The following is a 115,343-nucleotide window of genomic DNA, read 5'->3' as shown; positions in this document are numbered from 1 at the left end:
TCCAGCGGGTCTGACGAACCCATTCACCGAGGAGACGACATGAAGATCGGCATCGGGGCGTTCGTCGCCGACGGGGCCATCCGGCCCGACGTCCTGGGACGCGCCGTCGAGGAACGGGGGTTCGAGTCCCTGTTCGTCACCGAGCACTCGCACATCCCGGTCAGCCGGGAGTCACCGTTCCCGCTGGGTGGGCCCATGCCGGACTATTACGCCCGGCTGCTCAACCCGTTCGTCGCACTCACGGCGGCCGCCGTGGTGACGTCCCGGATCACCCTCGGCACGGGCATCGCGCTGATGACCCAGCGCGACGTCATCTACACCGCCAAGGAGGTCGCGAGCCTCGACGTCGTCTCGGACGGCCGGGTGCTGTTCGGCGTGGCTCCCGGCTGGAACAAGGAGCAGATGCGCAACCACGGCACGGACCCGAGCACCCGTGGCGCGCTGCTCGACGAGCAACTCCAGGCCCTGCGAGCGATCTGGACCCAGGAGGAGGCCGAGTTCCACGGCAGATTCGTCGACTTCGACCCGATCTGGTCATGGCCGAAGCCGGTGCAGAAGCCGCTGCCGCTCTACGTCGGCGGCTGGGGTCCCGCGGCCGCCAGACGTGCCACCGTGCACGGCGACGGCTGGCTGCACGGCGGGGCTCTCGACCCCGACGGGGTCAAGGCGCAGTTCGAGATGCGCGCCGAGTACGCCCCCGGGGCCCCGATGAGCGTCTTCGGCGCCGACGGCGACGATCTCGCCGTCCTCGACGCCTACCGCGACGGGGGCGCCGAGCGCGTCGCCGTCGTCCTCGAGCCGGCGTCGGAGAGCGACAGCCTCGCCCGGCTCGACGAGCTCGCCGGGCTGGTCCGGCGCTACGGCTGAGTTCTCTCCGACACGGCCGCCGTCCCCCACCGGGGACGGCGGCCGCGGCATGTCCGGACCGGGCGCCGGCCCCTGTGCCGGGTGTCGAGCTCGACCCGGGGTCGCGCAGGGCCCGGCGCAGCGGAGGCGGGTCGGGGTCGCGGTCGTCAGCGGATCGCGACGGCGTTGCTCGGCGAACCCACGCCGCCGGTGAGGTTGAGCGGCGTCGCGACGAGCATGCAGTCCCAGCGGCCGTCGGCGGCGCAGGCGGCCGCGAGCTCGTCGAGCGCCCACAGCTCGCCGAGGACCATGCCCAGCAACGGGATCAGCACACGATGCATCAGCCCGCTGTGCGGGATCCGGTCGGTACCGGCGCGCTCGGCGGCGGTGAGGAACGGCGAGTCCTCGGGCGCGGGCCACGCCTCGACGGCGAACGTGTCGCTCGCGACGACCGCGAACCTGTTGTCCCACAGCCACTCGACAGTCTCCAGGGACGCCGCCAGGCCGGAGGCCCGCAGCGGTGTGAGCGCGCGCCTGCCGTCCGGGTCGAGCTCGCGGAGGTAGTGGTGCCCCCAGCCGGTGCGGACCATCAGGATGTCGCCCGGTCGCAGCTCGACGCCCTGCCCGGCCGCCGCCTCGACGACCGTTGCGACCTCGATCGGCTCACCGGCGTCGTGGTCGATGAGGTGGCCGCGAGCCCGCAGGTGGGCCTCGACGTCGACCAGCACCCCGCGCCCGACGATGCCGTGCTCGGAGTAGCGGTTCACCCCGAGCGTCGGCAACCCCGGCTGCAGGCGGCCGGGATCGGTCCCGTTGTAGAAGCCGTGCTCGGGATGGGCGAAGTGGCGCAGCCCGTCGAGCTGGCTGCTGCCCTGGGTGTAAAAGCCGTCGAGGTACTCGTCGCGGTGATGCTCGTTCGCTCCGAACATCGTGTGCCGCAGCAGCTTGCGGGCCGGCGCGGGTGGCGGGTCGAACGCCTCGAGCGGGTGGTCCAGCCGGATCCGCTCCCCCGTGCGCACGAGCGCCGCGGCGTCGCGGACCCGTTCGGGCGTGAGGTGGTTGAGAGTGCCGATCTCGTCGCCGGCGCCCCAGACCCCCCACGCGGAGCCGGGAGGAGCGTCCGTCCGCGCGAGGAGCTGGGCGTAGGTCGGGAACGTAGGGTCGGTCATCGGCTGATCGTCGCCCGGATCAGAGCTCCGCGCCGCCGTCGACGAGCACGAGCGCGTCGACCGCGACCGCCCCCGCGCCGACACCGCGGTGCAACATCACCGGGTTCGCGTCCACACTCGCGATCCGCGACCCGGGCCGCACCATCTCCCGACCGAGCCGCACGGCCATGTCGACCCACGCGTCCACGTCGGCGGCCGCGTCCCCGCGCACCGGGCCCAGCAGTGGCGCCATGCGCAGCGAGGCGACCGCCGCGCGCGCGTCGGCGGCGGTGAACGGGGGCAGGAGCACCCGGACGTCGGGCACGGCCTCGACGCCCGTCCCGCCGGCGCCGAGCACGACGACCGGCCCGAACGACGGGTCGAGGTGCGCACCGACCATCACCTCGAGTGCGCCCCTGACCATCGGCGCGACGAGCACCGCGCCCTCGGCGACCCCGTTGCGCGCCATGATGTCCACGACGTCGCGGGCGGCCCGCGCGACCTCCTCGGCGTCGGTCAGGCCGAGCCGCACCAGGCCCAGGTCGGACTTGTGAGTGATCGCAGCGGTACAGCCCTTGACGACGACGGGCACGCCCCCGAGCGCGTCGAACGCCGCGACGGCCGCGTCCGCGTCCGCACAGCGCGTGGCGGCGACGGTCGCGAGGCCCAGCGCAGCGAGCGCGGCGAGGCTGTCGGCCTCGTCGAGGGTGTGCACCGAGGCCCCGGGGCGGCGCGTCGAGAGCCGGCCGCGGCCCGGAGCAGCCGCGGCGATCTCGCCGTGTCGCCTCACCTGCGCCAACGCCGCGACGGCGGCGCCCTCGTCGTCGAACACGGCGAGCCCTGCGTCGCGGAAGACGGCACCCACGTCGGGCTGGGCGATCGCCACCGCCACCGGAACGCCGCTGTCCTGCGCGAACGCGCGCACGTCGGCGGCGATCGTCGCGACGTCGTAGCCGCGGCCGGCGACCGGGATGCCGACGACGCACGCGTCGACCCCGGGGTCCGCGCCGATGACCGGCAGGACCTTGCCGAACAGGCTGCTGTCGGTCATCAGGGCGGCGGTGACGTCGACGGGGTTCGCGGTCGCCGCGAACGCCGGCAACGCCGCGCCCAGACGCTCGCGGCTGTGCGTGGTGAACGTCGCCAGGTCCAGGTCGTGGTCGGCGGCGGCATCGGCGGCCAGCACACAGATCGCGCCGGAGTTGCTGACGATCGCGAGCCCCTGTTCCCCTGCGGCGGGCGAGCGGGGCTGTGCGGCACCCTGGAGGTAGAGGTCGACCGCGGCGGTCAGGTCCGCGGAGTGCCGGGCCCGCCAGATGCCGAGCCGTTCGAAGAAGGCGTCGACGACGCGCGTCTCGTTCGCCAGCGCCCCGGTGTGCGAGGCGGCGGCGCGCCGGCCACCGGCGCTGCGCCCGCCCGCGAGCGCGACGACCGGCACGCCGCGGCTCGTCGCCACGTCGGCCAGCTCCTCGACCGCGGCCGGGTGCCGGATGTCCTCGAGGTAGAGCACCAGGAGCCGGACGGCCGGGTCGGCCACGACCGCCGCGGCGAGCTCGGCGGCGCTGACGTCGGCGTCGTTACCCGTCGCGTGGGCGTACCGCACGCCGACCCCCCGCCGGCGCAGGACCCCGTAGGGCACCGAGCACATCGCTCCGCTCTGGCTGACGACGGCGACCGGCCCGTCGGCCGGCGGCAGCTCGGTGAACATCGTCGAGAAGCCGAGCACCGCTCCGGACCCGAAGCTCGCGAGACCCTGGGTGTTGGGGCCGACGATGCGCATCCCGGTTCGGCGTGCGGCGCGCAGCATCTCCTCCTGACAACGGCGGCCGTCGGGATCGGGCGTCTCGCCGAACCCCGAGGACATGACGACGCAGCCGCGCACCCCGAGCCGCGCGCAGGTCTCGACCGCGTCGACCGCAGCCTGCCCCGGGACCGCGACGACGGCGACCTCGGGAACCTCGGGCAGGCTGTCGACCGATCCGAACGCGGGCAGGCCCTGGATCATCGGACGGCTCGGGTTGACCGGGTAGAGCGCGCCCCGGTAGCCGAGCGTCGTCATGTACTCGATCGGCCGGCCGCCGATCTTGTCGGGGTTGTCGGAGGCGCCGATCACGGCGACCGACCCCGGGGTGTGGAAGAACGACAGGTCGGTCACGTGCTCTCCGCCTCGAAGTAGGGCACCGCGACGGGCTCGCCCGCCTCGGCGTGGAACGTCAGCCGGACGGCGGTGCCCGGCCGCAGCGTCGGGTCGCAGCGGCCCAGCACCCGCACACCCTCGGAGAGGTCGACGAGTGCGATCGCGCCCCGGTCCCCCACCGTCGTCGCGGTCACGCGGCCGCCGCCCTCGCTGATGCGTTCGTTCACCGGCCCGCCGCAGCGCGGGCAGCATTCGCGGCGCAGGTACCAGCGGTGACCGCAGTCGTCGCACCCGCTCACGACGACGCGCGGCTCGCCGTCGGTCCAGTCGTTCACGCTGCACCTCCCGATGTGCGCAGGACAGCGGTGACGTGCGCGGACATGACGCCGCCGTCGGCGTGCACGAGGCCCTGCGCGGCGCCGCCGACCTGTCGGTCACCCGCCTCGCCGCGCAGCTGCAAGACGACCTCGACCAGGTGCGCCATCCCGCCTCCGACGCCGCAGTGTCCGTAGGACAGCAGCCCGCCGTGGGTGTTGACCGGCGTGGGGCCGTCGAGGTCGAAGCAACCGTCGGCTGCCGCGGCCCCGGCCCGTCCGGGCCGTGCGAGTCCGAGTTCCTCGAGCAGGAGCGCGAGGGTGATGGTGAAGCTGTCGTAGATGCCGAAGACGTCGACGTCGTCGATCTCGACGCCGGCCGCGGTCAGCGCCCGCCCGGCCGACAACCGGGCCCCGAACTCGTGCGGATCGGCCTCGCTGATGTGCTGGTGCAGGTGGGCCTGTCCCGTACCCGCGATCTCGACGTCACGCGCCGAGCCGCCGGGCCCGACCAGGACCGCGGCCCCGCCGTCGGAGATCGGGCAGCAGTCGAGCAGATGCAACGGCGCGGCGACCGGGCGGGAGGCCACGACGTCGTCGACGGTGACCGGCTCGCGGAACTGTGCGCCGTCGCGGCGGGCCGCGTGGGCGCGCATCGCGACCGCGAGCGGAGCCAGCCCGTCGCGCGGGTCGAGGCCGTGCTCGTGCAGGTACGCCGAGGCGAGGAGCGCGTAGTACTGCGGCACGGTCGCCCCGATCGGCACCTCGTAGCGGCGGTGGCCGACCTGCGCGAGGGTGCTCGTCGAGACCTGCGTGCTCTGGCCGCTGGCCCTGTCCTCCCCGGCGACGACGAGCACCGTCGAGGCAGCACCGGAGTCGACCAGGGACGCCGCCTGCGCGACCATCGCGAGCCCCGTCGCGCCGCCCACGGCCGCGCCCAGCGCGACCCTCGGTGTGATTCCGAGGTACTCCCCCAGCAGGTTCGCCGGCATCAGGTGGTCGAGCGTCGTCGCATACCCCACGATCAGGCCGTCGACGTCCTGCGGGCGCACCCCGGCATCGGCCATCGCGAGCCTCGCCGCGGTCGCCTGCCAACCCGACGCGTCCCTGCCCGGCAGACGACCGAACGCGGTCAGCCCGGCTCCCCGAATCCACGCCATGTTCCCCTCCCTCCGTTGCGCCGACCGTAGGCAACCGCGGCGCCGGGCACTTGTACGAATCTGGAACACGGGCCACGTACCGAATTGGGACAGCACGCTGTGACGGGCGTCGCTGACGATCGGTGCCATGAGCGGACCGACCGACAACCGAGACGGCGTCGAGCCGGTCGAGCTGGATGCCGTCGTCATCGGCACCGGCTTCGCCGGACTCCTCGCCCTTCACGTCCTGCGCAACGATCTCGGCCTCGACGTCCGGGCCTTCGACGACGCGCCCGGCGTCGGGGGGACCTGGTACTGGAACTGCTACCCCGGGGCCCGCGCCGACACCGAGGTCACCGCGTACTGCTACTCGTTCGACCGGGACCTCTTCGACACGTGGCAGTGGAGCGAGCGCTACCCGCGTCAACCCGAGATCCTCGCCTACCTCAACCACGTCGCCGACCGCTACGACCTGCGCCGCAGTATCACCCTCGAGACCCGGATCCTCAGCGCGACGTTCGACGAGGACGTCAACCGCTGGCTCGTCGTCACGGATGCGGGCGAGCGGCTGGCCGCCCGGTTCCTCATCGAGGGCGTCGGCCTGCTGTCGTCGACGAACATGCCGGCCTTCCCCGGCCAGGGGAGCTTCACCGGCGAGATCTTCCACACCGCCCGCTGGCCGCAGTCCGGCACGAGCTTCGCGGGCAAGCGCGTGGGCGTCATCGGCACCGGCTCCAGCGGCGTGCAGGTCATCACCGAGATCGCGCCCGAGGCCGACCATCTGACGGTCTTCCAACGCTCGGCCCAGTACAGCGTCCCGGCGCGCCACGGCGCGATCGACGCGGACTTCCTCGCCTCCATCCGTGCCGACTACGAGGGCTACTGGCAGCACGTGCGCAACTCGATCACCGGCTTCGGCTTCGCGGAGAGCACCACGCCGGCGAGCGCCGTCAGCGACGAGGAGCGTGAGGCGGTCTTCGAGAAGTGGTGGGACCACGGCGGGGGCTTCCAGTTCATGTTCGCCACCTTCAGCGACATCGGCGTCGACCTGTTCGCGAACAACGCGGCGACCGACTTCATCAAGCGCAAGATCGCCGAGACCGTCACGGACCCGGAGACCGCGCGCATGCTGACGCCGACCGACCTCTACGCGAAGCGCCCGCTCTGCTGCGACGGCTACTTCGAGACCTACAACCGCGACAACGTCGCGCTCGTCGACGTCAGGTCCGACCCGATCGTCGAGATCACCCCGCGCGGTGTCCGGACGACGAACGCCGAGTACGACCTCGACGTGATCGTGTTCGCCACCGGCTTCGACGCCGTCACCGGCAATACGCTCAAGATCGCACACACCGGCCGCGGCGGCGTCGACCTCGCCGACCACTGGGCGCACCGGCCGACGACGCACCTCGGGCTGATGACCAGCGGCTTCCCGAACATGTTCATGATGTTCGGGCCGATGGGGCCCTTCACCAACCAGCCGCCCGCCGACGAGGTGCAGATCGAGTGGATCGCCGACGCGATCCGGCACCTGCAGAAGACCGGCATGGACACGATCGAGCCCGCGGCCGAGACCGAGTCGGCGTGGGTCGCGACCTGCGACGAGATCGGGAACTCGACGCTGTTCCCGAAGGCCGACTCGTGGATCAACGGCGCCAACGTCCCGGGCAAGCCCGTCACGATCATGTTCTACATGGCCGGTCTCGGCGCCTACGCCGAGCGGCTGCGCGAGGCCAAGGACAACGACTACCCAGGGTTCCGCTTCACCGCGCCCGCCCGCACCCCCGCCTGACCGCCCACGATTCCCAACCAGGAGGACCGTCATGGGAAAGCTCGACGGCAAGGTCGCACTGATCACCGGCGCAGGGCGCGGTCAGGGCCGCTCGCACGCCCTGACCTTGGCCCGTGAGGGCGCCGACATCATCGCGGTCGACGTGCCGGGCAGTGTCGAGAGCATCGAGTACGAGCTCTCCGGCAGCGACGACCTGGCCGAGACCGTCAAGGGGGTCGAGGAACTCGACCGCCGCATCATCGCCGTCGAGGGCGACGCGCGGTCGCAGGAGGCACTGGACGGGGCCGTCGCCGCCGGCCTGTCCGAGTTCGGCCAGATCGACATCCTGGTGGCCAACCACGGCGTGCTGAGCATCGAGAACTTCTGGGAGATGAGCGAAGAACGCTGGACCCAGATGATCGACATCAACCTGTCCGGCATGTGGCGGGCGGCCAAGGCCGTCGCCCCGCACATGATCGAGCGGGGCCGGGGGGCGATCTGCATGACGGCCTCGATCAACGCGATCGAGACCGGCCCCGGCTACACGCACTACAACGTGTCGAAGGCCGGGGTCGTCATGCTGATGAAGAACGTCGCGCTCGAGCTCGGCGGCTACGGCATCCGCTGCAACGCGATCTGCCCGGGAGCCGCGAACACCAAGATCGTGGACTGGCAGGGGCTCTACGACAACCTGATCTTCCCCGGCGCCGGCCACTCCGATCTCTGGGACGCGACGAGGAACTGGACCGCGCTGAAGGACCGGCGGCTCCTGGACCCCCAGACCCTGTCCAACGGCGTCCTGTTCCTCGTGTCCGACGACGCCAAGGACATCACCGGCGTGGCCCTGCCGATCGACGCGGGCCACCTGATCCTGCCCGGCTACAACCACACTCCCGGCTGAGAGCGGTGCGGCGGGCCGTCCCGGACGGCCCGCCGCCCAGGTCGCCCGGTCTGGGACGACCCGTGTGGCGGGGTGCGGCGTCGGTCAGCCGGTCCTGGCCACGCGGGTCTCCGGCCGCAGCTCCCGGCGGGTCCGCACGATCGGGAACGCGGCCACCACGATCGCGACGGCCGCTGCGATCGCGCCGACCCGGACGTCGGCCTCGAGCGTCGCGAGCCCGAGGACGGCATCGACGGAGTACCCACCGGGACCGGTGAAGCCGACCGTCGCCACCACGACCGCGAGCACCAGCGGGTACTCCCCTCCGCCGCCCGTGTTCCACCGCGAGCCCGACCTCATGGTCGACGCGGCCCCCGCGACCAGCATCGTGCCGGTCCCGACGGCCACGCCCACAGGCGTCGCGATCCCGAGGGCGAGCAGGACCGCGGCGACGAGCTCGCACAGCGACGCGAGCACCGCCATCCGCCGTCCCGGACGCTGGCCCAACGCCTCGAACACCGTCGTCGCCCCGCCGAGTCCCGGCCCGTGGAACCATCCGAGCAGTTTCTGGGTGGCGTGCGCGAAAAGGACGAACCCGAGCAGGGCTCGAACGACCAGAAGTCCGATGTCCGGTCCCATCATCTTCTCCTCGACTCTCGGCGGGCTCGGCCTCCGACCCCGTTCACAGGATTTCGAACCGGGTGTCCGACAGCGTCATCCGCACGTCGAACGAGCCCTCGTTGAGCTGCCACGGGACGATTCGGTACGACCGCAGGCCCTGGGAATGGAACGGGTCGCGATCGGCGATCTCCTTCGCCTCGGCGATCGACCCGGCGCGCAGGACGAGCAGCCCCGAGCCCGAGTAGCGGTAGTCGTCGCCGAGCATCGGGCCCGCGAAGAGCAGCTGGGCCGACCTCTCGATGTCGGAGAGCCACTGCTTGTGCGAGTCGAGGTTCGGCCGGATGTCCTCGTCGGAGGACACTCCCTCGGCCGGCTCGGTGAAACAGAGGAATACCACCTTCTGGGCACCGGAATGGCGCTCGTCGGGCCGTGCCGAAATGTTCTCACTCATGTCCGACTCCTTTCGTCCGACGACCGTGGTCCGGCGTCGTTGTTCCGTCGATGCGGTGCTCCGAGCCGGCCGCCGGCCCGGAAATCACGTGTTCACGCGATGTGAGGTACGCGGCATCGGGGCAAGGTCGCACCGACCCAGTCGAGACAGGTCGGTCGATGCCACGACCACACGTTCCGGAGGTTCCAGTGCCCGCTTCGCCTCTCACCGACGAGACCGTCGCCTTCCGGGCGACGATGTCGCACCTGCCCTCGGGCGTCTCGGTGATCACCACCCGGGCCGGTGACCTGCCCGTCGGCATGACGGCCAGCTCCGTCACGGCGCTCTCCCTCGATCCGCTGCAGTTGCTGGTCTGCGTGGGCAACCATCTCTTCACCCGGAAGGCGATCTCCACCCACGGTCGCTTCGGTGTGAACGTGCTCGGTGAGGCCTCCGGGGACCTCGCCCGCCGGTTCGCCGCGAAGGGCGACCGCTTCGCGGGGGTCGAGTACGACGAGCAGCACGGCGTCCCGATGCTCCGCGACGCGCTCGCGAGCGTGGTCTGCGACGTGGCCACCGAGGTGGCCAGCGGCGACCACACGATCTTCGTCGGCGCCGTGCGCACGTTCGAGCACCACGGCGCCGGTCGCCCGCTCGTCCATTTCCGCGGTGAGTTCGGCCGGATCGCCTGATCGATGGCCGGGCGTCCGGACCCGCCGCCGGCGTGGTCGCGCACCCCCGGCCGCGACGGCCGTCTGATCGGCCGGCTCCGGTCGAGCACCGACGGCGTGGTCGTCGTCAGTGGCCCGGCCGGGGCCGGCAAGAGCATGCTGGTCGACGGATGGGCCCGCGGCGAACGGCACGTCCGGGTCGTCCGCGTCGCCCCGCGGCACAACTCCGCCGACACGCTCCGCCACGACGTCCTCGCCACGGTCGGGGCCGCCCCGGGGCCGGCGGATCCTGACGCCGACTGGTGGCCGGAGCGGCTCGCCCGCGTGCTCGCTGCGGGCCCGTACACCGCCGACCGTCCGTGCCGGCTGGTCCTCGACGGCGCCGACACGATCGCCGACCCGGAGGCGCAGCTGGTACTGCAGGACCTCGTCGAGCGGCGGCCTGCTCTGTTGCGGCTGCTCGTCACGACCCGACACCGCAGCCCGAGCTGGATCGCCCGTGGCCGGGCGTGCGGGTTGGCCACGACGATCACGGCCGACGAGCTGCGCCTGCAGTCGGCCGACGTGCGCGCCCTCGTCGGCCACGACCTCCCTGAGCTGGACGGCTGGGCGCTGGGTGTGGGGCTCGTCGCCGAGCTCGGCAGGCGGGGCGCCGGGCCCACCATCCGGGACTACCTCCGTTCCGAGGTGATGGGCCGGGTGACGACCGAGGTCCGGCACCTGCTGTACGCCGTCTCGGTCGCGGGCGCGACCTCCCCCGCGCTCGCGATCCATCTGACGGGCAACGCCGCCGCCGGCCGCCTGCTCGCACAGTTCGCGGACACGTCGCAGTTCGCGACCGTGGCCGACGGGCCCGTCTTCACCCTCCATCCGGTGCTGTCCGCACACCTGCGCGACGAGCTGGCCGTCGAGCACTGGGAGTCGTCGGTCGCGCTGCGCCGCAGACACGCCGAGTGGCTCGCCACGCACGGCCGACTGGACCTGTCGACCCGCTGCTACGTCGAGCTGGGCGACGGTGGGACGGCGCGTCGCTCGCTGCTCGCCCACTGGCAACGATGCGTGCTGTCGGGACGGCCCGAGGTGGTCCACGACGCCCTCGACACCCTGCCCCCCGACCAGCTGGCGCCGGACCCGCGGACGTGCGTCGTCGCGGCGATGGCCCGGATCGCCGCCGGCGACCACCGCGGCTGGCGGCGATGGATCGACGTCGCGGCGGCCGCCGAGACCACCGAGCTGGAACCGGGTCTGCCCGTCGGGGTCGCCGTCGCCGCGTCCCGACGGCTGGCCGAGGCGGTGACGAGCGGGACGGTGACGAGCGGGACGGTGCCGAGCGGAACGGTGCCGGACCGCGACGCAGATCCTCCGCTGCACGGGCTCTGGATGGCGATCTCGGAGGTCGCCGACGGACTCGCCCTCATGTGGTCGGGCGACGGCGTCGCGGCGACCGCACGCTTCCGGCGGGCCGAGGTCGCGTCCCGGATCTCCGGGGACCAGCTCGCCCTCGTCCATGCGCTCGCCGGACTCGCTCTCACCGCCGCTCGCGACGGCGCCCCCGACACGGACCTGCTCGCCGACGAGGCGATCGCCGTGGCCGACCGGCTCTCGCCGCAGTGCCGGTGGGTCGTGGTGAACGCCCACCTCGCGCTCGCCACCGCGCACCTGTCGGCCGGTGCGGCGCAGAGTGCCCGGGCCGCCGCCCGCACCGTCCTCGAGGTGCTCGAGGCGTTCCCCGACGAGCTGGAGCAGCGGAGCCGGGCCGCCGCCCGCGACGTCCTCGCCGCGCTCGACCGGACCGCGGCGCGCCGCGAGCAGCGCGCACGCGATCTCTCGTCGCGGGAGCAACGGGTGCTGCGGGCCCTCTGCGGTCCGCTGACGCTGCGGGAGATCGCCGACGAGCTCTTCGTCTCGCACAACACGGTGAAGAGTCAGGTTCGGTCGATCTTCCGCAAACTCGGTGTCCACGACCGGGCGGCGGCGGTGGCAGCCGCCCGGTCCTGGAGTACACGGGAACGGTGACATCACACCGCTGCGGCGCTGTCCTGGCGGCGGGCGTACTCCGCCTGCGTCAGGTAGTCGGTGCGGTCCTCCTCGCGGACGGTCTCGATTCCGCAGATCTGCCGCGCGAGGTCGGCGACCGGCCCGGCCGCCGACATCTCGGCCCGCTTCATCGTGAAGGTCCGGATCGCGAGCAGCGGCGTGCCGTTGAAGTTCTCGAACGTCGCCATGCGCGCACCCCAGTCCGACTGGAACAGGTCGCGGATCACCCGGCTGATCTTCAGCCGGTCGTGCGGACGGCCGACCGGCCCCGTGTGCAGGGCCTCCAGCCACGGCCGCAGCGCCGGCTCCTGCCACTGTCCCTCGGAGGGGAACACGAGCGCGGCGCGCCCGGCCAGGTCGACCAGCTCGGCGCTGAGCCGGGCGATGTTCTCCAGGTAGTAGGCCCGGCCGAAGTCGAACATCAGCACGTTGGGCTTGTACGTGCCGCCGGGGGTGAGGAAACCCTCCTCCTCGCAGCCCAGCACGTGCGCCTTGAGCGTCTGGTGAAAGCCTGCGAACTGGGCGAGGCGAGCGGTGACGGGCGGGAGCTGGGCCACCCCGGTGTGCTCGGTGATCAGCAGCGCGAGGCCGAGCATCAGCTCCGCGCGCACCATCTCCCGCACGAGGCCTTCGTAGTGGACCCAGTCGAACACCCGCTGCGGGTAGTACGAGGCGTGCGCCGGGTTCCCGAGGTGGAACACCCGGTTCCACGGGATGAAGACGTTCTCGAAGATGACGGTCGTGTCCAGCTCGTCGCCCTGGGCGGCCATCGGGTGCTCGACGGTCTCGCCGTCACGGACGTTGCTCTCGCGCGACACCATCGTGACGCCGGGGGCGTTCGCCGGCACCGCGGCGAAGATGATCTGCTCCTCGGGGATTCCCGGCCGGTAGAAGACCCCCACGTTGAGGACGTCGCAGAAGACCGCGCCGGTGGCGATCGCCTTCACCCCGGTCACGACGATCCCGTCGTCGGACCGGGACACGACCCGCAGCGCGGGCGACTCGGCCTGCGCCGACTCGCGCGACCGGTCGGTCTGCGGGTCGACGAACGCGATCGCACAGTTGAGGTCGCCGGCCTTGGCCTCCTCGAAGAAGTCCAGGATGCCTGCGGTGAGGTCGCGCCCGTCGGTACCGATGGACTGATCGCTCCACGGCTGCGGATCGTCGACGTAGGTCCGCAGCACCGAGTTGTTGACGTCGGGCGACCGCGGTGCCGAGCCCGCACCGAGCAGCCGCATGACGGTCTCGTGGTAGCGCCGCTTGCGGCGGAGCCCGTCCCTGTCGGTGTTCTTGAACCACATCATCGAGCGCCGGACGCCGTCGTCGTCGACGTAGGTCAGCACCTCCTCGAGGTCCGGGCGGTGGTGCAGGTCGTAGAAGTCGGCGGTCAGCCGGGCGAAGGCCCGCGTCGCGGGATGGGTCGCGACGTTGTCGATCAGCTCGTCGCCCACCCATACCCGGCGGCCGTCGTCGAGAGCGTCCAGATACTGCCTGCCAGTGCGCATCGGAGTCCTTCGTCGGTCGGTGTCGGTCCGGCGAAGTGTGGGTGCGGTCGGGGTGAGAGCCGGGGGCGCGCGCGGCTTTCACCCGGGTGAAAGCCGACCGGCGTCGGGTGCGCCCACCGCGCCGAACGCCCATGCTGGTGTCATGCCGCCCGTGCGTCGGGAGATCACCGAGGCCCTGGCCGCCCTGGACCGGGGCATGCCGTCGGCGCTCCTGGTGGAGCTCGACGAGCGGACCCGCGCATCGGGAGCGTTCGCGCAGCTGACCGCCGCTGCGCGCGCCGCGGCCCACGCCGTCGTCGTCGTGCCGGCGCGGGAGAGCGACGAGCTGTCCGCGACCTCGGCGCTGCTGGAGGTCCTCGCCGGGTCGGACACGGGTGACGCCGACGGCGGCGCCATCGCCGACCGGGTCGCCGAGCTGCTCGACGCGCGGTCACACGACGCGCCGGTCGTCGTCGTGATCGAGAACGCGCGCTGGACCGACCCCGCGACACTGCTCGCCCTGCGAACACTCCCGGAGCGCCTGCGGCACCTCCCCGTCCTGTGGGCCGTCGGTGTGGAGCCCGGATCGTCACGGGTCGACCGCGTCGTCGCCGCGCTGCGCCGGATCGGTGCCGTCACGGTCCCGCCGGAGCCACCCGGTTGGGACGCGGTCGCCGGCGGGCCGGCGGCACTGCTGAAGGTCGGATCGGTGATCGGGATCGAGTTCGACCCGGACGTCGCCGCCCGCATGCTGGGGACCTCCGTGGGGAGCCTCCTCCCGGAGATCGACGCCGCCCTCGCCGGCGGCGTGCTCGTCGACAACGGACCGACGTTGCGGTTCGCCGACGCCCGGTTCCGCGACGACCTCTACGGGTCGCTGCCGTCCTCGGTGCGCCGTGCGCTGCACCACGAGGTCGCCCGCCACACGATGGCGTGGCCGGGTGGGGAGGCTGCGGCCGTCCGGCACCTCGCCCGGTCGACCGGGCGGCTCTCGGACGAGGATCTCGGCATGGTCCGCGGTGCCGTCGGGCGGCTGGCCACCGTGTCCCCGGAAGACGCCGCAGAGCTCGCCTTCCAGGTCAGCGAGCTCTTCGCCGGGGCCGACCCGCACCGTGTCGAGTTCCTGATCACGGGGGCGACCCACCTCGGCCGGACGAGCCGGGTCGGGGAGGCGCTGTCGATCCTCGAGCACCTGCAGGTCAGCGGCCTGGCCACGACGGAGGAGGCGCGACTGCGGCTCGTCGCCGCGCACCTGCACCAGGCGGCCGGTGACGACCACGAGGCGATGGACCACGTCACGCACGCCCTGGCCCTCCCGACCCTCGACGCACACGTCGAGCTCGCGCTCCTGAAGGTCCGCGCCGCCGGTCACGTCAACCTCGGTGAGACCGACGCGGCGATCCGGGTCTCGCGGCCCCTCCTCAGTACTGCCCGCAGCAGTGCCGACCCCGCGACCCGGGTCAGCGCGGACCTGTTCGCCTCACAGCTGGCGTTCAGCCAGGCGAAGGTCACCGCCGCGATCGAGCTCGCGGAGCAGGCGGCCTCGGGTGTCGAGGTGTCGGCCACCAGGCCGCTGCACGCACCGCGGATACCCGAGCTGTGGCTCGCCACCGTACTGCTCTCGTCCGATCGCGCCGACGAGGCGGCCGACCTCCTCCTCGAGGGGCAGCGCCACTACGAACGACGTGGGCTGGGCTGGTCGGCGCCCTACTGGCACACCGTCCGGGCGATCGAACGCTGGATGTGCGACGAGCTCGACGACGCCGCCGCCGAGGCGGAGACCGCGCTGGAGGTCGCCGACCGGCTGGACATCGTGCGGACGCGACGCCTCACCCGGGCCGTCCTGGCCGTCATCGAGGTGGACCGCGGCCGGGTGGACGACGCCCGTCGGGCGCTCGACGGAGCGACGCTCCCCCGCCGACCGAACGCATTCGACATCTGGACGGCCGCCGCGCACCTGCGGCTGGCACCGGACAGTGCCGACGACGCACACCGCTGGCTGGATCGCCACGGCAACCGCGCGCGGCTGATGTCCCTGCCGCCCAGGCTGTGGCCGAGCCTCGTCGTTCCCGGCAGACCCGGGCGTCGCCTCCGCGACGTTCTCTGCGAGATCGGCCGCGCCGCACACGACCAGCGCGTCGTCATGGCCGCCGTGGAGACCGCCACGTCGGCGGACCGGCGGTCGGCGTCCACCCGAGCCGTCGCGACGGGAGAGCGCGCGACGTCCGGTTGGGCCGCCCTGACGGCCTCGGAGCGGCGCGTCGCGCGGCTCGTCGCCGAAGGGCACACCAACCGCGCGATCGCCGAACGGCTCCACGTCTCGGTCCACACCGTGGGCACGCACCTGCGCCACGCGTTCACCAAGCTCGACATCAACACCAGGGTCGAGCTGACCCGCGTCGCGCTCCTCCAGGGTGACGTCGCCGGCGACGCCTGATCTCCCGTGACATCGCGTGTTCGCGCGATGTGGTGCTCCGGGCGCCCCACCGACAATCGGTCGGGAACCACACCCGGACCTCGGGTCCCAAGGAGGAAGACATGCACGACCACGTCGTCGACGGCCGCCGGCCCGGGGCCGGGGCCCCGGGGGCGCGCGGCGGAGGTGAGCTCTTCTCCGAGGCCCGCTCGGTGGAGGTGGTCGCGGCGAGCTTCGCCGCGACACCCGACGCCAGGCTGCGTCACGTGATGACCTCCCTCGTCGAGCACCTCCACGGGTTCGTCAAGGACGTGCGGCTCACCAGGGCCGAGTGGGCGACGGCCATCCGGTTCCTCACCGAGACCGGACACATGTGCTCCGACACGCGGCAGGAGTTCATCCTGCTGTCCGACGTGCTCGGCATCTCGATGCTCGTCGAGACGCTCGCGACCCCCTCGGACGGAGTCCTGACCGAGTCCACCGTCGAGGGCCCGTTCCACATGGTCGACTCCCCCGGGCGAGAGCTGGGAGCGTGCATCTCGGGACCTGCCGACGGCGACCCGTGCCTTGTCCTGGGCACTGTCACCGACCTCGACGGCCGGCCGGTACCGGGCGCCGGCGTCGACGTCTGGCAGGCCGACGCGCACGGGTACTACGACGTCCAGCGGCCCGACGTCGACCCCGAGGACAACCTGCGCGGACTGTTCAGCACCGACGGCGGCGGCCGGTTCTGGTTCCGCACCGTCGTGCCGCGGTACTACCCGATCCCGTCCGACGGCACCGTCGGAGAGCTGCTGCGGGCCACCTCGCGCCACCCCAACCGTCCCGCGCACATCCATTTCGAGATCTCGGCCCCCGGCATGCGCACCGTCACGACCCACCTGTTCGTCGACGGGACGCCCTACCTCGACTCCGACGCGGTCTTCGGGGTCAAGGAGAGCCTCGTCCGCGAGTTCACGACGGTCGACGACCCGGTCCGGGCCGCCGAGGTCGGCCTGCCGAACCCCTTCCGGACGGTCGAGTTCGCCGTCGTGCTCGACCGCCACGACCCGATCGGGGAGCGGGCACGATGATCACTCCGCCGCAGCCGTTCGTCCACGAGGCACGGCCGATGCGCGTCCGGTTCGGCGCGGCGCTGGACGCGGTGCTCGCCGACGAGGTCCGCCGCGCCGGGCTGCGCCGGACGCTGGTGGTCTGCTCCCCCGGGCAGGTCGGGCTCGGGGACCGAGCCGCTGCCGCCCTCGGCGAGCTCTCGGCGGGGGTCTTCGCCGAGGCCCGCGTGCACGTACCGGCCGAGACCGTCGAACGCGCCGTCGAGCACGCCGCCCGGGTCGGTGCCGACGGCTGCGTCGCCGTGGGCGGGGGCTCGGCCGTCGGCCTCGCCAAGGCCGTCGCGCTGCACCGCGGACTGCCGATCGTCGCCGTACCCACCACGTACGCCGGATCCGAGATGACGCCCGTCTGGGGCATCACCCGAGACGGGCTCAAGACCACCGGCCGGGACTCCCGCGTCCTGCCCACGAGCGTGCTCTACGACCCCGGGCTCAGCGTCGGGCTCCCCATGCACGTCACGATGACCAGTGGGCTCAACGCGATCGCCCACGCCGTCGAGGCGCTCTACGCACCCGACGCGAACCCCGTCACGTCGTTGCTCGCGACCGAAGGCATCCGCGCGATGACCACGTCGCTGACCCGGATCGCCGACCGCCCCGTCGACCGCGACGCCCGCGCCACCGCCCTCTACGGCTCCTGGCTCTGCGGCGCATGTCTCGGCGCCACGACGATGTCGCTGCACCACAAGCTCTGCCACGCCCTCGGGGGGACCCTGGACCTGCCCCACGCCGAAACCCACGCGGTGCTGCTCCCCCACGCCCTCGCCTACAACCAGGACGCGGCGCCGGTCGCCCGGCAGACCCTTGCCGAGCTGCTGGGCTCGACCGACCCCGCCCTGGCCCTCTGGGAGCTGGCCCGCACCCTCGGCGCACCCCGGTCGCTCGCGGAGCTCGGCATGGCGGAGGCGGACATCGGCCCCGTCGCGGAGCAGGTCGTCGCGCATCCCTACGCCAATCCCGCACCCGTGACACCCGACGGGGTGGACCGCCTGCTCCGAGCGGCATGGTCGGGTCGGGTCCCAGGACGAGGAGGCCGGTAACCGGGTCAGGCGTCGGGATCGGTTTCGGTGTCGACGACCCGGCCGGGTTCCGGGCGCTCACCCAGGCGCGCCCGCCCGGCGAGCGTGCTGCCCACCAGCAGGTCGTACACGCAGATGCCCACGACCCCGCCGATCAGCGGACCGACGAGGGGTATCCACCAGTAGTTGTCGAAGTACGTTCCGCCGCCCGGGAACGCCAGCCGGCCCCACCCCTCGATGTAGGTCAGCAGTCTGGGGCCGAGGTCACGGGCGGGGTTGATCGCGTAGCCGGCGTTGGTCCCGAAGCTCAGGCCGATGGCGACCACGACGAAGCCGATCAGGAGCGCGCCCATGTTCGCCCGCGGGGCCTGGTTGCGGCTGTCGACGAGTGCGGCGATGAGCCCGAGCAGCAGCGCGGTCCCGACGATCTGGTCGATCAACGGTCCCCACAGCCCGCCGTGGAAATAGCTCGCCGGGAACGTCGCGAAGATGGAGAAGGTGGACTGCGACTGGGCCCGGTCGGCGATGTTGTTGGCGACGTCGAAGTCGACGATGGCGTCGCGGTAGAGCGCGTAGACGAGCGCCGCCGCGGCGAACGCCCCGAGCACCTGGGCGATCCAGTAGGCGGGGACCCGGCTCCAGGCGAACCCACGTCGGACCGCGAAGGCGAGCGTGACGGCGGGGTTGAGGTGCGCGCCGCTGATCCCGCCCGCGACGTAGACGCCGAGGACGACGGCCAGCCCCCATCCCCACGCGATGATCAGCCAGTTCGCGGGGCCGAATGGTGTCGACTCGCGGCCCGAGCCGGGCAGCCCGACGACCGCGACGGCGACCGAGCCCAGCCCGAACATGATCAGGACGAAGGTGCCGAGGAACTCGGCCAGCATCTCGCCGCCGACACCCGTCCGGAGCCGTGCCAGACCCGGACCCGCCGCACGATCGACCGTCGTGGACACCTGTGCATCACCTGCCCGAAGTAGGAACGGTGACCGGGCCGAACCCGGCCCACGCGATGCATGACGATACTCAACGATTGCGCTATCGCAACTTTTTGGCTGCTGCCACGGGCCGACGGCGCCGCGGCCGAGGGCATCCGCCCTGCGCGAACGAGGACGAACCGCCGGGTCAGGAGGCTGCGTCGGCCACCGCGCGGTGCGCACGCACCATCGCCCGGGTGGCGAACGGCGAGTATCGCGGCGCCCAGACGAGCAGCGCGCCGACCGCGAGCAGACCGACCCCGCCGACGGCCACGATCCCGGCGGCCAGCGTCGCGAACCCGGCGACAACCGAGACGACGACGGGCCCCGCCGCGTTACCCGTATCGCCCATCAGCCGCCACATCGACAGGAACCGCAGCCGGTTGTCCGGTGGTGCCACGTCCGCACCGAGGGTCATGACGATGCCGGACCCGATCCCGTTACCGAAGCTCATCACCATCGCGACGACGGTCAGCCCGACGATCCCGCTGGTCAGCGGCAGGACGGCGATAGCTCCGCCAAGGACGAGCATCGACGGCACGGCGATGGCGAGCCGGCCGTGGCGGTCCATCACCTTGCCCGCCGGATAGAACAACGCCATGTCCACGGCGCTGGCGATCCCGAACACCACGCTGGTCGCCTCGGGGGTCAGTCCGATGTGGACCGCCCACAGCGGGAGCACCGTCTGGCGGGCGGCGCGCGTCGCGCCGATCGCGAGCACCGCCGTGCCCAGCGTCATCAGCACGCGCCGATGCGCCTTCGCCGTGGCCAGCAGGCCCTGCGCGGCCCCGACCGGAGCGGCCGCCTTGACCCGCCCCGACCCGGCCGGCTCGATGTCGGGAATGACCACGAGCAACAGCGCCGCGATTCCCGCGGTCACGACGGCGACCACGTAGGCGGCGCGCAACGACGTCAGACCGATCACCGCCGCACCGACGAACGGCCCGATGAACAGACCGACCCGATGCGAACCCCCGAGCATCGACAGCGCCCGTGCGCGTAGGTTCAGCGGCGCCACCTCGGTCAGGTACGCCTGACGCGCGAGATAGAACGTCGCACTGCACATGCCCAGGACGAACAGGCAGACGCCCAGGATCGCCAACGACGGCGCGAAGAAGCAGCCGAGCATCCCGGCCATCGAGACCACACCCGCGAGGACCATCGCGCGCCGGTCACCCAGCCGCGCCGCCAGCGCGGCAGCCGGGAGATCGCCCACCAGCTGACCGATCCCCAGCAGCGCCACCAGGAAGCCCGCGGTCCCCGTGCTGGCGCCGAGGTCGATCGCGGTGATCGCGACGACCGGGATCACCGCGCCGTTGCCGATCTCGAAAACCATTGCCGGGAGGAAGACCGACGGCGCCATCGAACGCAACGTCGGCGGGGCGAGGCGCGGCGAGACCGTCATCGCCGGAGACGCTACCTCTTGGCATAGCTAATGAAACCGAGAGATCCGTCGCACCGGCGCTCACACCTGCGGGCGCCTCCGATCCCGCCGCCCACCCGTCCGACCGAGCCGGCGGTCGTGCCGCGTCGGGTGATCGGGGGACAGCGGGTTCGCCCTGCGGCTCGGCGGATCGCCGGACGAGAGCACGGCCGCGCTCGGAGCACCGTTGTCCGCAGCGGATCGACTCCGCCACCCGACCCCAGGAGCCCGTCATGAACACACTCGCGAAGTCCATCGCCGTCGTTCTCACCGCTGCCGCGGTCACCGGGGCGGGAGCCGGCGTGGCGTCGGCCGCGACGCCGACCGCCGCGCCGAGCGCCACCATCCACCTGACGGCGACCGACTCGTACGACCACGTCGCCGAGAGCGAGTTCACCCCCACCCAAGCCAGCGGTGGCGTCCTCGTGTGCCTGGAGGACGCCAACCACCTGAACCTGGCCCAGAGCCGCGCGAGCGGTCCGGCCGGCGACCTGACGATCCAGTTCTCGGCCACCGATCCCGTCCACGTCGTGATGACCCAGGCGGGCCGGACGATCTGGAGCGGCGACCAGGCCCCGACCCCGCTGTCGCAGGTCATCGTCCCGCTCCCGGCCGCGACCCCCCAGAGCTGACGACGGCGCTCGCGCTACGGCGGACCCGCGCTCCGGCCGGACCGCCGTGCCGCCCGACGTCACGCCGGCAAGGGGCGCGTCAATGATCCGCGTGCGACCCGGGCCTGGGCGCCCCCGCCGACGTCGTGGTGTCGGAGCCGTCAGCAGGCCGCGGCAGGCGCAGTCGCTTGAGCAGCAAGGCGTTGACGGCGACGAGGAAGCTCGACCCGGACATGGACAACGCCGCGATCTCGGGGCGCAGGACGAGGCCGAACGCCGGCGCGAAGACGCCCGCGGCGATCGGGAGCGCCACGGCGTTGTAGCCCACTGCCCACGCGAGGTTCTGTCGCATCTTCCGCAGCGTCCCCCGGCCGATCCGCAGCGCGACGGGAACGTCGAGCGGGTCCGACCGCATCAGCACGACGTCGGCGGTCTCGATCGCGACGTCGGTGCCCGCTCCGATGGCGACGCCCAGATCGGCCTGGGCCAGCGCCGGCGCGTCGTTGACCCCGTCACCGACCATCGCGACCCGGCGGCCCTCACCCTGGAGGCGGGTGATCTGTGCGGCCTTGTCGCCGGGCAGGACGTCGGCGACGACGGTGTCGATGCCCAGGCCCTCGGCGATGCGGCGGGCGGTGGCCTCGTTGTCGCCGGTGAGCATGACGACCTCCACGCCGAGCTCGTGCAGCGCGGTGACGGCCGCCGCGGCGGTCGAGCGCGGAGCGTCGGCGAGCGCGATCACTCCGGCTGCCTGCCCGTCCACCGCGATCATCACGGTCGTGCGGCCGGCGCCGGCGAGCTCGTCGCGGCGGCGCCCGAGGTCGCCGACGGCCACACCGTCGCGCTCGAGCAGCCGGCTGTTCCCGACGGCGACCCGGTGGCCGTCGACGGTGGCGGTAGCGCCGTGACCGGGCACGCTGCCGAACTGCTCGGCGGCGCTGACCGCGATACCGCGCTCCTCGGCGTGGGTGACGATCGCGCGAGCGAGCGGGTGCTCGGAGTTGCGCTCCACCGCTGCGGTCAGCGCGATGAGCTTCTGCTCGTCGATGCCGGTCGCGACGACGTCGGTCACCTCGGGCTCACCCTTGGTCAGGGTGCCGGTCTTGTCCATGACGACGGTGTCGATACGGGCCGACGACTCCAGGGCGGTGGCGTTCTTGAACAGCACGCCGCGGCGGGCACCCAAGCCGGTTCCGACCATGATCGCGGTCGGGGTCGCCAGGCCGAGGGCGTCGGGGCAGGTGACCACGACAACCGTGATCGCGAACAGCAGCGCCGTGGTCAGCGGCTCGTCGGAGAACAGCGCCCAGGCCGCGAACGTGACCGCCCCGCCGAGCAGCGCGACGAACACCAGCCAGAAGGCGGCCCGGTCGGCGAGCCGCTGGCCGGGCGCCCTGGAGTTCTGCGCCTGCTGCACGAGCGCGACGATCTGGGCGAGAGCACTGTCGGCGCCGACCTTGGTCGCCCGGACCCGCAGCGTTCCGTCGGCGTTCAGGGTGGCACCGACGACCTCGCTGCCGGGTTGCTTGTGCACCGGGAGGCTCTCGCCGGTGACCATGGACTCGTCGACGTCGGACTCCCCGTCGGCGACGGTCCCGTCGACGGGGATCTTCGCTCCGGGCCGCACGAGCAACAGGTCCCCGACGACGACCTCGGAGGTCGGCACCTCGATCTCGCGGCCGTCCCGCAGTACCACCGCGCGAGGTGGTGCCAGGTCGAGCAGCGCGCGGACGGCGTCGTTGGCGCCGCCGCGGGCGCGCATCTCGAACCAGTGCCCGAGCAGCACGAATGCCGTCAGCACGGTCGCGGCCTCGTAGAACACCTCGCCGCCACCGGTCAGGGTGACGACCACGGAGTAGCCCCAGCCGGCGCCGACGGCCACGGCGACGAGGACCATCATGTCCAACGTCCGGGCCCGCAACGCCCGGACCGCGCCGTCGAAGAAGATCCAGGCGGAGTAGAAGATCACCGGCAGGCTGAGGACCAGCGAGAAGACGTCGTCGCGCAGCCCGAACGGGGCCGCCGCGGTGAAGCCCAGGACCTCGCGGCCGATCGGGGACCACAGCAGCACCGGCACCGAGAGCAGCGCTGCGACGAGGAACCGGTTGCGCATGTCGGCGACCATCGCCGACATCGACATCTCGCCGTGGCCGCCGTGGCCCGTCATCTCGTGTGACGCCCGGGCCGGCGGCGCGCCGGCAGGGGCCTGCGCATGGCCGGCGTCGTGGCCGGCGTCGTGGCCGGCCGCCTCGGCGAGCGGGTCGCAGACGTGCTCGGGCACGGACCGCCCCGCGCAGGCGTAGCCGCAGTCGCGGATCCAGCGTGCCAGCTCGGCCACGGTGGTGCGGGTGGGGTCGTAGCGGACGGTGGCGGTCTGCGCGACCGGGTTCGCCTCCACCGCGTGCACGCCCGGCCGGCGACCGAGCACCGTCTCGACGACGGCCTTCTCGCTCGCCCACTGCACCCCACGAACGTTCAGCACCGCGGTCTCGAGCGGGCCGGCCGTCATGCGCTGCGCCCCCATCGTGCTCCTCCTCGGCTCGACCGCCGCAGACTCTATACCCCGCGGGGGTATCTGGCCACATCGTACGAGCTCCCACCACGCCACGTCGCTCCCGGCTGTCCGGCAGCGTCTCCGAGTCCGCCGGCGCGGCATGGTCATCCGATGGCCGCGCGGTCACCGACCCGGTTCGAAGACACCTCCACCGCCGCCCGGGCGGGGCGAACTCGACGACACCGCCACCTACATCGAAACCGTTCCCACCCTGCGAGCTGCGCACCCTGCCTCGCGGCCGCGTCCTCGCCCTGCACCGGGCGCTGCGGCGGTTCCGTTCACTCCTCTTCGCGCGCGACAGGTGCTGACCGTCTTGCCGGCGCCTCGGCGTTCCGGTCATGCCTCAGAAGCGCTGCGTCGAGCGCGGCGCTGATGCCGGGAGGTAGCGCCATGACGGGGAACGGGGTGGCGTAACCGCCGCTGAGGTCGCGCAACCAGCCGGTCACGTACCCGGCGGCGAAGCCGCCCAGAGTCCCCACGGTGTTGATCAGAGCGATGTTCCGGACCAGCCGGGGAGGCGGCGAGATCGGTGGGGGCGCCGGGATCGGCCAGCAGACCGACCCGGACCCGGCGTCCGCGTTGCCGCCCCTCCGCGGCTCGTCGAGGCACTGAGGCCTTCGATCTACGCGCCCCTCAAGCACGCGTGGCTTGCGGGGCAACGGTGATGTCGGTGGCGGCCGGGCGGACCCGGCCGCCACCCTCCACTGTCGAAAGCCTTCTACCTGCGCAAACGTGCCGAAGGAAAACGACACCACCAGGCCCTAAATCGCGCTGGCCCGCCGCCGGGTCAACGTCGTGCACGCCATGCTGCGCACCAGAACCGAGTTCCGGCCCGACCACCGAGCACCCGCCCGCTCGACAACAGCACTAGGCAGCCTCCTCATCGGTCTGGCCGAGCGCTCCCGGCTCGAGCGGGCCTTCATTGCACCTGCCACAGCGTCGGCCCGGTATCGGCAGATATGCCGGTACCGGGCCGGCCCGACCCGCCCGACCGAGCCACCTCGGCAGCAGGTGTCCCCCGGGCGCTGCCGGACTCCCGCGATGGTCGGGCGTGCGGCGTCGCGGAGGCGCGTGTTCCTCGGACCGGCACCGGACGACCACCGCTCCCCCCGACCCCGCCGGGCCGCCGGGCCGGTCTCCGGTTTAGGTCACCCGCGTCCGTGGTAGTAACACCCGCTCAATGTTGTGACTGACTACCCGAGCGGCGTCCTCCCCGCCCATCGAGCAGCCGTTTCAGTGACGGCCGGGCTCGGGCCGCTGCCGCGGCGATCCTCGGAGGGCACATGCGCTCGCACCAGGCCGGTGAGCTGATGCTGGCCGAGACCGCCGCCTCGGCCGGCACCACCTCCGAGCGCGCGCAGGCCCTGCTCGAGGACCTCCGCCGGCTCGTCCCGTTCGACGGCGCGTGGCTGGCGCTCGCCGACCCGATGGGCCACGGCTACCGCTTCCTGGCGAGCCTCGACCTCGACGGCCCGATCGTCGAGTTCCTCTCCGGTCCGCTGATGGCGCGGGACGTCGAAGTAACCGGCACCGACCGGGCACGCCCCCCGCTGAGCCCGTCGGACCTGCCCTATCCGGCCGAGGAGCTGCCGACGTGGGCCGAATGCCTCATCCCGTCCGCGATCAACGAAGCGCTGGCCCTCGCCCTCGTCACACCGGAGGGACGGCACGTCGGCTTCCTCGCGCTGCTGTCCGGCGACCGCCGCCCACCCTCCCCCCTCACGCGCCGCAGACTCGGACGGCTCGGACCGGTGCTCGCACACGGCATCGACCCGATGCGCTCGCTTCTCACAGCCGCACACCTGGTGCACGGGGCCACGGCCGGCGTGGTGCTCTACATCGACGAACGCTGCCAGGCACTTCCGGGCCTTCCCGCGGACGAGCTGCTGACCCCGTCCTCCCCCGTCCTGGCCACCGCACGCGAACGCATCGGCGACGGGCACGTCTACTCCTCGTTCCTCTGGCCGGTGGGTGGGTCCCACGCCCCGCGCGGGCACGTGCGCGTGACCGCTCTGGCCGCTCCCGAGGACGTCCCGCCGGGGCTGACCGGGCTGGCCCTGCTGTCACCTGCGAGCGATGTCCACGGGCTCACGCCGCGGGAACTGGAAGTGCTGGGCTTGCTGGTCGAGGGGTGTTCCAACCAGCAGATCGCTCATACGCTCGTCGTGGCTCCACGAACCGTGGCCGCGCACCTGGAGCACGTCCTCGGCAAGCTCGGGGCACCGACACGGACACTCGCCGCGGTCCGCGCGGAACGAGGCGGCCTCTACGTTCCGGCCCCGCTTGCCGGCAGGCATGGGTGAGTCGGCGCCGGAGCGCGGGCCCACCGTAGCGACCCTTCCCAGGCCGGAGACCCGGCCCGACCGGCGCAGGGCTCTGGAAGTACCCCGGGGACGACATCGGCCGTCGACCGTGTCGACGCCTAGAACCGGTCCCCGGGTCTGAGCCGCGGTCGCCCGACCGAATCCCGAGGACCAGCGCGGGACGGCGCCTCCGGGAGAAGACGCGGACGACACGACGTTCACCCGGACCACGGCCGAGCGAGCCGGGCTACCCGGGGGACGGTGGGGTGTGTCGACCACGCCAGTTCCGGCGTTGCTTCCGGCGACGTCCTTCTCCTTGCGCGTCACCAGGCCTTGGCCAGGTGCTCGTGCACCATGCGCACCGCCATCGCGCCCTCACCCGCCGCCGAGGCGACCCGCTTCACCGAGCCGCTCCGGACATCGCCGGCTGCGAAGACGCCGGGCAGGCTGGTCTCGAGCAGCAGCGGGTCGGGGCCGCCGGACCTTCCCCGCTGCGCCGGCCGGCGCGCGTCCGGCCCGGTCAGCACGTAGCCACCGGAGTCCAGGGCGACCGAGTCCGGCAGCCACGACGTGCTGGGCTCGCCCCCGATGAACACCATGAGGTCGCGCGCGCGCAGACGCTGCTGCTCACCGGTCACCGTGTCCGTCACGACGACGGCCTCGAGACGGCCGGCCTCGCCCTCCAGGCCCTCCACCATGGTGTGCAGATGCACCTCGATGCACGGATCCTGGACGATCCGGTCGGCGAGGTAGCGCGACATGTTCTCGTCGAGTTCGTGTTCCCTGACCACCAGGTGGACCTCGGCCGCATGGCCCGCGAGGAAGACCGCGGCCTGGCCGGCCGAGTTGCCCCCGCCCACGACCACCACCGGGTCTCCGACGCACTGCTGGGCCTCGATGGGCGTGGCCGCGTAGTACACGCAGGTGTCCTCGAACTGCCTCAGTCCGGGGACCGGGAGCCGGCGGACGCGCACGCCGGACGCGATGATCACCGTGCGGGTGGCCAGCTCACCGCCGTCGGCGAACCGCAGCACGTGGTTTCCGTCGCGCTCCTCCAACCCCACCACCTCCGACGGTACGGACCGCCGCGCCCCGAACTTCTCCGCCTGCAACACGGCGCGCTCGGCCAGCTCGCCCCCGGCGATCCCGGAGGGGAAGCCGAGGTAGTTCTCGATGCACGACGTCCGCGCCGCCTGCCCGCCCAGCGCGACGCCGTCGAGCAGCGCGGTGTCCAGGCCCTCCGAGGCGCCGTACACAGCCGCCGCGAGCCCGGCAGGGCCGGCCCCCACGACCACGAGATCGCAGATCTCCCGGCCGTCACCGATGTCGCAGAGTCCGAACATCGGCGCGAGGTCGGCAGTCGAGGGGTTGCGCAGCAGCCGGTCCCGGTACAGCACGATCGGCGTGTCGCCGGGACCGAGCCCGAGGGAGCGGAGCAGCTGCTCGGCCGTGGGGTCGGTCTCCAGGTCCCGGAAACGGTGCGGGAGCCGGTTGCGGACGGCGAACTCGCGCAGCTGCCTGGTGGTGGCCGAATACCTGGAGCCGATGATCCGGAACCCGATGCCCTCGCCCAGCATCAGCCATCGTCGGACGAGGTAGGCCTGCAGCACGAGATCACCGAAGGCGTGGTCCCGTGCCGCGACGGCACGCAGCCGGTCGGCCGGAACCGCCAGGACCTCACCCGGGTCGACGACGACGTCGCTCAGGAACGCCGGCTGCCGCGTGAGGACACCGAGCTCGCCGAGGAAGCGGCCGGGCCCGTGCAACCGCGCCACACGCTGGTCGGGCGTCCCGAGCGCTTCGACGACGGCGACCCGGCCGGAGAGCACCACGTAGAAGGTGTCCTCCACCTCGCCCTCGGCGACAAGTACGTCCCCGCGTGTCGTGGGCCGACGCTCCCCCCAGGCCGCCAGCTCCCGGAGGCGCGTCTCCTCGAGGCGGGGGAAGGCCCCGGACACGTCCGGCGTCTCCCCGGGCGGCACGTCGGCCAGCAGTTGCTCGACGCCAGGGCTCTGCTGGTCGGCCGACTCCCGGGCGGTCACACCGGTGCCTCGTCGACGAAGCACCACCGCCAGTCCTCGCCCGGCTCGAACGACCGGATGATCGGGTGGCCGACCAGGCCGGCGTGCCGGCGGGCATGCCTGCGCGGGGACTGGTCGCAACAGCCGACGTGCCCGCAGGTCAGGCACAGCCGCAGATGGCCCCAGGGCGATCCGATCCGCAGGCACTCCTGGCATCCCTCGGGCGTGCGGGGCTCGACGTCGTCGCGGACGAACGCCAGGTGCGGGTCGAGCCCTACCGGAACGTTCATCGGTCCTCGGTTCCCTTCGACTGCAGTGCCTGGTCCAGCCAGCTTCGCAACGCCGGCTCCGGTGCGGCTCCGGGCTGGCGGGCGAGTACCTCGCCGTCCCGCAGGACCATCAGGGTGGGGACGGCGCGCACCTCGAACCGCTGGGAGAGCCGGGGCGCCCGGTCGACGTCGACCTTGACCAGCTTGAGCTCGCCGGCTCGCTCGGTGGCCAGCCGTTCGAGGACGGGACTCACCATCCGGCACGGCCCGCACCAGGTCGCCCACAGATCCACGAGTACCGGGACCGGAGCCCGCTCCGCGACCTCGGCGAAGTCGTCGTCGCCCGAGTCGGCGATCCAGGGCAGGCGCTGGTGGCAGTTGCCGCACTTCGGCACCGAGCCTGCGGACACCGGTACCCGGTTCCGCTTCCCGCAGTGCGGGCAGACGATGGTGCTCGTCCGCGCCGTCGCCGAGGCGCTCACGCCTGCGCCCCGACGGGCTGGTGGGTGACGACGAGCCGGTCGTCGCCCACGTCGACCCGGATGGTGGACCCCTCGATGGTTCCGTCGCGCAGCAGCGCGCGGGCAACCTGGGTCTCGACCTCCCGGGCGATGAACCGGCGCAGCGGACGGGCCCCGTACACCGGGTCGTAGCCCTCGTGCGCGATGAAGCGGCGGGCGCCGTCGCCGATCTCCACGGTGATGTTGCGCTCGGCGAGCCGCACGCGCAGGTCGGACAGCATGAGCTCGACGATGTTCTCGATCTCGCCCTGGCTCAGCGGCGTGAACAGCACGGTGTCGTCGACCCGGTTGAGGAACTCGGGCCGGAAGTGGGCCCGCAGCTCGGCCATCACGAGATCACGTGCCTCCGGCTCGAGCCGGCCGTCGTCGGTGACCCCGTCGAGCAGGTACTGCGACCCGATGTTCGACGTCATGATGATGACGGTGTTGCGGAAGTCGACGGTGCGCCCCTGCGCGTCGGTGAGCCGGCCGTCGTCGAGGACCTGCAGCAGCGTGTTGAAGACGTCCGGGTGCGCCTTCTCGATCTCGTCGAAGAGGACGACGGCGTACGGACGGCGGCGGACCGCCTCGGTGAGCTGGCCGCCCTCCTCGTAGCCGACGTAGCCGGGCGGGGCGCCGACCAGCCGGGACACGGTGTGCCGCTCCTGGTACTCGCTCATGTCGATCCGGACGATGTTGTCCTCGGAGTCGAACAGCGCCTCGGCCAGCGCCTTGGCCAGCTCCGTCTTCCCGACACCGGTCGGGCCGAGGAAGATGAACGAGCCGGTCGGCCGTCGCGGGTCCTTCACCCCGGACCTGGCCCGGATGATCGCGTCCGCGACCGCCTGCACGGCCTCGTCCTGGCCCACCACCCGCCGGTGCAGCACCTCGTCCAGGCGCAGCAGCTTCTCCCGCTCGCCCTCGGTCAGCCGGGCGACCGGGATGCCGGTCCACACCGAGACGATCTCTGCGATCTCCTCCGCCGTCACCACCTCGCGCAGCAGCCGGTGCTCGCCCTGCTTCTCGGCGAGCCGACGCTCTTCGGCCTCGAGCTTGCGCTCCAGGTCGGCCTGCCTCGTGAAGCGCAGCTCCGCGGCGCGGTTGAGGTCGTAGGCGCGCTCGGCATCCTGGATGTCGTGGCGGACCTGTTCCAGCTGCGCCCGGAGCTCCTGAACACGCTTGATCGCCTGCCGTTCGGCATTCCACTGGGCGCGCATGGCGTCGGCCTCGCCGCGAAGGTCGGCCAGCTCACGGCGGAGCTGGTCGAGCCGCGCGCGGGATGCGGCGTCCTCCTCCTGGGCGAGCGCCGCCTCCTCGATCTCCAGCCGCATCACCTTGCGGGTGATCTCGTCGAGCTCGGCGGGCATGGAGTCGATCTCGGTGCGCAGCCGGGCGCACGCCTCGTCGACCAGGTCGATGGCCTTGTCGGGCAGAAAACGGTCGGTGAGGTAGCGGTGGCTCAACGTCGCCGCCGCGATCAACGACCCGTCGAGGATCCGGACACCGTGGAACACCTCGAACCGCTCGCGCAACCCGCGCAGGATGGACACCGTGTCCTCGACGGTGGGCTCGTCGACGAAGACGGGCTGGAACCTGCGCTCGAGCGCGGCGTCCTTCTCGACGTGCTGGCGGTACTCGGTGAGCGTGGTCGCACCGATCATGTGCAGCTCACCCCGGGCGAGCATCGGCTTGAGCATGTTGCCGGCATCCATCGATCCCTCGGACGCCCCTGCACCGACGACGTTGTGCAGCTCGTCGACGAACAGCAGGATCCGGCCCTCCGCCGCCTTGACCTCCGACAGCACCGCCTGCAGCCGCTCCTCGAACTCGCCGCGGTACTTCGCCCCGGCCACCAGCAGCCCCATGTCCAGGGCGAAGATGGTGCGTTCGCGCAGGCCTTCGGGAACGTCCCCGTCGACGATGCGCTGGGCCAGACCCTCGACGATGGCGGTCTTGCCGACTCCGGGCTCGCCGAGCAGCACGGGGTTGTTCTTCGACTTCCGGGACAGGATCTGGACGACCCGGCGGATCTCGGCGTCGCGGCCGATCACCGGGTCCAGCCGACCGGAGCGGGCCGACTCCACCAGGTCCATCCCGTACTTCGTCAGGGCCTCGTACGCCCCTTCCGGAGTGGCGGAGGTGACGCGCTGGTTGCCGCGTACCCGCGTCAGGGCGGCGAGGATGGCCTCGCGGGTGACGGTGTGCCGGGCGAGCACCCGACCCGCACCGCCGGCGGACCCCTCGTCCGCCAGAGCCACGAGCAGGTGTTCGACCGACACGTACTCGTCCTTCATCCGCCGTGCCTCTCGGTCGGCGACGTCGAGCACGTTGGCCAGCCGCTGCGTGACCGCGACCTGGCCCGGTTGGGGCCCCGGCCGGGTCGTGCGGGGCTTGCGGCCGAGCTCTTCCTCCAGGTCGGAGCGCAGCGCCCGGACATCGATGCCCATCTCCCCGAGCAGCCGGGGCACCAACCCCTCCGGCTGGTCGAGGAGTGCGGCCAGCAGGTGCTCGCCGTCGACCTCGGTGTGGCCCGCACGGGTGGCCAGGTCCTGTGCGTCGGACAGTGCCTGCTGGGACTTCTGGGTCAGGCGGTTCAGGTCCATCGCTGACTCCGCTCCGGTCGGTCGACGGTCGGTCGAGGAGGAGTGGTGCGTCGCCGCACCGGTTCGGTGCGCCCGCGAACGCGTAGGGCGGTCTCGAGCTCGGTGATCCGGTCGAGGAGGTCGCACACGAGTCCGAGGGCGGCGTAGTTGAGCGGCAGGGCGGTGTGCAGGCGCTGCAACCGTGCGACGGCCGGTACCTGCGCCGGGCCGAACCACAGGGACCCGTCGACGTGACGCGCGGCCGGGATCAGCCCCAGCGCCCAGAACCGCCGCACCAGTTCGGGGTGCAGGCCGCAGCGCCGGGCGAACTCCTCCTCGTGGAGCAGGGCGGGTCTCGGACTCCGGACCAGCGGGTAGCGAAGCGGACGACTCTGCGGGTTCATCGGCGTCTCCTCGCGTCGTCGGTCGTGGCGCGGCGCGGATCGAACGTCGACGTCGTGGCGAGTTCGGAATACAGCTCGCGTTCGCGTTCACCGAGCCGTGCCGGCACCATGATCTTGATCTCGGCGAACAGGTCGCCCGGGTGTCCGGCCGGGTCCGGCATGCCTTGCCCACGCAGGCGGAGGCGTCGTCCGGACGACGAGCCGGACGGCACGGTCACCTTGGTCTCGCCCCCGGGTGCAACGACCGGGACGGTCGCCCCGAGGGCCGCTTCCCACGGGGCGAGCTTCAGATCGACGTGGATGTTCCGGCCCTCCACGCGGAAGAGCGGGTGCGGCAACAGCCGCACCACCAGGTAGAGGTCTCCGGCCGGGCCGTCGCCGAGCCCCCGCCCTCCCTCGCCGGCCAGCCTGATCCGCCGGCCGTCGGTGACGCCGGGTGGGATGGTGACCGTGTAGCTGCGTGGGCCCTCCGGGCCGTTGAGCGTGATCTCCTTGCGCCCGCCGCGATAGGCCTCCTCCACGGTAAGAGGAAGCTCGGCCTCCTGATCCGCTCCCGCAGAGCGGGCCGCACGGGGGCCGCGGCCACGGCCGCCGAACATGCCTCCCAGGAGGTCCTCGAGATCGATACCGTCGAAGCCTCCGCCGACGAATGCCCCGTCGACGTCGAGGCCCTCCGCGGTCCAGGTCGCCCGGCGACCACGACCGGCCCGGCCACCGAATCCACCCGCCCCGGCACCGACGCGCTCCTCCCAGTCCTCGGGAACCCGCCGGAAGTCCTCCCCGAAACGGTCGTAACGCTTGCGGAGCTCCGGGTCCGACAGCACGGAGTACGCCTCGTTGATCTCCTTGAACCGCTCCTCCGCCCCCGGATCCTTGTTCACGTCCGGATGGTTCTGCCGCGCCAACCGTCGGAACGCCTGTTGCAGCTCGTCGGGGCCGGCGTCCCGGGGCACCTCGAGTACCTCGTAGAAGTCGCGGGGCATCGGTCAGCTCTCCTGCCGCTGCGCCACGGTGACGGCTGCCGGTCGGAGCTGGCGTCCGGGGGCGCCGTAGCCGGGCCGGACCACGGAGGCCACCGAACCGGGCGGGGTCCCGGCCCCGTCGGCGTCCACCAGCCCGACCACCTCGTGCCGCGCCGGATCGAACGGCACTCCGGGTTCGTCCTCCCGTCCGTAGCCGAGCCCCGAGACGACGGCGAGGGCCTGCTCACGGAGGGTGCGGATGCCCTCGACGATGGATTCGGGGTCCGCGGCGGCGTGTTCGAGCGCGCGATCGATGGTGTCGAGCACGGGCAGGAACGCCGACGTGACGAGCTCCCGCTCGATCTCGCGCTCGCGCGCGACCTCCCGCGCGTAGCGCTTGCGCAGGTTGTCGAGGTCTGCCGCGGCGCGCCGCCAGCGGTCCTCGGCGGCATCGAGCGCGCGCTGGGTGGGGCCTGCCGTCGCGCCGTCCGCCGGCGGGGGCGCCACCTCCCGCGGAGGTCCGCCGTCCGGGCGAGGCCCTGCCTCGGAGGCTTCCGCGTCCGCAGCCGGTCCACCCTCCGGCCGGGCGGACGGCGTCTTCGATCCGGGCTCTCCCATGGCCAGGGCTCACTTCCGGTCGAACTCGGCGTCGATGACGTCGTCGTCCGCGGCCCCCCTGTCGGCGCCGGTTGCGTCACCGGCGCCCGCGGAAGAGTTGGTCGCCACCGCCTGGAGCCCGGCCACCACCTGCTGCAGCTCGCCGGTCAGCTCGCGGACACGATCGAGCGGCGCCTGATCGGCGACCGCCTGCCGGGCCTCGGTCACCAGCATCTCGGCCCGAGCGCGCTCGTGCGATGGTGCCGAGTCGCCCAGCTCGTCGAGTCGGCGTTGCACCTGGTAGGCGACGCTGTCCAACTGGTTGCGCGCGTCGACCTCCTGCCGGAGTTGCTGGTCCGAAGCCCTGTTCCGCTCGGCCTCCGTGACCATCCGCTCGACCTCGGCGGTGTCCAGGTTGGCGTTCTCGGAGATCGTGATGCCCTGCTCGGCGCCGGTGTCCTTGTCGCGGGCCGTCACGTTGACGATGCCGTTGGCGTCGATGTCGAAGATGACCTCGATCTGTGGCTCCCCGCGCGGCGCCGGTCGGATGCCGGTGAGCTGGAACCGCCCGAGCACCCGGTTGTCCGCCGCGCGCTCGCGCTCGCCCTGCAGCACGACGACGTCGACAGCGGGCTGGTTGTCCGCGGCCGTCGAGAAGACTTCGCTGCGCCGGACCGGGATCGTGGAGTTCCGCTCGACGATCTTGGTCATCAGGCCGCCCTGGGTCTCCACCCCCAGGGACAGCGGCGTGACGTCGAGCAGGAGGACGTCGGAGACCTCACCCTTGAGCACCCCCGCCTGGATCGCGGCGCCGACAGCCACGACCTCGTCGGGGTTGACGGTCATGTTCGGTTCCTTGCCACCGGTCAGGCGGCGCACGAGCGCCTGCACCGCGGGTATCCGGGTCGACCCGCCGACCAGGATGACCTCGTCGACGTCGTCCGTCCCCACCTTGGCGTCCGACATGGCCTGACGCACCGGCCCCATCGTCCGCTCGACGAGATCCGCCGTGAGTTGCTCGAACCTCGAGCGCATCAACGTCATCGCCAGATGCTTCGGCCCGTTCGCGTCCGCGGTGACGAAGGGCAGGTTGACCTGGGTCTGGCTGACCGAGCTCAACTCGACCTTCGCCTTCTCGGCGGCCTCGTACAGCCGCTGCAGCGCCTGCGGGTCCTTGCGCAGGTCGATGCCGTTCTCCTTCTGGAACTCCTCGGCGAGGTGATCGACGATCCGCCGGTCGAAGTCGTCACCTCCGAGGTGGGTGTCACCGGCGGTGGCACGTACCTCGACGACGCCGTCGCCGACGTCGAGGACGCTGACGTCGAACGTCCCGCCGCCGAGGTCGAACACCAGCACGGTCTCGTGCTGGCCCTTGTCCATCCCGTAGGCGAGCGCCGCGGCGGTCGGCTCGTTGATGATCCTCAGAACCTCGAGGCCGGCGATCTTCCCCGCATCCCGGGTTGCGGTTCGCTGCGCGTCGTTGAAGTAGGCGGGGACAGTGATCACCGCCTCGGTGACCCGCTCGCCGAGGTGCCGTCCGGCGTCGTCGGCAAGTTTGCGCAGGATCAGGGCGGAGATCTCCTCCGGCGCATACAGCTTGTCCCGCACCTTGATCCGGGCGAGCCCGTTCGCATCGGGAACCACGTCGTAGGTGACCTGACCGGCCTCCTCCTCGACCTCCTCGAACCTGCGGCCGACGAACCGCTTGACCGAGTAGATCGTCCCCTTCGGGTTGAGGATCGCCTGCCGACGGGCCAACTGGCCGACCAGACGCTCCCCGTTCTCGGTGAACGCCACCACCGACGGCGTCGTGCGAGCCCCCTCGGCGTTGGGGACGACCGAGCCCTCACCGCCCTCCCACGCGGCGATGACCGAGTTCGTCGTCCCGAGATCGATACCAACCGCGCGCGCCAACTCAAACCCTCCCTGCGAGCAGCCGGGCGGCCTTGCCGGCCACCTCGTCGGCCACGTCGTCGTCGACAACCAGTTCCAACCGCTGGGGTCGTGTGAAGGCCACCGACGCGGAGTCCCGGCGACCTCCCTGAAGCACGTAGCCGATCACCGCTCCGCTGAGCAGTCCGTAGAGGGCGAGCGGAACCGCCCTCACCAACGGATCGGCCCAGCCGAAGCGTCCGGAGATCCAGCCGAGTTGCGCGCCCGGGACGGCTCCGCCCGCCGCACCCCGCCGGGCGGCAGTGGGGTCGTTCAGCTTTCCGGTCACCTGCTCGACGGTCAGCACGTCCTGACCGAGGATGTCGACCCGCTCGACCGGGAAGTCGAGGTCGGCGAGCCGTCGACCGCACGCCCGGCGTCGGCGTGGTCGGTGGACGAGGCGCCGGGGCCACCGGGAGACCACGGGTGGGCAGCAGCGCCCCCTCGCGAGCCGGTCGGGTCCTTCAGAGTCACGGGTGTTCCTCCTGTCGGGTTGAGGTCGACGGAGAGCCCCCGACCCCGCGCTGGCCACATCGAAGTCCGGCCGCACTATGCCGTCCCACACTCGTGTGTCGCCCCCGACGACGGCAATCGGTCGTTCTGCCGATGGGGGCACGCAGTGGCGCCCGGCCGGAGAAGGTGCAGCCCGCCCGCACGCCCTGGTCACCGCCCCCAGTCGCACACACCGACCGAAGTGGTGTGCGACGCCGCGCCGAGTGAGCCGGTTCCAAACGGCCGTGCGGGTCGTCTCCAGGCTCGGTCCTGCCTGGCGGGCGACGTCCTGCGGATGGGGCGCACCCACGCCACCTCCCGCTCGGCAACGGCGCGGTACACGGCGGCCTCCGCTCCTGCCGGATCCTCTGCACGCATGCTCTCTCCTCCGGTCGGCCGCCGCGACGGCGTTCGGCTTCACGACGGTCGGTCCGGTCGCGAGCGGGGCGGTTGCAGCCGGATGCCTACTTCCGGCGCACCGTCACAGGTTGGTCAGCAGGCTGACGGCGACAGCGATCACCACGGTGCCGAACAGGTAGGACAGGAGCGCGTGCCCCAGACCCACCTTGCGCATCTGCGTCGTCGCCAATCGGGTCTCGGAAACGGCGAACGTCATGCCGACGGTGAACGCCACGTAGGCAAAATCGGCGTAGACCGGCGGCTCGTCCTGGTGGAACTCGATGCCGCCGTCCTTGCCCGCGAAGAAGAGCCTCGCGTACTTGAGGGCGAAGACCGTGTTCATCAACACCCAGGACAGGATCGCGTCGACCACGGCGAGGACGACGACGGCCACGGCCACGGCGTCGTGCCGGCCGGCGCTGGCGACGGCTTCGAGAACCGCGACCAGGCTGGCCACGGCCGCGACGAGAACCGCCGTGTCCGTGACGTGGGACCGTCCTTCTTCCTCCGCCAGGCGCTTGGTGCCCCGCTGGTCCTGCGGCCAGCAGATGCGGCAGACCCACACCAGTACGACCGAGGCGGCAACGGCCCAGCCGACGAGGATCGCCAGCTGAGCCGGGCCGAGCAGGGCCACGACGACTGCAGCCGCGGTGCCCGCGGCGAGCGACACCGCCAGGCGACGCCAGGAGATGATCCGGCGCTCCGGCCCTCCCATCGCGCCGGCGGCGCTCGCCACGGAAGCACCGCGGCCATGCGGGCCACCTCTCCCCGACGAACCCGGCTCAGGAGGACGACGCACGCGCACCTGCCCGAGCATCCGCACCGGCGAACTCCTGAACGCCGACCAGCACGTTCACGTTGCCTCCTTGTCGCCGTCGGCCCTCCGGGCCGCCGTGAGCATCGACGCAGGGCGACGCCGGACGCTGATCCATCCGACCCCAGGCGCAGACGCAGCGGTATCGGCAGACATGCCCATCCCGGGCCGCGGCGCCCGCGGATCGGTACTTCTGCCGATGTCATCACCTCAGGAGGAGCCGGTGATCCGGTACGCGACGTTCATCCACGCCGTCGGCGAGCAGGCCGGCGCGCCCGAGAGCGAGGAGGCTCACGGCGCGGCGGATGCGTTCATCGCCGCCGTGGCAGGCTCGTCGGCGGAGTCCGAACCGCGAACGGCCGGCCGCGGTCCTGGCCGCTCCTCACTGCTCCCCACAGAGCCGTGGAAGGCCAGTCAGACGACCGGAGACGTAGCTCAGTTCATAGTCTGTCTCGGTACCGCGAGAACTGGAGGCGCGAGGAGTATCCGCCCGTGCAGGGCCGTCGGGAGCGCGGTGGCGGCGGGGCCGCCCGTGGTCAGCCACCGCAACAGCGACTCCCGCTCGCGCTCCTGGCGGAGTGGGCCGAGCCACAGCGTCGGGCCGACCGCACCGTCGCGACGGCGCATGGGCTGCACCCCGATGACCGGGGCGCCCGGCCAACCCGAGGGCTCCTGCAGCCGGACCAGGACACCACCGGCACTGTGCCGGACGGCCTCGCGCAGACGGCTGTAGAACTCCGGCGCCAAGCCGGAACCGGTCGCCGCGATGGCGACGTAGCCGTCCCATTCGGTCACCGGACGTACTGAGCGAGAGGTCGTCCGCCGACAGGTGCGGCGGGGCCCGCTCCACGTCGTGCGTTGGGTCTCGTCCATGGGCATTCCTCCGAGGGGATGCGGCGCGTCGAAGCGCTCGTCCCGGGACATGCGCTCTCGAGCCGACCGGCCACGCGCCGCGGCGGTGGTTGTTTGCGGGCGATCTTCGCGGTGGTGGCCTCAGAGAGTGTTGTGAAACCTGGTGATCACTCGGCGTGGCGGCCGTAGTAGTCGCCCGGACCTGTTGATCATCCGGTCGGGTGTGTGTCTGTACCTGCAAACCGGCGTATGACTCCTCGGTGACCGACGCCCAGTGGGTGTTGATCGAGCCGTTGCTGCCCCGCCCGGCGGCGGTGTTGGGCGGGCGCCCATACGTGCACTCCCGCCGGTTGATCATCGACACGATCTCTTATGTGCTGGTCAGCGGGTGCGCCTGGCGGCTGGTCCCGCACGATCTGGCCCCGTGGAGCATCGCCTACCAGTGGTTTCGGGCCTGGACCCGCGACGGCACCTGGGACCGGGTCCACGAGGTGCTGCGTGAACGGGTCCGCATCGCCGACGGGCGTGACCCGCAGCCCTCGGCGGCGGTGCTGGACTCCCAGTCGGCGAGGTCCAGCGAGGGCGGTGAACAGATCGGCTACGACGCCGGTAAACGCGTCCGGGGCCGCAAGCGCCACCTGCTGGTCGACACCCTGGGCCTGGTGCTGCACGTGGTGGTGCACTCGGCGTCGGTGCAGGACCGGGCCGGGGCCCGGTTGATGCTCACCGGTGCCCGCGGCCGGTTCCCGCTGCTCGGGTTGGTGTGGGTCGACGGCGGTTACGTCAACTCGGTGGACGCCGGCCTGGTCGGTTGGGCCCGGCGCAGTGAGGGGCTGGAGGTGGTCGCGGTGCCGCGTAACGCCGACGTGAAAGGGTTCCAGGTGCTGCCCCGCCGGTGGGTGGTCGAGAGAACCTTCGGCTGGTTGACGAGGTGTAGACGGTTGGCCCGGGACTACGAACGTAAGACCGCCCACGCCGAGGCGATGATCAAGTTCGCGATGATCCGGCTGATGGCCGCCCGCCTCGCCGGTGAGGAACTCCCCGCTCCCCGCAGCGACATCGAGAAGGAAGCCGCCCGCCGACTAGCAGAAGACCTCAAAGACTGACCACCGAGGTTCTACAACACTCTCTCAGACCGTCCCTCCTCGGAGGGTCCTTCCGACCGACCGCGTCTCGCGTACATCGAGCCCGCAGGTGTGCAGGGGGTCGGCCGTGCGCCGCGCCGTTCGCAGGACGCGCGGACCACGTGCTGATGTCGGCATCTCAACGCTCTTCGCGGAACTCGACGTGCGCGCGGATCTTCGGGTCGTACTTGCGCAGCACCATCCGGTCGGGGTCGTTGCGCCGGTTCTTGCGCGTCACGTACGTCGTCCCGGTCCCCGCGGTCGACCGCACCCTCACGATCGGGCGCAGCTGGTTCCTCATCACTCGCACACCTTCCAAACTCACATGACATTCATTTTCACTTAAGGTAGCACCCGTCCGCCACTCGTCAGCCTTCGAGGAGCGCCGTGCCACTCGATCCCCGCCGACCGACCGGCCCCGAACCCACGACCGAGCTGGTCGTGCTCGCCGGCCTGACACCCGACGGCACCGAGCAGATCGCGCAGCTGATGCTCGCCGAGCCCGGAACCGTCGTCGTCCACCACGACCTGCGCCACCTCGGCGACGGACGTGTCTTCCGCCGCATCCGCGACGCGACCTCGGACACGGCCACGGAGGTGGAGCTCGCGCACGGCTGCCTCTCCTGCACGCTGCGCGACGATCTCCTGCCGCGGGTCGTCGAGCTGACCGGCCAGGCCCGCCGCGTCGTTGTGCACCTGGATCCGGTGCTCGAACCCGAGCAGGTCTGTTTCGCCCTCGCCCACCTCCTCCTCGGTGACGAGCCGGCCGCCACGACCGTCACCGATGTCGTGGACCTGCTCGGGGTCATCACCGTTATCGACGTGGCGACCTGGTTCGACGACGCCACCGGCGAGGAGACCGTCGCCGAGCGCGGGCTCGTCGAGCTGTTCGACGACGAGCGCACGATCGCGCAGCTCGCCACGGCGCAGGTCGAGTTCGCCGACCTGATCGTCCGGTGCGGCACCGCGCCGGCGCGGGAGTTGGCGCGCACCAACGCCGTGCTCGCCCGGCTGTCCCCGACCGCCGGCCAGGTGCGGCTGGCCGACGCGGCCCTCGATCCCGCTGTGCTCAGCCTCGCCGTCGTCGCACCGGAGGCTCGCCGTGGTCGCCCCGACGGCGTGCACGCCCCACTACTGCGGGGTGCCCCACCGCTGGACTCCGACTGCGGCGTGTCCCTGTTCGCCTTCTCCGACCGCCGGCCGTTCCATCCGCAACGCCTGCATGACGCGGTCGACCTGCTGCTCGACGGCGTCGTTCGCTCCCGTGGCCGGGTGTGGCTGGCCACCCGTCCCGCCGAGGTCCTGTGGCTGGAGTCGGCGGGCGGGGGCCTGCGCCTCGGGCGGGCGGGCCACTGGCTCGCCGACGCAGGCGAGGAGGCATGGGAACACGCCACCCCCGAGCGAGCAGCGATGGCGTCGCTGGGCTGGGACGAGCACTACGGCGATCGATCCCAGGACATCACGGTCCTGACCTACGCCGCGGACCACGCCGAGATGTCCGCCGCCCTCCACGCCGCGCTGCTCACCGACGACGAGCTCGCGGCCGGAGAACGAGCGTGGGCGCAGCTCCCCGATCCGTTCGGCTCGTGGCAGGAACACGGCACCGGAGACGCCGACGGGTGCCGTCACGAGCGCGACGACCAGGCCGGCGCCGCCGGTCGCGCGCGGGCCGAGGCGGGAGCGCGTGAGCCGACCGGGGCCGGTGTGGCCGGCCCCGCGCCGCCGGAGGCGGCGCGTTGACGTTGTGGATCAGGACAACCACGCCACGACGCAGTTAGGCATTGCGGAGTCGGCCGACCTTGTCGGCCTCAGCGACGACACGGTGCGCGGCCCCGTCGATGCCGGCGCATTCCGGCGAGTCGAGCTGCCTGCTCATCGAGGACGTGGACCTTGTGGCTCACCTGGCCGAGCACGGGCCCACCCCGAAGGACCCACCAATGTCACCTGCTCGGCCCGCAACCGGCGCGTCGGGCCCGGGATCTCCGTGGTCGAGGGACCGGCGGTGTCACAGGTCGAGCTGCAGTACGGCCGGCTCGGCGGCTTTCTCTATCGCCTCCTCCGCCGCACGGGCCGCTGGTCCGGCCTGACCGGCCCTCAGAGCAGCAGGTCCGCCTCGTCGTGGATCGTCTGGGACACCGCAGCGTCCGCGGCGCCCTGCACGATCCGGCCCGCCGGGTCGTCGGCTGCGAAGACGAGCAGCAGGTCCGAGACCCGGACCCGGCCGAACGGGACCTTCCACGGGTTGACCCAGAACAGGTCGTCGGAGGCGGGGTCACGAACGGTGAGGTGGCCGTTGAAGCCGAACTCGTACCCCAGCTTCGCGAACAGCCGCAGCGTCGCCGCGAGCGCTACCTTGCGACGCTCCCGTTCCCTGGCGACGTCGTCGGCGAAGTCCGCGGGGGCAGGCGCGTCAGTGGTCGTGGTCATGGTCAGACCTTCTTTCCGGGGTTGAGGATCGCGTTCGGGTCGAAAACCGCCTTGAGCTCGCGCTGCAGGTCGACGACGTCGGGTCCGAGCTCGTCGACGAGCCACCGGCGTTTGAGCAGCCCGACCCCGTGCTCGCCGGTGAGGGTGCCGCCGAGGTCGAGCGCGGCCGTGAAGACCTCGCCGGCGGCCGTCCAGACGTCCTCGTCGAACGCGCGGCCGTGGTCGAGGACCAGGATCGGGTGGAGGTTGCCGTCCCCGGCGTGGGCCATCGTGGCGATCCGGATTCCGGAACGGACGCCGATCTTCTCGATCGCGGCCACCGCGTCGGCCATCCGGGAGCGAGGCACCGCCACGTCCTCGATCAGGACGCGGCCGTGGCGTTCCAGTGCGGGCAGCGCCGCCCGCCGGGTCGCCAGCAGCGCCTCGGCACGCACCGGGTCGGTGGTGACCTCGACGTCGCCGGACAGCGGCTCGACGACGGCACGGACCGCGTCCATCTCGACGTCAGCTCCCGGCCCGTCGGTCTGCACGAGGAGGAACGCCGCACCCCGCGCCCGGAGTGCAGTGCCGTCGGCGTCGTCGATCGCGTCGAGGCACACCCGGTCGAGCAGCTCGGCGATCGCGGGCTGCAGCCGTGCCGCGGTGACGGCGGCCGCCGCGGTGGTCGCCGCGACGAAGTCGGGGAAGAACGCGGCCAGGGTCGCGGTCCGCACCGGAGCAGGGCGCAGCCTCACGGTCGCGCCCACGATCACCCCGAGTGTCCCCTCGGAGCCGACGAACAGCGCCGTCAGGTCGTACCCGGCGACGCCCTTCACGGTGCGCCTACCCGTGCCGACCCGCCTGCCGTCGGCGAGCACGACGTCGAGGCCGAGGACCGAGTCCCGGGTGACGCCGTACTTGGCGCAGCGCAGCCCGCCGGCGTTCGTGGCGATGTTGCCGCCGATGGTGGAGATCGCGACGCTGGCCGGGTCGGGGGCGTAGCGCAGCCCGTAGCGGCCGGCGGCCCGGTCGAGGTCCGACGTGATCACGCCGGGTTCGACCACCGCGAGCTCGTCGGTCGCGGAGATCTCGACGATCCGGCTCATCCGGGACAGGTCGAGGACGATCGAACCGTCGGTCGCGACCGCCCCGCCCGACAGGCCGGTCCCCGCGCCACGCGTGACGACCGGTGTCCCGTCGGCGTTCGCGATCCGCAGCACCTCGGCGACCTCGTCAGCCGACTCCGCGAACACGACCGCGCGCGGGCGTCCGCCGGGATCGAACCCGGACCGGTCGAGCCGGCGGGCATCGAGGACGGCCGGGTCGGTGGCCCATCCCGCGGGCAGCAGCGACGTCACGCGATCTCCTGCACGCTGCCCGCGTCCCGGTGCGCCAGCTCCTGGCGCACCAACGGCACGATGTGCCGGGCGTAGTCGATCGCGTCGGTGAGCGGGTCCCAGCCACGGATGGACAGCAGCTCGCAGCCGATGTCGACGTAGTCCAGGAGCGCCTTCGCGACGGTCTCGTAGCTGCCGACGAGGGCGGTGGTGCTGCCCGGCTGCGCCGTGGCCTCGACGAGCGGGGTCCAGAGCGCCCGGTCGTGCCGGTCGCCGCGGGCGGCCACGGCCCGCAGCCGCTGCGACCCGACGTTCGGCGGCCGCCACCCGTTGACGGACCCGTTGGCGCGCACCGCCCCCAGGACGTCGTGGGCCTTCTCCCAGGCCAGCTCGTCGGTGGCCGCGACGATCGGCCGGAACGACACCCAGATGCGCGGGTGCGGCCGGCCGGCGGCGTCGGCGTGGGCGTTGACCGCGGCGATCTGCTGGGCGGTCTCGGCGAGCGGCTCGCCCCACAGCCCGAAGATGTCGCCCAGCTGCCCGCCGATCCGGTAGGCGTGCTCGGACGAGCCGCCGACCGAGATCGGCAGCGCGTCCTGCACGGGCAGGATGTCGGTGGCGAAGTCCTCGAAGCGGTAGTACCGGCCCTCGTGGCTGACGGGCTGCCCCTCGGACTCCCAGATCTGCCGCAGGATCCGGACGAACTCCTCGGAGCGGGCGTACCGCTCGGACTTGTCGAGGTAGTCGCCCTCGCGTCGCTGCTCCTGGTCGTCGCCGCCGGAGATGATGTGCACGCCCATCCGCCCGCCGCCGATCCGGTCCAGGGTGGCGAAGACCTTGGCGGCCTGGGTCGGCGCGACGAAACCGGGCCGGTGCGCCACCATGGGCGCGATCCGCTCGGAGTGGTTGAGCACGAACTGGGCGAGTTGGTTCGCGTCGACCGACGACGAGCCGTATGCCACGAGGGTCCAGTCGAAGCCGCCGTCGTCGAGGGCGCGCACGAACCGGCGGGTGTACTCGGGATCGAAGGACCCGCGGCGGCGACCGCCGGGGGTGGCCTCGGTGGTCGGCGTCGTGTGGACGGCGCTGATGAACTCGACGGCCACGTCAGCTCCCGTCCGGATCGGGGCCCACCGCGACGGGTCGTGCCGGGTCGGACGACCATGCCGACCAGGAGCCGGGGAACAGCGCTGCCGGGATGCCTGCGGCCGCCAGTGCGGCGATCTCGTGGGCGGCGGTGACACCGGACCCGCAGTAGACGCCGACCGGCCCCTCCCCCAGCTCCGCGACCCGTGCCCGCAGTTCCGCGGCCGGGCGGAACCGGCCGTCGGGTGCGAGGTTGTCGCCGGTGGGGGCGCTGACCGCGCCGGGGACGTGCCCGGCGCGCAGGTCGATCGGCTCGGTCTCGCCGCGGTAGCGCTCGGCGGCGCGGGCGTCCAGGAGCAGCCCGCTGCGGGCGAGGTCGGCGGCGCCGTCGGCGTCGAGGACGGGCAGGTGGCCGGGGCTCAGCTCGACATCGCCGGTGCCGGGCTCGGGCACGGCGCCGGTCTCGACGGGCAGCCCGGCGGCGACCCACGCCCCCAGCCCACCGTCGAGGAGCCGGACGTCGGTCAGCCCGGCCCAGCGCAGCAGCCACCACGCACGACCGGCGGCGAGCCCGCCCGTGGCGTCGTAGGCGACGACCGGCCGGCCTGTGCTCACCCCCCAGCGGCGACCAGCGTCCTGCAGGTCCGCGATGTCCGGCAACGGGTGACGGCCCGCGAGCGGGTCCCCGACGGGTGCGGCGAGCTCGGTGTCGAGGTCGACGTAGACCGCTCCGGGGAGGTGCCCGTCGCGGTGGTGCTCGCGACCGTGGGGGTCGCCGAGTGCCCACCGGACGTCGAGGAGCACGGGCGGGCGTGGGCCCGCCAGCTCGGCGGCCAGCGCCGCGGCGTCGACGAGGACGTCGAGGCGCGGGAAGGTCGCGCGCAGGTCGTCGTCGCCGAGGGAGCCGGCCGTGGTGCCCTCCCGTTCGGCGCGCCGGATGCGCGCGAGCGCGGCGGCGTTGTGCGGGGCGTCGACGCCATGCAGGCGTGCGAGCAGCACGATCTCGCCATTGAGGAAGTCGGACTCGAGCGAGGCGCCACGCTGCAGGCTCTGCCACGTCGAGCGGCCTGCCGGCGGGCGGCCCGGGATGGGACGGCTGACGAACTGCGACAGGTCCAGCGTCGTGTCGGCGGGGAGATCGGCGGCGAGCCGCCCGGCCGCGGCGTAGACCTCCCGCGCCTCGGCGCTCAGCGCCGCGGCGACCCGGTCGCGCAGCGGGCTCGGGCGGTACAGCGCGTCCAGGGCGTTGACGACGATCCCGAGCAACTTCCCGGCCTTCCACCGCGGGATGTCCTCGACGACCTCGACCAGGTGCCGCGCCGCGCGCAGGTCGTCCGCGATCGGGGCGAGGCGGGCGTCGTGGCCTCCCGGGAACCTGCCGACCCACACGATCCCGACGGCCGGCGCCGCGGGCGACTCGACCTCACCGGGCACGAGGTAGGTCGAGGGCGACCAGACGGCGGCGCCGTAGACGGTGGCGAAGCGGCGCAACGCCACCAGCTCGGTGTCCAGGCCGTTCTGCAGCACGAGGACCGGCAGCGACTCGGCCGCCGACAGCCCGCCCTTGACCGGACGCCACGCCCAGTCGGCGATCGTCGACTCGGCGTCCTGCGCCTTGGTGGCCAGCACGAGGACGTCACCGGCGCGCAGGTCGACCTCTGCCGGACCAGCCGCGACCGGGACGTCGACGACGTGCTCGCCGTCCGGGCGCAGGTAGCGCAGCCCGCCCGCGCGCAGCGCATCGAGGTGCGCCCCGCGCGCCACGAGCACGGTCGCGATGCCGGCGGTGTGGAGTTCGGCGGCCAGGGTCGCACCGACCGCGCCGGCGCCGATCACGACGTAGCGACGCTCTGCCGCAGCGGTCCCCACGGATGCGGTCATCGCAGCGTCACCCCGCGGGCGATCGCCGGCGCGTCGGTACCGAGCCGCAGCCGTTCGAGGAACAGCACCACGGTGGCCGCGGCGGTGCGGTGGGTCTGGTCGTTGAGCACGTCGTGGCGGCCGCCGGCGATCCCGACCAGCTCGGCCGTGGGCGTCCCGGCGTACCAGGACGCGGCGGCGGCGAACGGGCTCACCGCGTCGGCCTCGCCGTGCAGACCCAGGACGGGCACCGTGATCGAGGAGCTCTGTGCCCGTTCGAACCAGGAGCCGGGGACCCGCCCGGCGAGCGCCCCACGGCGCACGGCGTCGTCGTTGCGGAGGCGGCCCTGGTGCGCCGGGCAGGAGGTCCGCGCCGCCAACTCGTCGTCCCAGCTCACGGCCAGCGGCGGGTCGTCACGGGACGGCAGTCCGACGAGAACAACTCCGTCGACACCGGTCCCGATGCCGCCTGCCGCGACGAGACCGGCGGCGTAGAGCGCCCCCGAGTCCGAGCCGACCAGTACCCGAGGGTGCGGCCCGACCTCACCCGATGGGTCGGCTGCGAGCAGGGCCTGGATCTGCCCGGTCGACCGCTCCTCGTCGAAGGTCGGGTCCGAGACGGCCCAGACCCGGTACCCGTCGGCCGCGACCCGACGGCCGAAACGCTCGTACACTCCGGCGTGCTCGCCGCGGCCGGGAACCACGACGACGGTCCCGCGGGGCGCGATGCCGTCGGGCTCGCGCCACGACGCGACGACCGGTACTGCTCCGGCGACAGTCACTTGGATCAACCTCTTTCGACAGGTCGGACCACCACGGCACGCGCGGCGGCGCGGCACGACGGTCGCCCGTGGTGGGAGAACGGGAACGGACGCGCGCCGGTCGGCGTACGTCGGGAGGAAGGTCGCGCGCAGGCCGGTCAGGCGGTCACGCGGCAGCGGGGCGACAGATCGCGGAGTGCACGGTGCCGTGGTCGATGACCCGGCGCTGCGTCAGCCCCTCATGATCCTCGCGGCGACCGGTGCGTGGACCAGTCGGTGCACCCGGCGACACCTCGACAGCCGGCAGCGGCCGGGTGCCGTTCGAGGGTGCCGTGCTCCGCATACGACGAGACAACCCGAGGCCCGGGCCGCTGTCCAACGACGAATTCGCATCACAATCGATCACGAGACGCGATCGGTCGGTGTTAGCGTCGCGGAATGGCCGTCCCCACCGTCGTTCTCGACATCGTCGCGCTGCGCAGCCTCGTGGCCGTGGCCGACTGCGGGGGCTTCCACCGTGCCGCCGAGCACCTCGTCCTGTCCCAACCGGCGGTCAGCCAGCACGTCCGACGCCTGCAGAAGGCCGTCGGCCGGCCGCTGGTCGAGCGCGTCGGCCGCCACAGCCGGTTCACCCCGGAGGGTGAGGCTCTCGTCGGTGAGGCCCGACGGATCATCGCGGCGCACGACGAGGCGTTGCGCCGCATCGGGGTCGGCGACACGCGCGCGTCGATCGTGCTGGGGACGACCGAGCACGCGGCCGACGAGCTGCTCGGTCTCGTGTCGGGCGCGGTGAGCGAGGTCTTCCCCGACTCCGCGGTCCGCTTCCGGCTCGACCGCAGCGACCGGCTCAACGACGCCATCGAGCGCGGCACGCTCGACCTCGCGATGTACATCGGCGACGTGCGGGGGTCCGACAGCGTGTCGGCGGGCTCCCTGCCACTCACCTGGTATGCGGCTCCGGGCTGGCGCAGGCCCCCACCGGGGTCGCCCATCCCGCTCCTCGTGATCGACAGCCCGTGCACCATCCGGCGACGCGCCCTGGAGACATTGGCCGACAACGCGTTGTCAGCGACGGTGGTCGGCGAGGCCGCCTATCTCGCCGGGGTGCTCAACGCCGCGCGCGCCGGTCTCGGAGTCGTCCTCCTGGCCGGTTCGGGCGGCGTCCCGGAAGGCCTCGAACGGCGCGACGACCTCCCCCCGGTACGGCCGGAGCCGCTGCACCTGCGTGCGAAGCCAGGCTCGGACCCGCGCCTGCGCGACGCCGCGGCCCGGGTACTGGGCACGATTCTGGTCCCGGCCTGACGATCCTGGTCCGGCGGCGCCCGACCGATCACGTGCACTGATCGGTCGTGATGCGAAATCGTCGTTGGACGCTCGGCACCGGGTCGGGTTGGCTCGGACAGTGCCGTTCCCACTCCCGCAGCCCCTGACCCACCGGCCCGTCGCCGTGGCGAGCTGTCGCGGCCGGCGCGGAGGGGGAACGGCGGCGGGCTGATGCCCCAGCCGCACAGCACGCACTGGGGCTCGTTCCTCGGTGAGGTCACCGCCGCCGGGCTCCGGGTCACGCCCCGCGCGGCCGATCCCGAGCCGTCCCCGTTGCTGCGCAACGTGCCTGCGGCCGTCGACCATGCCGCCCGGGTTCGCCGTCCCACGGTCCGCCGGGGCTGGTGGGAGGACGGCCCGGGTCCCGACGACCGGCGCGGCCGGGACGGGTTCGTCGAGGTCGGCTGGGACGAGGTGCTCGACCGGCTGGCGGGCGAGCTCGCCCGGGTCCGCGACGCCCACGGCCCGGAGGGGGTCTACGGCGGCAGCTACGGCTGGGCCAGCGCCGGCCGATTCCACCACGCCCAGAGCCAGGTGCACCGCTTCCTGAACCTGGCCGTCGGCGGGTACGTGCGCTCGGTCGGTGACTACAGCGGGGCGGCCGCCCAGGTCGTGCTGCGGCACGTGCTCGGGCCGTCGGAGCTGGTGTCGAAGGGGACGGTGACCTGGGACCAGGTCGCCACGCACACCGACACGGTCCTCGCGTTCGGCGGGATGAACCTGAAGAACAGTGCGGTCGGTGCCGGCGGGATCAGCGCGCACGTCGAACGCGCGGCGATGACCGCGGCCGCGCGTCGCGGTGCCGTCTTCGTCAACATCGGGCCGCTGCGCTCCGACCTGCCCGACGGGATCGGCGCCCGCTGGTTGTCGGTACCACCCGGGTCGGACACCGCGCTGATCCTCGGGCTGCTGCACACCCTGGTCACCGAGGACCTGCACGATCGCGACTTCCTGGCGCGGTACAGCGTGGGCTGGGACTCGCTGGCGGAGTACCTGTGGGACAAGGACGCCGGGTGGGCTGCTGCGATCACGGGGGTGCCGGCCGGGGAGATCCGGGAGCTGGCCCGACGCGCTGCGGGCGGGCGCACCCTCGTCACCGTCGCGCAGTCGTTGCAGCGCGCCGAGTTCGGCGAACAGCCGGTATGGGCCGCGGTGGCGCTGGCCGCCGCACTCGGCCAGATCGGCCTGCCCGGCGGCGGATTCTGCTACGGCCTGGGCTCCATCGGGCACTACGGGCGCACCCGGGTGGCCGTGCCGATCGCCGCGGTGCCGCAGGGCCGCAACAGGATCGACCTCTCGATCCCGGTCGCGCGGGTCGCGGACATGCTGCTGCACCCGGGCAAGCCCTACGACGTGGACGGGCGACGCTCGACGTACCCGCACGTGCGGTTCGCCTACTGGGTGGGTGGCAACCCGTTCCACCACCACCAGGACCTGGGACGGCTAAGCCGAGCCGTCCGGCGGCTCGACACCTTCGTCGTGCACGAGCCGGTCTGGACGGCGACCGCCCGGCACGCCGACGTCGTGCTCCCGGCGACGTGGACGATCGAGCGCGACGACATCGGGGCGAGCGCGTTCGACCCGGTCATGACCGCGATGCACCGGCTCGTGGACCCGCCCGGTGAGGCCCGCGACGACTACGCGATCTTCGCCGCGCTCGCCGAACGGCTGGGTGCGGGACCCGCGTTCACCGAGGGCCGCGACGCACGCGCCTGGTTGGAGTGGCTCTACGCGAGGATCGCGAAGGGGCTGGCCGACGAGGGCCTGCCCGCGCCGTCGTTCGACGAGTTCTGGGCCGCGGGTGAGCTGGAGCTGCCGCAGGTCGAGGACCGCGGCGGGATCATCGGGGCCTTCCGGGCGGACCCGGTCGGCCACCCGCTGCCGACACCGTCGGGCCGGATCGAGCTGTTCTCCGAGACCGTGGCCGCTTTCGGGTACGCGGACGCTCCCGGCCACCCGGTTTGGCTGGCGCCCACCGAGGTCCCCGACCCGCGGCACCCGCTGTGGCTGGTGGCCAACCAGCCCTCGACCCGGCTGCACTCGCAGCTCGACTTCGGGGCACACAGCCTGGCGCACAAGGTGAACGGTCGGGAGGTGGCGCGGATCCACCCTGCCGACGCGGCCGCCCGGGGCATCGCCGACGGCGACGTCGTGACGCTGTTCAACGACCGGGGCGCCTGCCTCGCCGCCGCCGCGGTCACCGACGGCGTCCGCGAGGGCGTCGTGCAGCTACCGACGGGCGCGTGGTTCGCTCCGCTCGACCCCGCCGCCGAGCACCCGTTCTGCGTGCACGGCAACCCGAACGTCCTGACCCGTGACCGCGGCACGTCGTCGCTGGCCCAGGGGTGCACCGGCCAGCACACGACGGTGCAGCTCGCACGGCACGAGGGGCCCGTGCCGCCGGTCCGCGCGCACGAGCCTCCCGTCTGACGTACCGGGTTCAGCCAGGTGCCCAGCCGAGCGCCGGGGCGACCTCGCGGGCCAGGTCGGTGATCAGCCGGACGTTGGCATCCAGGCCGAACGCCGGCGGCAGGAAGAGCACGATCTCGTCGGCGGCGGCCAGGCCCGGATCGGCGAGCACCGCGGCGGCGACGCTGTCGGGGTCACCGTGATGGACCGGGCTGATCGACATCCCGTCGGGCAGGTCGGCCGAGATCACCGGCTCAAGGGCGCCCCGCGGGCGCGATGCCGCCATACCCTCGGTGCGCCGCTGCAGGTCGTAGGCAGCGTAGGTCTCCCGCAGCGCCGCCGTGGTGCCGGGCAGGATCGACGCCGCGACGGCGACGGGGGGCGGTTCGGTGCCGCGCTCGGCCCGCCACGTCGTGCGGTAGGTCTCGATCACCCTGGCCTGGTACTGCGGGAAGCTCTCCCCCGGTTCGAGCCCGCGCAGCACGGTGCCGACGATCAGCCCGAGCCCGAGCCGCGCGGCCTCCGACGCCGACCCGGCGCTCGCCGCACCGTGTCGGAGCCGCCCACGCAGGCCCGGGCTGTGCGGGGTGACCCGGATGGGCGTCCCGACGGGAGCGCCCTGCCCCGGACCGTCGACGACGTGCAGGGTCTCTCCGTCGACGGCTGCGAGGAACCGCTCGAGCCGGCGCCGGGCCTCGGTCCGCGCATCGGTGGAGACACCCCCGAAGATCGGGTCCCAGCCGGCGAGGCTCCCGGTGGCCAGCGCGAGCTCGAGGCGTCCGCCGACGAGCAGGTCCGTGGTGCCGGCCGCCTCGGCCAGCAGGATCGGGTCCTGGTACCGCATGGGGATCACCGCGGAGCCGAGCGCGATCCGCTCGGTGTGCTGCCCGACCGCGGCGAAGAACGGCAGCGGTGAGGACAGGTAGTGGTCGAAGTGACGTTGGTAGGCCCAGGCGGACTGGTACCCGAGGGCCTCCGCGGCCCGGTAGAGCGCGATGCCGTCGCGCAGGCCCGGCCCCGGCCCGGCGTCGTCGGTCCAGGAGACGCGGGTGTTGAACCCGAGCCGTGTCGTCACACGCTGCTCCGGCAGCTCGACGGCCGTCGCGGTCATGAGGTACCCCCTGTGGTCGGGACGAGCAGCCGGCGACCGGCAGCGAGCAGCGCGGCGTCCTCCTGCGGCGGATGGACCCGCACGCACAGCACGTCGCGCAGATGCCGTTCGAAGGGCAGGTGCCGGCTCAGCGCCGGGTTGCCGAGCGCGGCGACCGCCGTCTGGACGGCGGCGACGGCCGAGCGGCCGATCTGCACCTTCAGCAGGGACAGCTGGGGAAGGTGCCGGGTGTCGCCGGCCTCGATCCGCAGGAGCGTCCCGTAGAGCAGCGCCTCGGCCTGCGCGATCTGGGCGTCGATCTCCCCGGCGACCGCCTGGATGCGCTCGGTCTGCGCGATCGGCGTGCCGAGCGCCGTCGGGACGCGGTCGCGGGCGAACCGGACGAACGCCGCCCGGGCCGCGCGGGCGACACCGACGTACAGGGCGGGGTAGCCGAAGCTCGTCGGGCTGGTCGCGGACGCGAGGTCGCGGTAGACGCCGTCGACGCGTGGGAGCTCGATGAAGGCGTCGACCGGGACGCGTACGTCGTCGTAGACGACGTCGTGGGTGTTCGACGCGCGCAGCCCGAGGTGGTCCCACGTGTCGACCCACGTGATCCCGGCTGCCTCGCCAGGCACGACGACGTGCCCGACGCGTGGCCGGTCCGGGTCACCGTGCGGCTCGTCCGCCACGGCCCAGACGACGTGGTAGGCCAGCGCCGTGCCGCCGGTCGCGTAGGCCTTGCGCCCGGACAGCGACCAGCCGTCGGCGGTGCGGCGGGCGACGGTGGCGGGCAGACCGCCCCGGGCGGGCGCGCCCAGCTCCGGCTCCGCCCGGATCGCGTTGACGAGGGCAGGACCGTCTGCGCTGCGCCGCAACAGGTCCGCGTAGGCGGCGGCAGGCCAGTGCCCGGTGGCGGCGTGAGCGCCGTGGATGGCGAGGGTGTTCGCGGCGAGCAGTGCGACCGACGGGTCGCCCTCGCCGAGCGCGACGAGGATTCGCGCGACGTCGAGCGGGGACGCGCCGGGCCCTCCGTCGCGTTCGGCGACGGTCGCCGTGAGCAGGCCCGCCCGGTGCGCCACCTCGATCCCGCGGGTGGGGATCGCGGCGCTGCGGTCGTACTCCGCCGCGGTGGCGGCGACCTCGGCGGTGACCTCGGCGAGGCTCTCGTCGGACAGGTCCGGCGTCGGGAGGGTCAGGGGCGCGACCGACGTGGACGCCGTCACCGGACACCGGCCAGGGCGTCGGCGTCGAACCCGGGAGCGAGCGCACCCTGGTGCTCGACCTGCAGGCTGCCGCGCTGTCCGGTCGCCTCGCGATGCGCCAGCTCCTGACGGACGAGCGGGATGACGTGCGTGCCGTAGTCCCTGGCGTCGGCCAGGTTGTCGTAGCCGCGGATCGAGACCAGGTCCGCACCGAGGTCGATGTAGTCGAGGATCGCCGCGGCGACCGTCTCCGGCGTACCGACGAGCGCCGTCGAGGCCCCGCCGGCGTTCGTCGCGGCGGCCGTGCGGGTCCACAGTGCACGGTCGTACACGTCCGCGCCTGCTGCGAAGTGCAGGGCCCGCTGCGAGCCGACGTTCTGCGGGGTGCCGGAGCCGGTCAGCGAGCGCAGGCCATAGGTGCCCTCGCGGAAGGTCCGGCCGATGCGCTCGGCATAGTCGTACGCCTTGCGCCAGGCCAGTTCGTCGGTGCGGTCGACGATCGGCCGGAAGGTGACCCAGATCCGCGGGCGGGGACGGCCCGCAGCATCGGCGATGGCGTGCACCCGGTCGATCTGAGCCCGGATGTCGGCCAGGGGCTCACCCCAGAAGCTGAAGACGTCGGCCTGCCGACCGCCGATCTCGAATGCCTCGTCGGACTGGCCCCCGATCGAGATCGGGATGGTGTCCCCGTGAGGACGCAGGCCGGGGCCGAAGTCGTCGAAGCGGTAGAACTCGCCCTCGTGACTGAACGCCGCCGGCTCCGTCCACGCCCTGCGCAACAGGTCGACGAACTCCGACGTGCGGGCGTAGCGACGCTGTTTGGGCAGGTAGTCGCCCTGCCGGGCCTGCTCGGCATCGTTGCCGCCGCTGATGAGGTGCACGACCGCCCGGCCCTCGGTGAGCTGGTCGAGGGTGGCGAGTTGCTGGGCGACGACGAGCGGGAACGCCGTGTTGGGCCGGACCGCGACAATGGGGCGCAGCCGCTCGGTGAGCTGCCCGACCGCGGACGCCGCGACGAACGAGTCGGGACCGCCGGAACCGTAGGGCAGCAACGTGTAGTCGTAGCCCGCCTCCTCCAGGGTCCGGACGTAGGTGCGGAAGAAGGCCGGGTCGATCCCGCGCGTCGGGACGGGGTTCAGCTCCGTCGACGGGTTGAGGTGCGACTGGCTGATGAACTCGACCTTCCGCGCCGCCGTGGGCGGGATGGCGTGGTCGAGGCCGGGCGACGATGTCGGCGCAGGCATTGTGGTCTCCTCGAGGAACATCGGGGTGCCACAGCGGCGCGGTGCCGCGGGCTCCCCTCGGGTGTGAGGGATGGAGTCGCGTGAAGATTGCTGTTCTCGGCGCCACCGGTCCGACCGGCCTCGCCTTCGTCGACTCCGCCCGCGGGCGCGGGCACGCGCTCACCGCGCTCGTGCGTGGAGCCGGACGCCTCGACGACGGGCCGGGCCTGCACGTCGTGCTGGGCGACGCGCGCGACGCCGCGGCGGTCGAGGAGATGGTGCGCGGGCAGGACGTCGTGTTCGTCTCGCTCGGGCTGTCCGCGGGCGGCGCGGCCGACGAGACGGTCACGGTGTGCACCGACGCGGTCCGCCACCTCGCCGCGGTGCTGCCACCGGACGGGCCGCGAGTTCTCGTGATGAGCACCCACGGTGTCGGCGACAGCAACGACGGCTCGCCGTACGTGACGCGGCTGTGGGGGCTGATGGGCGAACGCCTGCGCGACAAGGAGACCATGGAGGCCGAGCTCGTCACGTCCACCCTGGACTGGACGGTCGTGCGCGCACCGCGGATCACCGACGGCCCCGCCACCGGGCGGTACCGGATCGCACCGCGGCTCGCCGTCCCCGCCGACGGGCACGTCGGCCGGGCCGATCTCGTCGCGTTCCTGCTCGATGAGATCGAGACCCCGGCCCACCCGCGGGAGCTGCTCTCGATCGCGTACTGAGGCCGCCGGCTGCGGACGGGTTCGTCCGCACCCGGCGCACGCCCCTGCCGGGTGCGCCACCACCCCCGAGGAGACACCCGGTGAGATCACGCCGAGCCCGGTGCGGCGGCCGGCACGTGCTCCGACACCCAGTCCGTCACGAGCGCGGCGACGGCGTCCTGGCTCTCGTAGAAGGTGTGCGTCGCCCCCGGGATCACGACGACGCGTGATCCCGCCGGCAGCAGGTGCTCCCCCGCGGCCGTGACCGCGGCGAGGGCCTCCTCCTGGTCGCCGGTGTCGCCGTGGATCACCAGCACCGGGACGCCCACCGCCCCGAGCAGCTCCTCCTGGGTACCGGTCGCGCCGAGCTTGGGGCGTTGCCGGTTGACCACGACGTGCGTGCGCGTGAGCGAACCGTCGACGCGTAGCCGCACGTCCTCGTCGCGGTACCAGGCCGCGAGCTGCTCGTCGTCCAGGAACGGGTAAGGCGCGTCCCCGTTGCCGGCGCCGGTGAGGGCGCCGGTCAGGACGAGGGTCGCGACGCGCGGCCGCAGCGGGGCGACCCGCAGCGCGATCGCCGAGCCGAGGCTCTGCCCGTGCAGGATCTGGCGGGTCAGCCCGAGCGCATCCAGGTGGTCGAGTGCGGTGTGCGCGTCGTCGAGCAGTCGGTCGGCGTCGACGACGTCCCCCTCCGAGGACCCGAACCCGCTGAGGTCGATGCGCAGCACCGCGTGCCCGAGCGCGGAGTACTCGTCGGCGAGCCGGTCGAAGCGGCCGCCGGCGCGTCGGTCGGAGAGGAACCCGTGCAGCAACAGCACCGCGCTGTCGCCCGTGCCGGGCGTGAACGTGGCGGCGAGCCTGCCGCCCCACCGGCTGGTCAGCTCGAGGTCGGTGTCGGTCCTCGTCGTCATGCCAGCCCCAGGTTCTCGCGCAGTGTGGTGCCCGTGTACTCGGTGCGGAACACCCCGAGGCGCTGCAGGTGCGGCACGACGGCGCGGCCGAACTCCTCGAACGACCCCGGGGAAATGGGTGGGCGTGATCAGGAACCCGTCGGCGGCGCCCGACGTGAAGTACGCCGCGAGCTCCTCCGCGATCTCCTCACCGGTCCCGACCACCTGCGGGGTCAGCTCGCTGGTGGAGAACTCGACGCCCGCCTCCGCGATCGTCACCCGGTCGCGACGGGCGCCGAGCAGCTCGTCGAGTTGGACGATCGCTCGGCTCTCCGTCTGCCCGTCGGTCGCGCGCTCCTCGATGACGTCGACGTAGCGGGCGTCGAGGTCGACCCCGGCGAGGTCGACCCGCGCGAAGTGGCTGAAGAACCGGACGCCGGACTCGGGTGTGATCCGGGTCCGCAGGAAGTCCCGCCGCGCCAGCGCGATCTCCTTCGTCTCCCCGATGATGGGTTGCACCGCGGCGAACAGGCGGATCCGGTCGGCGTCGCGCCCGGCAGCGCGGGCCTTGCCCTTGAGATCGTCCTTCTTGGCCTGCATGTCGGCGCGGGTCCGCTCGATCGCGAAGATCACGTCGCCCCAGCGAGCCCCGAACGTACGCCCGCGCTGGGAGTCGCCCGCCTGGATGATCACCGGGTGCGTCTGCGGGCTCGGAGGCAGGTTCAGCGGGCCCCGAACCGCGAGGTACTTGCCCCGGTAATCGGGCACGGTGATCCTCGCCGGGTCGGCGAAGAGCCCCGACTCCTGGTCCTGCACGAGCGCGTCGGCCTCCCAGGCCCGCCACAGCGCGAGGACCGCCTCGACGTACTCGTCGCCGCGGTCGTAGAGCTCGGCGCCGGAGAGCTCCTCGACGTGCGGGAAGTTCAGGTAGTTGCCGGGGCCGTGCGACTGGATGACGTTCCACGCGACCCGCCCGCCCGACAGGTGATCAAGGCTGAGCAGCGTCCTGGCCAGGTTGTAGGGCTCGTTGAAGCTGGTGGACAGGGTGACGCCGACGCCGAGGTGCGTGGTGACCGCGGCGATCTGCCCGGCCACCTGGGCGGGGTCGTGCTTGATGGAGTTGGAATGCCCGTGCCGGGTGAAGTCCGGGTTGTGGCTCACCGTCTCGGGTATGAACGCGAGATCGAACTTCGCGGCCTCGAGCGTGCGGGCGGTCTGGTGCAGGAAGTCGCGCCCCAGCCAGTCGCGGGTGGAGTAGGGATGGCGCCAGGCGCCGGCGTAGTGGCCGCTCGGGAACGGCACGTAGCCGCCGAGGAACAGTTGGCGTTCGGTCATGATGCCGCCTTCGTCGGAGGGATGGAGATGCCGTGTGCGGCTGGCTATGGCTGCGCCGCCCTGCCGACCTGCTGGGCGTAGAGGTAGCGGTTCGGCTTGGGCGTCCACTCCAGTCCCTTGGACACGACGCCGGTGAAGGGCGACGGGTAGAGGAAGATCGCGTGCGCCTGCGAGTAGGCGTTCTCGATGGCCTGGTTGACGTAGGTCGTCTTCTCCGCCTCGGTCGCGGCGTTCTGGGCCTTCGTCGTCAGCTCGTCGAACTCCGGTGCGCGCAGGTGGCTCTGGATGTGGTCACTGCGGAAGGGGCCGAAGTTGCCCGTGACGTCACCGCGGAACGAGCCGCCCCACATGATGTAGTAGAGGTCGGCCGCCGCGTCGTCGGGCCCGTACTGGCTCTGCAGCCAGGCCGGGAACGGCTGCTGCGTGATCTTCAGGGTGACGCCGACCTTCGCCCACTGGGCGACGATCGCCTGGGTCGCCGCGTCCTGGGAGACGTAGGTGCCGCTGGAAAGGGCGACGGTGAGCGTCAGACCGGTGGCATGACCCGCCTCGGCCAGCAGCTGTTTGGCCTTCTCCGGGTCGTAGGGGTAGGCGCGCACCGACGGGTCCTGCGGCTGGTACGGCTCGTAGACGACCTGGCCCGGCAGCGGCTGGACCGCGCCCTGCAGCAGGCTGTTGATGATCGTGGTCTTGTCGGTGGCGTAGTTCAGCGCCTGCCGGACCCGGGGGTCGGCCAGCGGAGTGCCCGTCTTGCGCTCGTTGATCGCGAGCGTCAGCGGCTGGGTGCCGACGCCGAGGATGGTGTCGTAGGTGTCGGAGTCCTTGAACTGCGCGAGGTCCAACGGGTCCAGGTTGAGGATCAGGTCCTGCTCCCCCGCCCGCAGCGCGGCGACGCGCTGCGCCTCCGAGGCCAGCACCGTGTACTTGACGTGGGCGAACGCCGGCTTCGTCCCCGCGTAGAAGGTGTTCAGCGACAGGGTGGCGCCGTTCTCCTGGTCGAGCTTGTCGAGCTTGTACGGGCCGCTGCCGAGCGCCTCGTTGTCGAGGTTGTGCGACTGGGCGAACACCGGCTGCACGATGAAGATCGTCCACAGCCGGCCCGGCAGGTCGAGCGCGGGCTGGGACAGGTTGAACTGCAGCGTCGAGTCGTCGATCTTCGTGACCGACTTCAGGTACTTGCGCAGCGGCGCCCCGGAGGTGCCCTTGTAGTCGGGGTTGAGCAGCTGTTGGAAGTTCCACACCACGTCGTCGGCGGTGAGCGGCGACCCGTCGGAGAACTTCGAGTCGGTCCGGATGGTGAACCGCCACGTCAGCGGATCGGTGCTGGTCCATGCCGTCGCGAGGCCCGGCTCGACCGAGAGATCGGGGGCGATCCGGGTGAGCGACTCGTAGATGGATCCGACGATGGAGCCCGAGGAGTCGGGCGAGCCGCCCTTGTGCGGGTTGATGCCGGTGATCTGGCGGGAGAGCCCGAGCCGGAGCTCGTCGCCGACCTTCGGTGTGTCGGCGCTGCCGGCCGCGCCACCGCAGGCGGAGAGGACGGTCGCGAGCACCGCCGCGATCGCGAGAGCGACCACGACGGCGGGCCTGCGACGGACGGATGGTCTGTGGGTCACGGGTTTCCCTGTCTGCTTCTGCTGCGGGTCGGAGTGGGTGGGGGCGTCCGGTCGGTTCACGATCGTGCGAAGCCGCGGCCGGGGATCGCGTCGACGAGCGCCCGCGTGTAGGGGCTCTCGGGTCGTTCCAGAACGTCGTCGGTGCGGCCCCGTTCGACGACGGATCCCTCGCGCAGCACGACGAGGTCCTCGCACAGGTAGCGGACTACGGCGAGGTCATGGGAGATGAACAGGTAGGTGAGGTCGCGTTCGATCCGCAGCCGCGCGAGGAGCCGGAGGATGCGGGCCTGCACGGACAGGTCGAGTGCGGAGACCGGCTCGTCGGCGATGATCACCGACGGTTCGGTCGCCAGTGCGCGTGCGATGCCGACCCGCTGCCGTTGCCCGCCCGACAGCTCGGAGGGATGCCGGTCGCGGAAGCTCCGGGGCAGCTCCACCTCGTCGAGCAGGGAGTCGATCCGGGCCGCGACCTCCCCGCGGGACAGCCCCGGGAAGTTGATCTCCAGCGGCTCCCGCAAGGTCTGGGCGACGGTCAGCCTGGGGTCGAGCGAGCTGTACGGGTCCTGGAAGACGTACTGCACCTCGCGGCGCCACTGCCTGCGCTGCGCGCGGGTGTGCCGCGCGACCGGGTTGCCCTCGTAGAACACGACGCCGGAGTCGACCCGTTCCAGACCCACGATGATCCGCGCGAGCGTGGTCTTGCCCGACCCGGACTCTCCGACCAGCCCGATCGCCTGACCCTTCGTGACGGTCAGGTCGACCCCGTCGAGGGCGACGTGACGGGCCCGGCCAGCGCTGCCGCGCACCGTGAACGCGCGCCGGACGTCGCGGACCTCCAACTGGTCGGCCACGGGCGACGCCGGCTCCGCGACGGGGAGCAGGCGTTCTGCGACCCGGACGGGTTCGAGCCTGCTCGGCGTCGCGGCGAGCAGCTGCCGGGTGTAGGCGTGGTGCGGGTCGCCCAGCACCTGCGTGGTCGGCCCGGACTCGACGATCCGGCCGTCCGACATCACGTAGACGTGGTCGGTGCGGTCTGAGACGACGCCGATGTCGTGGCTCACCAGCAGCACACCGAGACCGAGCCGTTCGCGCAGCTCGTCGATGAGGTCCAGGACCTGGGCCTGCACGGACACGTCGAGGGCCGTCGTGGGTTCGTCGGCGATGAGCAGCTTCGGGTCGCGCGCCAGCGCCATGGCGATCACGACGCGCTGGTTGAGCCCGCCGGACAGCTCGTGCGGGAACGCGCCGAGGGTCTTGTGGACGTCCGCGATGCCCACCGCGGTCAGCAGCTCACCCGACCGTTCCCTGGCCCGGCGGCGGCTCGTCCCGGCGGGAAGCGCCTCCCGTAGCTGCGCGGCGATGCGCATCCGCGGGTTGAGCGACGCCGTCGGGTTCTGAAAGACCACCCCCACGGAGGCGGCCAGGTGAGCCCTGGCCTCCTGCTCCCCCAGACCCGTCAGCTCGCGATCGGCGAGCTCGATGCGACCGCCGACCACCTGGATCGCGGACGGGAGCAGCCCGGCCACCGCGAGCGCGGTCAGCGTCTTGCCGGAACCCGACTCACCGACCAGCCCCACCGCGCGGCCCGCGGCCACCCTCAGCGACACCCCGTCGACGATCGGTTCCGCGCTGTCGCCCGGAACCGGACGGAGGCCGACCGTCAGGTCGTCCACCCGTAGGACCCGGTCGTCGGCGGGCTCCGGTCCGAGCAGCTCCGCGTCAAGAGTGATCATCCGCGGTGCGGCGGTCATCGTGCGAGTCCTCTCCGGGTGACGGGTCCACCCACGAACCGTTCGGCCAGTCCGTCACCGAGCAGCTGCAGTCCGACCGCCGTCGCGACGACGGCCAGGCCGGGGAAGAGCGCGATCCAGGGCGCGGTGAAGATCTGGGCCTGGCCGGTGGCGACCATCTGACCCCAGTCGGGGTCGGGAGGTTGGACGCCGAGGCCGAGGTAGCCGAGGCTCGACTCGAGCAGGAGTGCCGAGGACGCATTGATGGTGAACGCCACCGCGAGCAGCGGCAGGACGCTGGGGACCAGGTGCCGGCGCGCGATCCCGAGCCGCCCGGCCCCGGCCACCCGGGCCGCCTCGACGTACTGCTGTTGCACGACGGCGCGGGCGTGCCCGCGGATGACCCGGAACGTGAGCACCCATGACCCGAGGACCAGGACGAATACGATCGGGACGAACGAGTTCCCCACGAACGACAGCACGACGATCGCGAGCACGATCGACGGGACCGCCAGCTGGACGTCGGCGAGCCGGCTGGTGAGCGCATCGACCCAGCCGCCGTACAGTGCGCCTGCCAGGGCGAGGACGAGTCCCAGCAGCGACGCGACGACCGCGGACACCACGGTGATCGCGAGCGCCGTCCGCCCGCCGAAGACGACCCGGACGAAGACGTCGCGGCCGAGCTCGTCGGTTCCGAACAGATGGGCCGCCGAGGGGGCCTCGAGGATCGCGTCGAAGTTCTGGGCAAGTGGGTCACCGCCGGTGAGCGGACCGATCAGCGCGGTCACCAGCACGCCGGTCAGAACACCTGCCCCCACCCAGCCACCAACACCGATGGTGCGCCGGCGGAGACGCCGGCGGTCGACCCGACCCTCGGCGTCGACCGAGGCCGGCCCGGCGGACCCGCCGTCGGCCTCGGTCACCTGTACGAGACTCACGATCGCAACCTCGGTTCCACGACGGCCGCGACGATGTCGACGACCAGGTTGATCAGGACGAAACCAACGGCGATCGCCAGCACACAGACGATCACCAGCGGGTAGTCGCGGTTCTGGACCGCATTGATCGACAACTGCCCGATCCCCGGCCAGCCGAAGACGGACTCGGTGACGACCGCCCCGCCCAGCAGCACCCCGGCCTGGATCCCGACGACGTTGAGCGTGGTACCCAACGAGTTGGCCACGACGTGCCGCCACACCAGCACGTGCCGCGGCAGACCCTTCGCACGGGCGGTGCGGATGTGCTCGGCCTGCAGCACGTCGAGCAGCGCGGTCCGGAACACCCGTGCGATGGCCGGGATGAACGCGAAGGCCAAGGTCAGGGCGGGCAGCACCATGCTGGCCGCGTCGCCGGTGCTGGTCACCGGGAACCAGCCGAGCCGCACCGCGAAGACGATGATAAGGACGATACCGATGAAGAAGGTCGGCACCGACTCGATCCCGGTCGCGATCCCGAGCGGCACCCTGCTCAACCAGCCCGAGCGCGCCGTCGCCGACACGTAGCCGATGACGCCACCGAGAAGCACCCCGATCAGCAGCCCGGTCAGGCCGAGCGCGAGGCTCGCCGGGATCTTCTCCAGCGCGATCGGCAACGGGTCCCCGCCGTAGCGGATCGAGTCCGGGAACGTCCCCGTCACCACGCTCGTGAGGAAGTGCCAGTACTGCACGGGCAGCGGCCGGTCGAACCCCATCAGGTGGGTCAGCCGCAGAATCTCGTCGGGCGGCGCATCGGGCGGGACCAGCAGGATCGCGGGGTTGCCGGTCGCGTTGAGCGCGAAGAACACGAGCGTCACGGCGCCCCACACGGCGACCAGACCGGTCGCCAAGCGCCCACCGATGTAGCGCCAGCTGACGGCGCCCGCACACGGCGGCGGGCAACGGTCCACGACGACGGCGCCGGGCCGTCGGACACGTCTTGGGACACGGACACGTTGAGACCTCGAGAACGGAGGAAGTCGGGGCGGGCCCCGAGAGGAAACGGCAGCGTTCGGCCACGCCTCGAAGGCGCGGCGGTCGGAGCCGCCGACCGGGACGACGAGGGACACAGGCCTTGCGACCCGAGCACGCCGGCACGTGCCGGCACGCGTCGGCTCGCATCACCCGGCGCGGGGTCGGGCAGCCGGGGAACGCCTCGATGCGCCCCGACGCGACATGGTCAGCGCCTGCGCGTGCTCGACTACGAGCGTCCGCGCCACTCGACCACCGGCCTGCCACAAGGCCTCGGTGCAGCCGTGGACGCGGCGACCAACGGCGTCCTCGTCGAGCTTGCGCTCAGTCGGTCAACGCGTACGACAACTCGCCGAGTTCACGGTGCCGTGATCGATGAAACGACGCTGCGTCAGGGTTCCGCTCCACGCCGAAGACGTTGCGCACAGTGACACCGCCCCACGCCACCGGCGACCGGTAGCGGGAATGAACAGTGTCGTCGCCACACAGGGAGTAAAGCCCACCGGCCAACGCCCGTCCAACGACGAATTCTGATCAGAACCGATAAGGGACCGCGATCAGTGCAGCCGGAGCCCGCGACCACCTGGGACTTCGTCTCGGCGCGGTCCCGTCGCCACGAACGCGCCAACCCCCGCGCGACACCGCCACATTGACAGCGTCGGGCACGATGCACCTGACTGGACGCAGAGGCCACCCGATCGACCGACGACCTCGCCGACAGGCCGCACCGGCCGCGTAGCTGTCCGGGTTCGAGGAGACAGCCGTGCGCGCCCGACGTCGCCGTACCGGGACACCTGTCCCGACCCCGGCACCGAGCTCCGCCTCCGACCCCGACGGTCCTGTCCACAGAACGGAGTGACCCGGATGGACCGGCAGTTCCTCTGGTACGTGCCCAACATGATCGAGCGGGGCCACCGCGGCGACGACACGGTCGACGGCTGGGGCAGCCTCGACTACTCCGTCTAGCTCGCCCGGGCCGCGGAGCGCCATGGCTGGGCGGGCGCGCTGATCGGGACAGGATGGGGGCGGCCCGACAGCTTCGTCCTCGCCACCGCCATCGCCGCGCGCAGCACGTCGTTCGTGCCGCTCGTCGCCGCCAGGCCCGGTTACTGGCAGCCGGCACAGTTCGCCACCGCCGCGGCGACGTTGAGCCGGCTGACCGGCGGCCGGGTGTGGGTCAACGTCGTCACGGGCCGCGACTCCCTGGCCGCCTACGGCGACGGCGAGGCCGACTACGACCGGCGCTACGACCGCACCGGCGAGTTCCTCCGCCTCGTCCGTCGCCTGTGGACCGAGGAGGACGTGACCTTCACCGGCGATTTCTTCCAGGTCGAACACTCGACCGTCGTCCCACGACCGGCCGGCGGGCAAGCACCCCGGCTGTACTTCGGCGGCGCGTCGGCCGCCGCGGAGAAGGTCTCCGCCACCCAGGCCGACGTCCAGCTGTTCTGGGGCGAACCCCTCGAGGGCATCGACGCACGGATCGCGCGGCTCCGGCAGCTGTCCGGACAGCTGGGCCGTGAGCTTCCACCCCTGGAGTTCGGGCTCCGGGTCACAGTCGTCGTACGCGAGAGCTCACAGGACGCCTGGCGGGCCGCGGAGGAGCGCGTGGCGCAGATGGCAGCCGATCCGAAGATCGGCATCGACGGCCACCGTGGATCCGTCGGACAGGATCGACTGCTGGCCCTGGCCGAGCGGGGCGAGGTGCTCGATTCCTGCCTCTACACCGCACCGGGCCACTACGGCGGTGGCGGTGCCGGATCGACCTGGCTCGTGGGCTCGTACACCGAGGTTGCGGCGGCGCTCGAACGCTACGCCGACCTCGGCATCACGCATTTCGTCCTGTCCGACACGCCCTACCTGCGCGAGGTCGCCCGCATCGGCGACAACCTCCTCCCGTTGCTGCGCGAGCCGCTGTCCCGCGGGCCCCGTCACCCGAGGATGTCTCATCGCAACGCCATCGATCTCTGACGGTCCGCGTCCGGCGCGCGGAGCTCGGGGTGCCGCTGCTGCGCCCGCTGGCGCCCGGTGGGCGCGGCAGGGTTCGTACCTGCGACCCGCGCCGGCCCGCGACAACGCGGTCTCCCGCGCCCGATTCGAGTTCCGCCGGCGCGACCGGTTCGTGCTGTCGCTCGACCGAGACGTTGTTCGTGTCCGTGACCCGATCGCTGCTGCAGACGTCAGAGGGTCGGCCCCCGCCGAGTCTGTCTGTGGCCGAGGCGCCGGCGCGGGCGCCCGCTCCCGGGTGCCGAAGAGGGCACCGACGCGCTCCTCGCCCTGGCCGGGCTGCACGGCAGGCTGCGGCTACTCGCCGGGGACGTGCGCGACAACCACCCGTGGCGGCGGGTCCCCACCTGTCCGGCGCCACCGCTGCGGCCGCCGATCGATCCCGGTCACTTCTGGTCCCAGCTGCACCGGCCCCGTCGTTCGACGCCTACCCCTAGTCGAGCTGGTGTGGCTGGCGAGCTCCGTCGGCATCGTGGTCGGAACACTCGGCTCCGGGCTCGAGACCGAGCAGGCCGTCCGGAACGCGACCTGCGGCAGGCGGAACGCGAGCGCCGGCGCGGCCGCAACGCGAGGTGGACGTCGTCGAAGCGATCACGAACCGGGGAGATCGGACGCTGCCGGCGGATCTCCCCCGTGACACGTTTCACCTCGCGCTCGTTGCAGCCACGATGACGGGTTCGTTGCCGGCGGCGACCGTGGCGCAGCTGACGCCGAGTTCGTCTGGACCGTGGCGGTCGGCCGGCGTGGCATCGGCCGTGGCGGTCCCGTCTTCACGCCTGTGAACCGACTCAGCCCAGGGTGCTCAAGTACCGGAGGGCGTCTGCCAGTACGACCTCGCCCTCGGTATCGAGCGCGATGTCCACCAATGGGCCGGACGCGTCGGGCCGGCGATCGGGCACGGTCATGCCGCGTCCAGGGCCGAGTGTGCAGGCCACGTTGACCCGATGCGGCGTGGTGCGCAGCGTCCCAGGGCGGATCGCCTCCAGCATGGCCAGCATGTCGTGGAGGGCGATCGCGTCGAGGTTGTAGCGTTCACGGGTGGCCTCGCGGTAGAGCGCCGCTGTGCGGACGAGCGTTGCGCAGCGCGGCCCGGCCTGGCTGAGCGTCTCGAGCCACTGGTCGTCGGCAGTGCAGTTCATCGTGAGATCGAGCGGCACGAGCGTCACGGGGACCTCGGGTTGGGTCAGCACACGGTGTGCAGCCTCGGGGTCCGCGTAGACGTTGAACTCGCCCGCCCCTCGGGTGTTGCCCATGCCCAGAGCACCACCCATCGCGACAATGCGCCCGATGCGTGGGGTGAGTTCGGGATGCGCAGCGAGCAGAAGCGCGGTGTTGGTCATCGGGCCCAGACAGACGATCGTGACCGGAACCGAAGACTCCCGCAGAACGCTCACCATGAGGTCGAGGGCAGGACGAGGGTCGGCAGGCCCGGGCTCCGGGAAGCCGCTCGACTGCATGCCGAGGCCATCCGCGCCGTGCCATTCCGGTGCGACCTCGGCCTGCACGTGTACCAGTGGCCGCGCTGCGCCTGCGGCCACCGGTATGTCGGTACGCCCGGCAAGGGCGACAATCCGCCGGGCGTTCACGAATGTCTTGTCCAGGGCGACGTTGCCATAGGAGGCCGTGACGGCACGGACGTCGCACTCTTTACTGGACAGGGCCAGAAGGATGGCGAAGGCGTCGTCCACGCCGGGGTCGGTGTCGATGATCAGCGAACTGGGGGTTGGCAAGGTCGCGTCCTCGATTCATTCATCATGTGGCAATGCCGGCTCGGCGGAGGCCCGGGAGACGGCCCGGAGCGAGAGCGCACACCTTCGCCAGTGCCTCCACGAACTTGCTGCCCGTGCCGCAGCGACTGCTCGCCCACCCTCTCCGAGAGGCTGCGGCATTCAACGGCTGGACCAACTCCTGCTGGATCGGAACCCCCTTCCTCCGGCCGGTCCACCAGGCGCCCAGGGCTGACGTCAAGCTGGCCAGGCTGCGCACGATGGGCCGATCGGCCCCTGGGGCGGTGAAGCGCGCATACCTGGTCTAGAAACGTTTCGGCACTCGAACTTACGGGCATGCCCGCTGATGGTCAACTGTGTCGATCGAGCCCCTCGTGAGCAGAGAGCGCCGCGTCTCGCGCACAGCGTGCCCGTGCCAGGGCTGCCGGAGCGGCACCTCGAACAGTGGGTCAGGCACGGGCTGACCGCACGGATCTCCTCAGCGCCGAGGCCGAGCCGGTCCATCACCCGGACCGGACGTCCTCGACCACGACGTCGGCTGCCGGCGCCGAGATCGCACAGCCGCCCGGTCGAACGGGTCGCGCAGGTCGAAGGGGGATCGAGGCCCGGTTGCCGTGGCGACCTGGAAGTACGTGGCCGACCTGGGCCGGCGTACGGCCGGCCCGATGCGCGGGGGTCGTCACCGCGACCACGTCGCTCGGCTTTCGCCTGTCGCTCCTGTGGCGGCCAGGGCCATTGTGGCGAACGGACCCGCGAGCGCCCGGACAAGTCGAGGATCGTGGCCCGTCGAGAGCACGTGGTGCACTGCCGCTGAGACCTCTGTGTTGACCGCGCGCCGGCAGGGCAGGCTATCGTAGAAACGAATCCAGTTTCCGTCGGGCAGGCTACTCGTCAGCAGCGAGCGGTCGGCGGCAGGCTCTCTCGCGGGTTCTCGAAGGCCCTCGACAGGGAAGGGGTGCGGCATCGTGGCGGAGGATGACCGCGGTGCCCCCGACCCATGCCGAATTCCGCGGGTGACCGTGCCCGACGAGATCGACAGGATGCCGCGGCCGACGTTCGACACGGGCCTCACTACGAAATCACGTCTCGCGAGCAGGACGACGCACGATGCTTCCGGCGCCGCTGCCGCTACTGCTACGGCGGGGAGATCCACCCCGTCGTCGAGGACGCGGCTGGTCGCAGCACCGCCCGCGAATCCACGCACGGCGAGCACATCCTCCTTCGCGCGGGCTGCAGGTGCACCCTGCCGACTCCTGCCAGAAGTCGGGGTCCCGTGAGCCCGGAGACGCAGGGACCGCCGCGCGTACTGTTCGACGGCGGGTCGCGGTTCGAGCACACGATTCACATGAAGGGCTTCGACCGGTTCCACAACACCGAGTACGGGGAAGGCGCCGGCGAGTTCCTGGCCGCGCTCGACCGCGAAGGCTTCGAGGTCACCTACGTCCGCGGCCACGAGATCTCGTCGAAGTTCCCCAAGTCTGGCCGCCGGCTCGCCCTACTGCGCGACTGGACCTCAGGCAGGGGGCCTGGTGAGGGTCGGCGGCTACCTGCCCTTCACCGGGATCGACGGCAAGGCACGGTTCGGGACACCGTCGCAGTGATGTCCGTACGGGATGAAGGGGCGCCGGGAGGGCATGCTCACGGCGCGGGCGGTCGACACGTTCTGACGTCCGGCTGACCGCTCCTCCAGTGCTTGCCGCACGTGCGCAGCCCACGTCGGCCTAGAAACGATGGCATTCCAGGTGGGGGCGGGCGATCCGAGCACCCGACCCGCTTCCCCGGCCGTGCTTCTGGAGCGGGAGCACGTCCCGCCGCTCGGAGGGGCCGAACAGCCTTGAACAGGCCAGAAATCTCCGGCTGAGGGCAGCATCTGGTTCGCCGGGGTCGGCCACTGACCCCCACTCGCGCGCCGAACGGCACACAATCTGAGCCGAGGTGAGTTGACGGTCACAGTAGAAACGTTAAAATCCCGCTACTGGGAAGGCCGACCTCTCCAGCGGTCGGCCAGGCGGGTGCGCAAGGGTGCACGTTCGCGTAGAACCTCGGTTTCACGCACCTCGTGCCCGCCCGTGCCAGCTCCGGTCAACGCGGCAGGCCGGTAGAAACGACTCTCGCGGAAGGTGGACGAGCCGATGGGGTATCTCGACAACCTGATCATCAATACGGACAACTACAAGCACTGTCACTACCCGCTCTATCCTCCGGGCACCGAGTACGTGTCGAGTTACATCGAGTCGCGCGGTGGTGAGTGGCCGGTCGTGCAGTTCGTCGGGCTTCAGGCGTTCTTGCGTGAGTATCTGATGCGTCCGGTCACGCTCGAGGACATCGACGAGGCCGAGTTCGTGGTCCGTGAGCAGGGGATGCATTTCAACCGGGAGAACTGGCTGGGCATTCTGAACGATCATGGCGGCTACCTGCCGGTGGAGATCGAGGCGGTTCCGGAGGGCACCGTCCTTCCGGCACGCAACGTGCTGGTGCAGGTGATCAACACCGATCCGAAGTACTTCTGGGCCACCAGTTTCTTCGAGACCGCGCTGCTGCGTGCGGTCTGGTACCCGAGCACCATCGGTACGGTCAGCTGGTTGTCCAAGATGGTCATCAAGGAGGCGCTCGCGCGGACCTCGGACAATCCGCAGCTGATCCGCAACATCCTGCACGACTACGGTGCCCGTGGGGTCAGCTCCCAGCAGTCCGCGGCCCTCGGTGGTCTGGCGCACCTGGTCAACTTCGACCAGTCCGACACGGTGCCGGGCATCTTGGCGGCGAAGCGCTTCTACAACGCCGGCAAGGTCTCCAACTCCGGGCCGAACTCCGAGCACGCCGGGTTCTGTGCCTGGGGCCGCGAGCACGAGGCCGACGCTCTGCGTAACATGCTCGACGTGTACGCCTCCAATGGCGTCGCGCTGCTGCTCACCGACACCTACGACCACGAGCACTGCGTCAAGAAGATCATCGGGATCGAGCTCAAGGAGCAGATCCAGAACTTCCCCGGTCTGGTCGGGATCCGTCCTGACTCCGGCGACATCGTCCAGGTCACCGCCGATACCACCGAGTGGCTCATGGACGCGTTCGGTCACACCGTGAACTCGAAGGGCTTCAAGGTTCTGCCCCCGTTCATCCGGGTCGTGCAGGGCGACGGGGTGAACTTCCACTCGCTGCCGCAGGTCTACATGGAGCTCGAGCGCCGAGGCCTGGCCGCCGACAACGCGGTCTTCGGGATGGGTGGTGGGCTGCTGCAGCACTGGAACCGCGACACGATGAACTTCGGTCAGAAGGCCTCGGCGGTGTGTGTGAACGGCCAGTGGCGCGACATCGCCAAGTCGCCGACGGGTGCGGCGTTCAAGGTGTCGAAGAAGGGCCGGCTGGCTCTCAAGCACGACAACGGCGTGTACACCACCGTGCCGAAGGGCTCGATCCCCGAGTCGGAGAACGTGCTGCAGCCGGTGTTCCGTGACGGCAAGCTGCTCAAGAAGTGGGACTTCACCGAGCTGATCGCGAACAGCGAGAAGGAGGTCCCCGAGTCCTACTACATCGACCACGTCGGTCAGATGCGCACCGTCTCCGACGAGACCGCCGTGACCGCCCGGCCCTGACCGAGGCCCGCTGCGGTGCGAACCACTGCAGGCCAAGGCGCCGTCGTGGCCCACCCCCCGGGCCACGACGGCGCCATCCCGGTTGGGAGACCTCGAGCCGATGGCCGACACCCGCACATCGTCGACATGGACGGAACGCTTCCCCCGGGCGCCGGCTCGGTGGAGCCGGCCAGGCACCTCGGCACGTTCGAGGCCGCCGACCGATCGAACGTGCGTGGGTTCGCGGCGAGTTCAGTGGCGTCGCCTTCTGGGAGCCGATGCTTCCGCTGTGGGCCGACGTCAGCGAGGAGGAGATCGACGCCGCGTCCGCCCGGATCGACAGCGGGCGCGAGGTGTTCGCCGGCATCGGCGACCGAGGTGAGTACGCGACCGTGTGCTTCAGCGGAGGTGCCATGCGTTTTCCCGACATGTGGCTGCCCTCGATCCGCGACACGAAGACGACATCCGCGACGCCTACGCCTGGGCCGCCAGCTTCTCGACAGCGCACCGACGTGGAGGCCGAGGACCTCGGCCTGACACCGTCCCGGTCTCCGATCGGTTCCAGCCCTGGCGTCACCACGGTGTCCAGGCGCCGAACGCGCTGCCTGGCTCGACGTACCGGGTGTGGCGGCCTCCCGCGCGGTTCCGGCTACCGTCGTGCTCATCCCGACGTTGTGTCGAGCCCTGTCGATCGTGGCGCACGCCTTCGGCACTCTCGGCGCGCTGAACCCGGGCCGAGTGATCATTGGGATCGGGTCCGGGGAGGCGATGAACGAAACTCCCGCCACCGGGACGTCCTACCGGGCCCAAAGGGGCACCACATGCCTACGAGACGGGCCGAAGGCGAACCTGCATCAGCCGGCCCTGTCGTGGCCAAGCACCAGTCAATGGTAGACAAAAGCGACACCGAAGGATCGGGACCATGGTAGCGATCAACAGCTTGTGCGTCTTCTGCGGATCGAACACCGGCAGAGATAGCGGTTATGTCCACGCCGCGCGAGAGTTGGGACGCCTCCTCGCGAAGGAGCGCGTCACGCTCGTCTACGGCGGCGCCAGCGTCGGAACCATGGGCGTGCTCGCAGATGCCGTCCTCGACGCCGGTGGATCAGCGATCGGGGTCATTCCCGAGCACCAGGTCGGTGAGGAGATGGCCCACACGGGCCTCACTGAGCTGCACGTCGTCGAGTCCATGCACGAACGCAAGGCAAAGATGGTGGAACTCGCCGACGGCTTCGTGGCGCTACCGGGCGGGTTGGGCACACTCGAGGAGTTCGCCGAGGCTCTGACCTGGTCACAACTCGGACTGCACACCAAACCGACAGGCCTGCTCAACACCGCCAGGTACTACCAGAAGTTCCTCGAATTTCTCGACCACGCCGTCGGCGAGGGATTCATCCGTCCAGCCGACCGAAGCCTCGTTCTCGACGGGGTCGAGCCCGAGACGCTACTTGACGCACTCCGTCGTTGGGAGCCACTAGATGGCCAGCGCTGGAAGCCGGTGGAATAGCAGAACCACGGGCGCCCAGCTGCAGGCCCACACCGAGCGCTGCGAGCTCGTGGAGGCCTCACCGCTGGTCGCAGGCTCGCTGCTCGCACGCTTTGCCTCCCACCAGGGCGTCTCCCCCGCCGTGAAGGCGATCGCGGCGCTGCGCAACCAGTTCGACGGGCACGCGGTGAAGAAGGCCACCGATGTCCCCAGCCCGCACTCCTGACGGCCACGACCGGTCGGCCACCGCCGACCCTCTCCCTGATCACGAGTTGGGCGGCCACCCTCGAGAGCGAACACCCGGCAGGTCGTAGGCCACGTCGTTGTGCGAGATACGAAGCATTTCGACCCCGACCGACGACGCCGCTTCCTGCCGGGGTTCGCACGTGGAAGGAAGGCTTGCGGAGCCGCTCGATCGTCCGCCAGGTGTTCGACTTTGCTGCGAACAGCCGAACGCCGGCGCCGGGCTCGATCACGCTTGTGTCGCCGATGCTGTGGTTGGCGATTTCCGTCTCGCCCTCGATCACCACGAATCCTTCGGCGCCACTCGAGTTCGGCCGGGAGGGCGTCCCCCAGGAGCTGGTTCAGGGTCCTCCCCTTGGAAACGCAGGTCGTTCGGGGAAGTCGTCGACGCCGACGACGCCATGTCCCCCGGATGCGCGGCCCGGCCTCGCGAATGTGCTCCATCACCGCGATCGCACTCAGATCATTTGTGCCGATCACGTCACCTCGGGGCTCTCAGGGGCTCTCACTGACCTCGGGAACCACCCGCGGCCCAGGACAGTATCGACGTCCACAGAACCGCATAGTGCTCCCACTCCACGAACTCCGGCGGAGCCCAGTGCGGAGCAAGGTCCGAGGCGAAAGCCACAGACCGACCCCGGCCGTACTCCCCCACCACCAGCAACGGGTCATCACCAGCCCGCGCCACCACAGTGGAACCCTCCTTCGGGAACGTCCGGTTGTAGCCCAGCAACATCGGCCACTCCGCCGGCGTGCCGCCCAACACCGGGTGAGCCGGATCGCACACGTCCACCTTCAACCCGTCAGAAACCTCAACCCGGTCGTCGGTGGCCATCAAGCCCACCGGCAACACCTCCGCCAACGGGCTCATCCCATAACGCGCCTTCCCGTCGATCCCGGTGAACGACAGGTACCCCCCGACCATCACCAGCCCACCACCACGGCCCACATAATCCGCCACCAGCGAGAGCTTGTTCGGAGACTTCTCCGAACGCAGGAACGTCTCGTCCGGCAACAGGAACGAGTTCGACCCGATATCAGAGATCACAACCACGTCGAACGCGTCGAGCGCCTCCGCCGTCTTCGGGAACAACGCACTGATCTCGTGTCCCCGCACATACGTCAACTCATGACCCGCCGCCCGCACACAGTCCAGGAAGACACCGGCGCCCTCCTCATACTCGGTGGAGTGGAACTGATCGAAGCCCTTCATATGGATCGTGTGCTTGATCCAGGACTCACCCGCGACCAGGACGCGCAACGGCGGGAAACTCAGGATGTCGGGCACATGCCCTCCTCTTCCGAGTAAACGTTTCTACTTGGGACGTACCTATCGCCTGGTTCGCGGCCTTACCGAGCTGAAAGTAGCCAGATCCAGGAGAACCGACAAGGCCCAAGGAACGTTTCCACCGGACACCAGAGGCCGAGCGGCTGGACGATGTGCCGCCGGGGCGCGACCCGGGGGCCTCGTAAACCGGACGGCCGGTCGGGAGGCGCTGGGTCGTCACCCCGTACGCAATCACGATCGGATGCACGTAAGCCTGCCGAACAGACGCGCGGTGACTCTGCGCACTCTGGAGCCCAGACGCGCAGCCCCAGCGACCCGCCGGGCGCTTCGTCACCGCTGGTGTTCGCGCGCACGACCGATCGGCTGTTGACAGACCGTCGAGGGATGCCCATACTCAGTCGCCATATTGGACGTTTGTTCAAAGTAGCCCGGGAAGCTCGGCGGGGCGGTGAGCTCGTCAGGAAGTCCGACCCGTGACGCACACCGAGGTGGTCGCCATGTGCAGGTCGGTTCAACGCGAAGGGTGGGATCCTCACGTGGTCCGTAGGCCCAGGGAGCTGCAGCGCGCTGCTCAGCCAGTGCGTTCGGCCGATGAGGCGCGTGCGTCAGGTGGGCTGGTCGTGGTCGCCGATGACCATGTCCGCGAGAACGGGGGCGATCTGATCGCGGCAGGCTTTCTGATCACCGTGAACGCGGTGACCCTCATGGTGCGGCACACAATCGGCATCCCGTGTGCTCCGATGCCTGCCGCCCTCGTCCGGGGGCGGGAACCCGGCGACATGGTCCCGGATGACGGTTCGCCCGGTTCGCCGCCGATATGCGCTGTTCAGTGCGGTGAGTGGTCGGTGCAGCAGTTGTCGTGTGCCGAGCGCCTTGCTTCGTCGATCGCTCAGATCGAGGTGGGTGGCTCGGCCAGCACGTCGTCCGACGGTTCCCACCACATCTTCTGACCGGTCGGCTGCCCGACCGCCTACGGTTCAAGGAGACGCTCATGTTGCTCGACCCCCTCGAAGTCCGGGGCCTGGAGCTGCCGAATCGGGTCGTCATGGCACCGATGTCGCAGCGCTCCGCTGACGAGACCGGGTGCGCGAATAGTTGGCATCTGGTGCACTACGGCTCGCGCGCGGTCGGTGGTGTCGGGCTGGTGATGATCGAGGACTCCGCGGTCTCGCCCGAGGGCCGCGGCCACAGCGGTGCTCTGGGTCTCTACACCGACGAGCAGGCCGCGGCGCTGGCGCCCATCGTGGAGTTCTGCCACGAGCAGGGGGCCAAGGTCGGTGTGCAGCTCGGGCACACCGGGCGGAAGGCCTTCGCCGACGGCGACGCGCTCAACCCGGTCGTGGGTGCTACCGGGGCACCCTTCAACGCCTCGAGCCACCAGCCCCACACGCTGACCGACGAGGAGATCGGCGACCTGGTCGCTGCGTTCGGGCAGGCCGCAGCCAGGGCGAGTCAGGTCGGCGTCGACGTGATCGAGATCCACGCCTCGCACGGGTACCTCATTCACGAGTTCCTCTCGCCGCTGACCAACCACCGCTCAGGCCCGTACGGCGGCGGCCCCGAGGCCAACAGTCGCGTCCTGCTGGAAATCGTGGAACGGGTACGCGCAACCTGCGGGCCGGGAATGCCGCTGTTCGTCCGGCTGGCGATCGACGACCTCGCCGACGGCGGCTGGCATGCCGACGACGCCATCCCGGTCATCAATCAGCTCAGCCGGGCCGGCTGCGATGCCATCGACGCCGCGGCCGGCGGCGCGGTCGAGGGCGCGTCATCGTTCGAGATCCCGGTCGACTTCCGCGACCTCGCCGCACAGGTCCGCGAACGCACTGGTGTGCCGACCATCGTCGCCGGCGGCATCAGCAGCGCAGAATCAGCCGAAGCCGCGCTCGCCGGCGGGGACTGCGACCTCGTCGCGATCGGACGGCTCCTGCTCACCAACCCCTTCTGGGTCAACTCCCTGAAGGAGTCGGCACAGGCCAGATGACCACACCCACGCACGACCGCCCTCGACGCCCGAGCGCACCCTGCTACCCGGCCATTCCCGAGCGCTGGTCTGCGGGGCGTCGGATTCGACCTCGTCCGTTCCTTCCTCGTCACACACGGTTCTCGATAATGGAGTGAGTCATGGCATTGAAGTTCTGGGTGACGACGCCCTTCTTCTACTCGGACATGGATCGCCCGTGGGGCGAGCTGCTGCAGGACATGTTGACGATCGTCGACACCGCCGAGCGGCTCGGTTTCGAGGGCGTCGCGATCAACGAGAACGTGTTCCAGAACTACGTCGCGAACCCCAGCGCGCTGGCTTTCGCGGCGCTCGCGGCGGCCCGCACCACGCGGCTGCGGATCCTGCCGGGCGTGGTGGTGCTCCCGAGCTACAACCCGCTGCTGATCGCGTCGGAGATGGCGATGCTCGACCACCTGGCCCCGGGTCGGGTGGGTATCGGTGTGGCCCGTGGTGGCGGCCGTTACCAGCTGGACCGGATCGGGGTGGACCCGGCCAAGTCGCGGGAGATCTACGAGGAGGCGCTGGAGATCATCCAGAAGGTGTGGGTCGAGGACAACGTGACCTACGAGGGCCGCTACTTCTCGTTCCCGCGCACCACGCTCGTGCCCAAGCCCGCCTCGCAGCCCGGCCCCGACCTGTGGGTCGCCTCGCAGAGTGTCGACGGCGTGCGGAAGGTGGCCGCGCAGGGGCACAACCTGCTCACCGCGCCCAACTGGGGCAACTTCGAGCCGCACGGGGACCTCGAGGCGCTCCTGGAGGCCTTCAACACCGCGGCCGCCGAGAGCGGCTCGCCGCGCGGCGAAGTCATGGTCTACCGGCACACCTGGCTGGGCCGGACCGAGACCGACGCGCTCGAGTTCTTCGACGACATGGTCAGCGAGTACAACCACTACCTCGCGCTCACCCAGACCGTCAGCCAGGGCACCCGTGAGGACCGCCTCAAGGCGCGTGGCACGGGCGAGAAGATCGAGTTCGTGGAGGCCGGCCGCGTCGTGCCCGCGAACGAGTCGCCGTCCTCGGAAGGCCTCTGGGAGAAGTACTCCGACCCGGTCCTCACCACCGCGGACAAGATGATCGAGCGGTTCAAGCAGATGGAGGCCATGGGCGTCGACCACCTCGCCTGCCTGATCGCCTGGGGCCAGCCCATCGAGGCCGTCGTCGCCCAGATGGAACTGATGGCCGAGCAGGTCCTGCCCGCCTTCGCCGGACAGGAGCGGGCGTGATCTACGAGGTGCGCGAGTACGTGGCCGTCCCGGGGCGGCTCGAGGCGGTGATCGACCTGTTCACCTCGGCCACCGTGCCGATGCTGGCCAAGCACGGCATGGAGCTGGTCAGCGCCGGCCGTACCATGATCGGCGAGCACTCCTGGGGCGAACTCGTCTACACCCTGCGGTTCGATGACCTCGCCGACCTCGAACGGAAATGGAACGCGATGCTGGCCGACCCGGAGTGGATCGCGGCGCTGAGCGCTGCCGAGGCCGGTGGACCGCTGTTCGCGACGATGCGGCGGCGGATCCTCGACGCCTCCCCGGTGGTCACCGCCTGAGCGGTGACACGAACCGGAGCACGTGCTGCAGCCGGTGTGCCGCAACGGCAAGCTGCTCAGGAAGTGAGACTTCACCGAGCTGATCGCGAACTGTGAGCGCGAGGTTCCGGAGTCCGACTACATAGACTATGTCGGTCGGATGCGGACCGTCTCGATTGAGATGTCCGTCTGGGCCTGACGCAGTCCCGCCCCGCCCATCCCCTCCCCGCCGGCGCGCCGAGCCACCCGCAAGGAGAACCATGACCCGCCTGCACGTCTTCGACATGGACGGCACGCTGCTGCGCGGCGCCGCCACCGTGGAACTGTCACGCCACCTCGGCACGTTCGAGGTCGCGGACGCCGTCGAACGGGCCTGGAACGCCGGACAGCTGACCGACCTGCAGTTCTGGGAGTCGGTGCTGCCCCTCTGGATGGACGCCTCCGATGCCGAGATCGACGCCGCCTTCGCCGCCGCAGCCTGGATCGAGGGCGTCCCGGAGGTCTTCGCGGACATCCGGGCCCGCGGCGAACACATCGCCGTGATCTCCCAGTCCCCGCACTTCTTCGTGCGCAGGCTGGAGGGGTGGGGTGCGCACCGGACGTTCGGCTCGGACGTCGTGCCCGGCCGTCCGCCGACCACGGATTCGCTGCTCACCCTCCAGGACAAGGTCGACATCACCCTCGGCCTGCTCGCGGACCTCGGGCTGAGCGAGGACGACTGCACGGCCTACGGCGACTCCCGCTCCGACGTGCTGCTCTTCGAGCGGCTCGCCCGCACCGTCGGGATCAACCCCACCGACGTCCTGCGCGACCGGTGCGCCGTCGTCTACGAGGGCCTCGACCTGCGTGCGGCCTACGCGCTCGGCCGGGACCTGGTGGTGTCGTGACGTGACGTCCTCTCCCGCGCTCCGCCGCCGGGGGCCCCGTCAGCCGGGTCATGACCGACGACTCGGGGAGTGAGGCCCCGCCGCACGAGATCGTCGAGGAGCTCAGGGCGCTCGGGGTGCGGGGCGTGCACCTGCGGGGCTGCGCGGACGCGATGCGGTCTCGTACTGGCCGGCCTGTGCAGAGCCGACGGTGCGGACGGCGGGTTCTGCAGGACACCGCCACCTGACGCCCCGCCCGCGGCGGGCCCACTACCGCTACGCCGCATCTTCGTACCCGCCAGTTGATCTCCTCGAGCATGCTCTCAGCCGGGAGGGGTGGCTGCGGTTGTGCCACCGGTGACCTCGCCCTGGTCGTGAAGCAGGATCAGGCGGAACAGGTCGCGTAGTTCATCGTCGGACTGGTCGTCGCGACCTTGTATCAGCTGCGCGCTGGCACCTTCCCAGGCCGCCTCGAGGAACCGGGCGGTGCGTGCGCTGTAGAGACGTTCCACGCCCGCGCGCGCCGATTCTGCCCATGAAGTGACGAGCTCTCGGTAGGCGGGGTCGCGGACGCTCTGGGCGTAGAGCTCGTAGAGCAGGGTGCGTTCTCGGTCGCTGTCCTTGAGCGCGTTCACGACCGCGAGCGCCGCGTCGATCATGGACTCGAGGTCGGTGGCTTCGTGGAACTGACGTTCGTACAGGGCCGAGGTGTGCGAGACGAAGAGCCGGAACGCCTCGAGCAGTAGATCGTCGAGGTTGGCGAAGTGGTAGCTGGTCAGCCCGAGGGACAGCCCGGCGGCGCCGGCGACCCGTCGGTGGGTGACGCCCTTGACCCCGTACTCGGCCGCAACATCGAGGGCTGCATTGAGGAGGGCGAGGCGGGTGGCATCGGAACGAGGTCTTGCTCGCACTGCACAACTCCTTCCACCTGCCTGGCCCTCGTCAATGCTGGGAGAACCATAGTGTCTCGTCACGTCCGCCGTAGGACGCTCCGCCGGATTTCGGGACCGGCGCACGCTCGGGCGGCGGGTCGGCCGTGTGGCTGCGGCCTCGTCGAGCGGTGCCCCAGATGCGGCCCGGAAGAGAGGGGTTGGGACTGCCCCGGCCCGCGACACGGCTGCTGGGTCAGGATTCGAGTGCGACGAGGCGACGGAACCGGCTGCTGTGGAAGACCAGCGGCTCGTTGCGGGGGTCTCCGGTCAGACGGTGGATCTGCAGCAGCACGATGTCGTGGTCGCCCGCGGGCAGCTCGGAGTGCACCGAGCAGTCGAGCCATGCTGCAGCGCCCCTGACGAAGACGGCGCCGTCTTCGCTGGGCTCCCACGGGACGTCGACGAACCGGTCGCGGTCCTTCGCCGCGAGCGAGCGGCACAGTTCCTCCTGGCCGTCTGCGAGCACGCTCACCCCCAGCCGGGGCAACTGCCGCAACCGCGGCCACGTCGTCGAGCTGTGTGCCACACAGACCGACACCAGCGGTGGGGTGATCGAGACAGAGGTGAACGAACTCGCCGCGATCCCGACGGGCTCCTCGTCGTCCAGCGCGCAGACAGCTGTCACGCCGCTGGGGAAACAGCTGTAGGCCCGCCGCAACTCCGCCTGGTCAACGGGCAGCGGACCGAAACTCAGTTGTGATGCCATCGATCTACTTTCGGCTCGGGTTGTCAGGGTCACGCGACAGAGGGTGAGCGGCGCGTATCAGCGAGCACCGCGCGCCGCCTGATTTGCCTCGAACCAGGCCGATGCGACGTCGTTGAACTGCTTCGGGTCGTCCTGGTGCAGGAAGTGGGTGACGCCTGTCCAGAGCTCGACCCGGGTATCGAGACCGAGCACGTCGACGAGGTGCGACTCCCAGGTGTAGGTCGGCTCGTGGGCGTAGATGCACAGTGTCGGCCGGCGGCGCTCGCGGATCGCGCGTTCGGTCTGCGGGCGAAGCCCCGGCGCGTCCTCGCCGCACCACATGCCGGCAAAGGTTTGCCACACGACCCCGGGCCCGAGTGCGAGCGCCTGTAGCCGGCGTCGGGTCCGGCGGGCGGCGGTGACGCTGTTGTGTATCTCCGGCTCGAGGTCGGCTGCCACCGCGGCGCGTTCTGCGCTGTCGGCGGAAGCCGGGTCCCCGATGATCGCGCGAACCCGGCCCTCCCACTCCTCGGGCTGCCCGTAGGCCGGGTCGATCAGCAGGACCGAGCGAACCAGGTCCGGGCGGCGCACAGCCACCAGGTCGGCGATGATGCCGCCCAGGGAGTGCCCGACCAGATGGCTGTCGCTCAGGCCCAGATGGTCGAGGACGGCGATCACGTCCTCGGCGAGATCCACGCTCCCGTACCCGCTCGCGGTCCGTTCGGAATGCCCGTGCCCCCGCAGGTCGAGTGTCACGACACGCGCGTCGCAGGCGAAAGCAGAAATCTGGTCGACCCAATCGGTCGAGTCGCTGCACCACCCGTGGATCAACACGATGGTGCGGTCACCGCTGCCGAACTCCGCCACGAAGCAGCCGAAGCCCCGAACACGAACCCAACTCATGCCTTCCTGCTCTCCCTGTGGTGGCCCGCTCGACCTGGCGCCGCGGTCAACTGAGGACCGACGCAGCAGCGGCGAGATAGTCGCTGCGGTCCACACCGGCGGTGAGGACGTGGGTGATGTTGTTCTGGTCACCGAGCAGTCGGATATCGGACAGCACGTCGCCGCTGACGATCACGACGTCCCCGGCGAAGCCGACTGCGAGCTTGCCGATCTGGTGTTCGCGCCCGAGCAGCTCGGCCGCGGTGACCGTGGCCGTGGTCAGGGCTTCCTCCGGTGTCATGCCGTGCTCGACGTAGAGCTCCAGCTCCCGGGCATGCGCACCGAAGGGGCACAGCGTGCCGGAGGAGTCGGTGCCCATGGCGATCCGGACTCCGGCCTGGCGGGCGATGGCGAAGGCCTCGATCGTGCGGTCATGGGCGTCGCGCAGGTCCTCCACGCCCTCGGGGGTGAGTCCGCGGCGGGTTCCTTCGCGTTGGCACCAGTCGTCGAAGGCCATGGTCGGCACCAGGTAGCTTCCGCGCTCGGCCATCTCCTTCGCGGTGGGCTCGTCCAGGTAGGAGCCGTGCTCGATACTGTCGACCCCGGCGGCGAGGCTGCGGCGGATATCGTCGATCGACAGTGCGTGTGCGGCGACCCGTAGGTCGAGGTCGTGTGCCTCCTCGACGATCGCGGTGAGCTCGGCGACGGTGTAGTTCGGCCTGTGGGGCTCTTCGGCGGGTGACATTCCGCCGCTGACCATGACTTTGATGAAGTCGGCACCCTCGCGAGCTTGCAGTCGGACGAGCTTGCCGCACTCGTCGACACCGTCGGCGATGTCCCGGCGACGGCGGGGGGTGCAAGGCGGATAGGACCGGTCGCCGTGGCCGTTGGTCATGGTGATCCACCACGGGGAGACCAGCAGCCGCGGGCCGATGGTCGGGCCCCGCTCGACGAAGTCGCGCAGCTTGATCTCTCCGACGTCGCGGTGTCCCATCACCCGCAAGGTGGTGAAGCCGGCCGCGAGGGCGCGATGGGCGTTGCGCAGCCCGTGCAGCAGCTTCGCCGGCTTGGTCACCTGCCTGCGGAAGACGGCGCTCGCCACCACGTTGTCGTGGTCGGAGTTGGTCGTCAGGTGTACGTGCGCGTCGATCAGACCGGGCAGGACGGTGCAGCCGCTCGCGTCGATCCGTCGTGTCCCGGCGGGTACCGCGGCGTCGTCGGCGGGTCCGACGTACGTGATGATCCCGTTCTGGATGACGACGAGGCCGTTCACGTGGTGTGTGCCCGGTGCGGCCCAGACCAGGCCGCCCTCGATGGCGATGTCGTTCACCTGTTCACCGTCCCGCTGGTAGGTGGGTACGTCTGGGGCAGGGAGCTCGGCGACAGCCGCCTACGTGTCGCCGAGCCCCGGCATGTCGCCGAGCCGCTGAGGCGGTCAGACCCTGGAGGGCGTGCGGTCCTCGGCGAAGGCGGGCAGGACCTGCTCGGCCATCAGTTCCATCTGGGCGACGACGGCCTCGATGGGCTGGCCCCAGGCGATCAGGCAGGCGAGGTGGTCGACGCCCATGGCCTCCATCTGCTTGAACCGCTCGATCATCTTGTCCGCGGTGGTGAGGACCGGGTCGGAGTACTTCTCCCAGAGGCCTTCCGAGGACGGCGACTCGTTCGCGGGCACGACGCGGCCGGCCTCCACGAACTCGATCTTCTCGCCCGTGCCACGCGCCTTGAGGCGGTCCTCACGGGTGCCCTGGCTGACGGTCTGGGTGAGCGCGAGGTAGTGGTTGTACTCGCTGACCATGTCGTCGAAGAACTCGAGCGCGTCGGTCTCGGTCCGGCCCAGCCAGGTGTGCCGGTAGACCATGACTTCGCCGCGCGGCGAGCCGCTCTCGGCGGCCGCGGTGTTGAAGGCCTCCAGGAGCGCCTCGAGGTCCCCGTGCGGCTCGAAGTTGCCCCAGTTGGGCGCGGTGAGCAGGTTGTGCCCCTGCGCGGCCACCTTCCGCACGCCGTCGACACTCTGCGAGGCGACCCACAGGTCGGGGCCGGGCTGCGAGGCGGGCTTGGGCACGAGCGTGGTGCGCGGGAACGAGAAGTAGCGGCCCTCGTAGGTCACGTTGTCCTCGACCCACACCTTCTGGATGATCTCCAGCGCCTCCTCGTAGATCTCCCGCGACTTGGCCGGGTCCACCCCGATCCGGTCCAGCTGGTAACGGCCGCCACCACGGGCCACACCGATACCCACCCGACCCGGGGCCAGGTGGTCGAGCATCGCCATCTCCGACGCGATCAGCAGCGGGTTGTAGCTCGGGAGCACCACCACGCCCGGCAGGATCCGCAGCCGCGTGGTGCGGGCCGCCGCGAGCGCCGCGAAAGCCAGCGCGCTGGGGTTCGCGACGTAGTTCTGGAACACGTTCTCGTTGATCGCGACGCCCTCGAAACCGAGCCGCTCGGCGGTGTCGACGATCGTCAACATGTCCTGCAGCAGCTCGCCCCACGGGCGATCCATGTCCGAGTAGAAGAAGGGCGTCGTCACCCAGAACTTCAATGCCATGTCGTCTCTCCTCTACAACAGTGGGAATATAAACGTTTCCACGACTGTAGCGACCCCGTCCGGGAAGCACCACCGTGTCCTCATCGAGTGAACCTAGAAGAGGTGGTTCTTGCCGCCGAAGACTTCGCTGACGGAGTCGTCGGTGAAGATTCGGTGGATGGAGTCGGCGAGTAGTGGGGCGCAGGACACGACGTCGATCGTGGGTGGGGCGCCGGGGCGGAGTGGGATGGTGTCGGTGACGACGATGCGTTCGAACGGGGAGGCCGCGAGGTTGTCGTAGGCCCGGCCGCTGAACACGGGGTGGGTGGCGGCGGCGAACACGCGCCGGGCTCCGGCCCGGACCACCGCCTCGCCGGCGGCGCGTAGCGTGCCCGCGGTGTCGATGATGTCGTCGACGATGATCGCGGTCTTGCCTCGGACGTCGCCGATCACCTGGTTGATCTCGGCGACCTGTTGGGCGGGTCGTTCCTTGTCCAGGATGGCCAGCCCGGCGCCCATGCGGGTGGCGAACTGTTTGTTCAGTTTGACCCGGCCGGCGTCCGGGGCGACGACGACCAGGTCGTCGTCCAGGCCGGCGAAGTGGTCGGCGAGCATCATCAGCGCGGTCATGTGGTCGACCGGGATCCCGAAGAACCCTTGTAGCTGGCCTGCGTGCAGATCCATGGTCAGCACTCGGTCCACGCCGACCGCCTCGAGGGTGCGGGCGACCATCCGGGCCGAGATCGGCTCGCGGGGGGCGGACTTCTTGTCCTGTCGGGAGTAGCCGTACCAGGGGGTCACGGCGATCACCCGGTGGGCGCTGGCCCCGACCGCCGCGTCGACCATGACCAGCAGCTCGAGCAGCGCGTCGTTGGCGTTGATCCCGCTCTCGGGGTTGGCGCACATGGGTTGGACGAGGAACACGTCCGCGCCGCGGATCGACTCGTCGAACCGGCAGTAGACCTCGTCGTTGGAGAAGGTTCTGAGCGTGATCGGACCGAGATCGACACCCAGCTGCCCGGCGATCCGGTCGGCAAGCACAGGGTTCGCGCGGCCCGAGAACAGCATCAGCCGCTTGTCGTAGCCCCGCTGTAGAGACGCCGTCATGAATCCACCCTTCGTGGGGTTCGTGGGGGTCGGCCCATCAGCCCGGCCCCGTCGCTCCGTCGATCGCCGCAGCCCGTGGCATGCCGGCTCGTGCCCCGACCGTGCCGACGGACAGCGAGGCTGCCGCCACGCCCCGGGCGACGGCCTCGGGGACCGCGGCTCCAGCGGCCAGCGCGGCTGCGAGCACCCCGTTGAACGTGTCGCCCGCGCCGGTGGTGTCCCGGACGTCCGCGGGCGGGGCGGGCAGGGACGTCACCCCCCGCTCGGGGTCGACGATCAAGACCCCGTCGCCGCCGAGCGTCACCACCACCGATGCGCCGGTCAGAGCGGCCACCGCGGTCGCCATCTCCGCGACCGAGCCGGCCGTACCCTCCTCCACCAGCGCGTAGAGGTCCCGCAGCTCAGACCGGTTCGGCGTGACGACCGGGCCGAGCCGGAGCAGGTCCACCAGGCCCGCGGCCACCGGTGCGGGGTTGAGCACGCACGCCAACCCGTGCGCCACCGTCGTCTCCACCGCCGCCGCGACCGCCTCCGGCGGGATCTCGGTGCTGACCAGCACGCAGCCGGCCCACTCCGCCGAGCGCGCCACTGCGGCGCGCACCGCAGCCGGTTCCACGGCCGCGTTGGCCCCGGCTCCCACCGCGATCTGGTTCTCCCCGCGGCCGTCGACGACGATCAGGGCCGTGCCGGTGGCGACGTCCTCGAGCACGGCCACGTCGGTGACGTCGATCCCCTCCGCGCGCAGGTCGGCCAGAGCACCGGTTCCGGTGTCGTCCGCGCCGACGGCACCACAGTAGCGAACCTCTGCGCCGGCCCGGGCCGCGGCGACCGCCGCGTTCGCACCCTTCCCACCGCCGTGCCGCGCGACGCCCGGACCCACCACGGTCTCCCCGGGCCCCGGCAGCCGGTCGGTGTGCACCACCAGGTCGACGTTCACCGCGCCGACCACGAGCACCCGGGGCGTCATCGGTCGGACCTCGGCGGGCACACGGACTCCCGCACCTGGACGACGGCGGGGAGCTCGCCGATCGCGCCGGACTCGCCCCTCTCCAGCAGGTCGAACAGGGCCGACGCCGCCCGGAAGCCCATGTCGTGCGCGGGCTGACGGACGGTGGTCAACCGCGGCGTGAGCAACGCCGAGACCGGGAGGTCGTCGAAGCCGACCACACTCACGTCCTCCGGGATGCGCAGCCCGGCCTCGCGCAGGTGCTCCATCGCCCCGATCGCCATCAGATCGTTCATGCAGATCAGCGCAGTCGGCCGAGGCTCGGCGTCCAGGGCCTTCGCCGCGAGCTCGCGTCCGGACTCGTGCCGATAGTCACCGGCGAACACCGGCACCGAGTCCGGGTCCAGCCCGGCCCCGGCGAACGCCTCCCGATACCCGGCCAGCCGCTGCTGGGCCGTCCACAGACCGGGCGGCCCCCCGATCACGGCGACCTGGCGATGCCCCTGCTCCATCACGAGCGCCGCGACCTCCCGCGCTCCCTTGCGGGCCTCGCACACCACCGCAGGCAGGTCCAGGCCCGGAATCTGCTCGTCGACCAGCACGACCGGCCCGGAGCGCGCCAGCTCGTAGATCGACGCCGGCATCGACCCGGTCCCGGACAGGTAGATCACGCCGTCGATGCGCTGGCTGCGCAGGAGCTGCGCCTGCTTCTCCTCCGGCAGCTCGGACGCGTCCGGCACCACCAGGACCACCAGGACGTCCCGAGCGGAGGCGGCCCGCTGCACACCCTCGGTGACCATCGCGAAGAACTGGTTGGTCAACTCGGGCACGATCATCCCGATGGTGGCCGCGCCGCGCCGCTTGAGGTTGCGAGCGGACTCGTTGGGCGAGTACTCGAGGACCCGCACGGCATCGAGCACCCGGTCCCGCCGCTCCGGGGCTACCGGCCCGGAGTCGTTGAGCACGTAGCTCACCGTGCTCACTGACACCCGCGCGTGCTCGGCGACGTCCTTCATGGTGGGCCGCTTGCGCCTGCGGTCGGACTGCGTCACGTCACGTCACCTCGGGGCTCTCAGGGCTCTCAGGGGCTCTCAGGGGCTCTCACTGACCTCGGGAACCACCCGCGGCCCAGGACAGTATCGACGTCCACAGAACCGCATAGTGCTCCCACTCCACGAACTCCGGCGGAGCCCAGTGCGGAGCAAGGTCCGAGGCGAAAGCCACAGACCGACCCCGGCCGTACTCCCCCACCACCAGCAACGGGTCATCACCAGCCCGCGCCACCACAGTGGAACCCTCCTTCGGGAACGTCCGGTTGTAGCCCAGCAACATCGGCCACTCCGCCGGCGTGCCGCCCAACACCGGGTGAGCCGGATCGCACACGTCCACCTTCAACCCGTCAGAAACCTCAACCCGGTCGTCGGTGGCCATCAAGCCCACCGGCAACACCTCCGCCAACGGGCTCATCCCATAACGCGCCTTCCCGTCGATCCCGGTGAACGACAGGTACCCCCCGACCATCACCAGCCCACCACCACGGCCCACATAATCCGCCACCAGCGAGAGCTTGTTCGGAGACTTCTCCGAACGCAGGAACGTCTCGTCCGGCAACAGGAACGAGTTCGACCCGATATCAGAGATCACAACCACGTCGAACGCGTCGAGCGCCTCCGCCGTCTTCGGGAACAACGCACTGATCTCGTGTCCCCGCACATACGTCAACTCATGACCCGCCGCCCGCACACAGTCCAGGAAGACACCGGCGCCCTCCTCATACTCGGTGGAGTGGAACTGATCGAAGCCCTTCATATGGATCGTGTGCTTGATCCAGGACTCACCCGCGACCAGAACGCGCAACGGCGGGAAACTCAGGATGTCGGGCACATGCCCTCCTCTCGGTTCGGAATGTACTATAAACGATTCTTGCTGCGGGCTGATGACACCCGCTCGAGCGGGTCACGCGCCGGCCGGTGGCCGCCTCATAAGCTCACCCCCGAGAGCACGAGCAGCCGCGACTCGGTGTAGTCCTCCATCGCGGCCCGCACTCCTTCGCGTCCGATACCGGACTCCTTGACCCCTCCGTACGGCATCTGCTCGGCCCGGAAGGTCGGGATGTCGCCGACGATGACGCCTCCGACCTCCAACTCCCGATGTGCGCGGAACGCCGTCTGGATGTCGTGGGTGAAGATCCCGGCCTGCAGGCCGAAGCGCGAGTCGTCCAGTGCCCGCAGGCCCTCGTCCACGCCGTCCACCGCCGCGACGGTGAGCACCGGACCGAACGCCTCGTCCTGGCAGACCTGCGCGTCGGCCGGGGCGTCGACCAGCACGGTGGGAGAGACCAGCGCGTCGGTGACCGTCCCGCCGGTCAGAACCCGGGCCCCGCCCGCGACGGCGGCGGTGACCCACTCCCCGATCCGCTGCGCAGCTGCTCGGTTGATCAACGGCCCGACGGTGGTCGCCGGCGACCAGGGGTCACCCACGACGAGCTGCTCGACCTCCTCCACCAGCACCGGCAGGAACCGTTCGTACACCGTCCTGTCGACGAGGACGCGCTGCACCGAGATGCAGGACTGGCCGCCCTGGGCGTTTGCGCCGGTCGCGATCCGCCGGGCCGCCTGCCGCAGGTCGGCATCCGAACTCCAGTCCGGACAGATCAGCACCCCGGCGTTGCCGCCGAGCTCCAGAGTGACGTGCTTGCGGGGCACCGCGTTCCGGATGGCCCAGCCGACCGGTCCGGACCCGGTGAAGGACACCACGGGCATCCGCGGGTCGGCGACGAGACCGGCAGCGACCTCGTCGTCGACCGTGAGCACCGAGAACGCGCCCGCCGGTAGCCCGCAGTCGGTCAGGATCTCGCCCAGCAACAGGGCGCTGAGCGGCGTCTTCGGCGCGGGTTTGAGCACGATGGGCGCGCCCACCGCCAGGGCGGGCGCGATCTTGTGGGCGGCCAGGTTCACCGGGAAGTTGAAGGGTGTGATGCCCAGGACCGGACCCCGGGGGAACCGGCGCTGCAGGGCCAGGCGCCCGTCTCCGCCCGGCTCGCTGTCCAGTCGCTGGAGCTCACCCGACCACCGCACCGCCTCCTCCGCCCCCCACCGGAAGGTCAGGGCGGCGCGCTGCACCTCGGCTCGCGACCATGTGATCGGCTTGCCGCTCTCCCTGGTGATCGTGGCGGCGACCTCGTCCATGCGCTCGAGCAGACCCGTGGCCGCCTGTCGGAGAGCGTCCGCGCGGCGGTGGGCGGGAACCGCGAGCAGGCTGCCGGCCGCCTCGTGGGCCAGCTGCAGCGCCTGCTCCACGTGCTCGGGGTCGGCGAGGGCGACCTCGGCCACGAGCTCGTCCGTCCAGGGGTCCCGGACCGGCAACGTTGCGGAACCGGACACCGGCTGCCCGGCGATCCAGGCCCCCGCCCGCCGGACGGTCGTGGTGCCGGTCATGGCGCCGCCCACCCGGCGTCACGGGTGCTGGCGGGTGCGGTGGTGTCCTGTGGTCGGTTGAAGCGGACGAAGACGTCGTTCACGGGGCTTCCGATCGAACGTGGGAGGGGACGGGACGAGGACTCTGCGGGTGCGCTACTCGCTGCCACCCGGCTTGTCCTCGAGGACCATCGTCTTGTTCTCCAGGTAGGGCAGCAGCCCCGCGACGCCGCCTTCACGGCCGATGCCGGACTGTTTGAACCCGCCGAAGCCGATGCCGAAGTCTGCGCGGTTGTCGTTGTGGCCGACGGTGCCCGCCCGGAGCTGCCGCCCGACCGCCAGCGCCTTGTCCACGTCTCGGGTGAACACCGAGGCGTTGAGGCCGTAGATGGAGTCGTTGGCGATGCGGATGGCATCCTGCTCGTCCTTCGCAGGAATCACCGTCAGCACGGGACCGAAGATCTCCTCCTGCGCGATCCGCCACGAGTTGTCCACGTTCCCGAAGACGGTCGGTTGGACGAACCATCCGCGGTCGAGGCCGGCCGGCCGTCCACCTCCGGCCGCGAGCTTCGCTCCCTCGCTGAGCCCGATCTCGACGTAACCCTCGACGCGTTCCCGCTGCCGTTCCGTGGCCAGCGGACCCATCTGCACGGCCGGATCGAAGGGGTCCCCGACCCTCACCTGCGAGAACGCTTCGGCGAGACCCTCCACCATCTCGTCATGCCGATGGCGGGGCACGATGATCCGGGTCAGGGAGCCGCAGATCTGGCCGGTGAGGAAACACTCCGCCCCGGCCAGGACCCGGGCGGCCTCGGCGATGTCGGCATCGTCCAGGACTACGGCCGCGGACTTGCCGCCGAGCTCGAGCGTGAAACGGCCGACCCGCTCGGTCATGATGCCGGCGATGGCCTTGCCCGCGGCGGTCGATCCGGTGAACGTGATCTTGTCCACCCGAGGGTCTCGGACGAGGGTCTCGGAGACCTCACGATCGGCGGTGACCACGTTCAGCACGCCCGCGGGCAGCCCGACCTGCTCAGCGATCTCGGCCATGATCAGCGCTGCGCCCGGCGCCTCGGGGGAGGCCTTGAGGACCACGGTGCAGCCGGCCAGCAGGGCGGGGGCGAGCTTGTAGGCGATCAGCGTCATCGGCACGTTCCACGGGATGATCGCGCCCACGACGCCGACCGGCTCCCGCACGATCATCCCGTATCCGCCACCGCCGGACGGGGTGGCGGGCTCCTCGAAGGGGAACGACGCCGCGAGCTCGGCGTAGTAGGAGTACGCGCCGATGACCTCCCCCATCACCGCGCGTGCCGCGCCGGCGAGGATCCCCGACTCTCGCGGCCAGATCTGCGCGACGTCCTCGACGCGGTCCTCGACCGCGGAGCTGATCGCCCGGAGGTACTCGGCGCGCTGCCCGTGCGTCATGCGCGGCCAGGGGCCGTCGTCGAACGCCGCCCGTGCCGCACCGACCGCGGCGGCGATGTCGGCGTTCCGCGCCTCCGCGACGCTGAAGTACACCTGCTCGGTGGCGGAGTCGACGACGTCGATCGTGTCCGAGGACGTCGGGGCGACCCATCGGCCGCCGATGTAGAACTCGTCCGGCCGGTCGAGGGGTACGGCGCCGGCGGTCGTGATGTCCACTCGCTATCTCTTTCCTTCTCCGTCGGTGCCCGTCGTGGACGCCGTCAGGTGCGGGGTACGGGTCAGGATCCGGACTCGACCGGGGGGACGTAGAACGACACCTTGCGGATGGTCTCGATCGTCCGCCAGGTGTCCGTGTCCCCGGCGAAGAGGCGGACGATGTCCCCCGGCCCGATCACGATCGTCTCTCCGGTGCGGTGGAAGGTGACCTCCGCCTTGCCCTCGAGCACCACGAAGATCTCGTCGGCCGTGACGCCCTCGTACTCCCCGACCTCCGCTCCCCAGACGTCCACGGCAGTGTCAGCGGTCAGGCTGTCCAGGTAGCGGGCGCCGGTGCGCAATGTCGGCGTCTTCGGCTTCCAGTCGAGCTCGGCTGAGAAGGCGTTTCCCAGAAGCTGGCTCACAGTTCTCCTCACAGGTGTACAGGCTCTCGTTCCGAGAGGTCAGTGGTCGGCGTGCGCGCCGCGGGCCGCCGTGAACAGGCGCCGGGGGTTGGCGGTGAGCAGGCTCGCGGTGACCTCGCCCGGGACACCGTGGCGTTCCAGCCGGGGCAGGAAGAAGCGGGGCACGTAGCCGTAGCCGTTGCCGCCGTTGCGGGTCCACATCGCCTTCGTGGCCATGTCGTGGCTCAGCAGCAGGCGCTCGGCGTAGCCCGCGGCGACGAGCGCGGCGACGGCGTCCGCAGTCTGGTGCGGCGCCGGGCACTGCCCCTCGCCTGCGTAGAAGAAAGGCATGCCGATCATGTCGAACTCCAGCCAGACGCCGCGCTCGGCGACGGCCCGTTGGTAGTCCGGGTCCTCACCGGAGGGGTCCATGTGGCACAGCACGACGGCCTCGGGCCGGACCCGCTCCTCGTCGAGGACGATGTCGAGGACCTCGTGGGCGCGCCGCTGCCAGCCCGGCAGGTGGACGAACAGCGGGACGCCGAGTTCGCGCTGTGCGCGGGCGGACGCACGCAGGTGCGTCCGTTCGGCCTCGGTGAACTGCGGGGAGACCCCGATCTCGCCGATGATCCCGGGCCGGATGCCCGTGTCCCCGACACCGTCCGCGAACTCGGCGAGGATCTCCGCCACCAGGTCGTCCACGGTGGTCTCGGCACGGCGGGCGGAGTGGAAGATGTGCACGTACCAGCCAGAGCCCATGACGACGTTGAGCCCGGTCCGGTCTGCGATGTCCCGCAGCGCCAGGGGGTCCCGGCCGACGTCGCCGTTGGTGCAGTCGACGACGGTCCGCCCGCCCGCCTCGACGAAGTTCGCCAGCTCCGCGACCGTGGCGTCCGGGTCGTCCTGGGTGGCGTTGTCCCGACAGCAGCGCGGGTCCTCGCGGAGCACCCACTGCATCGACGGGCTCACCTCGGCGTGGAACAGCGCGCGCTCGGCCGGGTCCTCGGGCTCGGCACGGGGCCTGCCGGACCAGTCGCTGAGCAGGTGCTCGTGGGTGAGCGTCATCCCGAGGGCGTCCACCGGAACCGGGCCGTGCACAGTACTGACCAGCACGGTCGGGGCATCCATCGGGTCAACCTCTTTCGTTCGCGTGGGGTCCCGGCGCCCCCGCCCGGGAAGGCGCGGGCAAGGGCGCCGGATGGACGACCTCAGGCCGAGACGGCGGTCTCGTCGGAGACGGTGCGCATCTGACCGACGTGGTCGATGTAGTAGGACTCGGGGACCTCCTTCTCGCTGTTCGCGATCAGCTCGGTGAAGTCCCACTTCTTGAGCAGCTTGCCGTCACGGAACACCGGCTGCAGCACGTTCTCCGACTCGGGGATCGAGCCCTTCGGCACGGTGGTGTACACGCCGTTGTCGTGCTTGAGAGCCAGCCGGCCCTTCTTCGACACCTTGAACGCCGCACCCGTCGGCGACTTGGCGATGTCGCGCCACTGGCCGTTCACACACACCGCCGAGGCCTTCTGACCGAAGTTCATCGTGTCGCGGTTCCAGTGCTGCAGCAGCCCACCACCCATCCCGAAGACCGCGTTGTCGGCGGCCAGGCCTCGGCGCTCGAGCTCCATGTAGACCTGCGGCAGCGAGTGGAAGTTCACCCCGTCGCCCTGCACGACCCGGATGAACGGGGGCAGAACCTTGAAGCCCTTCGAGTTCACGGTGTGACCGAACGCGTCCATGAGCCACTCGGTGGTATCGGCGGTGACCTGGACGATGTCGCCGGAGTCAGGACGGATCCCGACCAGACCGGGGAAGTTCTGGATCTGCTCCTTGAGCTCGATCCCGATGATCTTCTTGACGCAGTGCTCGTGGTCGTAGGTGTCGGTGAGCAGCAGCGCGACGCCATTGGAGGCGTACACGTCGAGCATGTTACGCAGAGCGTCGGCCTCGTGCTCGCGGCCCCAGGCACAGAACCCGGCGTGCTCGGAGTTCGGCCCGGAGTTGGAGACCTTGCCGGCGTTGTAGAAGCGCTTCGCCGCCAAGATGCCCGGCACCGTGTCGGACTGGTCGAAGTTGACCAGGTGCGCCAGACCACCGAGGGCCGCGGACTGCTGGGAGCTGACCCCACGGGCACCGTAGTCGTGCAGGATGTTGCGGATCAGCTGCGGATTGTCCGAGGTCCGCGCGAGCGCCTCCTTGATGACCATCTTGGACAACCAGCTGACCGTACCGATGGTGCTCGGGTACCAGACCGCACGCAGCAGCGCGGTCTCGAAGAAACTGGTGGCCCAGAAGTACTTCGGATCGGTGTTGATCACCTGCACCAGCACGTTGCGTGCCGGAAGGACGGTGCCCTCCGGAACCGCCTCGATCTCCACCGGCAGGTAGCCGCCATGATCGTTCAGAATGCCCAGCCAGTTCTCCCGGTTGAAATGCATCCCCTGCTCACGGACCACGAACTCGGCCTCGTCGATGTCCTCGAGCGTGACCGGACGCATCAGATACTCACGCAAGAACGCCTGAAGCCCGACGAACTGCACGACCGGCCACTCACCACCGCGCGACTCGATGTAACTCGACACGTACTCGGTGCCCGGAGGATAGAGCGGGTAGTGACAGTGCTTGTAGTTGTCCGTATTGATGATCAGGTTGTCGAGATACCCCATCGATCCGCCTTCATGAGAGTCGTTTCTACCGGTGGACTTGGTGCGCGTTGCGAGCCGGTTTGGCATCGTCCGGCCGCGAGCGTCGCTCAGATGGACGCCCCCGTTCACACACCGGAGAGCCTGGCTCACCCCAGCCCGTCGAAGCTAGGCGCGCAACCACAATGAACACGATCGTAACGTTTCTATGCTGGTCGAGCCCGGCTGACCTGAGGCGATCCGGGCAAGCCTCGACGTCGGGCAGTCTTCCGGGTGACCCGCGGCCGCTCGTCGTGTGGCGCTGGCGGCCCGACGCCGGGCCGCCAGCCGGCCCCACGTCAGCCGGGAAGTTCGGATGGAACCGGTTCTTGACAGAGTACAGCTCGCCCTGTCCCGCACCTGTTCACGGCTTCGCGTCGACAACTCGATCTCCCACTCCTGGAGCATGTCCGCCCGGGCCCGGTTCCGGCAGGACCATCCCGATAGTGGAGGTAAGACGCCGGTCGAGGTCGCGCGGGGACCCGTGGGGTGAGTACGCCAGGCCCCGGGCGGGCATCCAGCACCCGGTTGCGCTGCTTCGGCATGACCGGTCCGGAGTGCTGAGCAGGGAGACACCGTGCTCGCCGAGAACCCGAACATGCCCGGCCACGTCCTTCACGGTCCGCCGCTCGTGCGCAGTCGGTCTGCGTCACGTCGTGCCGCCTCATGCCCGTTTCACCGGGGCCTGCACGCGTGCCGCCCAGGACGGCGTCGAGGCCCACAGGACGGCGCAGTACCACCACCCGACGAATTCCGCCTGCGCCCGGCGCGGAGGAGGGTCGGAACGTGGAGGAGGCCGCGCGATCGGCGTCCGCGGTGTCGCCGACTGCACGCCGTCACGATCGGCGTCGCGGTCGACGGGTCGAGGACGTCCGGGGAACCGAGCCCGACGGGGCGGTCGAGGGCACCGATGAAGAAACGATCCGACTCCATCTTCACCTCTCCTCCCCGCCAAGAACCTGCACTCAGTCGACCATGGAGCCGTAGCATGGCTCCCGTCGATCGAGCACATATAGAAACGATTCTGGGATCATAGGTCCCTCGCCGTGGGGGGTCAAGAACGACACGGGCATCCCTCCCTCCGGGAGTTGCGCCCGCGCGGGTGAGAGGAACCTCGAAGACGGCGTCCCGGACGAGGCGGTCGCCCTGATCAAGCCGTGCGCCGACGCGGCCTCAACCATCTGGTGCGCCACAACCCGGCCCCCATTGCAGACGCGCACAACCGAGCGCGATGTCGGACTCACCCGCTGGCGCGAGCGGCGGTGCTGTTGTTCTGTGCACGACGAGCTGCGGAGCGAGGGCTCTGTCCTTGGGGTCGCCCTCGAGGAAGCCGAGCCCGCTCGACCAGCACCTGACACCGCAACAGCGGAGTGATCGGCCGGGCGGTCGTTCGCCACCGCGCCGGTAAGCCTGGTCGCGAGCATGCTGCTGACGTTCGCGTCGCCACGTCGACCGGTGCACGAGGTGTGATGGATGCAGGCCTGCGGGGCGAGGACGTGCGCGGCGGCTCGCGGGCGTCGCCGTCCGATCTCATCGCCCGACAGCGGAATCAGCCGACGATGTCCGTGGCCATGAAAAAGTCCCCGCTGGTGGCCAGGTGCAGGTCCTCGCGGGTGGCCGTGTGAGGTCCCCGCTGGTGGCCAGTTAGAAGTCCCCGGTCCCTCGTCGTGTCGTACCGGGCGGTGAGGCCCTGGGCGGTGACGGTGGCGGTTGTCGAAGCCAGCCACCGCACCGCCCAGGGGTCTCCCATTGAAGTCTGCGAGGGAACGGATGGACATCATTTCGGCCTATCGGGAGGTGGGCAGTTATCGCGGCGCGGCCGCGATCTGCGCCACGACCCCGAAGACGGTGCGCCGGGTCATCGAACGCCATGAGGGAGGAGGTGTTGCGCCGCAACGCAAGCCACGGCCCCGGAACTACGAGTCGGTCGCCGAGCTGGTCGCGGCCCGGGTCGGGAAGACCCAGGGCAGGATCTCGGCGAAGCGGCTGCTGCCCGAAGCCCGCGCGGCCGGCTACGAGGGCTCGGCACGCAACTTCCGCCGCCTGGTCGCGACGGTAAAGGCCGACTGGCGCCGCGATCATCACCGCGGCCGCCGTCCGGCGGTGTGGTCCCCGGGCGAGCACCTGGTCATCGACTGGGGCGTGCTCGCCGGGCTACACGTGTTCTGCGCGGTGCTGGCCTGGTCGCGGGTGCGGTTCGTCCGCTTCGCCACCGACGAACGCGCCGAGACGACCCTGACCATGCTCGCCGAGTGCTTCGAGACCCTCGGCGGGGTCCCCAAGGTCGTGCTCGCCGACCGGATGGGCTGCCTGAAAGCCGCCGTGGTCGCCGACCATGTCGTTCCGACGCCGGACTACGTGCGCTTCGCCAGCCACTACCGGTTCCGCCCAGACTTCTGCCATGGAGCCGATCCGGAGTCCAAGGGCATCGTGGAGAACCTCGTCGGCTACGCCAAGTCCGACCTGATCATCGGCTGTGGTCTCGTCGCCGACCTCGACTCCAGCACAGGTCAGCGGCCGGTGGACCTTGCCGCGGCCAACGAGGCCGCCCGGCAGTGGTGCGTCGAGGTGAACGCGGCGACGCACTCGGAGATCGCCGCCGTTCCGGCCCGGCGCCTGGCCGAGCACGAGCTCGCCGTGTTGGGCGGATTGCCGTCGCTGCGGCCGCGGGTCACCGGCCCGGCCGTGCTGCGCAAGGTCGACCGGCTCTCCTGTGTCCGGTTCGGCTCGGCTCGCTACTCGGTGCCCACCACCGCGATCGGCACCCGGGTCGAGGTCCGCACCCACGCCGACCGGCTCACCATCCTCACCACCGCCACGCCCGGCAGCATGACCGGTGGGGTGGTGTTGGCCGAGCACCGCCTGGTCGGGCCGGGTGAGGCGTCGGTGATCGACGCGCATTACGGCGGTCCCCGCCCTGCCACTCCGGTTCGGGCCGTCCGCCCCAAGACCGCGCAGGAGAAGGCGTTCTGCGCGCTCGGCCCGATCGCGGCGGCGTTCCTGACCGGCGCCGCCGCGGCCGGATCGGCCCGTCTCGGGACTGAGTTGGGTGAGCTGCTGGGCCTCGGGCAGGCCCACGGCGAACAGGCGCTGCTCGACGCGCTGGCCCGGGCGACGGCGTTCCGGCGGTGGCGAGCCGAGGACGTCCGCTCGATCCTCGCCGCCGGCGCGGCCGCACCCAGGCCCCGCCCGGCCGGAGAAGCCCTGGTCGTCGAGCTGCCCGCGGTCCCGACCCGCTCCCTGGCCGACTACGCCATCACCACCACTACCGAGCCGGACACCGCGGTGGTCGATGGGGATGCGTCATGACCGCGAGCAAGCCCCCGGCGCTCGATGCTGACCTCGAGGCCGGGCTCAAGCGGCTCAAGCTCGCTGCGATGCGCCGCCTGGCTCCGGAGCTGTTGCTCACCGCCCGGACCCAGCGCTGGCGCCCCGAAGAGCTGCTACGCACCCTGGTCGAGGCCGAGGTCGCCGCCCGGGACGCCTCCAACATCGCGAACCGGCGCAAGGCCGCCGGGTTCCCGGTCGCCAAGACCCTCGACGAGTTCGACCTGTCCGCCTCCTCGATCCCGAAGGCCACGTTCGACTACCTCGCCTCACTCGAGTGGATCCGCGCTCCGGAGAACCTCGCCCTGGTCGGGCCGGCAGGGACCGGAAAGTCCCACCTGCTCGTCGCCCTCGGCACCGCGGCGGTCGAGGCCGGGCACCGGGTCCGCTACTTCACCGCGGCCGAGCTGGTCGAAGCGCTCTACCGCGGCCTGGCCGACAACTCCGTCGGCCGGCTGATCGGCCAGACCCTGCGCCACGACCTGATCATCATCGACGAGATCGGGTTCGCCCCGCTCGACGACACCGCCGCCCAGCTGCTGTTCCGGCTCGTCGCCGCCGCCTATGAACGCCGCAGCCTCGCCATCAGCTCGCACTGGCCCTTCGATCAATGGGGACGGTTCATGCCCGAACACACCACCGCGGTCAGCCTGCTCGACCGGCTCCTGCACCACGCCCACGTCGTCGTCACCAGCGGCGACTCCTACCGCATGCGCGAGGCCAGGACCGCGAAGGGAGCCCCCATCAACACCAGCTGAACGACCCCGGACCGGGGACTTTCACCTGGCCACCAGCGGGGACCACGAACTGGCCGTTGACAGACGATGGCCGGTTGCCCCTTTTCGGCGTCGCGTTCGTGATCGAGACGCGGGTGACCGCGAGGTAGGCGGTACCTGGCATGGCCAGGGCGACGTGGGCGTGCCGGTCCCGGCGGGAGCGGACGTGGTCGTGGCCGAGTCCGGCGTCGTCTCCGCGGTCCGGAAGCACTCCTCGATCGCCGGCCGAGCTCGCGCGACCCGGACCGACTGTCGCAGCGGGGTGGCTGCGGGTGCGGCGCTGCGGTATGAGGCCGGCTCCCGTTCCGTCGTGCCCTCGACCGGCTCGGTCTGGCGACGAACCGGCAGCCAGTGCCCCCAGGCCGTCGGGAGGCCGTCGGTGGTGAGTGCGACAGCGGTCCCGGTCGGAGACCCGCAAACCCGAGCGCACCCGGCCCGACCGGACGTCGCTCCCAGCCGTCGTGCCACGGTGTGGGGCCACGCGCTCCGGCGATCCACCCACGAGTCCTTCGTGAGCCGCCGCCGGCGTCAGCGCGGGCGAGCATCGCCGGCCCACCCGTGCTCGTGCAGCACCCGACTCGTCGGCGACGGGCGCAGCATCCTCGGTCCGGGGTGCGCAAGAAGCGCTCTCGGTCGAGCAACGCCCGACCGTGGCCGCTCGCGTCGGCGAGGAGCACCCGAGCCGACAGCGGACGCCCGTCTTCATGAACCCGGTCTGGTCGACGGTCGACGCCGGACACAGGGGCGCCAGATCGAGGACGTAGTCGCCCAGATCGTCGCGGACCCCATCGCCGTCCCAGTCCGCAGCAGCCGCCGCGCCCCATCAGAGACACCGCCCCCGCGTGCTCCGCGGGGGTTCAGTTCTGCCGTTCGTGCGCTCCAGCCCGACCAGCAACCCGCGCAGGTGCGCGGCCCACCCGACACCCGGCCGAATCAGCCCGCGACCAGCTTCACCACCGCGTCCAACGAAGCCACGTCCCCGGAAAGACCGACCAGGCGTGACCATCACCGCCGACCGGGCCGTCAGCCCCGCACAGACGCCCTCACCGCCGTTTGCAGTACAAGGACACACTCGGTCAGCGCGAGACGCCTGGTTCAACAACTCGAGCAGTCATCGAGAATTCGACCAAACCGCTCGCCGTCGGCGCGAACAGCGACACGCGCGTTACCCGCTGCCTGCTCCGCCCGTGGGGGAATCAACGGTTGTCCGACCGTAGTCCTGCGGGCTCACCGTTCCACATCCACGGCATCCTCCGTGACTCGAGAACGGCTTCGCCGGCACCGGGACAACCACGTCACGAGTCCGACGCCGACCAGATGGAGACCTTCCGAAGTCGCTCGATGGTCCGCCACGTATTGCGCTGGCCCCTATTGAGGCGTACGACATCGCCGGGTCCGATCTGGATCGTTTCCCTTGTGTCGTCGAACGTGACCTCGGCACGTCCTTCCAGGACCACGAACACCTCCTCGTCGGTCACGCCCCCGATGAGCCCCGGCTCCGCCTCCCACACGCCGACCTCCGCACCGGCGACAGTGCCGATATGGTAAGTACCGGTCGGTACCGTCGAGCCCGCGTCCTCCAGATTTTCGTATCCTTCAGGCTGGAGCTGGTAGCGGAACACGTTTCCGAGATGCTGCGTCATTCTGTACGCTTCCTTTCGCGCTGTTCTCGCTTCTTCGGGCCCGAACGCCCATCCGGGGCCCGCCGGAGACTCTTGACTCATCGCGGTTGAGTTTCGCCCATTTCTACCGTGGGGCCGACCGATGCATCCGTCGAGACTTCCGCGGAGCGCAGGGCGTCACGCTTGCTGGTCGCGGGCTTCGGGGACGTCGTCGATCTGCCGGGAGAACCTGTACGCCGCAAGCCGCCCTCGGGTGAATTGCACCCCCTCGGAAGTCCCGGTGGCCGCACTGTTCAGGAAGTCGTGGGCAACGTCGGGAACTATCGTGCGTGGACCGCCAGCTGAGCTCGACACTCCCTTTTCGTGCGCAGCCCTTCCGGCGCCGACGCCGCGTATCGCCGTCGACGCGAGATGCATTCGTCGGCGGCGCCGGCACGCCGCGTCCCGTTCCTTGTCACCGATCTCAGGACGACCACACCCGCTGCCCTCTCCCCACCGTCGGCATCTCGCGGTGCCAGGAGGAGGGGACCGGAGCCCCCGAGCAGACCGGCGACCGCGCCGCCCCGCCCCGCCCCTCACCGCCGATGTACACGACCGGATGGTCCGCCATTGCCTCGTCGCTCATTTGTGGACATCGACGACGACACGACCGTGTACCCGGCCTGCCACGACATCCTGCGACACCCTCGCCGCGTCCTCGAGCCCCACGACCGAAGTGATCGAGTCGAGCAGCTCGTGGTCCACGTTCGCCAGCCGGTCCCATGCTCGCCGCCGTCGGTACTCGGAGGCGTAGACGGAGTCGATACCGACCAACGAGACCCCTCGCAGGATGAACGGCAGCACCGTCGCAGGAAGATCGATTCCTTGTGCGAGACCGACCGCGGCGACCACGCCTCCGTAGCGGGTGGCGGCCAGAGCCGACGCGAGCGTGGTGCTGCCGACGGAATCGACCACCGCGCTCCAACTGGGAGTCGCCAACCCGTCGCCGGCCTCGGCCGGCAGCCGGTCGATGATCTCGCACGCCCCCAGCCGGAGCAGCGAATCCCGCAGTTGGTCTGCCCGTCCGGTTGACGCCACGACGTCGAAGCCGGCCTGGGCCAGCACCGCGATGGCGAGCGTTCCGACGCCGCCACCCGCGCCGGTGACCAGAACCGGCCCGTTCGAAGGCCTCACACCGGCATCGAGGATTGCCTCGACTGCCAGCCCGGCGGTGTACCCCGCGGTCCCGATAGCAGCGGCGCGCCGGTGATCGAGCCGCGAAGGAAGTGCCAGCAAGAAGGTGCCCGGAACACGTGTCCGCTGCGTCAGTCCCCCGTCACGATCGGTCCCGAGACCGAAGCCGTTCGCCACCACCCCATCGCCGACCGCGAACAGCGGACTCGAAGAACGGGTCACCGTTCCTACGAAGTCGATACCCGGAACGATGGGAAAGCACTGAGGGAGGGACGAGCCGGCCTCCATCACCTTCCCGTCCTTGAAATTGAGATCCGAGTAGAGGACGTCGACCTCGACATCACCCCAGGGCAGGTCGTCGTCGGTCAGCTCGTCGACCGAAATCCGGGTCGATCCGTCGCCTCCATGGATTCGTACCGCACGGAACTCGCGCCTGCTACCACTGTTCACCTCTTCGTGCACCACTCACCGAACGAGCTCGCGTCGACCAGTCGACGCCTCATCGACTGCACCAATGGGCCGTCCGCCTCGCTCGCGCGAAACGCGGCGATCCACTCCGGATCATGGACGAACGCCCTCCATTTGCGCTCCATGTCTGCGACATCTGTGAAGCGGAGCGTGTAGACGACCTCGTTGAACGAGTGATCGCCCACCGAGGTCACGCCGATCTGAACGAGGTCCATCTGATGTTTGACGAACAGGGGTAATGCGTGCTCTTTGAATCTCGTAATGAGCGACTCGAGGCGACCGGGCGTGACGACGTACTCTCGAACCTCGTACAGCACACTCTTTCCCTCACTATCGATTGCGCTATGACTGAACTGCCACCGGGGCTCGCCCGAAATGAAGACGTCGTCGTACGATTCTTCATCACCGACACAGCGCCACCCTGGCGGCGTCTACGGCAATGTCGTCAGAAGTACTCTCACCTCGACCCGCGGGCTCATGTTCGGCCTCGCAGGACATCAGGCGACCGCCGTCTCCTTCCCCTCGCCCAACAGGCGTTCGACGACACGTCTTCTTCATCCGAGTCGGCAAGGGTTGAATCGTTTCTTCCTGGGAGCATCGGGGGCCGTGGCCCGCCAAGATACCCGCACAGCGTAGCGGTCGCCGTCTGCCGACGGCAACACATGGAACGTTTATACCTGGGCTCTACGGGCCAGGGCGCCTCCGCCCCGTTGGGACAGACCACGACCGGCGGGTCGGCACGGACCGCGGTCAGGAGGTCGACGAGCCGCCCGAGGGGCGACGCGACCAGCACGGACGACGGAGCCGACGATTGGCTCTGGTGGGAGCATGGCCCACTCCGGCGCTCGGGACACCCAGGTTTGGCCGTGTGGCAGAGCAGGAGGGTGCCTACTCGCGGAACCAGCAGCAGTCTGGGGCCCTCCTGTGACCCCTCGAGGGCGTCTCTGCGCGGCACCTGCTCGTGCACCGACCCAGCCGACCGACCCAGCAAGGCGGCCGTGACGCCCGGGAGCTCGCGTTCAGAACGGCTGCCCCGTGGCAGGGCACCGGCGAACACTCCGGTGAACATGTCGCCCGCGTCGGTCGTATCTCGGACCTCGGCGATCTGGCGGGCCGGCAAGGCCGCCACCGCATCGCTGGGTTCGGTCACCCGGGACACCCGCTCCCCCAGGCACACGACGACCGGGCCCTGCGGCCGAGCTGCCAGGCCGGCCGCCACGTCCGGAGCCGCACCGTCCGGAGCCGCACCGTCCGTGCTGCTCCCGGCAGCGTGTGCGGTCGCCGAGCTCGGCGGAGCTGAGGAGCACGGGGCCGAGCCCGACGAGTTCGACGAGCGCGGAAATGGTCGGCGCGAGATTCCGCACGCAGGGGGATCCGATGGGACGCAGCAAATGATCGCGTCCTGGATCGAGCGCCCCTACCACCGCCGCCGCCAGGACACTCCGCCGCTTGACCCGTGCCGAGTTCGAGACACTGTTCGACACCGCCTACGACGCCTGACCCTGCTACCCGCACCGGGTCAACCAGACCCTGGGCTGCTGCGCCTCAGCACCGCTCCCCGTCAGCCTGGGGCATCCGCACCTGGCGTCCGGCCGCCCACGACAGGGTCGAGCCCCACAGCGCGGGGTAGTGCCCCCACTCCGCGAACTCCGGGGGCGCCCGGTGCGGCGTGGCGGTCACGCTCTAGGCGTGCCGCCGAGGATCGGGTGCCCCGGCTGGACGACGTCGGCCTTCACCCCGTCGGACATCTCGACGCGGTCGTCATGCGGAGGCATCGCGACCGGCGGTACTTCCGCGAGCGGGTCATCCACTGGCGCGCCTGCCATCGGTACCGGTGAACGAGAGATGCCCTCGTCAGGTCCTGCCGACGCCGGTGGGCGACAGCAGGCCACGGCCGATCGAGTATGCCTCTCTCAGGTCGGTGCCGACGTAGCTCGCCGACGCCAACCGGGCGATGGCCGGGCTCGGGTTCACCCCGACCGCGTGCGGCAACCAGGTGAACAGGTCCAGGTCCGAGGACGAGTCGCCGTAGGCGACACACGCCTGCGCCGTCAGGCCGTGCCGGGCCAGAGCATCCTGCGTGATCTTGACCTTCGCCTCCGGTGACAGCGTGGCCGCATCCGGTAGCGGCCGGCCGACCTCGACGTCCGAGCCATAGGTCTCATGCGCGCCCCAACGCTGCAGTCTGCGTACGAAGAAGGCCGGGGACTGCGTGATGACGATCGCAATCTCACCTCTGGCGCGGATATCGGTGAGCACGTCGACGGTGCCGGTCATCCAGCAGGAACCCTCGAACGCAGCGTCGAGGTCGGCCTCGGTCGCGTCGGCACAGATGTCGAGTAACGTCTCCCAGAATTCGCGGTCCGAGATGGAGCCGGCGAGCCATCGAGACTCGATATCATGGCCGACGGTCGGCTTTCCGAAGTGTCGGGCCAGCTCGATCGTGGCGGCACCTCGAAGGAGGGTGCCGTCCATGTCGAAGACATGAAGACGTCGGCCGTGGTCCGACATGTCGGCATCCGGGCTCTGCGGCATGAGCTCTCTTTTCACGGGAAGGTCACACGGGAGGATGCTCGCGGGATACATACAAGGGGTCTCGGCGCCGACGTCGATCGCCAGAGAGGAACCACTCGATCGTCGGGTCGACCGGAAACAAATCATTTCCTGACTAGGACAGCGTCTCGAGCGGGACGACACCTGGCGCTGGGAAGGCGCGATCCAGGACCTCGAGTTCTTCGTCGGTGAGCTCGAGGTCCAGCGCTGCAGCGTTCTCCTCGACATGGGCAAGCCGGGCAGCCTTCGGAACGGCGATGACGCCCCCGCTACGGACCGACCAGGCCAGCGCAACCTGCGCCGGGGTGGCTCCACGCTCTGCGGCCACGCGGCGCAGGTCGGGATGACCGAGCAACGCGCCCTTCTCGACGGGCGAGTAGGCCATGATCGCGGCACCCACGCGCTCACACCACGGGATCAGATTCGCCTCCGGACCGCGACGCGTCAGATTGTAAAGGACCTGATTACAGGCAGGGACGGCGCCGTCCGGAAGGTCCTCCAGATCGTGCAGGTCGAAGTTGCTGACCCCCCAGGCCCGGATCGAACCCTCCTCGCGCAGCTTCTCGAACCCGGCGACTGTTTCCCCGAGGGGAACCTCACGACGCCAATGCAGCAGGTAGAGATCCACTCGATCGGTCCCCAGGCGTCTGAGACTCGCATGGCATGCCGCGACCGTGCCTTCCGTGGACGCATTCTGCGGGAGCACCTTGCTGACCAGAAATACCTCGTCGCGACGGCCACGGACCGCCTGACCGACGACCTCCTCCGCAGCCCCGTCGGCGTAGAGCTCGGCCGTGTCGATCACGGTCATTCCGAGATCGATACCGGCCTGCAAGGCGGCGATCTCGGCCGGCGCGTCCACACCCATTCGCCAGGTTCCCTGACCGATCGGTGGAACCTTTGCTCCGGCCAGCCCAACTTTGTTCAGGGTCATATCAGAAAGTCCAATATTGTCGATACCTCCGTGCCCGAGAACATCACACTCCGACGCGTCGTCCGCGGTTTTTCGGCCTCCGGCCACCCTCCCCCTAGCGACTGAACTGTAGGTCCGGAGTCTTTCTCCGGATGGGTGTCCGAAGTCGGTCGCAATTCACTCCCGAGCGCCCCCGGCGCTCGGGACCGTGATCGAGCGGCCGGAGTCGCGGATGGAGCAGGCTGTGTCGCACGGGAGCGGGACCGACCCGGGGAAGCACGGGTCGGTCCCGCAACGACCGGCCTCAGCGCGCCTCAGCGCACCCCGGCAACTCCCTGTACGACGCCCGAGTAGTAGCTCTCCGGAGTCGGCCGCTCGCTCCGCTCGATGAGCTCGGTGAAGTCCCACTGCCGCAGCACCTTGCCGTCGCGGAAGACCGGCACGAGCTGGTTCTCCTCCGCCGGGATGGAGTCGCGGGGCACCGTGGAGTACGTGCCGTCGGTGTAGCGGAGCGCGAGCCTGCCTCCCTTCGACCGCTTCATCGCGCTGCCGGTCGGGGCCTTCACGGTCTCGCGCCACTCACCGTTGATCCGCATGGCGCTGGCCTTGAACCCGAAGTTGAGCGTGTCCCGGTTGACCTGCTGCAGCAGGCCGCCACCCATCCCACAGAGCACGTTGTCCGCGGCCAGACCCCGCGCCTCCAGCTCGGTGTAGATCGCGATGTAGGTGTCGAGGGTGAGCCCGTCGCCCTGGATCACCCGGATGTTCGGAGGCAGGACCTTGAAACCCTTGCCGTTGGTCTCGTGCCCGAAGCTGTTCATCAGCGACTCGACGGTGTCGACCGGCACCTTGATCGGATCGCCAGAGTCGCACCGCACCGCGACGAGCCCTTGGAACTGGCTGATCTCGTCGTGCAGCTCCTTGCCGAGGATCTCGTTGACCGCCCGGTCGTGGTCGAACGTGTCGACCAGGAGGCCGGCCACGACGACCCCGGGGAACTTGAGAAGGCTGCGGAACGTGTCCGCCTCGGCATCCCTGCCGGCGGCCGCCACCGTGGAATGCTCCTGGAAGACGGCGCTGCCGTTCGGGGCCGCCGCGTTGTACCACTGCCGGGCGGCGACGTACGCGGGAACCGTGTCGGTCTGGTCGAAGTTGACCAGGTGTGCCATTCCGCCGAGACCGGCCGACTCCAGCGAGCTGACCCCGCGATTGCCGTAGTCGTGCAAGTACATGCGAATCGCCTCGGGGTGATCGGAGGTGCGCTCCAGGAACCCCCTGATCAGTTGCTTGGCCGTCCAGCTCAACGTGCCGACCGTGGTCGGATACCAGACGGCCCGGAGCACAGCGGTCTCGACGAAGCTGGTGATCCATGGGTAACGCGGATCGGTGTTGACCAGCTGGACGAGGACGTTACCGGTCGGGACGACGGTGCCCTCCGGGACTGCCTCGATCTCGATGGGGAGGTAGCCGTCGTGGTCGTTGACCAGGTCGATCCAGTTCTGCCGGTTGAACGGGATGCCCATCGGCCGGTGCACGGCCTCGGCCTCATGGATGTCGTCGAGGGTGATCCGCCGGGTCAGGTACTCGCGCAGGAAAGCCTGGAGCCCGACGAACAGTGTCGCGGGGAAGCGGCCGCCACGTGACTCGACGTAGCTCGAGACGTACTCGGTGCCGTCCGGGTACATCCCGTAGTGCGCGTTCTTGTAACTGTCGACGTTCACGATGATGTTGCGCCACAGGGACGATTCGCCCATGTCTACTCTCCTGGTCGTGTACCTACAGCAGGGGGCCTGGTCAGAGAGAGGTTGGACCAAGCCGAGGACTGTGCTCGTTGAGCCACCCCGCCGCGCCCGCCTCCCGTGATCATGAGGCGGATTGGGGAGCCGCTCAACTGGTGGTCAGCGGCCCGCCCCTGCCGTCGTCGGGGCCATGAAGGCGGTCTCTCGATCCGAGCGGGCCGGCCTCGATGGAGAAATCAGCTTCCGTTCACCAAGCGGTCAGGGAAGCAAAGGCGCCGCCGGGCCGGAGGCCGGGCAGCTCATGCATGCTCCGACCGTCGACGCGCTCATGAATGATCCGGTACCGACGTCGCGCCGCTACCGCGCCCCACACTGACGCGGTACTCGAGGTACGGGCGTCCGACGTGGGAGTACTTCCAGACCACCAGATCCACGAGATGCTCGACGAACTCCGGATCGTCAACTCGATCGGCTGTTCCGTCACGTCGAACCGCATGCTCATCGGAGTCTCGTCGTCTCGTCGATCACCTCGGACACCCGACCACTCGTGTCAATGGTTGCCATGTGACGGGAATCAGAGGTCGTGCTCTGCTCCTCATCACCAAGGATCGGCTCCAGAGGCACAGAGCCGGTATCGCCGATGACGACGCATCACGGCAGCGAGACAGTGATCGCCCTGTCTCGAAGAGCAAACGCGAGCCGAGGCCGCAGAGGCCTCTCCACGAAGGTCCGGAGCTCGATGCCTTTGGAGGGGCGCAAGCTCCCTGGAGGAGGTAGCCATGTGGTCGTCCCCCCTGGTCCCGGGCAGCGAGTGCCGGCCCGTGCCGGATGCCATGTCGCCGCCTGCCCAGACGGCCGACGCCCTCAGCGTGCCGATCTCCGCCGCGCCCCCTGGCTCGAGCAGCCGAGTGCTCGCCGACCGCGGTCGAGAGCGAGTGGTCGAGGCCATGTCGCTTCCTGTAGTTCCCGTCCTGACGCCGCCCGACGAACGCGCGGCTTGAATCGTTTCTACTCGATGCCAGTAGCTCTACTCGTGTAGCGTCCGACGCTGCCGGCAACCCTAGCGACGTAGGCTGCATCACAGCAAGACTTAGAACGTTTCTATCGTGTTCAATGGCTGATCACGGAGCTCCCCGTCACCATCGGAGACCCCCTGATCCACAGCTCAGTCCTATTCGAGCGAGCGCCGATGATCGGCGCCCGACGAGCACCCAGCGCGGCGTTGCCGCCGCGGGCTGTGGGGCTCGCAGTCCTCGGCGGTGCGCTGCGGCCGTACCGCACTCACCCCTATCCACAGGGTTCAGGTGGCACGGACCTCGAGGTCGGAGGCACGGTCTGACGGACGCAGGGCATCGCGGGACGACAGTGGACAACGACAGTGGACAACGACCGCACGACCCAGGCGTCCCTCGGCGACAGCTACGACCCAAGCTCCCATGGATCGACGTTGGCGCGGTATCCAGTACGGGCCGGCGCGACCGATCCCGATACGAAGGAGAATCCAGATGGCCTCATCGGCAGCCGAGCAGACCGTGCAGGTGAACACGGTTCGAGGCCCCATACCGGTAGACGAGCTCGGCATGACCCTCACCCACGAGCACCTCATCTTCGACTTCACGAAGCGGTTCACCCCGCCCGAGGGCGCAGCCGAACGCAAGCTGTACGGCACCCGCGTGGGTCCGTCGATGAACTGGCTACTTGCCGACAACCCGTTCTGCTGCTTCGACAACGGGCGTCAGGACGACCCGCTCACCACGGCCGCCGAACTCGGGAACTTCAGTGAGGCCGGCGGACGAACAGTCATCGATTGCACAAACGGAGACTTCGGGCGGGACCCTCTAGCGCTCAGAGAGATCTCCGACAGGTCGGGAATCAACGTCGTAATGGGTTCCGGTTGGTATGTCCACGGGTTTCACGACAGCACGACCACCTCCGCCGGCGTCGACCAGCTCACCGAGGAGCTTCTGGCCGAGTTCATCGACGGAGTCGGCGAAACGGGGCTCTCGCCCGGAGTCATCGGGGAAATCGGAGTCTCACCTGACTTCACGGACGCGGAGAAGCTTCGGCTGCGCGCTGCATCTCGCGCCCAACGTCAGCTCGGAGTTCCGCTCCTGGTCCACCTGCCGGGCTGGCAACGTCGAGCCCTCGAGGTACTCGACATCGTCCTGGGCGAGGAAGGGGTTGCCCCTGCGGCGGTCGTCATGTGCCATATGGATCCCTCTGGACATGATCTGGACTACCAGCGCGCCGTCGCGGATCATGGCGTCTGGCTCGAGTTCGACATGATCGGGATGCCGTTCCATTACCCCGGGGAAGGTCAGTCCCCCGCCCCTGACCAGACCGCAGCCGCGGTCGCCGGCCTCATTCGGGACGGGTACGCCGCACGAATACTATTGAGCCACGATGTGGCCACCAAGAGCATGTTGACCTGCAACGGTGGAAACGGATTCGGCTATGTCCCGAAGCTTTTCCTGCCTCGCCTGGAGCGTCATGGAGTGACATCCGGCGTCGTGGCAGACCTGATGACCGCGAATCCTCGTCGCCTATTTTCGAGTTCACGCACCGGGTGATCGATTCCGTCAAGCGAGCCTCGTGCCGCTCGGCCAGGGCGTTGAGTGCAAGCAGCTGATCGCCGGCCGCGAGCTCGCCGGACAGAATCTGCTGAGGGATGACCGCCGCGACCGTCTCGAACGGCAGTCGGGCGCTGGAGACGTACGCCTGCCCGGTCAGCAGCTTTCCGACCTCCGCCGCGTCTTCCTCCGCCCGCGCCCGGCAGTGGATTCCGCAGTGGCGCAGCTCGGCGCACAGGGATTCGAGGACGTCGGGATCCACGGCGCCGGCCCCGAGCCCGCCGATGCACGGGCGGACGTGGTTCTCCGGGTACCGCGTGCACACCATGTGTGTGCTCCCGCTGACGTCGACATCTCGAGGTAGCCGTCGAGCAGCTGGTCAACCGTGGCCGACATCCGCGGGTTTCGGCTCTCGTCGACCTCGTTGAGGGCGCGCGTTCGCGCGGCCTCGGCCTCGGCGTGCGCACGAAAGCCCCGGGAGGAATGATCTCACGAGGTCGTGTCGGCGTCCGCTGACCGCGTCGACACCTCCGTAGACGCGCACGCGGTAGGCCCCGCTGGGGAGGCGGTCGACGCTGCCGCGGGTGCGCTTGTGGTCTGCCTGAGCACGTGGCATGACGCGAGGGGAGGAACGTTCGTGTCATGAACTGTGTCACGACACACGACCACTGAGCTGTCGCGCAGGTGTCTGACCTGGTCGGAGGGGGTGGGCGCGGCAGGGTTCGAACCTGCGACCGCTCGGGTGTAAGCCGAGTGCTCTCCCGCTGAGCTACGCGCCCGGGGCCGGCCCTCGCGGGCCGGCGGTGGGTCAGAGGGCGGCGATGGCCTTGCGCCAGCCGTCCTGGTCCCGCGCGTCGCCGGGGGCGTTGACCTCGGCGAAGCGCACGACGCCCTCGGTGTCGACGAGGAACGTGCCGCGCAGGGCGAAGCCGGCGTCGGCGTTGAACACGCCGTAGTCCTGCGCCACCTTGCCGTGCGGCCAGAAGTCGGCCAGCAGCGGGAAGTCGTAGTTCTGCTCCTTCGCCCAGGCTGCGAGGGCGAAGGTGTGGTCGACCGAGACGGCCAGCACCTGCACGTCGTCGTTCTGGAACGCGCCGATGTCGTCGCGGACCGAGCACAGCTCGCCGGTGCAGACACCGGAGAACGCGAACGGGTAGAAGACCACCAGGACGGCCTTGTTCCCGCGGAACGACGAGAGCGTGACCTCGTCGCCGGTGTGGGCCTTCAGCGTGAAGTCGGGGGCCTGCGAGCCCACCGTGAGCGCCATGATCAGAGTTCTCCTCGACACGTCGGCGTCACCGCACCCGGTCGCGGGCGCGGTTCGAGGTCGAGCCTATTGCACCCGTCCGGGTGCCGACGCCCGCGACCCCGGTTCCGGCGGGCCGCGGGCGGACGGGTCAGCGGCGGGCTTTCCCCTGCTTCGGCGCGACGAGCCGGGCACCGGCCCACTCGTCGGTGACGCTGACGTTGGACGTCTGCGAGAGCCCGGCGGTGGGGGCCGCCTCGGCGATCTCGCTGGGCTCCAGATGGCCCGTACGACCCGTCTTGGGCGTCAGCACCCAGACGACGCCGTTGTCGGCGAGGGGTCCTCTGGCGTCGACGAGGGCGTCGACGAGGTCGCCGTCCCCCTCTCTGAACCACATGAGGACGACATCGATGACTTCCTGGGCGTCCTCGTCGAGCAGCTCGTCGCCGCTGCGTTCCTCGACAGCGTCGCGCACCGCCTCGTCGACGTCGGAGTCCCAACCCAGTTCCTGGACGACCATGCCCGGCTCGATGCCGAGCTTGCCGGCGATGTCGGACGTGCGTCCGGCATCTTCCGCGGCGACCACGCGTGCGCCCCCTAGTGTCGTGGGGCCTACTCGACCCCGTGTTCGGATGCGGAATCCGAACACGAGGGGCCAGCGGTGCGCAACCGCCGTTCCACGATCTCGCGCCGAGGGGCACGATAGAGGCAGCAACGACAGCCGACGAGTGGCCCCGCCGCGCCGGGGCACACGTACCACGAACGGCACGACCGCCAACCAGGGAGACCCCTTGACCGGCCCGAACAACCGCTCCGAGAGAACCGGACGCGTCCACGTCATCCGAGACGGCCTCGCCGCCCACCTCCCGGACATCGACCCCGAGGAGACCGCGGAGTGGCTCGACTCGTTCGACGCGGTGCTCGACGCCGCGGGCCAGCAACGCGCCCGCTACCTCATGCTGCGGATGTTGCAGCGTGCGCGTGAGCGCCATGTCGGGGTCCCGTCGCTGACGAGCACCGACTACGTCAACACCATCCCGACCGACCGGGAGCCCTGGTTCCCCGGCGACGAGGAGGCCGAGCGGGCCTACCGCCGCTGGATCCGCTGGAACGCCGCGATGACCGTGCACCGCGCACAGCGGCCGGGGATCAGCGTGGGCGGGCACATCTCGAGCTACGCCTCGTCCGCGACGCTCTACGAGGTCGGCTTCAACCACTTCTTCCGCGGCAAGGAGCACCCGGGCGGCGGCGACCAGGTCTACATCCAGGGCCACGCCTCCCCCGGCATCTACGCCCGCGCCTACCTCGAGGGCAGGCTGTCGGAGGACCGGCTCGACGGCTTCCGACAGGAGCTGTCCCACGGCGGTCCCGGCCACGGCCTGCCGTCGTACCCGCACCCGCGGCTGATGCCGGACTTCTGGGAGTTCCCCACGGTCTCGATGGGCCTGGGTCCGATGAACGCGATCATGCAGGCGCGGTTCAACCGCTACCTGCGCGACCGCGGCATCAAGGACACCTCCGACCAGCGCGTGTGGGCGTTCCTCGGTGACGGGGAGATGGACGAGCCGGAGTCGCGCGGGCTCATCCACGTCGCGGCGACGGAGGGCCTGGACAACCTGACGTTCGTCGTCAACTGCAACCTGCAGCGGCTCGACGGGCCGGTGCGCGGCAACGGGAAGATCATCCAGGAGCTGGAGTCGTTCTTCCGCGGCGCGGGCTGGAACGTCATCAAGGTCATCTGGGGCCGCGAGTGGGACGCGCTGCTGCACGCCGACCGCGACGGGGCGCTCATCAACCTGATGAACCAGACCCCCGACGGCGACTACCAGACCTACAAGGCCAACGACGGCGCGTTCGTCCGTGAGCACTTCTTCGGCCGCGACCCGCGGACGAAGGACCTGGTCAGCGACCTGTCCGACGCCCAGATCTGGAACCTCAAGCGTGGCGGGCACGACTACCGCAAGGTCTACGCGGCCTACGCGGCGGCGCTGGAGCACAACGGCCAGCCGACGGTGATCCTGGCCAAGACGATCAAGGGCTACGGCCTCGGGTCGCACTTCGCGGGTCGCAACGCCACGCACCAGATGAAGAAGCTGACCCTCGAGGACCTCAAGCAGTTCCGCGACGAGCAGCGCATCCCGATCAGCGACGCCGAGCTCGAGCGCGACCCGTACCTGCCGCCGTACTACCACCCCGGCGAGGACGCGCCCGAGATCCGCTACATGGCCGACCGGCGCAAGGCCCTCGGCGGGCCGCTGCCGTCGCGCCGCACGTCGTCGAAGGCACTGGTGCTGCCGGGCGACAAGGTCTACGAGGTGGCGCGCAAGGGATCCGGCAAGCAGGAGGCGGCCACGACGATGGCGTTCGTCCGCATCCTGCGCGAGCTGGTGAAGGACAAGGAGATCGGCCCTCGCTTCGTGCCGATCATCCCGGACGAGGCGCGCACGTTCGGGATGGACTCCATGTTCCCGACGCAGAAGATCTACAACCCGCACGGGCAGCAGTACACGTCGGTCGACGCGTCGCTCATGTTGGCCTACAAGGAGTCCGAGCAGGGCCAGCTGCTGCACGAGGGCATCAACGAGGCCGGCTCGGTCGGCTCGTTCACGGCGGCGGGCACGTCCTACGCCACCCACGACGAGCCGATGATCCCGGTCTACGTCTTCTACTCGATGTTCGGCTTCCAGCGCACGGGCGACTCGATCTGGGCCGCGGCCGACCAGATGGCCCGCGGGTTCCTGGTGGGCGCCACGGCCGGCCGCACGACGCTGACCGGCGAGGGTCTGCAGCACAACGACGGGCACTCGCTGCTGCTGGCCGCGACCAACCCGGCCGTGGCGGCGTACGACCCCGCGTTCTCCTACGAGGTCGCCCACATCGTCAAGGACGGCTTGCGCCGCATGGTCGGCGAGGACCCCGAGAACGTCATCTACTACCTGACCGTCTACAACGAGCCCTACGTCCAGCCCGCCGAGCCCGCCGACCTCGACGTCGACGCGCTGCTGCGCGGCCTCTACCGGTACGCGGCGTCGCCGCGCCCGGAGGGCCCGCAGGTGCGGCTGCTGGCGTCCGGGGTCTCCGTGCCGTGGGCACTGCGTGCGCGCGACATGCTCGCCGAGCAGTGGGGCGTCGGCGCGGAGGTGTGGTCGGTGACGTCCTGGGGCGAGCTGCGCCGCGACGGTGTGGACGCCGAGCGGCACAACCTGCTGCACCCCGAGGAGGCTCCGAAGGTGCCGTACGTGCGGACGGCCCTCGAGGGGTCCGACGCACCGGTCGTCGCGGTGTCGGACTGGATGCGCGCGGTCCCCGACCTTGTGCGCCAGTGGGTTCCGGCGCAGTTCACCACGCTCGGCACCGACGGCTTCGGGCTCTCGGACACCCGGCCGGCCGCGCGCAGGCACTTCGCGGTCGACGCCGAGTCGATCACCGTGGCCGCGCTCGGCTCGCTGGCCGCGCGCGGGGAGGTCGACCGCGCCGTCGTCGCCGAGGCGGCGGCCAAGTACGCGATCGACGACCCGCAGGCGGCCGGCCCGCAGACGTCGGACTCCGGGGTCGCCTGACACGCCGCACGCGCGCCGTACCCGACCGCCCCGGGGCCGCATCCGCGGCTCCGGGGCGGTCGCGCACATGGCGCCGATCACCCTCGACGCACGGCCGGACACGGTGCGCGACAGCGGTCCGCCCGCCCCGCGCGAGGGCGTTCTGATCGGGGCCGAACGGTGTCCCCGAACGTGTCGCTCACCGAGAATCCACAGGTCATTGACTCTCGGCAGGAGAGCCGAGTCACGGTACGCTCCGCCCGACGCCGACCTCGCGTGATCGTGAACGGTGTCCCGACCAGGGTGCGAACAGCAGCTGGGCGGCGCGATGCCGGGGGCGAGTGCCCCGGCACCAGGTACGAGGAGAGCAAGAATGGCAGAGGGCACCGTCAAGTGGTTCAACAGCGAGAAGGGCTACGGGTTCCTCGCTCCTGACGGTGGTGGCGCGGACGTGTTCGTGCACTACTCGGCGATCCAGGTCAACGGCTACAAGAGCCTCGACGAGGGGCAGCGCGTCTCGTTCGACATCGAGCAGGGCCAGAAGGGCCCGCAGGCCACCAAGGTCACGCCCATCGGCTGACCGAGGCGGTCACCCGCCCCACGCCCACTCCTTCGCCACACCCGACCTCCGACCGTCCCCGACCCGGACGTCGCTCGACGTCCGGGTCCACAGCGGTACCCGGACGGGCCCGGCGGAACGGATGCTCAGCGCAGGGCGGAGTGCATCTCCCACACCAGGATCTCGGCACCATCGGCGCCGGCCGTCACCCGACGACCGTCCGACGCCGTGATCCGTGCGGCGTCGCCGTCGGCGAGCCGTCCCGCCCCCTCGACCTCCACCGTGCCCCGGGCGACGAACAGGTGCACGTACGGAGCCGCGGGCAGCCGGACCGTGCCCGCAGGCAGCAGACGTGCGGCATGGAGCGCGGCGTCCTTCTGCCGCAACGAGATCGCGCGTTGGTCGACGTGCCGCGGCACGCCCGACGCGACGACGACGAGCCCACCCTCGTCGAGCTCGGCGGTGATGTCGAGCTGCTCGTAGCCCGGCGTGACGCCGGACGTGTCGGGCGCGACCCACATCTGCACGAAGTGGACGTCGGTCGCGGGCGTCGCGGGATCCGCGCGGAACGCGTCGTTCTTCTCCGAGTGCAGGATGCCGCTGCCGGCCGACATCCGTTGCGCCAGACCGGGATGGATGACGCCCGAGTGCCCGGTCGAGTCCTGGTGCACGAGCGATCCCGCCAGCACCCAGGTGACGATCTCGGTGTCGCGGTGCGGATGGGTCTCGAACCCGCTGCCCGCCTTCACCCTGTCGTCGTTGCTCACCAGCAGCAGACCGAAGTGTGTGTCGTCGGGGTCGTAGTGCGCGCCGAACGAGAAGCTGTGCCGCGAGTCGAGCCAGTCGATCTCGGTGTGCATACGGTCGTCGGCGCGCCGGACGAGCACGCCGTCGACGGTGCCGGACCGGCTCATGGGCTGCTCCCTCCTCCAGGCCCTCGGCGGGCGGCCGCGGGCGGCGACCGTCGCATCCGGGCGTTGCGCTGCTGTTGCACGGGCCCGGCGGGCAGGCACGGCCACCGCCGGACCCCTTCGCGTGCCATGCTGCCGCACATGTCGGGGACCGCGCCGTGACCTCCCCCGCATCCGGCCGTGCCGATCCCGGCACCCGGGCCCGCCCCACGACGCCCGCCGGCCCGCGCGCGGCCGTCTCGCCCGCGACGCTGCGCCGCCTGGAGCTCGCCGCCGGTGGCATCGCCGGGGCGTGCCTCGCGGCGATGGACCGCCGTCAGCCCTGGTTCCGCAAGCTGCCCGCGGCGCTGCGGTCGGGCGTCCAGCTGGTCACCCAGACCGGCGTCGCGAACTTCGTGGGCTGGCTCGTCGCGACCGGAGCCGGGCACCCGACCGCCCCCGCCACCGATCCCCCCGCAGCCGGGCCCGGATCCGTCCGCCCCCGGCGCGGCCGACCCGACGGGGTTCAGGCCGACGACACCCGACCCGAGGACGCCGAGCCCGAGAGCGCGGGCGCCGGTTCCGGCTCGGTACGGCTGACCGCCGAGGCGTTCCGCATCGCCCCACGCGACCTCGCGCGCCGGCTGACGTTGCGCCAGACCGTGGAGCTGGTGCGGGTCGCCACCGACGTCCTCGAGGAACGGCTGCCGCCGCTGGCCGCCGACGACGCGGAGTTCCGCGTGCTGTCGGAAGCGGTGCTGCGTTTCGGCCGCGAGGTCGCGTTCGCCGCGGCGACCGCCTATGCGGGGGCCGCGGAGGACCGCGGGGCGTGGGACGCCCGGCTGGAGGCGCTCGTCGTCGACGGCGTGGTCCGCGGCGACGCGGGCGACGAGCTGATCTCCCGGGCGTCGGCACTGGGCTGGGACCCGGCGGGCGCGGTGCGGGTACTCGTCGGCAGCCCGCCCGCGGAGCACGCGGCCGAGCGGCTCGGCGAGCTGCGCCGCCGCGCCGGGCGCGCCGGCCGGTCGGTCCTGGTCGGGGCCCAGGGGAACCGGCTCGTCGTCCTGCTCTCGTGCGCGGGCGACGGCGAGCCCGACACCGGCCCGGGCAACGGCGACCGGAGCGGCGATCGACCCGGTGATCGACCCGGTGACCGACACGGGGACCGCAACGGGGACGGCCTCGACGCCGTGCTGGCCGCGCTGGCCCTGGACTTCGGCGACGGTCCGCTGGTCGTCGGCCCGCTCGCGCCCGACCTCGCGACGGCGCACGCGAGTGCCCGCGACGCGCTCGCCGGGCTGCGCGCAGCACCCGGCTGGCCCGAGGCGCCGCGTCCGGTACCGGCCGACGAGCTGCTGCCCGAGCGGGCGTTCTCCGGCGACGCGGCGGCACACCGGCGGCTGGTGGAGACGATCGTCGCGCCGCTGGCCGACGCCGGCGGCGAGCTGCTGCGCACCCTCGCGGCATACCTCGAGGGCGGCAGCTCGCTCGAGGGCTGCGCGCGGACGCTGTTCGTGCACCCCAACACCGTGCGCTACCGGCTGCGCCGCGTGAGCGAACTCACCGGCCGGACGCCGACCGATCCGCGCGACGCGCTGGTGCTGCGCGCGGCGCTCCTCGCGGTGCGGATGGCCCGGGCCGAGGCGGGGCCCGAGGCCTCCGGCGAACCCGCCGCCCGTCCGCCCGACGCACCCTGAGCTGCGACTGAGGATCACGCGATCGGCGCGACCGGGCGCGCGACTCCTACAAAAGACGGTCCCTCGACGTGGGGAGTCGGCGGTCACATAGTTCTCTTTGTTGTAGGAAACCTACAATATCGGCTCGTGGAGTTGGAGCCTGCCGCTATGCCGTCCGCGTACCCCGGCGGTGTTCGCTGTCCGTCGTGATCGCGCTGCTCGCACCGGGTCAGGGATCCCAGACCCCAGGCATGTTGTCCCCCTGGCTCGACGACCCCGTCGCCGAGGAGACCGTGGCGGCCTGGTCCGACGCCGTCGGGCTGGACCTGCGCCGGCTGGGGACCACCGCCGAGGCCGACGAGATCAAGGACACCGCGGTGACCCAGCCGCTCGTCGTCGCCACGGCGCTGCTCGCCGCCGCGCGGCTCGGCGCACATGTCACGCTGCCCGAGCGGGCGACGATCGCCGGGCACTCCGTCGGAGAGCTCGCCGCGGCCGCGGTCGCCGGCGTCCTGCCCACCGACGCCGCCGTCGCGCTGGCGGCCGTCCGGGGGCGGGAGATGGCGGCCGCGTGTGCGCTGGAACCGACGGGCATGAGCGCCCTGCTGGGC

The 115,343-nt window shown here is 71.0% G+C and carries 93 protein-coding genes, 1 tRNA gene and 2 pseudogenes (2 of these 96 cut by a window edge); 33 read left to right on the top strand and 63 right to left on the bottom strand.

All coding sequences use genetic code 11. The annotated features are described in order from the left end of the window. Together PSED_RS11350 and PSED_RS11345 are read left to right on the top strand one after the other, a co-directional pair. Window positions 1-14, top strand: the 3' portion of a protein-coding gene (locus PSED_RS11350; protein ID WP_013674380.1) for a mycofactocin-coupled SDR family oxidoreductase. The gene continues 820 nt to the left of window position 1, outside the view; 14 of the gene's 834 nt are visible here — the last part of the coding sequence; the start codon falls outside the window, past its left edge; it ends in the stop codon at window positions 12-14. Between the two features lie 25 nt (window positions 15-39). Then, window positions 40-867: an LLM class F420-dependent oxidoreductase gene (locus tag PSED_RS11345; RefSeq protein ID WP_013674379.1), complete on the top strand. Its 828-nt coding sequence runs from the start codon at window positions 40-42 to the stop codon at window positions 865-867. A 146-nt stretch (window positions 868-1,013) separates the two neighbouring features. On the opposite strand, the gene PSED_RS11340 is transcribed toward PSED_RS11345, so the two are convergent. The 4 genes from PSED_RS11340 to PSED_RS11325 are packed head-to-tail and all read right to left on the bottom strand — an operon-like array spanning window position 1,014 to window position 5,605. Next, window positions 1,014-2,015 carry a cyclase family protein gene (locus PSED_RS11340; RefSeq protein ID WP_013674378.1) on the bottom strand — a complete coding sequence of 334 codons (1,002 nt, stop codon included), beginning with the start codon at window positions 2,013-2,015 and terminating at the stop codon, window positions 1,014-1,016. A 19-nt stretch (window positions 2,016-2,034) separates the two neighbouring features. Then, window positions 2,035-4,149, bottom strand: a complete 2,115-nt coding sequence (locus PSED_RS11335) for an acetate--CoA ligase family protein (RefSeq protein ID WP_013674377.1) — start codon at window positions 4,147-4,149, stop codon at window positions 2,035-2,037. After that, window positions 4,146-4,466: a Zn-ribbon domain-containing OB-fold protein gene (locus tag PSED_RS11330; RefSeq protein ID WP_013674376.1), complete on the bottom strand. Its 321-nt coding sequence runs from the start codon at window positions 4,464-4,466 to the stop codon at window positions 4,146-4,148. Before PSED_RS11330 ends, PSED_RS11335 begins: the two co-directional genes overlap by 4 nt. Beyond that, on the bottom strand, window positions 4,463-5,605 hold the full coding sequence (locus PSED_RS11325) for a thiolase family protein (RefSeq protein WP_013674375.1): 1,143 nt from the start codon (window positions 5,603-5,605) through the stop codon (window positions 4,463-4,465). Before PSED_RS11325 ends, PSED_RS11330 begins: the two co-directional genes overlap by 4 nt. A 127-nt stretch (window positions 5,606-5,732) precedes the next feature. Here PSED_RS11325 and PSED_RS11320 point away from each other — a divergent pair, with 127 nt between their 5' ends. After that, entirely contained in the window at window positions 5,733-7,376 is a 1,644-nt protein-coding gene (locus PSED_RS11320) for a flavin-containing monooxygenase (RefSeq protein WP_013674374.1), read from the top strand. Window positions 7,377-7,407: 31 nt separating this feature from the next. Then, the gene (locus tag PSED_RS11315) at window positions 7,408-8,256 is read left to right on the top strand and encodes a mycofactocin-coupled SDR family oxidoreductase (RefSeq protein WP_013674373.1); all 849 of its coding nucleotides are present in this window, start codon (window positions 7,408-7,410) and stop codon (window positions 8,254-8,256) included. 84 nt (window positions 8,257-8,340) lie between these two features. Here PSED_RS11315 and PSED_RS11310 read toward each other — a convergent pair whose 3' ends face one another. Then, window positions 8,341-8,877: a DoxX family protein gene (locus PSED_RS11310; protein ID WP_086002763.1), complete on the bottom strand. Its 537-nt coding sequence runs from the start codon at window positions 8,875-8,877 to the stop codon at window positions 8,341-8,343. A 40-nt stretch (window positions 8,878-8,917) separates the two neighbouring features. Beyond that, window positions 8,918-9,307: a YciI family protein gene (locus tag PSED_RS11305; RefSeq protein ID WP_013674371.1), complete on the bottom strand. Its 390-nt coding sequence runs from the start codon at window positions 9,305-9,307 to the stop codon at window positions 8,918-8,920. A gap of 188 nt (window positions 9,308-9,495) precedes the next feature. Between PSED_RS11305 and PSED_RS11300 the strand changes: the two genes are divergently transcribed. Next, a complete protein-coding gene (locus PSED_RS11300) occupies window positions 9,496-9,978 on the top strand; it encodes a flavin reductase family protein (RefSeq protein WP_013674370.1) in 483 nt (160 codons plus the stop codon). 3 nt (window positions 9,979-9,981) lie between these two features. Continuing rightward, entirely contained in the window at window positions 9,982-11,973 is a 1,992-nt protein-coding gene (locus PSED_RS11295) for a LuxR C-terminal-related transcriptional regulator (RefSeq protein ID WP_013674369.1), read from the top strand. A gap of 2 nt (window positions 11,974-11,975) precedes the next feature. On the opposite strand, the gene PSED_RS11290 is transcribed toward PSED_RS11295, so the two are convergent. Beyond that, complete coding sequence (locus tag PSED_RS11290) at window positions 11,976-13,499, bottom strand: 4-hydroxyphenylacetate 3-hydroxylase family protein (RefSeq protein WP_013674368.1); 1,524 nt, start codon at window positions 13,497-13,499, stop codon at window positions 11,976-11,978. Between the two features lie 142 nt (window positions 13,500-13,641). Here PSED_RS11290 and PSED_RS11285 point away from each other — a divergent pair, with 142 nt between their 5' ends. The 3 genes from PSED_RS11285 to PSED_RS11275 all read left to right on the top strand — a co-directional run bounded on the left by PSED_RS11285 (window position 13,642) and on the right by PSED_RS11275 (window position 18,046). Continuing rightward, the gene (locus PSED_RS11285; protein WP_013674367.1) at window positions 13,642-15,915 is read left to right on the top strand and encodes a helix-turn-helix transcriptional regulator; all 2,274 of its coding nucleotides are present in this window, start codon (window positions 13,642-13,644) and stop codon (window positions 15,913-15,915) included. A 101-nt stretch (window positions 15,916-16,016) separates the two neighbouring features. Beyond that, window positions 16,017-16,967 (top strand): dioxygenase family protein, encoded by a 951-nt coding sequence (locus PSED_RS11280; RefSeq protein WP_013674366.1) that lies wholly within the window; start codon window positions 16,017-16,019, stop codon window positions 16,965-16,967. Beyond that, window positions 16,964-18,046: a maleylacetate reductase gene (locus PSED_RS11275; RefSeq protein ID WP_013674365.1), complete on the top strand. Its 1,083-nt coding sequence runs from the start codon at window positions 16,964-16,966 to the stop codon at window positions 18,044-18,046. The genes PSED_RS11280 and PSED_RS11275 overlap by 4 nt, the downstream gene beginning before the upstream one ends. Window positions 18,047-18,051: 5 nt before the next feature. On the opposite strand, the gene PSED_RS11270 is transcribed toward PSED_RS11275, so the two are convergent. Continuing rightward, window positions 18,052-18,912, bottom strand: coding sequence for an MIP/aquaporin family protein (locus PSED_RS11270; protein ID WP_013674364.1), 861 nt, complete (start codon window positions 18,910-18,912; stop codon window positions 18,052-18,054). 238 nt (window positions 18,913-19,150) lie between these two features. After that, the gene (locus PSED_RS11265) at window positions 19,151-20,407 is read right to left on the bottom strand and encodes an MFS transporter (RefSeq protein WP_013674363.1); all 1,257 of its coding nucleotides are present in this window, start codon (window positions 20,405-20,407) and stop codon (window positions 19,151-19,153) included. A 251-nt stretch (window positions 20,408-20,658) separates the two neighbouring features. On the opposite strand from PSED_RS11265, the gene PSED_RS11260 reads away from it, so the two are divergent. Next, the gene (locus PSED_RS11260) at window positions 20,659-21,057 is read left to right on the top strand and encodes a hypothetical protein (RefSeq protein WP_013674362.1); all 399 of its coding nucleotides are present in this window, start codon (window positions 20,659-20,661) and stop codon (window positions 21,055-21,057) included. A 79-nt stretch (window positions 21,058-21,136) separates the two neighbouring features. On the opposite strand, the gene PSED_RS11255 is transcribed toward PSED_RS11260, so the two are convergent. Beyond that, window positions 21,137-23,560, bottom strand: a complete 2,424-nt coding sequence (locus PSED_RS11255; protein ID WP_013674361.1) for a heavy metal translocating P-type ATPase — start codon at window positions 23,558-23,560, stop codon at window positions 21,137-21,139. A 1,313-nt stretch (window positions 23,561-24,873) separates the two neighbouring features. On the opposite strand from PSED_RS11255, the gene PSED_RS11250 reads away from it, so the two are divergent. After that, window positions 24,874-25,893 (top strand): helix-turn-helix transcriptional regulator, encoded by a 1,020-nt coding sequence (locus PSED_RS11250; RefSeq protein WP_013674360.1) that lies wholly within the window; start codon window positions 24,874-24,876, stop codon window positions 25,891-25,893. Window positions 25,894-26,216: 323 nt separating this feature from the next. Here PSED_RS11250 and PSED_RS11245 read toward each other — a convergent pair whose 3' ends face one another. The 11 genes from PSED_RS11245 to PSED_RS11195 form a co-directional block, all read right to left on the bottom strand. Next, entirely contained in the window at window positions 26,217-27,935 is a 1,719-nt protein-coding gene (locus PSED_RS11245) for an FAD-dependent oxidoreductase (protein WP_013674359.1), read from the bottom strand. After that, complete coding sequence (locus tag PSED_RS11240) at window positions 27,932-28,204, bottom strand: UBP-type zinc finger domain-containing protein (protein ID WP_013674358.1); 273 nt, start codon at window positions 28,202-28,204, stop codon at window positions 27,932-27,934. The genes PSED_RS11245 and PSED_RS11240 overlap by 4 nt, the downstream gene beginning before the upstream one ends. Beyond that, window positions 28,201-28,665 (bottom strand): thioredoxin, encoded by a 465-nt coding sequence (gene trxA / locus PSED_RS11235; RefSeq protein WP_013674357.1) that lies wholly within the window; start codon window positions 28,663-28,665, stop codon window positions 28,201-28,203. The genes PSED_RS11240 and trxA overlap by 4 nt, the downstream gene beginning before the upstream one ends. Beyond that, entirely contained in the window at window positions 28,662-31,286 is a 2,625-nt protein-coding gene (clpB, locus tag PSED_RS11230) for an ATP-dependent chaperone ClpB (protein ID WP_013674356.1), read from the bottom strand. The genes trxA and clpB overlap by 4 nt, the downstream gene beginning before the upstream one ends. Next, window positions 31,277-31,669 carry a chaperone modulator CbpM gene (locus PSED_RS11225; RefSeq protein ID WP_013674355.1) on the bottom strand — a complete coding sequence of 131 codons (393 nt, stop codon included), beginning with the start codon at window positions 31,667-31,669 and terminating at the stop codon, window positions 31,277-31,279. The genes clpB and PSED_RS11225 overlap by 10 nt, the downstream gene beginning before the upstream one ends. Then, a complete protein-coding gene (locus PSED_RS11220) occupies window positions 31,666-32,652 on the bottom strand; it encodes a DnaJ C-terminal domain-containing protein (RefSeq protein WP_013674354.1) in 987 nt (328 codons plus the stop codon). The genes PSED_RS11225 and PSED_RS11220 overlap by 4 nt, the downstream gene beginning before the upstream one ends. Before the next feature lie 3 nt (window positions 32,653-32,655). Then, entirely contained in the window at window positions 32,656-33,138 is a 483-nt protein-coding gene (locus PSED_RS11215; protein ID WP_233899388.1) for a nucleotide exchange factor GrpE, read from the bottom strand. Between the two features lie 120 nt (window positions 33,139-33,258). Next, window positions 33,259-35,142 carry a molecular chaperone DnaK gene (gene dnaK, locus PSED_RS11210; RefSeq protein WP_013674352.1) on the bottom strand — a complete coding sequence of 628 codons (1,884 nt, stop codon included), beginning with the start codon at window positions 35,140-35,142 and terminating at the stop codon, window positions 33,259-33,261. 1 nt (window position 35,143) lies between these two features. Then, a complete protein-coding gene (locus tag PSED_RS11205) occupies window positions 35,144-35,467 on the bottom strand; it encodes a hypothetical protein (RefSeq protein ID WP_193788437.1) in 324 nt (107 codons plus the stop codon). Window positions 35,468-36,133: 666 nt separating this feature from the next. Further along, entirely contained in the window at window positions 36,134-36,868 is a 735-nt protein-coding gene (locus PSED_RS11200; RefSeq protein ID WP_202946365.1) for a DUF1345 domain-containing protein, read from the bottom strand. A gap of 432 nt (window positions 36,869-37,300) precedes the next feature. Beyond that, on the bottom strand, window positions 37,301-37,660 hold the full coding sequence (locus PSED_RS11195) for a hypothetical protein (RefSeq protein ID WP_041759522.1): 360 nt from the start codon (window positions 37,658-37,660) through the stop codon (window positions 37,301-37,303). A gap of 278 nt (window positions 37,661-37,938) precedes the next feature. Here PSED_RS11195 and PSED_RS11190 point away from each other — a divergent pair, with 278 nt between their 5' ends. Continuing rightward, window positions 37,939-38,823 (top strand): IS5 family transposase, encoded by an 885-nt coding sequence (locus tag PSED_RS11190; protein WP_013674029.1) that lies wholly within the window; start codon window positions 37,939-37,941, stop codon window positions 38,821-38,823. 157 nt (window positions 38,824-38,980) lie between these two features. Here the strand turns inward: PSED_RS11190 and rpmG are convergent, their stop codons facing one another. Next, window positions 38,981-39,145 carry a 50S ribosomal protein L33 gene (gene rpmG / locus PSED_RS11185; protein ID WP_041759520.1) on the bottom strand — a complete coding sequence of 55 codons (165 nt, stop codon included), beginning with the start codon at window positions 39,143-39,145 and terminating at the stop codon, window positions 38,981-38,983. An 83-nt stretch (window positions 39,146-39,228) separates the two neighbouring features. On the opposite strand from rpmG, the gene mrf reads away from it, so the two are divergent. Then, window positions 39,229-40,581 (top strand): ribosome hibernation factor-recruiting GTPase MRF, encoded by a 1,353-nt coding sequence (gene mrf, locus PSED_RS11180; RefSeq protein WP_013674347.1) that lies wholly within the window; start codon window positions 39,229-39,231, stop codon window positions 40,579-40,581. 354 nt (window positions 40,582-40,935) lie between these two features. Here mrf and PSED_RS11175 read toward each other — a convergent pair whose 3' ends face one another. From PSED_RS11175 to PSED_RS11150, 5 genes are read right to left on the bottom strand one after another with little or no spacing between them, the layout of a single operon-like run. Continuing rightward, window positions 40,936-41,268 carry a class II aldolase/adducin family protein gene (locus PSED_RS11175; RefSeq protein WP_013674346.1) on the bottom strand — a complete coding sequence of 111 codons (333 nt, stop codon included), beginning with the start codon at window positions 41,266-41,268 and terminating at the stop codon, window positions 40,936-40,938. Between the two features lie 2 nt (window positions 41,269-41,270). Continuing rightward, entirely contained in the window at window positions 41,271-42,605 is a 1,335-nt protein-coding gene (locus PSED_RS11170; RefSeq protein ID WP_013674345.1) for an FAD-binding oxidoreductase, read from the bottom strand. Beyond that, window positions 42,602-43,690, bottom strand: coding sequence for an LLM class flavin-dependent oxidoreductase (locus tag PSED_RS11165; protein ID WP_013674344.1), 1,089 nt, complete (start codon window positions 43,688-43,690; stop codon window positions 42,602-42,604). Before PSED_RS11165 ends, PSED_RS11170 begins: the two co-directional genes overlap by 4 nt. 1 nt (window position 43,691) lies before the next feature. After that, on the bottom strand, window positions 43,692-45,551 hold the full coding sequence (locus PSED_RS35500; RefSeq protein ID WP_013674343.1) for a rhodanese-like domain-containing protein: 1,860 nt from the start codon (window positions 45,549-45,551) through the stop codon (window positions 43,692-43,694). After that, complete coding sequence (locus tag PSED_RS11150) at window positions 45,548-46,312, bottom strand: alpha/beta hydrolase (RefSeq protein WP_013674342.1); 765 nt, start codon at window positions 46,310-46,312, stop codon at window positions 45,548-45,550. Before PSED_RS11150 ends, PSED_RS35500 begins: the two co-directional genes overlap by 4 nt. A 417-nt stretch (window positions 46,313-46,729) precedes the next feature. Between PSED_RS11150 and PSED_RS11145 the strand changes: the two genes are divergently transcribed. Next, a complete protein-coding gene (locus tag PSED_RS11145; RefSeq protein WP_013674341.1) occupies window positions 46,730-47,593 on the top strand; it encodes a LysR family transcriptional regulator in 864 nt (287 codons plus the stop codon). A 192-nt stretch (window positions 47,594-47,785) separates the two neighbouring features. Further along, a complete protein-coding gene (locus PSED_RS11140) occupies window positions 47,786-50,044 on the top strand; it encodes a molybdopterin-dependent oxidoreductase (protein WP_013674340.1) in 2,259 nt (752 codons plus the stop codon). Between the two features lie 10 nt (window positions 50,045-50,054). Here PSED_RS11140 and PSED_RS11135 read toward each other — a convergent pair whose 3' ends face one another. Genes PSED_RS11135 through PSED_RS11125 form a run of 3 tightly spaced genes read right to left on the bottom strand, consistent with a single transcriptional unit; the run spans window position 50,055 to window position 53,562 of the window. After that, the gene (locus tag PSED_RS11135; RefSeq protein WP_013674339.1) at window positions 50,055-51,134 is read right to left on the bottom strand and encodes an LLM class flavin-dependent oxidoreductase; all 1,080 of its coding nucleotides are present in this window, start codon (window positions 51,132-51,134) and stop codon (window positions 50,055-50,057) included. Continuing rightward, window positions 51,131-52,339 (bottom strand): acyl-CoA dehydrogenase family protein, encoded by a 1,209-nt coding sequence (locus PSED_RS11130; protein WP_013674338.1) that lies wholly within the window; start codon window positions 52,337-52,339, stop codon window positions 51,131-51,133. Before PSED_RS11130 ends, PSED_RS11135 begins: the two co-directional genes overlap by 4 nt. Further along, window positions 52,336-53,562 (bottom strand): LLM class flavin-dependent oxidoreductase, encoded by a 1,227-nt coding sequence (locus PSED_RS11125; protein ID WP_013674337.1) that lies wholly within the window; start codon window positions 53,560-53,562, stop codon window positions 52,336-52,338. Before PSED_RS11125 ends, PSED_RS11130 begins: the two co-directional genes overlap by 4 nt. 80 nt (window positions 53,563-53,642) lie before the next feature. Between PSED_RS11125 and PSED_RS11120 the strand changes: the two genes are divergently transcribed. Further along, window positions 53,643-54,266, top strand: a complete 624-nt coding sequence (locus PSED_RS11120) for an NAD(P)-dependent oxidoreductase (protein ID WP_013674336.1) — start codon at window positions 53,643-53,645, stop codon at window positions 54,264-54,266. A gap of 86 nt (window positions 54,267-54,352) precedes the next feature. On the opposite strand, the gene PSED_RS11115 is transcribed toward PSED_RS11120, so the two are convergent. The 5 genes from PSED_RS11115 to PSED_RS11095 form a co-directional block, all read right to left on the bottom strand. Next, window positions 54,353-56,470 (bottom strand): NtaA/DmoA family FMN-dependent monooxygenase, encoded by a 2,118-nt coding sequence (locus PSED_RS11115; RefSeq protein ID WP_013674335.1) that lies wholly within the window; start codon window positions 56,468-56,470, stop codon window positions 54,353-54,355. A gap of 44 nt (window positions 56,471-56,514) precedes the next feature. Next, entirely contained in the window at window positions 56,515-58,047 is a 1,533-nt protein-coding gene (locus tag PSED_RS11110; protein ID WP_041759516.1) for an ABC transporter substrate-binding protein, read from the bottom strand. A gap of 95 nt (window positions 58,048-58,142) precedes the next feature. Further along, window positions 58,143-59,837, bottom strand: coding sequence for a dipeptide ABC transporter ATP-binding protein (locus PSED_RS11105; RefSeq protein ID WP_013674333.1), 1,695 nt, complete (start codon window positions 59,835-59,837; stop codon window positions 58,143-58,145). After that, window positions 59,834-60,754: an ABC transporter permease gene (locus PSED_RS11100; RefSeq protein WP_013674332.1), complete on the bottom strand. Its 921-nt coding sequence runs from the start codon at window positions 60,752-60,754 to the stop codon at window positions 59,834-59,836. Before PSED_RS11100 ends, PSED_RS11105 begins: the two co-directional genes overlap by 4 nt. Then, window positions 60,751-61,641 carry an ABC transporter permease gene (locus tag PSED_RS11095; RefSeq protein WP_143770436.1) on the bottom strand — a complete coding sequence of 297 codons (891 nt, stop codon included), beginning with the start codon at window positions 61,639-61,641 and terminating at the stop codon, window positions 60,751-60,753. Before PSED_RS11095 ends, PSED_RS11100 begins: the two co-directional genes overlap by 4 nt. A 1,099-nt stretch (window positions 61,642-62,740) precedes the next feature. Here PSED_RS11095 and PSED_RS11090 point away from each other — a divergent pair. After that, window positions 62,741-63,733: pseudogene (locus PSED_RS11090) on the top strand (LLM class flavin-dependent oxidoreductase); the annotation flags it as partial. Between the two features lie 824 nt (window positions 63,734-64,557). On the opposite strand, the gene PSED_RS11085 reads toward PSED_RS11090, so the two are convergent. After that, window positions 64,558-65,499 carry a nucleoside hydrolase gene (locus PSED_RS11085; protein WP_013674330.1) on the bottom strand — a complete coding sequence of 314 codons (942 nt, stop codon included), beginning with the start codon at window positions 65,497-65,499 and terminating at the stop codon, window positions 64,558-64,560. A gap of 1,270 nt (window positions 65,500-66,769) precedes the next feature. On the opposite strand from PSED_RS11085, the gene PSED_RS11080 reads away from it, so the two are divergent. From PSED_RS11080 to PSED_RS11065, 4 genes and pseudogenes are all read left to right on the top strand, one after another. Beyond that, a complete protein-coding gene (locus PSED_RS11080) occupies window positions 66,770-67,174 on the top strand; it encodes a glutamine amidotransferase (RefSeq protein WP_049803367.1) in 405 nt (134 codons plus the stop codon). Window positions 67,175-67,616: 442 nt separating this feature from the next. Then, the gene (locus PSED_RS11075; RefSeq protein WP_233899386.1) at window positions 67,617-69,089 is read left to right on the top strand and encodes a nicotinate phosphoribosyltransferase; all 1,473 of its coding nucleotides are present in this window, start codon (window positions 67,617-67,619) and stop codon (window positions 69,087-69,089) included. 901 nt (window positions 69,090-69,990) lie between these two features. Next, entirely contained in the window at window positions 69,991-70,575 is a 585-nt protein-coding gene (locus PSED_RS11070; protein ID WP_013674328.1) for an LOG family protein, read from the top strand. A 79-nt stretch (window positions 70,576-70,654) separates the two neighbouring features. Next, window positions 70,655-70,780, top strand: a pseudogene (locus PSED_RS11065) (6-phosphogluconate dehydrogenase); the annotation flags it as partial. A 522-nt stretch (window positions 70,781-71,302) separates the two neighbouring features. Here PSED_RS11065 and PSED_RS11060 read toward each other — a convergent pair. Beyond that, window positions 71,303-72,085: a glutamine amidotransferase gene (locus PSED_RS11060; protein ID WP_013674315.1), complete on the bottom strand. Its 783-nt coding sequence runs from the start codon at window positions 72,083-72,085 to the stop codon at window positions 71,303-71,305. A 497-nt stretch (window positions 72,086-72,582) separates the two neighbouring features. On the opposite strand from PSED_RS11060, the gene PSED_RS11055 reads away from it, so the two are divergent. From PSED_RS11055 to PSED_RS11035, 5 genes are all read left to right on the top strand, one after another. After that, window positions 72,583-73,035: a 3,4-dihydroxy-2-butanone-4-phosphate synthase gene (locus PSED_RS11055; RefSeq protein WP_267939133.1), complete on the top strand. Its 453-nt coding sequence runs from the start codon at window positions 72,583-72,585 to the stop codon at window positions 73,033-73,035. A gap of 41 nt (window positions 73,036-73,076) precedes the next feature. Beyond that, entirely contained in the window at window positions 73,077-74,069 is a 993-nt protein-coding gene (locus tag PSED_RS11050) for an oxidoreductase (protein ID WP_013674327.1), read from the top strand. Between the two features lie 140 nt (window positions 74,070-74,209). Continuing rightward, the gene (locus PSED_RS11045; RefSeq protein WP_013674326.1) at window positions 74,210-75,313 is read left to right on the top strand and encodes an LLM class flavin-dependent oxidoreductase; all 1,104 of its coding nucleotides are present in this window, start codon (window positions 74,210-74,212) and stop codon (window positions 75,311-75,313) included. Continuing rightward, a complete protein-coding gene (locus PSED_RS11040) occupies window positions 75,310-75,636 on the top strand; it encodes an NIPSNAP family protein (protein ID WP_013674325.1) in 327 nt (108 codons plus the stop codon). Before PSED_RS11045 ends, PSED_RS11040 begins: the two co-directional genes overlap by 4 nt. A 239-nt stretch (window positions 75,637-75,875) precedes the next feature. Further along, window positions 75,876-76,502, top strand: a complete 627-nt coding sequence (locus PSED_RS11035) for an HAD family hydrolase (protein ID WP_013674324.1) — start codon at window positions 75,876-75,878, stop codon at window positions 76,500-76,502. 302 nt (window positions 76,503-76,804) lie between these two features. On the opposite strand, the gene PSED_RS11030 is transcribed toward PSED_RS11035, so the two are convergent. The 14 genes from PSED_RS11030 to PSED_RS10965 all read right to left on the bottom strand — a co-directional run bounded on the left by PSED_RS11030 (window position 76,805) and on the right by PSED_RS10965 (window position 91,666). Continuing rightward, window positions 76,805-77,392, bottom strand: a complete 588-nt coding sequence (locus PSED_RS11030; protein WP_013674323.1) for a TetR/AcrR family transcriptional regulator — start codon at window positions 77,390-77,392, stop codon at window positions 76,805-76,807. A gap of 214 nt (window positions 77,393-77,606) precedes the next feature. Continuing rightward, window positions 77,607-78,119 (bottom strand): flavin reductase family protein, encoded by a 513-nt coding sequence (locus PSED_RS11025; RefSeq protein WP_013674322.1) that lies wholly within the window; start codon window positions 78,117-78,119, stop codon window positions 77,607-77,609. 57 nt (window positions 78,120-78,176) lie between these two features. After that, entirely contained in the window at window positions 78,177-78,965 is a 789-nt protein-coding gene (locus PSED_RS11020; protein ID WP_158511305.1) for an alpha/beta fold hydrolase, read from the bottom strand. An 82-nt stretch (window positions 78,966-79,047) separates the two neighbouring features. Continuing rightward, entirely contained in the window at window positions 79,048-80,310 is a 1,263-nt protein-coding gene (locus tag PSED_RS11015) for a metal-dependent hydrolase family protein (RefSeq protein ID WP_013674320.1), read from the bottom strand. A 105-nt stretch (window positions 80,311-80,415) separates the two neighbouring features. Continuing rightward, complete coding sequence (locus tag PSED_RS11010) at window positions 80,416-81,528, bottom strand: LLM class flavin-dependent oxidoreductase (protein WP_013674319.1); 1,113 nt, start codon at window positions 81,526-81,528, stop codon at window positions 80,416-80,418. A gap of 93 nt (window positions 81,529-81,621) precedes the next feature. Continuing rightward, window positions 81,622-82,614, bottom strand: coding sequence for a ribose-phosphate diphosphokinase (locus PSED_RS11005; RefSeq protein ID WP_013674318.1), 993 nt, complete (start codon window positions 82,612-82,614; stop codon window positions 81,622-81,624). A gap of 37 nt (window positions 82,615-82,651) precedes the next feature. Further along, complete coding sequence (locus tag PSED_RS11000; RefSeq protein ID WP_013674317.1) at window positions 82,652-83,581, bottom strand: PfkB family carbohydrate kinase; 930 nt, start codon at window positions 83,579-83,581, stop codon at window positions 82,652-82,654. Continuing rightward, complete coding sequence (locus PSED_RS10995; RefSeq protein WP_013674316.1) at window positions 83,578-84,612, bottom strand: LacI family DNA-binding transcriptional regulator; 1,035 nt, start codon at window positions 84,610-84,612, stop codon at window positions 83,578-83,580. Before PSED_RS10995 ends, PSED_RS11000 begins: the two co-directional genes overlap by 4 nt. Window positions 84,613-84,661: 49 nt before the next feature. Then, complete coding sequence (locus PSED_RS10990) at window positions 84,662-85,444, bottom strand: glutamine amidotransferase (protein WP_013674315.1); 783 nt, start codon at window positions 85,442-85,444, stop codon at window positions 84,662-84,664. 95 nt (window positions 85,445-85,539) lie between these two features. Beyond that, on the bottom strand, window positions 85,540-86,997 hold the full coding sequence (locus tag PSED_RS10985) for an aldehyde dehydrogenase family protein (protein WP_013674314.1): 1,458 nt from the start codon (window positions 86,995-86,997) through the stop codon (window positions 85,540-85,542). Between the two features lie 135 nt (window positions 86,998-87,132). Further along, complete coding sequence (locus tag PSED_RS10980) at window positions 87,133-88,620, bottom strand: aldehyde dehydrogenase (RefSeq protein WP_013674313.1); 1,488 nt, start codon at window positions 88,618-88,620, stop codon at window positions 87,133-87,135. A gap of 62 nt (window positions 88,621-88,682) precedes the next feature. After that, entirely contained in the window at window positions 88,683-89,024 is a 342-nt protein-coding gene (locus PSED_RS10975) for a cupin domain-containing protein (RefSeq protein ID WP_013674312.1), read from the bottom strand. 39 nt (window positions 89,025-89,063) lie between these two features. Further along, window positions 89,064-90,131: a phosphotriesterase family protein gene (locus PSED_RS10970; RefSeq protein ID WP_013674311.1), complete on the bottom strand. Its 1,068-nt coding sequence runs from the start codon at window positions 90,129-90,131 to the stop codon at window positions 89,064-89,066. 80 nt (window positions 90,132-90,211) lie between these two features. After that, window positions 90,212-91,666 (bottom strand): nicotinate phosphoribosyltransferase, encoded by a 1,455-nt coding sequence (locus PSED_RS10965; protein WP_013674310.1) that lies wholly within the window; start codon window positions 91,664-91,666, stop codon window positions 90,212-90,214. A gap of 1,764 nt (window positions 91,667-93,430) precedes the next feature. On the opposite strand from PSED_RS10965, the gene istA reads away from it, so the two are divergent. Beyond that, on the top strand, window positions 93,431-94,990 hold the full coding sequence (gene istA, locus PSED_RS10960; RefSeq protein ID WP_103384716.1) for an IS21 family transposase: 1,560 nt from the start codon (window positions 93,431-93,433) through the stop codon (window positions 94,988-94,990). After that, entirely contained in the window at window positions 94,987-95,766 is a 780-nt protein-coding gene (istB, locus tag PSED_RS10955; protein WP_013673103.1) for an IS21-like element helper ATPase IstB, read from the top strand. Before istA ends, istB begins: the two co-directional genes overlap by 4 nt. A gap of 1,313 nt (window positions 95,767-97,079) precedes the next feature. Here the strand turns inward: istB and PSED_RS10950 are convergent. The 8 genes from PSED_RS10950 to PSED_RS10920 form a co-directional block, all read right to left on the bottom strand. Further along, a complete protein-coding gene (locus tag PSED_RS10950) occupies window positions 97,080-97,427 on the bottom strand; it encodes a cupin domain-containing protein (protein WP_013674307.1) in 348 nt (115 codons plus the stop codon). A 600-nt stretch (window positions 97,428-98,027) separates the two neighbouring features. Further along, window positions 98,028-99,044: an acrylyl-CoA reductase family protein gene (locus tag PSED_RS10945; RefSeq protein WP_202946364.1), complete on the bottom strand. Its 1,017-nt coding sequence runs from the start codon at window positions 99,042-99,044 to the stop codon at window positions 98,028-98,030. After that, a complete protein-coding gene (locus PSED_RS10940) occupies window positions 99,026-99,364 on the bottom strand; it encodes an NIPSNAP family protein (RefSeq protein ID WP_013674304.1) in 339 nt (112 codons plus the stop codon). The genes PSED_RS10945 and PSED_RS10940 overlap by 19 nt, the downstream gene beginning before the upstream one ends. A 1,228-nt stretch (window positions 99,365-100,592) precedes the next feature. Continuing rightward, window positions 100,593-100,727: a hypothetical protein gene (locus PSED_RS35285; RefSeq protein WP_267939120.1), complete on the bottom strand. Its 135-nt coding sequence runs from the start codon at window positions 100,725-100,727 to the stop codon at window positions 100,593-100,595. Continuing rightward, window positions 100,724-100,873 (bottom strand): glutamine amidotransferase, encoded by a 150-nt coding sequence (locus tag PSED_RS10935; RefSeq protein WP_143770434.1) that lies wholly within the window; start codon window positions 100,871-100,873, stop codon window positions 100,724-100,726. Before PSED_RS10935 ends, PSED_RS35285 begins: the two co-directional genes overlap by 4 nt. 28 nt (window positions 100,874-100,901) lie before the next feature. Beyond that, window positions 100,902-101,582: an HAD family hydrolase gene (locus PSED_RS10930; protein ID WP_049803651.1), complete on the bottom strand. Its 681-nt coding sequence runs from the start codon at window positions 101,580-101,582 to the stop codon at window positions 100,902-100,904. A 133-nt stretch (window positions 101,583-101,715) separates the two neighbouring features. Beyond that, complete coding sequence (locus PSED_RS10925; RefSeq protein ID WP_013674302.1) at window positions 101,716-102,534, bottom strand: aldo/keto reductase; 819 nt, start codon at window positions 102,532-102,534, stop codon at window positions 101,716-101,718. Between the two features lie 293 nt (window positions 102,535-102,827). Further along, window positions 102,828-104,267, bottom strand: coding sequence for a nicotinate phosphoribosyltransferase (locus PSED_RS10920; RefSeq protein WP_013674301.1), 1,440 nt, complete (start codon window positions 104,265-104,267; stop codon window positions 102,828-102,830). 1,490 nt (window positions 104,268-105,757) lie between these two features. Here PSED_RS10920 and PSED_RS10915 point away from each other — a divergent pair. Next, window positions 105,758-106,822, top strand: a complete 1,065-nt coding sequence (locus PSED_RS10915; RefSeq protein WP_013674299.1) for a phosphotriesterase family protein — start codon at window positions 105,758-105,760, stop codon at window positions 106,820-106,822. 707 nt (window positions 106,823-107,529) lie between these two features. Here the strand turns inward: PSED_RS10915 and PSED_RS10910 are convergent. From PSED_RS10910 to PSED_RS10900, 3 genes are all read right to left on the bottom strand, one after another. Further along, window positions 107,530-107,601, bottom strand: a tRNA-Val gene (locus PSED_RS10910). 29 nt (window positions 107,602-107,630) lie between these two features. Continuing rightward, the gene (locus tag PSED_RS10905; protein ID WP_013674298.1) at window positions 107,631-108,089 is read right to left on the bottom strand and encodes a peroxiredoxin; all 459 of its coding nucleotides are present in this window, start codon (window positions 108,087-108,089) and stop codon (window positions 107,631-107,633) included. Window positions 108,090-108,219: 130 nt separating this feature from the next. Beyond that, the gene (locus tag PSED_RS10900) at window positions 108,220-108,654 is read right to left on the bottom strand and encodes a DUF3052 domain-containing protein (protein ID WP_013674297.1); all 435 of its coding nucleotides are present in this window, start codon (window positions 108,652-108,654) and stop codon (window positions 108,220-108,222) included. A gap of 205 nt (window positions 108,655-108,859) precedes the next feature. On the opposite strand from PSED_RS10900, the gene aceE reads away from it, so the two are divergent. Both aceE and PSED_RS10890 read left to right on the top strand, forming a co-directional pair. Continuing rightward, window positions 108,860-111,628 (top strand): pyruvate dehydrogenase (acetyl-transferring), homodimeric type, encoded by a 2,769-nt coding sequence (aceE, locus tag PSED_RS10895; RefSeq protein ID WP_013674296.1) that lies wholly within the window; start codon window positions 108,860-108,862, stop codon window positions 111,626-111,628. Between the two features lie 352 nt (window positions 111,629-111,980). Beyond that, window positions 111,981-112,187: a cold-shock protein gene (locus PSED_RS10890; RefSeq protein ID WP_013674295.1), complete on the top strand. Its 207-nt coding sequence runs from the start codon at window positions 111,981-111,983 to the stop codon at window positions 112,185-112,187. A gap of 125 nt (window positions 112,188-112,312) precedes the next feature. Here PSED_RS10890 and PSED_RS10885 read toward each other — a convergent pair whose 3' ends face one another. Beyond that, window positions 112,313-113,080: a pirin family protein gene (locus PSED_RS10885; protein ID WP_013674294.1), complete on the bottom strand. Its 768-nt coding sequence runs from the start codon at window positions 113,078-113,080 to the stop codon at window positions 112,313-112,315. Between the two features lie 155 nt (window positions 113,081-113,235). On the opposite strand from PSED_RS10885, the gene PSED_RS10880 reads away from it, so the two are divergent. Further along, a complete protein-coding gene (locus tag PSED_RS10880; protein WP_013674293.1) occupies window positions 113,236-114,753 on the top strand; it encodes a PucR family transcriptional regulator in 1,518 nt (505 codons plus the stop codon). A gap of 185 nt (window positions 114,754-114,938) precedes the next feature. Then, window positions 114,939-115,343 carry the beginning of an ACP S-malonyltransferase gene (locus PSED_RS10875; protein WP_041759506.1) on the top strand. The gene runs 528 nt beyond the window's last position, so 405 of the gene's 933 nt are visible here — the first part of the coding sequence; it begins with the start codon at window positions 114,939-114,941; the stop codon falls past the right edge of the window.

The sequence above is a fragment of the Pseudonocardia benzenivorans CB1190 genome (assembly GCF_000196675.2).
GTDB classification, from domain to species: Bacteria; Actinomycetota; Actinomycetes; order Mycobacteriales; family Pseudonocardiaceae; genus Pseudonocardia; species Pseudonocardia benzenivorans.
Note: the sequence above shows the minus strand (reverse complement) of the source record. Positions and strands in the feature narration are given on the sequence as shown.

Excerpts from the sequence above, each read along its gene's own strand:
- PSED_RS11345 (WP_013674379.1), top strand. The coding sequence starts at position 40 with ATGAAGATCGGCATCGGGGCGTTCGTCGCCGACGGGGCCATCCGGCCC.
- PSED_RS11340 (WP_013674378.1), bottom strand. The coding sequence starts at position 2,015 with ATGACCGACCCTACGTTCCCGACCTACGCCCAGCTCCTCGCGCGGACG.
- PSED_RS11325 (WP_013674375.1), bottom strand. The coding sequence starts at position 5,605 with ATGGCGTGGATTCGGGGAGCCGGGCTGACCGCGTTCGGTCGTCTGCCG.
- PSED_RS11320 (WP_013674374.1), top strand. The coding sequence starts at position 5,733 with ATGAGCGGACCGACCGACAACCGAGACGGCGTCGAGCCGGTCGAGCTG.
- PSED_RS11315 (WP_013674373.1), top strand. The coding sequence starts at position 7,408 with ATGGGAAAGCTCGACGGCAAGGTCGCACTGATCACCGGCGCAGGGCGC.
- PSED_RS11310 (WP_086002763.1), bottom strand. The coding sequence starts at position 8,877 with ATGATGGGACCGGACATCGGACTTCTGGTCGTTCGAGCCCTGCTCGGG.
- PSED_RS11305 (WP_013674371.1), bottom strand. The coding sequence starts at position 9,307 with ATGAGTGAGAACATTTCGGCACGGCCCGACGAGCGCCATTCCGGTGCC.
- PSED_RS11295 (WP_013674369.1), top strand. The coding sequence starts at position 9,982 with ATGGCCGGGCGTCCGGACCCGCCGCCGGCGTGGTCGCGCACCCCCGGC.
- PSED_RS11290 (WP_013674368.1), bottom strand. The coding sequence starts at position 13,499 with ATGCGCACTGGCAGGCAGTATCTGGACGCTCTCGACGACGGCCGCCGG.
- PSED_RS11285 (WP_013674367.1), top strand. The coding sequence starts at position 13,642 with ATGCCGCCCGTGCGTCGGGAGATCACCGAGGCCCTGGCCGCCCTGGAC.
- PSED_RS11280 (WP_013674366.1), top strand. The coding sequence starts at position 16,017 with ATGCACGACCACGTCGTCGACGGCCGCCGGCCCGGGGCCGGGGCCCCG.
- PSED_RS11275 (WP_013674365.1), top strand. The coding sequence starts at position 16,964 with ATGATCACTCCGCCGCAGCCGTTCGTCCACGAGGCACGGCCGATGCGC.
- PSED_RS11270 (WP_013674364.1), bottom strand. The coding sequence starts at position 18,912 with ATGCTGGCCGAGTTCCTCGGCACCTTCGTCCTGATCATGTTCGGGCTG.
- PSED_RS11265 (WP_013674363.1), bottom strand. The coding sequence starts at position 20,407 with ATGACGGTCTCGCCGCGCCTCGCCCCGCCGACGTTGCGTTCGATGGCG.
- PSED_RS11260 (WP_013674362.1), top strand. The coding sequence starts at position 20,659 with ATGAACACACTCGCGAAGTCCATCGCCGTCGTTCTCACCGCTGCCGCG.
- PSED_RS11255 (WP_013674361.1), bottom strand. The coding sequence starts at position 23,560 with ATGGGGGCGCAGCGCATGACGGCCGGCCCGCTCGAGACCGCGGTGCTG.
- PSED_RS11250 (WP_013674360.1), top strand. The coding sequence starts at position 24,874 with ATGCGCTCGCACCAGGCCGGTGAGCTGATGCTGGCCGAGACCGCCGCC.
- PSED_RS11240 (WP_013674358.1), bottom strand. The coding sequence starts at position 28,204 with ATGAACGTTCCGGTAGGGCTCGACCCGCACCTGGCGTTCGTCCGCGAC.
- clpB (WP_013674356.1), bottom strand. The coding sequence starts at position 31,286 with ATGGACCTGAACCGCCTGACCCAGAAGTCCCAGCAGGCACTGTCCGAC.
- PSED_RS11225 (WP_013674355.1), bottom strand. The coding sequence starts at position 31,669 with ATGAACCCGCAGAGTCGTCCGCTTCGCTACCCGCTGGTCCGGAGTCCG.
- PSED_RS11220 (WP_013674354.1), bottom strand. The coding sequence starts at position 32,652 with ATGCCCCGCGACTTCTACGAGGTACTCGAGGTGCCCCGGGACGCCGGC.
- PSED_RS11200 (WP_202946365.1), bottom strand. The coding sequence starts at position 36,868 with ATGCTCGGGCAGGTGCGCGTGCGTCGTCCTCCTGAGCCGGGTTCGTCG.
- PSED_RS11175 (WP_013674346.1), bottom strand. The coding sequence starts at position 41,268 with ATGACCACGACCACTGACGCGCCTGCCCCCGCGGACTTCGCCGACGAC.
- PSED_RS35500 (WP_013674343.1), bottom strand. The coding sequence starts at position 45,551 with ATGACCGCATCCGTGGGGACCGCTGCGGCAGAGCGTCGCTACGTCGTG.
- PSED_RS11145 (WP_013674341.1), top strand. The coding sequence starts at position 46,730 with ATGGCCGTCCCCACCGTCGTTCTCGACATCGTCGCGCTGCGCAGCCTC.
- PSED_RS11140 (WP_013674340.1), top strand. The coding sequence starts at position 47,786 with ATGCCCCAGCCGCACAGCACGCACTGGGGCTCGTTCCTCGGTGAGGTC.
- PSED_RS11135 (WP_013674339.1), bottom strand. The coding sequence starts at position 51,134 with ATGACCGCGACGGCCGTCGAGCTGCCGGAGCAGCGTGTGACGACACGG.
- PSED_RS11125 (WP_013674337.1), bottom strand. The coding sequence starts at position 53,562 with ATGCCTGCGCCGACATCGTCGCCCGGCCTCGACCACGCCATCCCGCCC.
- PSED_RS11115 (WP_013674335.1), bottom strand. The coding sequence starts at position 56,470 with ATGACCGAACGCCAACTGTTCCTCGGCGGCTACGTGCCGTTCCCGAGC.
- PSED_RS11105 (WP_013674333.1), bottom strand. The coding sequence starts at position 59,837 with ATGACCGCCGCACCGCGGATGATCACTCTTGACGCGGAGCTGCTCGGA.
- PSED_RS11070 (WP_013674328.1), top strand. The coding sequence starts at position 69,991 with ATGGTAGCGATCAACAGCTTGTGCGTCTTCTGCGGATCGAACACCGGC.
- PSED_RS11055 (WP_267939133.1), top strand. The coding sequence starts at position 72,583 with ATGTGCAGGTCGGTTCAACGCGAAGGGTGGGATCCTCACGTGGTCCGT.
- PSED_RS11050 (WP_013674327.1), top strand. The coding sequence starts at position 73,077 with ATGTTGCTCGACCCCCTCGAAGTCCGGGGCCTGGAGCTGCCGAATCGG.
- PSED_RS11045 (WP_013674326.1), top strand. The coding sequence starts at position 74,210 with ATGGCATTGAAGTTCTGGGTGACGACGCCCTTCTTCTACTCGGACATG.
- PSED_RS11035 (WP_013674324.1), top strand. The coding sequence starts at position 75,876 with ATGACCCGCCTGCACGTCTTCGACATGGACGGCACGCTGCTGCGCGGC.
- PSED_RS11025 (WP_013674322.1), bottom strand. The coding sequence starts at position 78,119 with ATGGCATCACAACTGAGTTTCGGTCCGCTGCCCGTTGACCAGGCGGAG.
- PSED_RS11010 (WP_013674319.1), bottom strand. The coding sequence starts at position 81,528 with ATGGCATTGAAGTTCTGGGTGACGACGCCCTTCTTCTACTCGGACATG.
- PSED_RS11005 (WP_013674318.1), bottom strand. The coding sequence starts at position 82,614 with ATGACGGCGTCTCTACAGCGGGGCTACGACAAGCGGCTGATGCTGTTC.
- PSED_RS11000 (WP_013674317.1), bottom strand. The coding sequence starts at position 83,581 with ATGACGCCCCGGGTGCTCGTGGTCGGCGCGGTGAACGTCGACCTGGTG.
- PSED_RS10985 (WP_013674314.1), bottom strand. The coding sequence starts at position 86,997 with ATGACCGGCACCACGACCGTCCGGCGGGCGGGGGCCTGGATCGCCGGG.
- PSED_RS10970 (WP_013674311.1), bottom strand. The coding sequence starts at position 90,131 with ATGGATGCCCCGACCGTGCTGGTCAGTACTGTGCACGGCCCGGTTCCG.
- PSED_RS10965 (WP_013674310.1), bottom strand. The coding sequence starts at position 91,666 with ATGGGGTATCTCGACAACCTGATCATCAATACGGACAACTACAAGCAC.
- istB (WP_013673103.1), top strand. The coding sequence starts at position 94,987 with ATGACCGCGAGCAAGCCCCCGGCGCTCGATGCTGACCTCGAGGCCGGG.
- PSED_RS10950 (WP_013674307.1), bottom strand. The coding sequence starts at position 97,427 with ATGACGCAGCATCTCGGAAACGTGTTCCGCTACCAGCTCCAGCCTGAA.
- PSED_RS10935 (WP_143770434.1), bottom strand. The coding sequence starts at position 100,873 with ATGGCAGGCGCGCCAGTGGATGACCCGCTCGCGGAAGTACCGCCGGTC.
- PSED_RS10930 (WP_049803651.1), bottom strand. The coding sequence starts at position 101,582 with ATGCCGCAGAGCCCGGATGCCGACATGTCGGACCACGGCCGACGTCTT.
- PSED_RS10925 (WP_013674302.1), bottom strand. The coding sequence starts at position 102,534 with ATGACCCTGAACAAAGTTGGGCTGGCCGGAGCAAAGGTTCCACCGATC.
- PSED_RS10920 (WP_013674301.1), bottom strand. The coding sequence starts at position 104,267 with ATGGGCGAATCGTCCCTGTGGCGCAACATCATCGTGAACGTCGACAGT.
- PSED_RS10915 (WP_013674299.1), top strand. The coding sequence starts at position 105,758 with ATGGCCTCATCGGCAGCCGAGCAGACCGTGCAGGTGAACACGGTTCGA.
- PSED_RS10905 (WP_013674298.1), bottom strand. The coding sequence starts at position 108,089 with ATGGCGCTCACGGTGGGCTCGCAGGCCCCCGACTTCACGCTGAAGGCC.
- PSED_RS10890 (WP_013674295.1), top strand. The coding sequence starts at position 111,981 with ATGGCAGAGGGCACCGTCAAGTGGTTCAACAGCGAGAAGGGCTACGGG.
- PSED_RS10885 (WP_013674294.1), bottom strand. The coding sequence starts at position 113,080 with ATGAGCCGGTCCGGCACCGTCGACGGCGTGCTCGTCCGGCGCGCCGAC.